Annotated in this window: 92 protein-coding genes, 2 tRNA genes, 3 pseudogenes and 4 riboswitches (1 of these 101 only partly in view); of the genes and pseudogenes, 36 read left to right on the top strand and 61 right to left on the bottom strand. The window is 54.5% G+C overall.

What is annotated here, in order from left to right:
• Window positions 1-76: 76 nt before the first annotated feature.
• Window positions 77-149 (bottom strand) — tRNA-Lys (locus VHE34_RS00750).
• Between the two features lie 119 nt (window positions 150-268).
• On the bottom strand, window positions 269-445 hold the full coding sequence (locus VHE34_RS00745) for a hypothetical protein (RefSeq protein ID WP_325583539.1): 177 nt from the start codon (window positions 443-445) through the stop codon (window positions 269-271).
• Between the two features lie 33 nt (window positions 446-478).
• Here VHE34_RS00745 and VHE34_RS00740 point away from each other — a divergent pair, with 33 nt between their 5' ends.
• Entirely contained in the window at window positions 479-727 is a 249-nt protein-coding gene (locus tag VHE34_RS00740) for a hypothetical protein (RefSeq protein WP_325583537.1), read from the top strand.
• On the top strand, window positions 685-897 hold the full coding sequence (locus tag VHE34_RS00735) for a TrmO family methyltransferase domain-containing protein (protein WP_325583536.1): 213 nt from the start codon (window positions 685-687) through the stop codon (window positions 895-897). Before VHE34_RS00740 ends, VHE34_RS00735 begins: the two co-directional genes overlap by 43 nt.
• A gap of 47 nt (window positions 898-944) precedes the next feature.
• Here VHE34_RS00735 and VHE34_RS00730 read toward each other — a convergent pair whose 3' ends face one another.
• On the bottom strand, window positions 945-3,323 hold the full coding sequence (locus VHE34_RS00730) for an ABC transporter permease (protein WP_325583534.1): 2,379 nt from the start codon (window positions 3,321-3,323) through the stop codon (window positions 945-947).
• 42 nt (window positions 3,324-3,365) lie between these two features.
• Window positions 3,366-4,214, bottom strand: coding sequence for a phosphatase PAP2 family protein (locus VHE34_RS00725; protein WP_325583532.1), 849 nt, complete (start codon window positions 4,212-4,214; stop codon window positions 3,366-3,368).
• 125 nt (window positions 4,215-4,339) lie between these two features.
• Between VHE34_RS00725 and VHE34_RS00720 the strand changes: the two genes are divergently transcribed.
• The 6 genes from VHE34_RS00720 (at window position 4,340) to VHE34_RS00695 (ending at window position 12,032) form a co-directional block, all read left to right on the top strand.
• Window positions 4,340-5,137, top strand: coding sequence for an AraC family transcriptional regulator (locus tag VHE34_RS00720; protein ID WP_325583530.1), 798 nt, complete (start codon window positions 4,340-4,342; stop codon window positions 5,135-5,137).
• A 54-nt stretch (window positions 5,138-5,191) separates the two neighbouring features.
• Window positions 5,192-5,773, top strand: coding sequence for a sigma-70 family RNA polymerase sigma factor (locus VHE34_RS00715; RefSeq protein WP_325583528.1), 582 nt, complete (start codon window positions 5,192-5,194; stop codon window positions 5,771-5,773).
• A gap of 68 nt (window positions 5,774-5,841) precedes the next feature.
• Complete coding sequence (locus VHE34_RS00710) at window positions 5,842-6,894, top strand: FecR family protein (RefSeq protein ID WP_325583526.1); 1,053 nt, start codon at window positions 5,842-5,844, stop codon at window positions 6,892-6,894.
• A gap of 9 nt (window positions 6,895-6,903) precedes the next feature.
• Complete coding sequence (locus tag VHE34_RS00705) at window positions 6,904-9,540, top strand: TonB-dependent receptor (protein WP_325583524.1); 2,637 nt, start codon at window positions 6,904-6,906, stop codon at window positions 9,538-9,540.
• A 5-nt stretch (window positions 9,541-9,545) separates the two neighbouring features.
• Window positions 9,546-10,346, top strand: coding sequence for a DUF4249 domain-containing protein (locus VHE34_RS00700; protein ID WP_325583520.1), 801 nt, complete (start codon window positions 9,546-9,548; stop codon window positions 10,344-10,346).
• Between the two features lie 270 nt (window positions 10,347-10,616).
• Entirely contained in the window at window positions 10,617-12,032 is a 1,416-nt protein-coding gene (locus VHE34_RS00695; protein WP_325583518.1) for a tyrosine-type recombinase/integrase, read from the top strand.
• Window positions 12,033-12,260: 228 nt separating this feature from the next.
• Here the strand turns inward: VHE34_RS00695 and VHE34_RS00690 are convergent, their stop codons facing one another.
• On the bottom strand, window positions 12,261-13,286 hold the full coding sequence (locus tag VHE34_RS00690) for a hypothetical protein (RefSeq protein WP_325583517.1): 1,026 nt from the start codon (window positions 13,284-13,286) through the stop codon (window positions 12,261-12,263).
• Between the two features lie 428 nt (window positions 13,287-13,714).
• On the opposite strand from VHE34_RS00690, the gene VHE34_RS00685 reads away from it, so the two are divergent.
• Window positions 13,715-14,458, top strand: a complete 744-nt coding sequence (locus VHE34_RS00685; RefSeq protein ID WP_325583515.1) for a HEPN domain-containing protein — start codon at window positions 13,715-13,717, stop codon at window positions 14,456-14,458.
• A 54-nt stretch (window positions 14,459-14,512) separates the two neighbouring features.
• Here the strand turns inward: VHE34_RS00685 and VHE34_RS00680 are convergent, their stop codons facing one another.
• The 26 genes from VHE34_RS00680 to VHE34_RS00555 all read right to left on the bottom strand — a co-directional run bounded on the left by VHE34_RS00680 (window position 14,513) and on the right by VHE34_RS00555 (window position 43,541).
• Window positions 14,513-14,941 (bottom strand): universal stress protein, encoded by a 429-nt coding sequence (locus VHE34_RS00680; RefSeq protein ID WP_325583513.1) that lies wholly within the window; start codon window positions 14,939-14,941, stop codon window positions 14,513-14,515.
• A 118-nt stretch (window positions 14,942-15,059) separates the two neighbouring features.
• Entirely contained in the window at window positions 15,060-16,265 is a 1,206-nt protein-coding gene (locus VHE34_RS00675) for a cation:proton antiporter (protein ID WP_325583511.1), read from the bottom strand.
• Window positions 16,262-16,639 carry a DUF190 domain-containing protein gene (locus VHE34_RS00670; protein ID WP_325583509.1) on the bottom strand — a complete coding sequence of 126 codons (378 nt, stop codon included), beginning with the start codon at window positions 16,637-16,639 and terminating at the stop codon, window positions 16,262-16,264. Before VHE34_RS00670 ends, VHE34_RS00675 begins: the two co-directional genes overlap by 4 nt.
• Before the next feature lie 10 nt (window positions 16,640-16,649).
• Window positions 16,650-17,024 (bottom strand): fluoride efflux transporter CrcB, encoded by a 375-nt coding sequence (crcB, locus tag VHE34_RS00665; RefSeq protein ID WP_325583507.1) that lies wholly within the window; start codon window positions 17,022-17,024, stop codon window positions 16,650-16,652.
• Between the two features lie 152 nt (window positions 17,025-17,176).
• Window positions 17,177-17,283, bottom strand: a riboswitch (Fluoride riboswitch).
• Window positions 17,284-17,359: 76 nt separating this feature from the next.
• On the bottom strand, window positions 17,360-18,451 hold the full coding sequence (locus tag VHE34_RS00660) for a hypothetical protein (protein ID WP_325583505.1): 1,092 nt from the start codon (window positions 18,449-18,451) through the stop codon (window positions 17,360-17,362).
• On the bottom strand, window positions 18,448-18,759 hold the full coding sequence (locus VHE34_RS00655) for a hypothetical protein (RefSeq protein ID WP_325583503.1): 312 nt from the start codon (window positions 18,757-18,759) through the stop codon (window positions 18,448-18,450). Before VHE34_RS00655 ends, VHE34_RS00660 begins: the two co-directional genes overlap by 4 nt.
• Window positions 18,756-21,866, bottom strand: a complete 3,111-nt coding sequence (locus tag VHE34_RS00650; RefSeq protein WP_325583501.1) for an efflux RND transporter permease subunit — start codon at window positions 21,864-21,866, stop codon at window positions 18,756-18,758. The genes VHE34_RS00655 and VHE34_RS00650 overlap by 4 nt, the downstream gene beginning before the upstream one ends.
• A gap of 19 nt (window positions 21,867-21,885) precedes the next feature.
• Entirely contained in the window at window positions 21,886-22,803 is a 918-nt protein-coding gene (locus VHE34_RS00645) for an efflux RND transporter periplasmic adaptor subunit (protein ID WP_325583499.1), read from the bottom strand.
• Window positions 22,804-22,813: 10 nt separating this feature from the next.
• Complete coding sequence (locus tag VHE34_RS00640; protein WP_325583497.1) at window positions 22,814-24,103, bottom strand: TolC family protein; 1,290 nt, start codon at window positions 24,101-24,103, stop codon at window positions 22,814-22,816.
• A 9-nt stretch (window positions 24,104-24,112) separates the two neighbouring features.
• Entirely contained in the window at window positions 24,113-25,126 is a 1,014-nt protein-coding gene (locus VHE34_RS00635; protein ID WP_325583495.1) for a YncE family protein, read from the bottom strand.
• A gap of 106 nt (window positions 25,127-25,232) precedes the next feature.
• On the bottom strand, window positions 25,233-25,898 hold the full coding sequence (locus tag VHE34_RS00630; protein WP_325583493.1) for a phosphatase PAP2 family protein: 666 nt from the start codon (window positions 25,896-25,898) through the stop codon (window positions 25,233-25,235).
• Window positions 25,899-25,955: 57 nt separating this feature from the next.
• On the bottom strand, window positions 25,956-27,458 hold the full coding sequence (locus tag VHE34_RS00625; protein ID WP_325583492.1) for a MutS-related protein: 1,503 nt from the start codon (window positions 27,456-27,458) through the stop codon (window positions 25,956-25,958).
• Window positions 27,455-29,014 (bottom strand): MutS-related protein, encoded by a 1,560-nt coding sequence (locus VHE34_RS00620; RefSeq protein ID WP_325583490.1) that lies wholly within the window; start codon window positions 29,012-29,014, stop codon window positions 27,455-27,457. Before VHE34_RS00620 ends, VHE34_RS00625 begins: the two co-directional genes overlap by 4 nt.
• A 33-nt stretch (window positions 29,015-29,047) precedes the next feature.
• Window positions 29,048-29,116, bottom strand: a riboswitch (Fluoride riboswitch).
• 117 nt (window positions 29,117-29,233) lie between these two features.
• Window positions 29,234-30,511, bottom strand: a complete 1,278-nt coding sequence (locus VHE34_RS00615) for a HAMP domain-containing sensor histidine kinase (protein WP_325583488.1) — start codon at window positions 30,509-30,511, stop codon at window positions 29,234-29,236.
• Window positions 30,498-31,184 (bottom strand): response regulator transcription factor, encoded by a 687-nt coding sequence (locus VHE34_RS00610; RefSeq protein ID WP_325583486.1) that lies wholly within the window; start codon window positions 31,182-31,184, stop codon window positions 30,498-30,500. Before VHE34_RS00610 ends, VHE34_RS00615 begins: the two co-directional genes overlap by 14 nt.
• Complete coding sequence (locus VHE34_RS00605; protein ID WP_325583484.1) at window positions 31,181-32,887, bottom strand: dynamin family protein; 1,707 nt, start codon at window positions 32,885-32,887, stop codon at window positions 31,181-31,183. The genes VHE34_RS00610 and VHE34_RS00605 overlap by 4 nt, the downstream gene beginning before the upstream one ends.
• Window positions 32,888-32,899: 12 nt before the next feature.
• Window positions 32,900-33,673 carry a metallophosphoesterase family protein gene (locus VHE34_RS00600; protein ID WP_325583482.1) on the bottom strand — a complete coding sequence of 258 codons (774 nt, stop codon included), beginning with the start codon at window positions 33,671-33,673 and terminating at the stop codon, window positions 32,900-32,902.
• A 10-nt stretch (window positions 33,674-33,683) separates the two neighbouring features.
• Window positions 33,684-34,895: an MFS transporter gene (locus VHE34_RS00595; RefSeq protein WP_325583480.1), complete on the bottom strand. Its 1,212-nt coding sequence runs from the start codon at window positions 34,893-34,895 to the stop codon at window positions 33,684-33,686.
• A gap of 27 nt (window positions 34,896-34,922) precedes the next feature.
• Complete coding sequence (locus VHE34_RS00590) at window positions 34,923-35,699, bottom strand: metallophosphoesterase family protein (RefSeq protein ID WP_325583478.1); 777 nt, start codon at window positions 35,697-35,699, stop codon at window positions 34,923-34,925.
• Window positions 35,696-36,247, bottom strand: coding sequence for an inorganic diphosphatase (locus tag VHE34_RS00585; RefSeq protein WP_325583476.1), 552 nt, complete (start codon window positions 36,245-36,247; stop codon window positions 35,696-35,698). Before VHE34_RS00585 ends, VHE34_RS00590 begins: the two co-directional genes overlap by 4 nt.
• A 1-nt stretch (window position 36,248) precedes the next feature.
• Window positions 36,249-37,550: a phosphopyruvate hydratase gene (gene eno, locus VHE34_RS00580; protein ID WP_325583474.1), complete on the bottom strand. Its 1,302-nt coding sequence runs from the start codon at window positions 37,548-37,550 to the stop codon at window positions 36,249-36,251.
• A 23-nt stretch (window positions 37,551-37,573) separates the two neighbouring features.
• On the bottom strand, window positions 37,574-38,887 hold the full coding sequence (locus VHE34_RS00575) for a chloride channel protein (protein WP_325583472.1): 1,314 nt from the start codon (window positions 38,885-38,887) through the stop codon (window positions 37,574-37,576).
• Window positions 38,888-38,918: 31 nt separating this feature from the next.
• A riboswitch (Fluoride riboswitch) is annotated at window positions 38,919-38,986 on the bottom strand.
• Window positions 38,987-39,032: 46 nt separating this feature from the next.
• Window positions 39,033-39,473: a universal stress protein gene (locus VHE34_RS00570; protein ID WP_325583470.1), complete on the bottom strand. Its 441-nt coding sequence runs from the start codon at window positions 39,471-39,473 to the stop codon at window positions 39,033-39,035.
• Between the two features lie 10 nt (window positions 39,474-39,483).
• On the bottom strand, window positions 39,484-39,852 hold the full coding sequence (locus VHE34_RS00565; protein ID WP_325583468.1) for a DUF190 domain-containing protein: 369 nt from the start codon (window positions 39,850-39,852) through the stop codon (window positions 39,484-39,486).
• Window positions 39,783-41,198, bottom strand: coding sequence for a voltage-gated chloride channel family protein (locus VHE34_RS00560; RefSeq protein ID WP_325583466.1), 1,416 nt, complete (start codon window positions 41,196-41,198; stop codon window positions 39,783-39,785). The genes VHE34_RS00565 and VHE34_RS00560 overlap by 70 nt, the downstream gene beginning before the upstream one ends.
• A 39-nt stretch (window positions 41,199-41,237) precedes the next feature.
• Window positions 41,238-41,318, bottom strand: a riboswitch (Fluoride riboswitch).
• Between the two features lie 369 nt (window positions 41,319-41,687).
• On the bottom strand, window positions 41,688-43,541 hold the full coding sequence (locus VHE34_RS00555) for a cation-translocating P-type ATPase (protein WP_325583464.1): 1,854 nt from the start codon (window positions 43,539-43,541) through the stop codon (window positions 41,688-41,690).
• Window positions 43,542-43,621: 80 nt separating this feature from the next.
• Here VHE34_RS00555 and VHE34_RS00550 point away from each other — a divergent pair, with 80 nt between their 5' ends.
• A complete protein-coding gene (locus VHE34_RS00550; RefSeq protein WP_325583462.1) occupies window positions 43,622-44,488 on the top strand; it encodes an AraC family transcriptional regulator in 867 nt (288 codons plus the stop codon).
• Window positions 44,489-45,092: 604 nt separating this feature from the next.
• Here the strand turns inward: VHE34_RS00550 and VHE34_RS00545 are convergent.
• The 11 genes and pseudogenes from VHE34_RS00545 to VHE34_RS00495 form a co-directional block, all read right to left on the bottom strand.
• A pseudogene (locus VHE34_RS00545) lies at window positions 45,093-45,326 on the bottom strand (arsenic resistance protein); the annotation flags it as partial.
• A 47-nt stretch (window positions 45,327-45,373) separates the two neighbouring features.
• Window positions 45,374-46,219 carry an arsenite methyltransferase gene (locus VHE34_RS00540; RefSeq protein WP_325583458.1) on the bottom strand — a complete coding sequence of 282 codons (846 nt, stop codon included), beginning with the start codon at window positions 46,217-46,219 and terminating at the stop codon, window positions 45,374-45,376.
• Window positions 46,220-46,231: 12 nt separating this feature from the next.
• Window positions 46,232-46,708 carry an arsenate reductase ArsC gene (locus VHE34_RS00535; RefSeq protein WP_325583456.1) on the bottom strand — a complete coding sequence of 159 codons (477 nt, stop codon included), beginning with the start codon at window positions 46,706-46,708 and terminating at the stop codon, window positions 46,232-46,234.
• Window positions 46,709-46,765: 57 nt separating this feature from the next.
• Window positions 46,766-47,098 carry a metalloregulator ArsR/SmtB family transcription factor gene (locus VHE34_RS00530; RefSeq protein WP_325583454.1) on the bottom strand — a complete coding sequence of 111 codons (333 nt, stop codon included), beginning with the start codon at window positions 47,096-47,098 and terminating at the stop codon, window positions 46,766-46,768.
• A 180-nt stretch (window positions 47,099-47,278) separates the two neighbouring features.
• Complete coding sequence (locus VHE34_RS00525; RefSeq protein WP_325583452.1) at window positions 47,279-48,151, bottom strand: hypothetical protein; 873 nt, start codon at window positions 48,149-48,151, stop codon at window positions 47,279-47,281.
• 31 nt (window positions 48,152-48,182) lie between these two features.
• A complete protein-coding gene (locus tag VHE34_RS00520; RefSeq protein ID WP_325583450.1) occupies window positions 48,183-48,659 on the bottom strand; it encodes a hypothetical protein in 477 nt (158 codons plus the stop codon).
• Between the two features lie 44 nt (window positions 48,660-48,703).
• On the bottom strand, window positions 48,704-49,852 hold the full coding sequence (locus VHE34_RS00515) for an efflux RND transporter periplasmic adaptor subunit (RefSeq protein ID WP_325583448.1): 1,149 nt from the start codon (window positions 49,850-49,852) through the stop codon (window positions 48,704-48,706).
• 4 nt (window positions 49,853-49,856) lie between these two features.
• Window positions 49,857-53,000 carry an efflux RND transporter permease subunit gene (locus VHE34_RS00510; RefSeq protein ID WP_325583446.1) on the bottom strand — a complete coding sequence of 1,048 codons (3,144 nt, stop codon included), beginning with the start codon at window positions 52,998-53,000 and terminating at the stop codon, window positions 49,857-49,859.
• A gap of 7 nt (window positions 53,001-53,007) precedes the next feature.
• Window positions 53,008-54,402 carry a TolC family protein gene (locus tag VHE34_RS00505; protein ID WP_325583444.1) on the bottom strand — a complete coding sequence of 465 codons (1,395 nt, stop codon included), beginning with the start codon at window positions 54,400-54,402 and terminating at the stop codon, window positions 53,008-53,010.
• 60 nt (window positions 54,403-54,462) lie between these two features.
• On the bottom strand, window positions 54,463-55,737 hold the full coding sequence (locus VHE34_RS00500) for a HAMP domain-containing sensor histidine kinase (RefSeq protein ID WP_325583442.1): 1,275 nt from the start codon (window positions 55,735-55,737) through the stop codon (window positions 54,463-54,465).
• Window positions 55,734-56,408 (bottom strand): response regulator transcription factor, encoded by a 675-nt coding sequence (locus VHE34_RS00495; protein ID WP_325583440.1) that lies wholly within the window; start codon window positions 56,406-56,408, stop codon window positions 55,734-55,736. The genes VHE34_RS00500 and VHE34_RS00495 overlap by 4 nt, the downstream gene beginning before the upstream one ends.
• 387 nt (window positions 56,409-56,795) lie before the next feature.
• Here VHE34_RS00495 and VHE34_RS00490 point away from each other — a divergent pair, with 387 nt between their 5' ends.
• The 6 genes from VHE34_RS00490 to VHE34_RS00465 all read left to right on the top strand — a co-directional run bounded on the left by VHE34_RS00490 (window position 56,796) and on the right by VHE34_RS00465 (window position 64,160).
• Window positions 56,796-57,263, top strand: coding sequence for a hypothetical protein (locus VHE34_RS00490; protein ID WP_325583438.1), 468 nt, complete (start codon window positions 56,796-56,798; stop codon window positions 57,261-57,263).
• A gap of 153 nt (window positions 57,264-57,416) precedes the next feature.
• Window positions 57,417-57,893, top strand: a complete 477-nt coding sequence (locus VHE34_RS00485) for a PepSY-like domain-containing protein (RefSeq protein ID WP_325583436.1) — start codon at window positions 57,417-57,419, stop codon at window positions 57,891-57,893.
• A gap of 41 nt (window positions 57,894-57,934) precedes the next feature.
• Entirely contained in the window at window positions 57,935-59,344 is a 1,410-nt protein-coding gene (locus VHE34_RS00480) for a TolC family protein (RefSeq protein WP_325583434.1), read from the top strand.
• 5 nt (window positions 59,345-59,349) lie between these two features.
• Window positions 59,350-62,571: an efflux RND transporter permease subunit gene (locus VHE34_RS00475; protein ID WP_325583432.1), complete on the top strand. Its 3,222-nt coding sequence runs from the start codon at window positions 59,350-59,352 to the stop codon at window positions 62,569-62,571.
• The gene (locus VHE34_RS00470) at window positions 62,568-63,662 is read left to right on the top strand and encodes an efflux RND transporter periplasmic adaptor subunit (protein WP_325583430.1); all 1,095 of its coding nucleotides are present in this window, start codon (window positions 62,568-62,570) and stop codon (window positions 63,660-63,662) included. The genes VHE34_RS00475 and VHE34_RS00470 overlap by 4 nt, the downstream gene beginning before the upstream one ends.
• Window positions 63,663-63,683: 21 nt before the next feature.
• Window positions 63,684-64,160: a PepSY-like domain-containing protein gene (locus VHE34_RS00465; RefSeq protein ID WP_325583428.1), complete on the top strand. Its 477-nt coding sequence runs from the start codon at window positions 63,684-63,686 to the stop codon at window positions 64,158-64,160.
• Between the two features lie 198 nt (window positions 64,161-64,358).
• Here the strand turns inward: VHE34_RS00465 and VHE34_RS31075 are convergent.
• Window positions 64,359-64,571 (bottom strand): annotated as a pseudogene (locus tag VHE34_RS31075) (DUF4372 domain-containing protein); the annotation flags it as partial.
• Between the two features lie 32 nt (window positions 64,572-64,603).
• Here VHE34_RS31075 and VHE34_RS00460 point away from each other — a divergent pair.
• The 4 genes from VHE34_RS00460 to VHE34_RS00445 all read left to right on the top strand — a co-directional run bounded on the left by VHE34_RS00460 (window position 64,604) and on the right by VHE34_RS00445 (window position 68,402).
• Window positions 64,604-65,668, top strand: a complete 1,065-nt coding sequence (locus tag VHE34_RS00460) for a potassium-transporting ATPase subunit KdpA (RefSeq protein ID WP_325583640.1) — start codon at window positions 64,604-64,606, stop codon at window positions 65,666-65,668.
• Window positions 65,669-66,088: 420 nt separating this feature from the next.
• Complete coding sequence (locus VHE34_RS00455; protein ID WP_325583426.1) at window positions 66,089-66,460, top strand: hypothetical protein; 372 nt, start codon at window positions 66,089-66,091, stop codon at window positions 66,458-66,460.
• Window positions 66,461-66,462: 2 nt separating this feature from the next.
• Window positions 66,463-67,341, top strand: a complete 879-nt coding sequence (locus tag VHE34_RS00450; protein ID WP_325583424.1) for a hypothetical protein — start codon at window positions 66,463-66,465, stop codon at window positions 67,339-67,341.
• Window positions 67,338-68,402 (top strand): OmpA family protein, encoded by a 1,065-nt coding sequence (locus VHE34_RS00445; RefSeq protein ID WP_325583422.1) that lies wholly within the window; start codon window positions 67,338-67,340, stop codon window positions 68,400-68,402. The genes VHE34_RS00450 and VHE34_RS00445 overlap by 4 nt, the downstream gene beginning before the upstream one ends.
• A 63-nt stretch (window positions 68,403-68,465) precedes the next feature.
• On the opposite strand, the gene VHE34_RS00440 is transcribed toward VHE34_RS00445, so the two are convergent.
• Both VHE34_RS00440 and VHE34_RS00435 read right to left on the bottom strand, forming a co-directional pair.
• Window positions 68,466-68,540, bottom strand: a tRNA-Val gene (locus tag VHE34_RS00440).
• A gap of 87 nt (window positions 68,541-68,627) precedes the next feature.
• Entirely contained in the window at window positions 68,628-70,601 is a 1,974-nt protein-coding gene (locus VHE34_RS00435) for a M1 family metallopeptidase (protein WP_325583419.1), read from the bottom strand.
• 44 nt (window positions 70,602-70,645) lie between these two features.
• Here VHE34_RS00435 and VHE34_RS00430 point away from each other — a divergent pair, with 44 nt between their 5' ends.
• Window positions 70,646-71,212: a DNA-3-methyladenine glycosylase I gene (locus VHE34_RS00430; RefSeq protein ID WP_325583417.1), complete on the top strand. Its 567-nt coding sequence runs from the start codon at window positions 70,646-70,648 to the stop codon at window positions 71,210-71,212.
• Entirely contained in the window at window positions 71,185-71,787 is a 603-nt protein-coding gene (locus VHE34_RS00425; protein WP_325583415.1) for a YdcF family protein, read from the top strand. Before VHE34_RS00430 ends, VHE34_RS00425 begins: the two co-directional genes overlap by 28 nt.
• Here VHE34_RS00425 and VHE34_RS00420 read toward each other — a convergent pair.
• Window positions 71,784-72,074, bottom strand: coding sequence for a muconolactone Delta-isomerase family protein (locus VHE34_RS00420; RefSeq protein ID WP_325583413.1), 291 nt, complete (start codon window positions 72,072-72,074; stop codon window positions 71,784-71,786). The genes VHE34_RS00425 and VHE34_RS00420 overlap by 4 nt on opposite strands.
• Before the next feature lie 84 nt (window positions 72,075-72,158).
• Window positions 72,159-73,481 carry a tRNA (N(6)-L-threonylcarbamoyladenosine(37)-C(2))-methylthiotransferase MtaB gene (gene mtaB / locus VHE34_RS00415; protein ID WP_325583411.1) on the bottom strand — a complete coding sequence of 441 codons (1,323 nt, stop codon included), beginning with the start codon at window positions 73,479-73,481 and terminating at the stop codon, window positions 72,159-72,161.
• Here mtaB and VHE34_RS00410 point away from each other — a divergent pair.
• From VHE34_RS00410 to murB, 4 genes are all read left to right on the top strand, one after another.
• Complete coding sequence (locus tag VHE34_RS00410; RefSeq protein ID WP_325583409.1) at window positions 73,480-74,286, top strand: lysophospholipid acyltransferase family protein; 807 nt, start codon at window positions 73,480-73,482, stop codon at window positions 74,284-74,286. The two genes, mtaB and VHE34_RS00410, sit on opposite strands and share 2 nt — an antisense overlap.
• A 70-nt stretch (window positions 74,287-74,356) precedes the next feature.
• A complete protein-coding gene (locus VHE34_RS00405; RefSeq protein ID WP_325583407.1) occupies window positions 74,357-74,986 on the top strand; it encodes a DUF2306 domain-containing protein in 630 nt (209 codons plus the stop codon).
• Between the two features lie 107 nt (window positions 74,987-75,093).
• Window positions 75,094-77,634: a replication restart helicase PriA gene (gene priA, locus VHE34_RS00400; protein WP_325583405.1), complete on the top strand. Its 2,541-nt coding sequence runs from the start codon at window positions 75,094-75,096 to the stop codon at window positions 77,632-77,634.
• A gap of 10 nt (window positions 77,635-77,644) precedes the next feature.
• A complete protein-coding gene (gene murB / locus VHE34_RS00395; protein ID WP_325583402.1) occupies window positions 77,645-78,649 on the top strand; it encodes a UDP-N-acetylmuramate dehydrogenase in 1,005 nt (334 codons plus the stop codon).
• Here the strand turns inward: murB and VHE34_RS00390 are convergent.
• The 10 genes from VHE34_RS00390 to VHE34_RS00345 all read right to left on the bottom strand — a co-directional run bounded on the left by VHE34_RS00390 (window position 78,646) and on the right by VHE34_RS00345 (window position 93,096).
• Window positions 78,646-80,178, bottom strand: coding sequence for a sigma 54-interacting transcriptional regulator (locus VHE34_RS00390; RefSeq protein ID WP_325583400.1), 1,533 nt, complete (start codon window positions 80,176-80,178; stop codon window positions 78,646-78,648). The genes murB and VHE34_RS00390 overlap by 4 nt on opposite strands.
• Window positions 80,179-80,204: 26 nt before the next feature.
• The gene (locus tag VHE34_RS00385) at window positions 80,205-81,302 is read right to left on the bottom strand and encodes a vWA domain-containing protein (protein ID WP_325583398.1); all 1,098 of its coding nucleotides are present in this window, start codon (window positions 81,300-81,302) and stop codon (window positions 80,205-80,207) included.
• Between the two features lie 66 nt (window positions 81,303-81,368).
• On the bottom strand, window positions 81,369-84,632 hold the full coding sequence (locus tag VHE34_RS00380) for a DUF2723 domain-containing protein (RefSeq protein ID WP_325583396.1): 3,264 nt from the start codon (window positions 84,630-84,632) through the stop codon (window positions 81,369-81,371).
• 48 nt (window positions 84,633-84,680) lie between these two features.
• Complete coding sequence (locus VHE34_RS00375) at window positions 84,681-87,983, bottom strand: DUF2723 domain-containing protein (protein WP_325583394.1); 3,303 nt, start codon at window positions 87,981-87,983, stop codon at window positions 84,681-84,683.
• A 58-nt stretch (window positions 87,984-88,041) separates the two neighbouring features.
• Window positions 88,042-88,857: an SAM-dependent chlorinase/fluorinase gene (locus VHE34_RS00370; protein WP_325583392.1), complete on the bottom strand. Its 816-nt coding sequence runs from the start codon at window positions 88,855-88,857 to the stop codon at window positions 88,042-88,044.
• Between the two features lie 5 nt (window positions 88,858-88,862).
• Window positions 88,863-89,672, bottom strand: coding sequence for an SDR family oxidoreductase (locus VHE34_RS00365; protein WP_325583390.1), 810 nt, complete (start codon window positions 89,670-89,672; stop codon window positions 88,863-88,865).
• Between the two features lie 34 nt (window positions 89,673-89,706).
• Window positions 89,707-90,183 (bottom strand): DinB family protein, encoded by a 477-nt coding sequence (locus tag VHE34_RS00360; protein ID WP_325583388.1) that lies wholly within the window; start codon window positions 90,181-90,183, stop codon window positions 89,707-89,709.
• Window positions 90,184-90,224: 41 nt separating this feature from the next.
• A complete protein-coding gene (locus VHE34_RS00355; protein WP_325583386.1) occupies window positions 90,225-91,040 on the bottom strand; it encodes an OmpA family protein in 816 nt (271 codons plus the stop codon).
• A 57-nt stretch (window positions 91,041-91,097) separates the two neighbouring features.
• Complete coding sequence (locus tag VHE34_RS00350) at window positions 91,098-91,985, bottom strand: hypothetical protein (protein ID WP_325583384.1); 888 nt, start codon at window positions 91,983-91,985, stop codon at window positions 91,098-91,100.
• Window positions 91,986-92,094: 109 nt separating this feature from the next.
• A complete protein-coding gene (locus tag VHE34_RS00345; protein WP_325583382.1) occupies window positions 92,095-93,096 on the bottom strand; it encodes a phytanoyl-CoA dioxygenase family protein in 1,002 nt (333 codons plus the stop codon).
• 120 nt (window positions 93,097-93,216) lie between these two features.
• On the opposite strand from VHE34_RS00345, the gene VHE34_RS00340 reads away from it, so the two are divergent.
• Window positions 93,217-94,074: an AraC family transcriptional regulator gene (locus VHE34_RS00340; RefSeq protein WP_325583380.1), complete on the top strand. Its 858-nt coding sequence runs from the start codon at window positions 93,217-93,219 to the stop codon at window positions 94,072-94,074.
• On the opposite strand, the gene VHE34_RS00335 is transcribed toward VHE34_RS00340, so the two are convergent.
• Window positions 94,059-96,731: a glycoside hydrolase family 2 protein gene (locus VHE34_RS00335; RefSeq protein ID WP_325583378.1), complete on the bottom strand. Its 2,673-nt coding sequence runs from the start codon at window positions 96,729-96,731 to the stop codon at window positions 94,059-94,061. The genes VHE34_RS00340 and VHE34_RS00335 overlap by 16 nt on opposite strands.
• Before the next feature lie 68 nt (window positions 96,732-96,799).
• Here VHE34_RS00335 and VHE34_RS00330 point away from each other — a divergent pair, with 68 nt between their 5' ends.
• On the top strand, window positions 96,800-98,314 hold the full coding sequence (locus tag VHE34_RS00330) for a hypothetical protein (protein WP_325583376.1): 1,515 nt from the start codon (window positions 96,800-96,802) through the stop codon (window positions 98,312-98,314).
• A 1-nt stretch (window position 98,315) separates the two neighbouring features.
• Here VHE34_RS00330 and VHE34_RS00325 read toward each other — a convergent pair whose 3' ends face one another.
• Window positions 98,316-99,212 (bottom strand): glycosyl hydrolase, encoded by an 897-nt coding sequence (locus VHE34_RS00325; RefSeq protein ID WP_325583373.1) that lies wholly within the window; start codon window positions 99,210-99,212, stop codon window positions 98,316-98,318.
• A gap of 71 nt (window positions 99,213-99,283) precedes the next feature.
• Here VHE34_RS00325 and VHE34_RS00320 point away from each other — a divergent pair.
• Window positions 99,284-100,318 (top strand): annotated as a pseudogene (locus tag VHE34_RS00320) (O-antigen ligase family protein); the annotation flags it as partial.
• Window positions 100,319-100,477: 159 nt separating this feature from the next.
• Here the strand turns inward: VHE34_RS00320 and VHE34_RS00315 are convergent.
• Entirely contained in the window at window positions 100,478-102,877 is a 2,400-nt protein-coding gene (locus VHE34_RS00315; protein ID WP_325583371.1) for an ABC transporter permease, read from the bottom strand.
• Window positions 102,878-102,950: 73 nt separating this feature from the next.
• Between VHE34_RS00315 and VHE34_RS00310 the strand changes: the two genes are divergently transcribed.
• Genes VHE34_RS00310 through VHE34_RS00300 form a run of 3 tightly spaced genes read left to right on the top strand, consistent with a single transcriptional unit; the run spans window position 102,951 to window position 107,066 of the window.
• Window positions 102,951-105,380 carry an ABC transporter permease gene (locus VHE34_RS00310; protein ID WP_325583369.1) on the top strand — a complete coding sequence of 810 codons (2,430 nt, stop codon included), beginning with the start codon at window positions 102,951-102,953 and terminating at the stop codon, window positions 105,378-105,380.
• 52 nt (window positions 105,381-105,432) lie between these two features.
• Window positions 105,433-106,014: a nicotinamide riboside transporter PnuC gene (pnuC, locus tag VHE34_RS00305; protein WP_325583367.1), complete on the top strand. Its 582-nt coding sequence runs from the start codon at window positions 105,433-105,435 to the stop codon at window positions 106,012-106,014.
• Window positions 106,011-107,066 carry an acyl-CoA dehydrogenase gene (locus VHE34_RS00300; RefSeq protein WP_325583365.1) on the top strand — a complete coding sequence of 352 codons (1,056 nt, stop codon included), beginning with the start codon at window positions 106,011-106,013 and terminating at the stop codon, window positions 107,064-107,066. Before pnuC ends, VHE34_RS00300 begins: the two co-directional genes overlap by 4 nt.
• On the opposite strand, the gene VHE34_RS00295 is transcribed toward VHE34_RS00300, so the two are convergent.
• Window positions 107,063-107,464 carry a VOC family protein gene (locus tag VHE34_RS00295; RefSeq protein WP_325583363.1) on the bottom strand — a complete coding sequence of 134 codons (402 nt, stop codon included), beginning with the start codon at window positions 107,462-107,464 and terminating at the stop codon, window positions 107,063-107,065. The two genes, VHE34_RS00300 and VHE34_RS00295, sit on opposite strands and share 4 nt — an antisense overlap.
• Window positions 107,465-107,594: 130 nt before the next feature.
• Here VHE34_RS00295 and VHE34_RS00290 point away from each other — a divergent pair, with 130 nt between their 5' ends.
• The 4 genes from VHE34_RS00290 to VHE34_RS00275 form a co-directional block, all read left to right on the top strand.
• Window positions 107,595-108,365 (top strand): DUF1223 domain-containing protein, encoded by a 771-nt coding sequence (locus VHE34_RS00290; protein ID WP_325583361.1) that lies wholly within the window; start codon window positions 107,595-107,597, stop codon window positions 108,363-108,365.
• A gap of 351 nt (window positions 108,366-108,716) precedes the next feature.
• Window positions 108,717-111,878, top strand: coding sequence for a SusC/RagA family TonB-linked outer membrane protein (locus VHE34_RS00285; protein ID WP_325583359.1), 3,162 nt, complete (start codon window positions 108,717-108,719; stop codon window positions 111,876-111,878).
• 28 nt (window positions 111,879-111,906) lie between these two features.
• Window positions 111,907-113,475, top strand: coding sequence for a RagB/SusD family nutrient uptake outer membrane protein (locus tag VHE34_RS00280; protein WP_325583357.1), 1,569 nt, complete (start codon window positions 111,907-111,909; stop codon window positions 113,473-113,475).
• 245 nt (window positions 113,476-113,720) lie between these two features.
• A protein-coding gene (locus VHE34_RS00275; RefSeq protein WP_325583355.1) for an ABC transporter permease crosses the window boundary here: on the top strand, window positions 113,721-115,343 show its 5' portion. It continues 750 nt past the right edge of the window; the window shows 1,623 of its 2,373 coding nt (coding positions 1-1,623); the start codon lies at window positions 113,721-113,723; the stop codon falls past the right edge of the window.

Below are 115,343 nucleotides of genomic sequence, written 5' to 3'. Positions count from 1 at the left end.
TTAAAAAAATGTATCAAATTATGTATCAAATAAAAAAGCACTCACAAAGAATCCTTCGTAAGTGCTTCATTTTCAGTGTCCCCGCACGGGCTCGAACCGTGGACCCGCTGATTAAGAGTCAGCTGCTCTACCAACTGAGCTACAGAGACATTTGATCTTGTTTGAGATCGGGCTGCAAAGTTATGGAAAAAGAGAAAATCAAGAGCAAATTCGGGGAAATTTTTTTGGGGGGAGGGCGTTTGCGGCTGTCGGATGTTTAGACACGCGGCTATCTTTTGCAGACCCCACAGGAGCCGCCTTGTTTTGCGCAGTGTTTGCAGTAGTTGCAGTTCTTGCAGGCACGGCAGTTCTTTGCGCCGGTGCAGGTGGCTTCGACGTGGCTGAAACTGTAGACGGTCAGCGAGAGAAGAAAGGCGGAAGCGGTCAGAAGGAGAAGTCTTTTCATAACTTTAAGTTTAATACAATCAAGATAATTAATATGTCTGAACCTGTCAACTATCAGCTGGACCCGATCGGGGTTATTCAATCCTCGTTGCGAACCCGTGAGGATGCGCCTCGGCAGGGGTTTGAGGGTGCGCCGGATGCGTGGTTGGAATTGAAAGAGGGGTTTGTGCCGGCGTTGCGCGGCGTGAGGGTGGGGGACGAGTTGATCGTGATCACCTGGTTCCATCCTCGAAGCGGGACGTGCTGGAAGTGCATCCGCGGGGCGACCGGCGCAATCCGCTGACAGGTGTTTTTGCCACGCGGTCGCCGGACCGGCCGAATCCGCTGGGGCTGCATCGGGTGAGGGTGGTGGAGATTGCTGCTGCGCGGCTGAAGATCGGGCCGATCGAGGCGTTGGATGGGACGCCGGTGGTGGACATCAAGCCGGTGCTGGAGGAATCTGCGGATGGATAGGGGGGCGCCGGAGTTGGAGTGCTTGGTGGGCGAAGGTGCGCCGGCCGTCACTCACTGCGCAGCGTAGTGACCGGGTTGCGGAGGGCGGCTTGCACGGCCTGGAAGCTGACCGTGAGCAGCGTGATAAGCAGGGCGCCGGCGCCGGCGAGGGCAAATATCCACCACGGAAGGGTGGTGCGGTAGTCATAGCCCTGGAGCCACCGGTGCATGAAATAGAACGCGAGGGGCGCGGCGATGGCGATGGCGATCGCGACCAGGCGCACGAAATCGGCTGACAGCAGTCGCCACAGGCTGAGGACCGAGGCGCCGAGGACCTTGCGGATGCCGACCTCTTTTATGCGCTGCTCGGCGATAAAGGAGGCCATACCGAAGATGCCGAGGCAGGAGATGAAGATCGCGAGGAGGGCAAAGAAGCCGGCGAGTTTTCCTATCCGCTCTTCCAGCGCAAATTTTCGAGCATATTCTTCATCGACGAATTTGTATTCGAAGGGCTGACCGGGATTATAGTGGGTATAGACCTGTTCGATGCTCTTCAAGGCATCGTGCATGGCGGATTGTGGCTGAAGCTTGATATTCAGGATGCTTTGCCGCCAGGGCGCCAGGTAGAAGATGGTCGGCTTCGCCGGTGTGAAAGGCGAATTCATCACCATATCTTTTACGACCCCGATGATCGTAAAATCGTAACCATACCAGTGGATGATCTGGCCGAGCGGCTCTTTGAAGCCAAGGAGCTTAACAGCCGATTCGTTAACTACAAACCCGAGATGGTCGGCTCCCTCCGGTCCCGTGCGGTAGTCCCTTCCCTTTACGAATTGCCAGCCGATGGTCTTGCCGTAGTCGAGGGAAATGCCGATCGTGCCAAAGTCTTGCGTACCGGATTTGTCCCGGCCCGACCAATCGAAATTACCCTGGGATTGCCAGGCCTGGGTCGGAACAGTGGAGGACCAGGCCACAGCCGCTACGGCGCCGGTCTTCAGGAGATCGTTGCGGAAGGCATCGAAGTGATTATAGATATCGGCGGTGGAAGATTCGACAGTGATGAGCCTTTCCCGCGCATAGCCCACGGGCCGGGATTTTGCGAATTGGATCTGGCGGAAGACGACGATCGTGCCGATGATCAGGGCGATCGAAGCCGTGAACTGCAGCACGACGAGGACCTTGCGCGGGACGGCGGCAAAGCGCCCTGCTTTGTAGACGCCTTTTAATACGGCGACCGGCCGGAAAGATGAAAGGTAGAGTGCGGGATAGCTGCCTGCGATGAGCCCGGCAACCATTGTGAAGCCGAATCCCAGGGCCCAGAACAAGGGTCTTGTTATGGGCAGGGTCAGCTTCTTATCTGCGATGTCATTGAAGAGAGGGAGAAGCAGGAGGACGAGCGCCAAAGAAAGAATGAAGCTCATGGCGGCCATCAGCAGTGATTCGCTGAAGAACTGGACGATCAGCTGCTTTCGTTGTGAGCCGATCGCCTTACGGATCCCGACCTCTTTTGCTCTTTTTTCGCTTTTTGCCGTGGCGAGGTTCATGAAATTTATACAGGCCAGGAGGAGCACGATGCCGCCGATGATACCGATGAGCCAGCAGTATTGTATCCGGCCGCCGATGTTCACGCCATTCTTAAACTCCGAATACAAATGCCATTTGCTCATGGGTTGGAGGAAGATAACGGGCTTGAATCGCTGATCGCCGTTGCCGGCTTTGTCATATTTTGCATTCTTTATACTCGCCGAGGCCTTGTTCATATCGACATTATCGGCGAGCTGCACATAGATCTGCCAGCCGTTGTTGCCCCAGTTGTGAATGTTTTTGGCTAGGTGGTTCCCCTGGAGTTCCCAAGGAACGATGAATTGGAGATCATTCAGGGTGGTGTTCAGGGGAAGGTCTTCGTAGACGCCGGTGACCTTGAGGCTGGCGGTGTCGTCAAAGCGGATGACTTTATTGAGGGGATCGACCGGGCCAAAGAGGGCGGTGGCCAGGGAATGGGAGAGGAGGATAGCGTAGGGGTCTTTCAGGCCGTTCCCGGAGCCGCCCAGCATCTTCAGGGAGAAGAGGGAAGGCGCTTCTCTTTCCATGTAGTTTCCGGTGCGCGTAAATTTATTGTTGCCGAATGCCAGGATATGTCTTCCGGTGAATGCCGACATCACCACTCTTTTGAAATTGTTGCCATAGGTTGTCCTGAGCTCTTCGCCCAGGGGAATGGGGATATTGGTTCCCGAGTAAACCTCATCGTTCAGGATCTGGTTCTGCATGACCTGGGCAATGCGCTCATAGTGGCGATGATATTTGTCAAAAGAGAGCTCATCGTTGAGCCAGAGGACGATGAGTAGGGTCACGGCAAGGCCGGCCGAGAGACCGGCGATGTTCAGGAAGGAGTGCAGGCGATGCTTTGCCAGGTTGCGCAGTGCGATTTTGAGGAAATTCCTTATCATAAGACCGGTTATTTACCGGAATACTGCGGAATCCGGAAAAGGTTACAAGGCCCGGCCGGAATGGGATACCCATTCCTTTTTCACCGCTGCGAATTCGCGCAGGAATTGGTCATTTTGGAAGAGTTTGGTCACGAACTGCCGGGCAAAGATCCGGGAAACCTCACAGTCGCTGGGATAGTGGACGCCGATGATCTGGCGGGCATGCGCCATGGCATCGGCTTTAGCGATAAAGACATCGGTGAAGTCCGGCGCCAGCTCCTGGTAGATATAGGCATGGATATATGCATATACGACATGACCGCTGGGGTAGGAGGCCGCCCTGGAGGGTTCGAGGTCCCGGATACGCGAGTCAAGCATATAGGGGCGGGGGCGACACCATTTGAACTTTATCAGCCACAGAAAGAAATCCGCGTCGTGAATGATATGGGAAAAAAGCGAGTCCAAAAGCGGCAGGTGTTGGGGAGCGGCCCAGCAACCAATCGAACGTCCAGCATCGCTCGGCGTCTCAAACACATTTGACATATAGAGACTAGACCGGATATCTTCCGGCGTGCGCGTTTTTTGGAGCTCGAGCAGGTAGTTTAATTCCGCATGGGTCTGTTCCGAGCTGTTGGCCGGTGGCGCCGGCAACTGGAAATCATCCAGGTTTTGGTTGAGCAGGTACGCCGGTTTGTCGCTGAGAACTTCTTTTTCAAATTTTTTGTCGAGTGGCCACTGCACGCTGTCAAGGTCTCTGCTGGAAAACCCCGGCTTTGGACTCAGGGCAGCGAGTGTTTTATAATGACCGCGGGCAGGTGTGAGTGCCCGGGAAAAAGCGGATGGACCGGTCATCTGGCCGTTGGAAAAGAGGCTGCAACCGGTGAGGGCGAGGACGAAGGAAAGGTGTTTCATATGCCTGGTAATTTTGTTGCTAAAATTATCCCGGCCCTTCAAACAAAACCTGTAAGATATGACTGACTTTACGCGCGGTAGCCGAAAGTTGTAAATATTGACTAACTTTTCCCAAAACCGATTGGATGCGACACACCAAGAGCCCGTATACATCCTCTTTTTTCACCTGGGAGGGCGTGTCGGCCGTGTTCTATTCTTCCTGTCTTACTCCTTTCCACCGGCATACCGCGCTGCAGCTGATCCTGGATACGCAGCAATGTTTCCGGTTCCGGACCAGAGACAGCGGCTGGAGCACGTATCGGAGTCTTCTTATCCGGGAGAAGGTGGTTCATCAACTGGATACCAATAATAGTGTGCAGCTGATGATCTACGTTAAAGCAGAAACGGGGACAGCAGAGGCCCTTCAGGATATCCTCGGTACGGGGAATATCTACGCACCCGAAGTAAATATTTTCCATTTCGCCCATCCCGATCAACTGCAGCGGGCTCTGTTGCAGGGGGACGCGGCATTGGTGGAGAGCCTGATACGCCGGGTATTGACCTATCTGATCCGGAACACCGGAGTTGTGAAGCCCGATGAACGGGTGCTGCGGGTCGAGCAACGGATTTCCGCCATGCCGCCCACCGAGGTAAACATGCGGTCGCTGGCGGCAGAGGTCTGTCTTTCCGAGAGCCGGTTGCGGTCTTTGTTCCGAAATACCACCGGCATCCCGTTGTATCGTTATATCCTTTGGAACAAGATAAGATTTGCCACCAACCGCATCATGGCGGGAGATACGGTCAGCGATGCGGCGATGGAAGCCGGGTTCACCGACAGCAGTCATTTCCATAAAATGATGGTGCAGGTGTTTGGGGTGAGCCCATCGCAATTCCTGAAGGAAAACCTGGCTAATGACTTTATTGTGTGTGAGAAGGTGAAGTGAGAATGGCAGGAAGCCATGTGGCCGGATTTACTATTTTTGCGGGACACTAGTCAAATGGCGACCTATTCCAACTCGAGCGACACCGATCTACTTCTTCTGATCAAGGATGGCCAGGAAGCTGCCTTTACGGAGATTTACAACCGGTACTGGGAACGGCTGGTCGCCACCGGCTATTATTATACCCGGTCGAAAGAGGCCGCCGAAGAGGTCGTCAACGATGTCCTTATGGGACTTTGGATGCGGCGCGCCAGTGTAGTTATCGATTCCCTTCCCGCCTATCTCGGTACCGCCGTTAAATTTGCGGTGTTCAAGGTCATGGCACGGAACAAAAGACGGAACGAGGCGCTCAACGGGCGGTTGCCGGCCGATGTTGAAACGGCGGCACACAATGACACCGAACTGCATTTGGATGCCCTGTTCATGGATGAATGGCTCCGGGGCGTCGTAGAGCAACTGCCGGAAAAGGCCCGATTGGTATTTGTCTACAGCCGGGAAGAAGCGCTTTCGATCAGGGAGATCGCCGGGAAAATGGATCTGTCGCCCAAATCCGTTGAGTATCATATGACAAAAGCGCTGAAGGCCATCCGCGACTCCCTCCGGAAAATGAGCATTTTCCTGCATTCTTTTCTTTCCTGAAAAAAAATTTCGACCTGGTTTAGGGGTACGGCGTCTGTAAGGGTACTATTTGGTCAAACGATCGATCTATGAACCCTGAGCGACTGGATGAGCTCATCGATAAATATGCTTTCGGAACCATCAGCCCTGAGGAACTGCAGGAGTTGCTGGATTGGTACCGCTCTGCGGAGATAGGCGCGGTGGAGTGGCCGGCGGAAGCGCTTGAAGAGGAGGATCATTTGCAGCGGCGGATGCTGCTGCGATTGCAGGCGCAGATCCGGGAGGCGCCGGAGATATCCCTGGCGGCGGCGACGCCCGCTGTGCCTGTCGCGCCTGTGGTACCTACGAAACCCATGGCGCTGCCCCGGGGACGCGTCTTCCGGCTGCGCGCCTGGCAGGTGGCTGCCTGCCTGCTCATTTTATTTTCCACTATTTGGATAGTCCACCAAAATCAGGGTCTTACCGGGAGGCCTGCCTGGGTCGAGGTGAGGAATCCAACCGGTAAGATCCGGGCTACCCGGCTTCCCGACAGCAGCGAAGTGTGGCTGAATGCGGCCAGCACGATCCGGTATTCCCCGGACCTGGGCAAAGGGCATGATGCTTCCCGGGAAGTTTTTCTGGAAGGGGAGGGGTATTTTGATGTGGCCGAAGACCCCGCGCATTCTTTTGTTGTACATGCGGGGGCTTTGACGACAACGGTGTTGGGTACCCGCTTCGACATTAAATCCTTTCCAGGGGAGAAGCAGGCTTCCGTTTCCGTGATCAGCGGCAAGGTGAGGGTGGGGGATAGTGCCCGTGTTCTGGATGTGCTTACCGCCGCCCGGCAGTTGCGGGTCGATACCCGGACGGGGAATGCGACCACGGTGACGATCGATACCAGCCAGGTGCTGGGGTGGCGGCAGGGGAGACTTCAATATAGCGCGCAGACGATGGAGGAGATTGCTGCCAGTTTGGGCAGATGGTATAATATTCGATTTGTCTTTGCCAATCCGGCGATCGGCCGTTGCAGATATTATCTAAATTTCGAGAATACGATCTCCCTGCAGCAACTACTGGCAACACTGAAGGAGACAACCGATTTGAATTTCCAGGATGATGTTGCCCGACATACCGTCACTATTTCCGGGAACGGCTGCAATTAACAAAACACTATGCGCGTATCTTTTTTTATTACCGGGCTACTTAGCCTGGCGGCAATGCTAACGTCCACGAGAGGCTATACCCAGCGATTGGAGGATGTAAAGATATCCCTTCGATTGAATCACGCTTCCATGACAGAAGCCCTCCGGGCGATCGAATCGAAGACTCCTTTTAAATTCCTTGCGCGGGCGGAAGATGTTGAACCCCTGCGGGACATCACGCTTACCGTGAAGGATCAGCCGGTCGCGGATGTCCTGCCGACTCTTTTCAAGGGGCGGCATCTGCAGTACAAGCAGGTGGGGGTAAATATCATCCTGAAGAAAGCGACATCCAACATTGAAGGCGGTGACAACGACGCGATGCCGGTGAAATTCAAGGCGGCGGTGAAATTTGCCGTCAGCGGTACTGTCCGGTCCGCCGGGACGGGAGAGACCGTTCTGGGCGCGACGATTCGTATCGGGGAACCCTCCGCCGGCACCGTGACCAATGAATATGGATTCTATTCCCTGACGCTTCCTTCCGGCCGGTCGTACCGGATGACGGTCAGCGCTGTGAGATTCAAGACCCGTGAGCTGGAATTCACGCTGACGAGCGATCTGGTGCAGAATATCAAAATGGAGGAAGAGGTGAAGGACCTTCAGCAGGTGACCGTTACCGCCTCTTCGAGCGGCCGGAGCCTGCAAAGTCCCCAGATGGGGCTTGAAAAACTCAACATCCGGGAGGCCAACAAGATCCCGGTGATTTTTGGGGAAAAGGATATTCTCAAGACCATCCAGCTGTTACCGGGCATCAAGTCTGCGGGCGATGGCAATAGCGGCTTTTATGTCCGGGGAGGGGCCGCGGATCAGAACCTGATCCTATTGGACGAGGCCGTCGTCTATAACCCTTCCCACCTGTTGGGCTTCTTCTCCACCTTTAATTCCGACGCCATCAAAAATATCGATGTCTACAAAGGCGGGATGCCGGCTCAGTATGGCGGAAGGCTGTCATCCGTTGTGGATGTGAAGATGAATGACGGGAACAATAAGACCTATGGCGTCAATGGCGGCATCGGACTCATCTCCTCGCGGCTGACGGCTGAGGGGCCTATCCAGCCGGACAAATCATCGTTCCTGGTCTCCGGGCGGCGGACGTATGCCGATGTTTTTTTAAAGCTTTCCTCCGACTCCAATGTCAACAAGAGCCGGCTCTATTTCTATGACCTGAATGCAAAAGCCAATTATAGCTTCGGGGACAAGGACCGGCTGTATCTTTCGGGTTATTTTGGCAGAGACGTGCTTGCCCAGGGCAATACGGTCGGCATCAACTGGGGCAACACCACGGCTACCCTCCGGTGGAACCACCTGTTCAATACGCGCCTTTTTTCCAATACCTCCCTTATCTACAGCAATTATGACTATAAGATCCATATCAACCAGGATGGAAATAATTTCGATATTTTTTCCCAGATACGGGACTGGAACCTGAAAGAGGCATTGCAGTGGTATGTCAGTTCGAAAAATACCGTGAGCGTCGGCCTCGACGCTATATTTCACACGATCCGGCCGGGCGAGATCACTGCTAACGGTGCTGATGCCGGGGTCAACTCCATCGCGCTTCAGCGCCGGTATTCGCTGGAAAGTTCTGTCTATGCTACCGACACGTGGAAGGCAAGTGACCGGTTCAGCCTTACTTACGGCCTGCGGGTTTCGGCGTTCTCCGTTCTTGGAAAGGGCGATTACTATGAATTCAATGCGAATGGGCAGGTCATCGATACGCTGCATTACCGTTCCGGCCAGGTGGTCAAGACCTATGTCAATCCGGAGCCGCGGATCGCGGTCAGCTACCAGCTGAATCCTACCACGTCTCTTAAGGCGTCTTATGTCCGCAATACTCAGAACCTCCACCTTATTTCCAACAGCACCACCAATTCGCCGACGGATAAATGGGTTGCGAATACCAATGTGATCAAGCCCGAGATATCCGACCAGTGGGCCCTTGGCTATTATAAGAATTTGGCGGAGAACAAATATGAGCTGACGGTGGAAACTTACTATAAAACCATGCAAAATCAGATAGACTATCGGAATGGCGCCAATATCTTCACCAACAAACCCATTGAATCCGAACTGCTCTTTGGCCGGGGCCGGGCGTATGGGATCGAATGGCTGTTGAGGAAGAAGATCGGCCGGCTCACGGGGTGGGTCAGCTATACCCTGTCCAAGACCGAGCGGCAGATCAACGGGATCAACAACGACCGCTGGTACAACGCGCGACAGGACCGGACCCATGATATTGCTATAGTGGGAATCTATGAGATCAACAAAAAGTGGTCCTTTTCGGCAGACTGGGTATTTTATACCGGCGATGCCGTCACGTTTCCCAATGGGAAATACCGGGTCGGCGGAGATGTCTACTTCTACTATACCAATCGGAATGCCTACCGGATGCCCAATTATCACCGGCTGGACTTCAGCTTCACGAAGCAGCTGAAGAAGACGCGGAGGTTTTCCAGCGAGTTGGTGTTTGGGGTGTACAATGCCTATGGCCGGAAGAATGCGTATCAGATAGATTTCAGGCAGGGGAAGGCGGATCCTAATATTACGGAGGCGGTGCAGACTTCGTTGTTCAGTTTTGTGCCTTCTATTTCTTATAATTTTAAATTTTAGGTTGTATGCGTTATAGTGCTTTACTAATACTATCTCTCTGTCTTTTCTGCGGCTGCCAGAAGGTGATCTCGGTTCACCTGGACCCAGGCGCGACTCAATATGTTATCGAAGGGGTGGTTACGGATCAGCCGGGTGGATCGAGCGTCAGTATCAGCCAGACCAAGGATTTCAGTGGGAACAATACTTTTGCGGGGGTCAGCGGGGCTGCGGTGACGATTTCCTGTGGAGGGGCTAGCTATGCGCTTTCCGAGTCGAGCCCGGGGGTGTATGCGAATGGTATGTTGACGGGGGTGCCGGGTAACACTTATAGCCTGAATGTCGTGTTGGATGGACATACTTATACGGCGTCTTCAACGATGCCTAATCCGGTGGTTGGGATAGATAGTATCTATGTTCGCACTGGGGTGCTAACTGATAAAAAATATGTAACTGTTGTTTATACCGATCCTGCGGGTATTCCCAACTATTATCGCTGGGTGCAGTATGTCAACGGGCGGAAGGAGAAGACGAACTTTTTTGGCAATGATGAATTTACGGATGGGCTGACGATCAGGGCGCAGTTGGATTTCAATAACGATACGAATGATCCGAACAGGGACATCAAGACGGGTGATTCGGTGCGGATCGACATGATCAATATCGATTCGGCGGTTTACCAGTATTGGTTTGCGTTGCAGCAGAATGCGGATGGATCGGGGCAGAGTGCGTCGCCGGCAAATCCGACGGGGAATATTGCGGGAGGGTGTTTGGGGTATTTTAGTGCGCAGGGGGTGAGGACGAAGGGGCTGATGGTGGGGAAGGAATAGGTTCTGGGTTAGATCAAAAGAAAAAAGCCTTCACGATTGAAGGCTTTTTTTGTGGGAGTTGACGGGTTCGAACCGCCGACCCTCTGCTTGTAAGGATGGTTTGGGCTTTTTTTTGTTTTTCTTTATTTTGCGTCGTTTTGTTTGAAACCAACGACTGTTGCGGGTTTCGGCGGAATGACATAACTTCACTTTTGCAGATGAAATGCTGTTTAGCAGTCGCGTGTTAGGCAAATTGTTAGGCACAAAAAGCACCTAAAAATTTAGTGAGGTATGTCAGTTACTACAGCGATCATCCTGGACAAACGGAAGAACAGGATGAACAAGAAAACGAAGTGTTATCCGGCCTGTATCCGGGTGACGTTTGAAAGAGTCCCGAGAGCCTTTGATACGGGTATTGAAATGACCCCGGACGATTTCGCTAAGTTGGGGTCGCCGAGGCTGGGAGAAAAGCTAAGGGAGATCAAAGAAAAACTGGAAAAGGAGGAGCTGCGAGCCAAGACGATCATCAAAAATCTTAACAAATTTTCTTTTGCGGCCTTTTCGGACCAATTTACAGCATTCCAACCTGGGCGGCGACGGCGGAAGCCTCAGACAGCGCCGGGGCTGGGGGAAAATGGCGCAGCGGATGGCAAAAAGGTGGCCCTGCCCATAAAGAGGACGGCGCAGCGGAACTTTGTCAATCAGTTTGGAAAACGGAAGTACCCACGCGAAAAGTCGACTATCGATTTTCCGGAGCTTGGGGAGGTGGCAGTATTCTACGGCCAGTATATCGCGAAATTGGAAGCCAAGGAGCAGGCAGGTACTGTCGGGATCTATATGTGCAGCCTGATGAACCTGCTGGCCTATAAACCACAGCTTCGGTTTGCAGATGTGACCGATATCTGGCTCTGTAAATATGAAAAGGATATGCGAGCCGCGGGCCGATCTGTAAGCACCATCGGCATCTACCTTCGCTGTTTGCGAAGGATCTTTAATATGGTGATCGCCAAAAGGATCATCGACCGCGACCTGTATCCTTTCGGGCGAGACCTTTATGTGATCCCTGCCGGACGAAAACGGAAGAAAACCTTGAATATGTCCCAGATAAGGGCCCTTTTCGAGTACCAAACGGATGACAAGATGCGGAAGATGTGCAGGGACCTCTGGTTTTTTTTATATGTCGCGAATGGGATGAATGTAAAGGACCTTTGCCTGCTGAAGTTCGGTCAGATCAGCGGGCAGTTTTGCCGGTTTATCCGTGCTAAAACGGCTAATACAACAAAGGACTGCCCGCAGGAGATCACTTTCTTTTGTGATGATTTAATTATAAAGGTTATTGAAGAGTGGGGAAATCCGGATCGGTCTCCAGACAATTATATTTTTCCTTTTCTGGAGCCTGGCATGGACGGCTATGCGATCCGCCACAAGGTGCAGCTGGTGACTCATCTCATCAACGAGCACATGAGGGGAATCGCGAAGGAGTTGGGACTTGATTTTGTTCCAAAATCCAATGACGCCAGGCACGCGTTCGCGACGCAATTGAAGAGGGCCGGAAAAAGTACCGAGTTCATCCGGGAACTGATCGGGCACGAGCGGGCAACGACAACTCAGGATTATCTGGACGATTTTGAAGACGATACTAAGAAGGGGATCGCGGAACAGTTGTTGCCTTTTCGGAAATCCATGCATCAAAATGCAGCGGAGTGAAGATTGGGAGTTTCAACGTTACCCAGCACAGATGCCTAATCAGCATTTCGAGGAAGGTAGTTTTGTCCAAAACAGCCTCTAGTTAAAGTTGTCATGTTTTAGTTCCTTACGAAAGTTATATTCGTATTTAGAAATATTACTTGATGATTTGATAAATATTTTTGGACTTGCCTGCAGTTTTTGGATGGAAACCTATCTGAGATTATAATCGAAATGCAAATCAAAACCCTACGCAAGAGAAAATGGGATGTGATCTAATTCAATTGTCGGATACTCAGTTAGTATATCATTGAAATACCTCGCCAGCCAAGAATATTTTTTTTGAACGGATATTTGTATCGAAGGATCTGATAATACTGCAGATATTCGCTCGCGAATATCTGCAAGTCTGCCTTTTTCAAATTCATTATTCACTATAGCATCAGGCATATGAAGTATAGGGCCCTGTAGAAAATCAAAAAATCTCCTGCCATCTGAATCTAATCGCCAATCTTTAGTACGACCTAAAGCCCGTCCTGATATATCTTGAACAGGAGGACCCCCTTGCCAGACTTTGGCTAAATCATCGCTCAATAAAATTCTTGGCACAACCGCGTGATTGCGTTCTAAATTATAGGCATCAACGAGTCCTGGACCGTATATCATAGATCCCCTGTGGATCAGGAGCCCGCATGTTATGCCTCCTCTAACAAAAAATCCAAATCGAAGTAGATTGTCTGTAATATCACGCAAATGATACAATAGCATATTAGGGCCATAGCGATCGCCGCGAGTGGATAGGACCAATGTGTCAGAAAAGTGAGTCAATTGCGGATCGCCGAAGGGGTTGTCAATTCGACTATTTTGGTTAGCCTGCTCTATGAAGCTACCATGGCTGATGACAGAATCGATAAAAACTCCCATTTTTTTGGTTTGTTCACTGTCGAATGCGGATTTTTCGAGCAAATCAGACCACCCTAAGATGTCTAAAAAAGCAATATATCTGTATTCGTACCGTAATGATTCCCGAAACCTTTGACGCCTCTCTTCCCGTATTTGGACATCTTTCTCTCGATCGGGGCGACGTCTTTCCCACTCTTCAGAGGCGGAAATATGCTGTCTCTCTTCTTCTTCAGAAAATTCAACAAAATAGGAGCCCTCGGGGGTAGTCACACGCGTATAATGCCGGTTTGGGTCTCTCTTATCTTCTGGAATACGTATCAGATTGCCATCTACCTGCTTATATACGGGAAGAGAATCTTCTCCATTCTTCATAGTTGGTTGTTTATATGGTACTCTAAAATAGCACAAATTAATAATCGTTTTGTTCCTTTAGGTCTTCTATCTACTATTGGGAGCATATAGTGTTCCAATTTTTGCAGTCAGTCGTGCTTGTAATTGGTGAATTTGCCGCTGAGAGTAAGTTGAGTGTTCTTTCCGGAATGCTACTATTCGTGACGCCAAGTCGAACCAGGATGATATGGAAGGGAATTATTGCTCCGCGGGTGTTTATAATTAGACGTTACGATAGATCAGCACTGTCTGCTCAGGTTCGTGTGAGTGTTCGTCTTTGCTGTCTATGTTCTGGAGTCTGGATAGGTTGGGTATAGTAGGATATGGAAGAAATGGAGATCGTGCCGACATTTTTGTATTTTAGGCTTTTGAATATATTTGAAACAGCTTCAGACTAAACAACAATTACAATGATTTCAGCTAGTTCGGCAAGACTTTTATCCTTTTCAAGCGGATTACGACTTCAACTAATGATTTCAACACAATTTAAGACAGAGGAATGTTTGGCATGGGGAAGATCGCTAGAACCTATTTTGAAGAAAGACGTTTCTTTACCTGACATAACTCCAATATTGGAAAGATTATTGACTGAGCCAGAATTTGCATTGGACGATCTTAGGCACAATACAATTGCCTCCGGAATTGTTGGCTATACTTCGTCTATAGAGTATTACTTACAGGACATTATCGAATTATGTCTAAAGCGAAACTCGGGCTTAAGAAAAAAAGGATTAAGCGGAATACAACTTCCGGCACTGGAATTGGAGCATTATTCAGATACCAAATCCATTAAAAGTAAACTTATTAAATCTCTGTCAAGCGAAAATTCAAAAGGTGCTCTATTTAGCAATAAATTCAAAAAAATAAGCTCGTTCCTGTCATTAAGGGACGCTTTGGTCGATGCAGACGTTATTAAAAGTTTAGATAGTCTCTGGTCTATGCGTAATAAATTTGCACATGAAAATCAGGCAACCCTAAAATCATATAGTATTTATTCGACAGCAGGCGAAATAAGCCTATCCAGGCAAGTATCTGCGGAAGAGTATACTAAGTTTATTTTTGAATTGGTGAAGATAATCGATAGAAGTAACGACAGCTTATTCATTGTTGATCAAATGGCTCTTCAGAAATGGAGCGCTGACAAATTCGAATAATTTTCCGCAAAATAAATTTCGCGACTTGGGCACGATCGGCAACCATAGGAATCTTCAATTGACCACCATAACGGGTTTTACAGAATGCTTAATAACATATCGAACCATGTCTCCATTTAGCATTCGGTTAAGGGCCGTCTGACAGCGAGCGCTCATGACGATCAGATCAGCATCCCATTCCTTTGCGGTTTGGAGTATCTCCTGCTTGGGGAACCCTTCCGGGGTGAAACGATATATCTCCTGAGGATCCGCATGCATTTGAACAAGTTGGGTAAGGGTTTCCTGGGCTTGTTTCAAGAGAACAGTTTGGCTTTCCTCCGGGGTGATGCCCAGGTCTGCATTGATTACCTCTTTGGTGCGGTCGATAACAAAAACGAGACCAATAATGGCATGAAGATTATGGGCTAGTTCGAAGCCCGCCCTAGCCGTTGCGAGGGCGCCGGCACTACCGTCCACCGCAATGAGGATTTTCTGGTAGGACATAACGTATCGTTTTTTGCAATCGTGAAAGTTATCGGTACGGCTCCGGGGATATCCCCCAACAAAGGTAGACTGTTTAAAGGGTTCGAAGTTAGCAGGGATGAACAATTGTTTGTTCCGATTACTTGATTCGAGCTTCCGTGGCCGCATTTTTGAGCGATTCGCTAAGCCGGGCGGCATCCCTTCTTTTACGCAGCCTGCCCCAGGCGTCCATCGTGGTGGGGCTGGGCTTGAAGTATTTCTGCGCAAGCAGCGTAGGTAAGACCGCGCTTAAGATGACGACGGTTACCAGGATTGTATATTGCTTTTGATTGAGTATATGATTGTTAAGGCCGTAAAGAGAGGCGATGGTGCCAAAGGTTAGGCCGGTGCCCATCAGCAGCGTGGTATAGTGGCTCTCCTTACTGCGCATGCTGAAAACGCGGGCGAAAGGGAATACACCGATGTATTTAGAGCCGAGTTTCAACAGGAAAAGGAAGGAGATGACGCCCAGAGCGGACCAGACCGCAGGCAGGGAGACGTAAAGCCCTGCCTTCAGGAAGTAGAAGGGCGTGAACACGGCAAAAGCAATGCTGCGCATGCGGTGAACCAGCGTCTTATCGCGCATGAAGACGCCGGCCACAACCAGGCCGACCAGATAGGCCGGCAGGACCGCTTCGCTCTTAGCGGTCGTAGACAGTCCTCCCAGGAAGAACAGGACGAGCAGCAGGAATTTGACCTCGGGTTCGCTGATCTGGTGGGCTCCCATCCGGGATATGATGAAGTTGGTCCAGCGGGGCATATACCAAAGCATTAAACACAGGACGCCAACGAAGAGCAGCATCCACCAGTTAAAGCTGGCGAAGAGGACACCGAGGGCTAGTACAGTGCCGAAATCCGTGATAAAGCACGCGGCCAGGATCATTTTGCCCAAGGCCGTTGTGCTGTGGCCCGTCTCGATCATGACAGCGTAGACGACGGCAACGGAAGTAGTCGAGAGAGCAATTCCCGCGATCTGCGCCTGGTGGAGTGACCAGCCGAGAATGAACTGGGCGAATGCCCAGACTAGGGCAAACGGAAGCAGGAACGAAAGGATGCCGATAACCAGGCTCGGGCGGAGGTTGGCTTTGAGGGATACGGGGTCTATTTCAGCGCCCGCCAGGAAGGTGATCACTCCACTGCCGAGCATGGCCAGGAAGTTGATCCAGTCGGTGGTTTGGTGGACGCCGACCAGGATCTCGATCAGCGCCACAGAGACTTTCAGCCGGATGGAAACGATGCTGGCGATAAGGGCAAGTCCCATCCAGATGGCGGCGACAAACCAGATATTGCTCAGTATATTTGTCACGGGTTATTACTTTTAGGGCGGGATTTTTTTGGACCTGGCTTGTAATAGAGCACGCCGGCTTTCTCGATGGTGATGAGGCCACCGCAGCCTGCTTTTTCCAGTAGCCCCCCGGCGACATCTACAAAGGCATTTATCTTTTCCTCCTTATCGACGATTTCGACGATAATAGGGAGGTCCTGGGATATTTCGATGAGCCGGGCGGCATGTACCCGGGAAGAAGCGCCGTAGGACATGATGCCCCGGATGACCGTGCACCCCGCAAGTTCCCGCTTTTTCGCTGCCATGAGGATGGCTTCATACAGGCATTGGTGGCCGATCTTGTCGAGCTCGCCGATGAATATTCGCAGTAGTTTGGAGTCCCCATTTAGTTCCATATGACAATTTTTATAATACTCTGACAAGGAAAATACCCAGGAATACGGCGGCGACGCCCAGGACGACACTGGCAATGGTGTAAAGCCCTACGTATAGAAAATCGGAGCCACGGATCAGGTTGGCGTTTTCATAGGCAAAGGTCGAGAAGGTGGTGAAGCCGCCGCAAAAGCCTGTCGTGAGGAAGAGCCGCCAATCGGGCGGAAGCAAGTTGCCTTTTTCGGATAGGCCGTAAAAAAGACCAATAAGGAAACATCCTGTTACATTGACCAGGAAGGTGCCCAAGGGAAAGACGAAGGGATAGAGTTTATACACATAGGTCTGCGCGCCGTAGCGCGATAAACTGCCAAGGGCGCCTCCGAGCGCGATGAGCAATGCCGCTTTCATTGATTCTTTTTTTTCGGGAATGTATAACGAGAAATGGACGCTTGGGCTACTACTGCGAACAAATCCGGACAAGCTGAATGGTGGGTGTGGCAATAATGTTCGAGGGGAATCCGTGTTGATTGCATACCTGCCAATTTAAATCAGTTGATCTAATTACTGCAGGCGTCATCAGCCCCTCGGACATTGTCCGTGCCCGGAAGGCGGCTACTGCTATCCGGACGGGCGGTTGATAAGGTGGAACACCATCACCTATACACTAAAGTTACTAAGGATTAGCAGGAAAGCCAAAAAAAGCTCTGGATTACCAGCGCTTTATAAATGAACGCGGCTGACAATTAGGGTTTGATAGGGTCAGCAATAGGATGGTTAGCCGTGAAGTGTAGGCCCAGCAACCGGGCAATGGTTTGAGCGTATTGCTGCTGGTATACCTGCCCGGGGGTTTTAACCTCGCCTTTGGAGGGAATGCCCGGCCCCATAGCGATGAAATAGGTCTCGTTGGAATGGGCGATGCGAGCGCCGTGACTGGTCCATTCTGCGCCGGTGCCGCGACCGTGATCCGGGAAAATGAGCAGGTCGGTCTGACCCTTGTAGAAGGGGTCGGATTGAAGGGCAGCCCAGATATCTTTGAACATGAAATCAGCATAGTGGGCGGCGTCCAGGTAATCTCCATATTCGCCGGCATGGGCAAAATCGTCGTTGTCGCCAAGATCGATATACAAAATGCGGGGGTGGTTGGCCAGGAGATAGGACTTGGCCAGCGGGTATGTTCCCGCATCCAGGCGTTCGCCCTTGCCAAAGACATCGGGCAGCAGGTGCTGGAAGGTGTTGGCTTCTTTTTGCAGCGCTGTCAGGTGGTCGCCCTGCACATCCTCGCCGTAGATGTTGACGAATATTCCACTCCGGTTGCGGTTGATGATGCGGGCGACGGCATCCCAGGAAGCAAAGACCGCTATTTTGCCATGGAAAGCAGGCTGACCGTTGATGTATTCGAGGACGTTGGTATTCGGGTTGTCAGGATAGTCGTTGGAGTTTACGGCGCTGTCGAAGTATCCGGTAAAGATCTCGCTACGGCCGGGATAGGAGAACCAGTATTTGTTGACGACATTGACATTATTGCCAAAGTTGCGGTTCCCAAAGAGCTCGCCTTCGCGGACGATAGTCCCCCAGGTAAACGGCATGAGTTTCCGGCGACGTTCTTCTGCGGTAGGCGCCCAATATTTCCCGACCGTCCATGCGGAGTCGCTGTGGTTGTATTTTCCGTCGAAGATCAGTGCCGAATCGGCGCCCTGGAAGAGCTCTTGCCATCGGTATCCGTCCATGACGAAGATGACGAGATTTTTTGCAGGCGGGGTTTGCTGGGCGGAGGCGCCAAGCCCGGCGGTGAGCATTACCACGACGGCCAGGCAAAGTAGCAGGGTATGTTTCATGCGATAAATATAACCGGAGGATGCTGATTGGATCTGATCGGCGGGTTAAGAAATATTAAACTTTTGTTTAGTAAAGCTGGTGAAACAGCGGCTGCCGGGCGGGAAGGTGTCGGTTCGAGCAGCAAACAGAGTACAATGGTAAGGGCCAGAAAGAACAAAAAGGCCACGGCGGCGCTTTTGAGCGATTCGATGACCACACGCCGGCCTTTGAAATGATGCTGGTACTCATTGTAGGTAATGAGATAGGCCATGACGCCGGCGACCGCACCGGCAATCAAGCCGAGGAGCAGTATCGTTCTAAGGTTCATGCAGCGGCAGTTTTGGTTCGACGGTATAACAGTCGCAGGAGGCTTGGGAATACAAAGAGCAGCAGGGGTATTCCGGCGACGAAGCCGCCGATGACGGCAACAGCCAGCGGCTGCTGCATCTGGGCGCCCAGGCCAATACCCAAGGCCAGGGGCATGAGGGCGAGAATGGCGCCGATCGCCGTCATGAGTTTGGGCCGGATGCGCAAGGCGATAGCATATTGAATGGATTCATCCACGCTGCCGCCTGCCTTAAGATTGGCGAAAAACTGGTTGATAGTGAATATGGCGTTCTCCGCGATAATGCCTACGATCATAATGATGCCGGTATAACTGCTGACATTGAGTGGAATGCCTACCACGTACAGGGCGAGGATACAACCCGCGATCCCCAGGATGGACAGGAACAGGATGAGGAAAGAGATCGTCCATGACCGGAACAGGAACAGGAGCACGGCAAAAACAAGGATACAGGCCGTGGCGAGGATCAACGAGAGCTCGTCAAAGGACTGCTGCTGCTCGGAGTAGGCTCCGCCGAAGGCAATCGTATAGCCCGGTGGCAAAGGGAGACCGGCCTGGAATTTTTGTTGGATCTCCCTGATGGCACCACCCAGGTCGCGATTGTCGAGCCGGGCGGTCAGCACAATGTCGGATTTCAGGTTCTCGCGTTTCAGATCGGTTTCGCCGCTAATGATCCTTACATCGCAAAAAAAGGATATCGGTTTCGTAGTGCCGTCGGGAAGGAAGAGCAACTGATGCCGGATCTTTTCGAGGTTGTTGTCGGAGAAATTGGTAAATCGCAGCAGTATGCGGCGCATTTGCTCGCCGTCCTGGATGCTGCCTACCTGTACGCCGCCCGCCATGATGATCTGGGCAGGGTCGAGGGTGGGTGTATTGGCGTTGATGCCAAGGGGGACACCGCCGGTATAGGCCGCAAGTTGCGTCTGAAAATCGGTAAGGGTGATATTGAACTGGGCCAGCTTTTGAACATCGGGAATAAAGACCATGGAAGGGCCGGCAAGAACAAGGCCGTTATCGATGTCGGCGACTCCCTTGACGTCGTTCAGAATGGTTTCGGCCTGCCGGGCAAGGGCCTCGAGCGTTTTCTGGTCGTCCCCGAATATCTTTATTTCGATAGGGCTGGGCGTACTCATGAGGTCTCCCAGCAAGTCGGAGATCCGTTGACCGAACGAGATATGCAGGGCCGGCAGGGTGGCCTCGATCTGCCGGCGCAAGTCGCCGATGACATCGACGGTTTTGTGTTTCCGGGATTTCCTTAATTGGATAGAATAATCCCCGAAGTTCTGCGGTATGGCCGTAAAACCCATGTGCGTGCCCGTGCGGCGGGAGTAGGTTTCGACCTCCGGGTGATGCAGCAGGATCTGTTCCACCTGCCGGAGCATATGGTCCGTCTCATCGAGCGAAGTGCCGCTGGGAGAACGGTAGTCGAGCACGATGCTGCCTTCATCCAGGTCGGGCAGAAAGCCGGTCTCGAGCTTGTCGGCAACATAGAACGCTGCGCCGGCAAGCGCCGCGACGAAGACCAGTGCGAAGACGGGCTTGTTGAAGAACCAGGTGAGCCAACGCAGTTTGTTGGTTCCCCTCGACGCTGGCTTATGATGTTTCCCGGAGGGTTTAAAGCCGATCAGGAGGTGCAGGACGGGTAGCACAAACCAGGTGCTGAGGAAGGAGCAAACCAGGACGATCTGCATGGTATTGGACAGTTCCTCAAAGAAGCTGCCGGCCAGGCCGCTCATCATGCGGAAGGGAATGAAAATGACGATGGTCGAGAGGGACGAGCCGACCATGGCGGGAAAGAGGTCATGGATAGCCTCTTTGACGACGGTGAACCGGTCTTTTCCCGGGTATTCTTCATGAACCCGGTAGATCTGTTCGATGATGACGATGGCATCGTCGATGATCAGGCCGATGGCCGCCGCGATGCCGCCGAGCGACATGATATTGATGGTGATTCCCGCCAGGTAAAGGAAGGTGATGGAAAAGGCGATCGTGACGGGGATGGTGAGCAGCACGACAAGGCTGGCTCGCCAGGAACGCAGGAAGGCGATCATCACGAAGATTGCGAGCAGGAGACCTTCATAGATGGTTTTCGAGACGCTGTTGATGCTGTCGCCGACGAACGCAGATTGGTCGTAGTATGGCTTTAGTTCGATACCGGGCGGCAGGACCTTTTTGATCTGTTCGGCCTTCACACGGACATCGCGCGCAAAATCGATCAGGTTGACGCCCTGTTGCTTGACCAGGTCGACCTGTACCGCGTTGTTGCCGTTGGCGTTGAGAATGACGAATTCCTGCTGCTCTTGCAGGTCGATGGCGGCGATGTCCCTCAGGTGGATGATGCGGGTGCCGTCGTTCCTGATGACAATATTTTTTAAACCTTCCACATCGTTGACCCGTGCTTCTGTAAGAGTCAGATAGAGGCGGCGGAAGTCGGCGAGTTCGCCGTTGGATTCAACGAAATTGGTGTTGTTGAAGACGGTGATGAGGGTGTTAGGGGTAATGCCGAGCGACGACATTTTGACGGGATCGGGGATGACGACATATTCTTTGGATTTCCCGCCGCGAACGATGACGTTGGAGATACCGGAGACCTGGGAGAAAAGGGGCCGCACGAGGAGGTTGGCGTTGTCCTTTAGGGCGATCAGGCCCCGGGTCTTGCTTTCGAGGGTAAAGCCGAAGACCGGGAAGAGCGACTGGTTCATCGCCTCCATCGAAATAATGACGCCCGGCGGCAGGAGGCTCTTGATCTCGTTGATGCGGCTTTCGATCTGGGTCTTGGCCGTATAGATGTCCTGGTCCCAGTTGAAATACACGTCGATGTTACAGCTGCCGCGGCTGGTGCTGCTCCTGACCGTGGTGACGCCCTTTACCCGCTTGACTGCGCTTTCGAGTGGTTTGGTAACCGTGATCATCATGCGGTCGATAGGCTGCTGGCCATTGTTGGCGATGAGGGTGATCTTCGGGAAGGTCACTTCCGGGAACAGGGCCGTTTGCATGCGGGTATAGGAGAAGATGCCGGCGGCGACGAGCACGATGGCAATGAAGAGTATCGGCCGGGAGAAGAGCTGGAAATAATTCTTTGACGGCATAGCAGAGCAATAGAATGTGTTAAGGAATGAGCTTCACTTGCGCGGTATCAGCCAGACCATAATTCCCTTCGGACAGGATACGATCGTCGGGGTTTAGCCGGGGTGATAGGATCTCTACTTCGGTGTTGTTCCGGATGCCGGGTTGAACGTTGACCTTTACCGCCGTGCTGTCGTTGACCAGTCGCATGATCCAGAAGCTCTTCATGAGTTCGTCGCTGAGGACGCAGCTTTTGGGGACGACCTGGGCAGCTCTCTTGAATTGTGTAGTCAGCAACACCGAAGCCACCAGGCCTTCGGGAAGAAAGAGATTGCTGGCCGGCTGCACCAGGTAGGTCTGTGTTTGCGTTTGGGGGTTTAGGGCGCTGAGGGGTTTCACGATTCGACCTTCTACTGCTGATTGATCAGGAAGGACAATCCGGCACGCATTTCCGGGACGCACCAGCGAATGGTATTCGAATGGCACGTTTAGCTGGAAGGCCAGGTCGCCGTTCTGCGTAATCGTGCACAGCGGATTGCCTTCCATGACATATTCCCCGCTTTGCTGGCGATCGATGGTGGTGATCAGGCCACTGGCAGGGGCCTTGATAACAAGATTACCAAAGTTTTTGAGGATGGTATCCCCGGGTAGTGGAGTGCTGCCCAGCGCATTTCTTTCCTTCGTCTCTATCTCATAGAGCGTCTGGCCCTGCCGGACAGCGTCGCCATACTTGACCTGTACCTTCGTAATATAGCCGGCGACCGGGGTGTTCACCTGGCTCCGCCGAAGGTAGACGGAAGTGGCAGTGAGGGGCACACGGGCAGCCATGTCCTTAAACTGAGGCAAAACCTCCCTGACATGGGCGATGGAGCGGATCACCGGCTCGGGATTATCGCCGGTATTGTGACAGGCGGCGATAAATAGACAGGCGGCCAGGATTACGAGGGTTCTGTTTTTCATCCTTTTTGTTTTACCAATTCCAATAATTGTACGTGTTGATCAAAAGCTGTTGATCTCTTTCCATGGTCGTATAATCATTTTTAAGCGAAACCAGGCTTTTGATGGTGGTGATATAATTGATGACCGATAGCTGCCCTTTGGCCAATTCTTCCTTATAATAGGTCAATAGCTTGTCGTATTCGGCAAGTTGCGCCGTGCTGAGGGCCATCCGTTCCCGGAGCGATTGGAGGGCAGATAGCAACCTGGCCTTCCTGACAGCGTTCCGGGTGAGGAATTGCTGCTGGTACTCGCCGGCTGTACGCAGGAGGATATCTGTCTTTTGCTGGTTGAGCCGTCTCTGGTGTCCATCGTAAAGGTTCATGGTAAAGCTGACGCCAGCGCCGATGCCGAAGCGCCTGGGCAGAGTAGGCAGGTTCACCGCATTGAGTCCCGCGTTGGCGAAGGCGCTGACCTGTGGCTTATACTGTAATTCGAATACCTGCTGCCGGGCCAGCAGGGAGAGGCTGTCGAGGTGATATTTTTCGGTGAAAGCGGAGCTGGCCGGGGCTTCATTTAACCTAAGGTCAGGTTCGGGCAGCGTATGGTAGGACGTGTCGGCCACGCCGCAGAGAATGTTCAAATCAAGGAGATCATTGCGATAGTCGGACTGGAATTGGTTGAGAGCAATATTTTGCGTTTGTATCTCAATGTCGAGCAGGATCAGATCGGAGAGCTTATAGATCCCGGTGTTGATCAGGCGAGAGATGAGGTCTTTTTGTTGACGCAGCACGTCGATGATCTTTGCCTGGTAAGTGATCTGTTTATAGGCCTGGAGGCAAAGGATATACTGGTCGGTCACCCATTTGCCGATGTCGTGAACGGCGAGGCGGATGTTGTTGTCATTCACCTGGGTGCTGATCTCCGCTTCCCTGGCGGCCGTCTTGTATTTGGCATCGCTGAACAGCGGCTGGCTGATACCGATGAGGCCCTGGTAAAGTCCGCCGTTGGTGAGCGAATACTCGTAGCCTATGTATTTGCCGGGCGCATTGGCCGGATTTAGCTCGGGTTGGGTCTTATTGTTGTCCTGCGAAAGTACAGGAGCGAACTGGTAGTTGCCGTCCAGTCCTATCCGGGGTTGGGTAAAGACGGCTTTTATCCGTTGGATCTCCACCCTGGTTGCTGCGCTTTGGTTTTGGTTGTCTTTGATAAGCGGGCTGTTGGCCTGGGCGATACGGATATAGTCGGGCAGGGTATTCTGTGCATGTGCGGTCTGTAGCACGGTAGCGAACAGTAGAAGCGTGAGCAAAGGCGCTAAATGCATATATGGGTTTTAGTCAGCGGGTTGATAAATGCGGATCGCCGCTTGCCGGCCATTGGCCTGGGGGACGGCCAGGAAGAGCTCGTCCAGTTCCGGGGAATAAAGCGACGTGCCGGCGCCTTTGGCCGTAGGGATCTTTTCCAACAGTTGATAATGATCCGGGTCGTTTTGGCTTATTACGTCGAGAAATCCTTCGCCGCAGGAAATATACAACCGGCGCCTGTGTTCATCGTAATAGATGCCGTCTGCTTCCTTGTCGATGTCGAGGCTGGCAATGGAAGTTCCGGTAGCAGTCGAAAAAACAACTAGCTTACCCGGTTCGCAACCGACAAAGAGACGCTGGTGCGTTCGGTCCAGGCCCATGGGGACGTTTTCAACTGCTTCCATTACCGGCCAGGTGGCGATGATTTTTCGGGTGACGCGATTGGCCACCTCGATCCTATTCTTACGCGGTATGTTGACATAAATGCGGTTGCCGTCCAGCTCGAATTGCTTGGGATAGTCGGAGAGTGGTATCTGGCCGACGATGGTATCCTCGCGGGTGTCGATGATGCCAAGGGCGCCGAAGCTATCGCCCACACCTACCCATAGCAGCCCTGTGGTCTCGTCGAAGCGGAGATTATTGCATTTTTCCTTGAAGGAGAAGCGGTGGAGGATGCTGAAACTGCTGTCGTCGAATTCCGTGACCTTTCCATCGCCGCCGGTGGCGACATACAGTGCCTTTTTTTCAGGCCGGTAAACGACCCATTTGGGCTCTTCGAGGCCAGGGATACTATGGACCGGGCGTTGTTTGTCCAGGTCGAGGACCTCCAGCGTATGGTTGTCTTCTGCCGACACGAAGAGCCGTCTCTTCCCCCTATCGAGGGCCATCAGGTCGAAGCCTCCTTTTACCACCGGAAGAGCCATGCTTGTCTTTTGGATAAGCCTGGAAGTGCTGTTCGAAGCATTATTCTTGCCCGGCCCGTGACAGGCTCCCAGGACAGCAAGGGAAAACAGGATACTGCACGATTTCGAAAATTTATTCATATGAGGTTAGGTAAATATATGGACTGTGCATAACTGCTTTTTAGTATAGCCCGTAAATATCCGGGCAGGTTCTGAAAAATTGCTGAAATACCAGGCCGCAGGCGCCTTAGGCGGCATTATTTTTCTTCAAAAGGTACTGGATTTTCCGGCTGATGCCGGCGCGGCGCAACAGTAAGTGCCCCGCCCAGGCCGAAAGGATGCCCAGCACCATAGCGCCCATTACATCGCTGCCGTAATGCACGCCGAGACAGATCCTGGAATAGCCTACGGCCAGGGCCCAGGCCAGGACCGGAAATACAAGCACCCAGGAATACCCGCCCAACATGAAAAAGGCCAGGACCGTAAAAGCATCCGCTGTATGGCCGGAAGGGAAAGATCCTCCGCCGGCATCCGAGAGTTTGTGGATAAAGGGATAGACCTCATAGGGACGCATTCGATGTACCAGCGGCTTGAGTACCTGGACTACGACCGTGGCGACAAGTAGGGAACATAACAGGAGCAAGCCTTCGGCGAACAGGAGCCTGCGGTCGCCTATTTTACCGGAAAGAAATGCAGGCGGCTTTTTTGCTATGGCGGCAAGGATCAGGTAAGGGGCGACGAAGCCAAAGCTGATATAGGCGGTGGTATTGCTGATCAGTTGGAACAATCCGTCCCAGGCGGTAGCGCGATGCAAATGGATATAGCGTATCAGCGCCATATCGGAATAGCTGCCCGAAAGCATACAACAACCGATAAACGCGAGGAAGGCAAGTGCCAGGAGGGTCCATTTCATGCGGCAAACGTCGCTCAGGGTTCTGTAGAAAGTCTGAAAGCGGGAATTCGGCGCCGGTTAGCCTTGCCCAAAAATTTTGTTGTATATATCTAAACCGTAACTTGTCGGCAATGGCGCAGCCTCAGCCAATTTAAATGTTCTTCCTGCATCGGGTTCTCTCTCCGCCCTAAGAAAAATAGCCTTACCGTCTTTGTTGTTACTATAATACTCGTGAGCAAATTCGTATAAATGGGTAACGAAGAATAGTTTCAAATTCTTTTCCAGTAAAGCGGTTGCGATCTGTCGCGCTATTTCCGAGCCCTCTCGTTCATTAGTGGCGGCGAAGGATTCATTGAACAAAAACAGTGAATGCGAAGTTACGTGATCCGCGATAGCGCTCATCCTGCTCAATTCCTCATCCAGCTTGCCGCTTGTCATGCTGACGTCTTCTTCTCTCTTGAAATGGGTGAACAGGTTGGTGCAAAGATTGGCGGAAAAATGCTGGCCGGGTACGAACAGGCCGCTTTGCATCATCAGCTGGGCTACGCCGATGCTTCGGAGAAAGGTTGATTTACCGCCCTGGTTAGCCCCGGTGATAAGGACCAGGCTTTTCTTTTCCGCTTCCAGTTCGTTACCTACGATTTTTCGATTCATTTTCAAAGCCAGGCTGGGATCATACAGGCCGCTGAAGGAATGTCGGTGTTCTTCCGCCGGCACGGGTTGGGGAATGCATACCGGCGCTTCCATTCCGGTAAGCCGGTCATATAAATTGAGACAGCCGACATAGAAAGCCAACTCGGTCCGGAGCATCTTAAAAAAACCTAAGATATGTTCATTGGATTGGGCCAGCGAATTTGCCACCCGGTTGATGCCCTCGTTGGTAATAGCGGATAACGCCCTGGCGCCGCCTTCGTCCCGGGGATGGATATTGAATGTGTAAACCCGGTCTTTTTTCGGAAAAAGCCGCTGCAGCCAGTTTCGCCGCTTTCCCTGGTATCGGTGCAACCTGGGCAGGCTCCCTTTGTTCCCTTTTCCTAATGTATAGCTGATCAAAATTCCATCCTCGAATCTGAGGGAAACCAGGTGATGTTGAATTTCCTCAAAATAGGCGTCTTTTAGCTCATTTTGGAGCATCATGAAAAGCCTGTTGAAACCTTCAGAATGGAATTTGCCGGCATTGGCATCGGCAACCTTCCGGAGTTGCTTCAGCATGTCTACGAAATATTCCATGAGCCGGAGGCCATCCGATAGAATGGCGGAGGGGTATTTTGAAAAGACGCCGAACCAGCCGGTTCTTTTTACGTCCAGCGCTCCCTCGGTGATATCATAAAGCAGCCTGACAACGGCAGGATACTGCAAACAGTCCTTCAAAATATCCTGCCGGTAATGGATGGTGTCCAGACTGTTCGTTACCGCGTCCAATATGGTTTTCGTCACCACTTCCAATACCAGTTCGTCGTTGCCTGCCATGACGTTGAGCAGAACAGGTAATTCCAGATCCTGCACCAGGTCTCTTTCATTCCAGGGCAAGGGCTTTTTCGGATCGAAGTCCTGCTCTTTGTATAGTAATAACGCTTTCATGTATTGATCCGATGTTGCAAGTCAGTATACGTGACCTTGTATTTCTCCGCTATTGACAACGCATAGGCCAGGCCGTCCGCAGGCTTTCTTTCGATCTTGAATGTGCGCAGGCTGGGGTTCCCGGGAACTACGGTACTGACCATGCTCACCGTCTTCCCGCTAAAGGTCAGTAATTCCTCGATAAAGCTTACCCAAACGCATATCGCGTCCAGCTGGACGATCTGCTCCATGATCTTTTTGCTTAGCAGGATAGCGTCCTGCAAGGTGGTAGAGGACAGAATTTCATTCAGGATGATGATGCTGTTCGGGGTGGCTTCCAGTAGTATGCTGTGCAAGCGGAACAAGTCATCCTCCAGTTTACTTCTTAGATTCCCGATATGCTCCATTTTTTCAAAATGAGTAAAAAGCCTGTCGAACAAATACAGTTTGGCTTCCTGGCCGGGAATGGGACAGCCGAGTGCGGCAAGGTAATGCAGCTGGCCGAAGGTCCGGGCAAAGGTGGTCTTGCCACCCTGATTGGGACCGCTGACAACAAAGACGCGCTCCCCGTCTTTCAGATAGAAATCATTTCTCACCACGGAAAGACCGTTTTTCACCATTTGGGAAGCCAGCGCCAGGTCGAAGCTTTCATAATCGTAAATATCCCTGGTGTCGCCGGAAATTTTGGGGTAACAGAAGGGCAGACCAGCCTGTTTCATTTTGGAAATGTACTCCAGCCAGGATACATAGAATTGGATCTCCCGGTCGAATTGCCGGATCGTTTCATCTTGGTAGCCCGCATTCCTTGCGCAATAGTCGTCGAGAGCGGTGAATATCTGTGGATACAGGGTGGCGACGCCTTCGAGAATGGAGGCCTCCACATGGTTCATTTGCAGGGTAGGCGTAAATTGAGCGCGGTAGTCTTTCACCGGGTTGCGGCTGAACTTTTCGAATGTCCTATCCACTTCGGCACTGTAGTCTGTTTCTTCCCGGTAGGGGAGGACCTGTACTTTAAGGCCGTTGGTAAGTACGCAATATTCTATGGAGGCCAGGTCCGTGAGTAGCCGGGTTGTATCGGTGACAAGCGCCAGAAAGGCCGGGGATTGCAGGTAGGCGGACAGGTATTTCCGAAAGGCCAGCAGGCCGGAGGAAGCCAGGGTTATGGGCTTCAGCGCCTGAAACAAAGCCTGGATGCCGGCGCAATAGATATTGACTGCCTCCAAAAAGAACCGCTCATCCTGATGCTTGTAGTTACCAGCTTTCGGATCGGGCAGTTGCCAGCGCATGGCCCGCATAGCTTCCGAGAATTGCACGACACAATTGAGCAGGTTGGCATTTTCCAGGTCCCTCATGACTTCTTGCCGGTAGACTATCTCCGCTTCGTCGTGGAGAGGCGTATGAAAGAAGGACTCCAGGTGGTACTCCTCTTTGCCGTAAGTGACCGAAGCTACCACCTGCACCAGGTTCAGATCGGTAAAGAATGCGGGCGCCTCCTGGCTCAGCGCAGTTCTATTTATGAATAAGATGCTATTAAAGGAGATTCCGGTGGATGGTATTGTTTCTCTTGGGTTGATCATATCCTGAACATAGTTTTAGCGTTTTTGGGTAAACTATGAGCAGGAGTCATTAGTCCGCGGCGGGCGAGACGTTTAAAGGCGAACTCCATCGCCGTGATATCTCGAAGTTACGAAATTTTCCCCTGCAACAGGCATTTTTCGCCGATTTGCCGGATATTCTCATAGGAGTTGCGGAGGTATTGCGGTAACTCACCAGGCCGCCCGCTGCTAGGACTCTCGTCATACGATTGCTTTTGAGGATTGAAAATGGATACTGAAGGAATGCAAGGGATCGGAATATTCATAGCGAAGGGGAAGGGCGTATTTGTCCGCGATCTCTTTGACGATGGCCAGACCAAGGCCCAGACCTTTTTGCGGAGAAGCGTGTTTTTTGAAGCGGGTAAAAAGATCTTCACTGGGGAACGGCAGCGGATGACCGCTGTTGACGATGGTCAACCTGGCATCTGCGAGATGGATGGAGACGGTGCCATTCGGATGGTTGTGCTGGATTGCGTTGGTCAGCAGGTTGGTGATCATCATTTGAACGAGGGTCTCGCTGCCTTGCATGCGGACATCCTGCGCCGGTTCGAGTTGGAGGCGGATGCCTTTGCTTTCGATCATGTCCTGGAGAAAGGATACTGAATTGTGCAGCAGCATGGCCACGGACAGATCACTGGACTCAGGGAACTGGTTGTTGCCGATCCTGCTTAATAATAATAGCCCTTTATTGAGTTGATGCAACCGTTGGACGGCCTCATAGAGCACTTCGAAGTCTTCGGATTCCCTTGTGGTGAGCGAACGGCCTTCGATCATATTGTCCAATTTCGACCGGAAAATGGCCAGGGGTGTCTGCATTTCATGGGAGGCGTTTTCAATGAAGGCTTTCTGGCTCAGGTATACGCGATGGTTGCGGCTTACGAGCTCGGTGATCGCCTTGTTAAGATCGTCAAACTCCCGGATGGCAGATGGCTCGAAATTCGGAAGATGCCCCCCGTCGAGCTCGTATTGCCGAAGCTTCGCAATGGTACTGTAGAACGGCCGCCAGGTCTTCCTGGAACGGAAACGGATGATAAGGACCCAGCCGGCGAGCAAAAGGAGCAGTAACACGGCCTGGGCCTCGGCAATACCGATGATAAGGTCCCGGCTTTCGAGCAGGGAAGCTCTTACGATGAGCCGGTAAGGCCGGTTTTCGATCGTGATGCTGCTGACCAGCTCCCGGTAGGGCTCGATCTCATGGGGCAGCGGGTATTGGGTGAAATAGATGCTGTCGCCGGCGGCAGTTCGGGATAAGGGGGCAATCCGGACATCGTCGTCCATGGCTAGCCAAAGATCGATATCCCGCTGGGTATGCAGATGGGAGGCACGTACGCGTAGTTCGTCCCTTTTCAGGAAAAGGGCATCATCGACATCCTGGATGTACAGCTGCTCGATGATAAAGTAGAACAGGGGTACACAAATGAGGAATATGAGCAAGGCATATTGCGCCAGCTGACGGATACTTTTATTAAGGAGCTTCATGGCAGTCGAATTTATAGCCGAGGCCATGAATGTTTTTGATATAGTCCCGGCACCCGGCTTCGGCCAGCTTCTTTTTCAGGTTTTTCATATGGGAGTAGACGAGGTCGTTATTTCCTGCGTATCCGCTGTCGTCGCCTGAAAGATGGTCCGCAATGGCTGCTTTAGAAACGATCCGGCGTTGGTTGGAGACGAGCAGGAGCAGCAAAGCCGTTTCTTTGCGACTCAACAGGATGGGGCGGTGATGCACATACACCTGCCGGTCGTCGATATCCAATTTCAGTTCGTTAAGGATGAGGTGTTTGCTGCCGTCGAAGTGCCTGCGACGCATGACCGAATTAATGCGGGCGTTCAGTTCCGGGAGGTGAAAGGGCTTGGTAAGGTAGTCATCGGCTCCGAGATCCAGGCCCCGGATCTTGTCTTCCATGGAATCCCGGGCCGTTAAGACGATAACGCCTTCCTTTCTGTCCTGTTCGCGTATTTCCCGGAGCAGGTCAAGGCCATTACCGCCGGGGAGGGATATGTCCAGGATGATACAATCGAAAGTGCCGAAAAGTAATTTTTCCCTGGCGTCGTCGAGGTGGGCGGCCACCACGCACTGGCTATTCCTGCGGTGGAAATATTCGGCGATGTTCTGCTGTAAGGCCGGTTCGTCTTCTATGATGAGTAGTTTCATGATGATGGGATCAGTTGTTCAATTATTTCGATTCGATGCCGGAGGTCTTGAATTTCAAGAGTTACCTCCTGTTGCTTTCGCGATTTGGCGCTTATCGCGTCGGCAATGAGTTTATCCAGATTCTCTACCAGGTCGTGCAGGCGCCGGTCGAGCTCATAGCTGAATTGCCGGAATGATTCCTGGACACGATATTGAAGGTCATAAATGACGGCAGCAGAGTTTTGGACCACCAGGGTGTCAAAATGTGCGGTTAGTCGCTTGAACAGGCGTTTCTTCCTGCTGGCGGCGGGTAATAGCCTTTCGAACAGTGAGGGCTGGGATGAAACAAAAGGTCCCGGGTCTGCGGACAGATAAAACGGAGCATACACTTCCAGATCGAACCGGCCGGCGATGATGTCGAAATCGATTCCCATTATCGAAGACAGATGTTCAATGAGCTCGTTCAGGAAACTTTGGGATCGCCGGCTGTATTGGGTTAGTATTTCCATAAATTTCTCTTTCAGCCCAGCTTCGAGCTGGTGGCGGCATCGTTCGAAGCGATCTAATAACTGCCGGTTCCAGTGAGCCATATGATCGTGGAGGACGGCGGTGTCCGATGGCCGGGCTAACGCCGTAGCGGTGCTCTGGCGAAATTCGTTGCGGAGGGCATCGGCTTCCATTTGAAGGATGCGCTGTATGTGCTCCTGCATAAGACGTGTTTCGCCGCGTATGCTGTTCTCGAACTCTTGCTTTTGGGAATCCAGCAGCATGATCACCTCCCGGAGCCGGGATTGTTTCAATTCCAGCGCTTCCATCGGCATCAGGAGGGCGTCATGCTTTAGACGCAGTTGGGCCAAAAGCCGGGAGCACAGCCAGCGGTAGCGTTGGGCAAAGATATTTCCCAACAGGCTTTTCCCTTCGCCTGTGATCAGGCGATCGAGAATATCCAGGATGTTTTGGATGCCGCTCTCCGGGCTGCGGACGGTGAGCCAGTCTTTCGCCGACACCGGCAGGATCGGATCTTGCGGATCGAGCAGCTTTCTTTCGAGCAGGACTTTTTTGTCGTGTGCCACCAGGCGGTCCAGATCGCCGGAGGACAGGAGATCCATCTTATTCAGGACAAAAATAATGCGGGGGACCACGGCTTTAAGCTCCTGCAAAAATTCCAGGTCCGCCTGTGATACCGGCAGGTCTGCACTGAGGACGAATACCGCCGCATCTATTTTCGGAATGAACTGGCGGGTACTCTCGGTATTGTGGATATAGGCGGAACCCAGGCCCGGCGTATCGATGAGGGTGACCTGTTGGAGCAAGGGCGAGGGATCGAACAGTCTCACCGTTTCTATTCTTTTGGTATTGGCCGGGTTCTCTTCTTCGCTGATATATTGTGCCGCGGCTTCCGTCGGCGCCTCTTGTATCTCTCCACCCAGATAGCAGATGCGGGCATAGGATCGCGCGGGATCGTATTCGAAGCTGGTAATGACGCTGGTAAGGGGAGTCACGGCTACAGGGGCGAGCTCTTTGCCTATGAGTGCGTTGACCAGGGAGGATTTGCCCCGTTTGAAGAGACCGACGACCACGAGGTTAAGTTTTTGTTCCGTGACTTTTACCCGAAGTTCGTCAAGCTCCCGATAGAAATCCCGGTCGGCCAATGATCCGGCTGTTTGTTGCAGCCGGTCCAATTGGAGGCAGAGATCGGATAATATCGGAACTTGTGTCTGCATGCGGATGGTAGATTATTGACCTTTTCTCAATCCTTCGTCATAGGCGTTACCCAGGCCTAGCCGGTGGATTTGCGCCAGAACAGCTTCCACGTCATAGGGAACATATCGGAAGGTCACCCGGATGCTGCCTGGGTCCTCCAATTGCAAATTCTTCCCGAATTCGAGAAGGACATAGCAGGCGGAGGGATCTCCATGTTTCGGTTTTCCCACCGACCCGACATTGATCGCATGCCGGTAAAATTTTCGGTTCTGCTGTTCACAATAGACCGGCCGGTGAAAAGGCTGGTGCGTATGGCCCATGAGCAGAATGTCGGCATCTGCTGCCTCCAATTGCTCTCGCAGGTGATCGTCCGGCACATCGGGACGAATATAATCATCGTTTCCGACAGGACTGCCATGCAAGAGACACACATAAAAGGAATGAAACGGAAAACGGTATTCCATGCGAACAGAAAAAGGCAGGTTCCGCAGGAAGGAACGATTTCCGGCAGTGATCCGTGTTTCTACCTGCCTGATGGACTGCTCACCAAATATTTTTTGTTCCCTGCTGGTATATGAATACGGAAACTGGGTCAATTGGTACCCAATCCCTTCATCGTGGTTGCCTTGCACGGTAGTAATGCCACGGGTTCGTATCAGCTCGATCACCTCGTTGTCCCAGCCGGCAAAATTCACGAGATCACCGAGACAATAGATGTCGTCGGGTTCTTGCAGGACGATGTCCGCCAGCACGGCTTGCAGGGCGGGAAGGTTGGCGTGTATATCGCTGATAAATGCAATTTTCATGGGATCAAGTTTACTTTCGGGTTGTTTTATTTTTCCGGATATATATTCCAAGGACAATGATGGAGAGCAGCTGCATGTTCATGGAAAATACGACCAGGTTGATGAGCGAATGATCATACAAATAGCCCATGTAGGCGCTGCCGGCAAACCAGGCGACGCCGTAGAAGGTGTCGAACAGGCCGAAAGCAGTGGCTCTTTTTTCCGGCGCTACCATGCCGGCGACGATGGCTTTCAGGATGGAGCCCTGGGCGCCCATGCCGAGGCCCCACAGGATCATGCCTGCGATCGCCCATTGAGCGTTAGCTAAAAAAACGAGGGGGGCGAAGAACATGCTCAGTACTGTAGCGCCGAGCAACGTGAATGCGCCTATCCGGTCGTACAGCCGGCCGATCAATAGGGCGGAAAAAGCTTCGCTAAGCATGGCGGCGGCATAGAGTACAGGTATCCAGACGTCCTTGAGCAGAGCTTGCTGCTTGAAATGGTAAGCGATCAGCGGATAATCCGCATAGCCGGTGGCGAGGCACATGGCGGCTATAGTGTATAAGATAAAGCCGGTGCTGGTGAAGGTTTCTGCCTGCTCCAGGTGAACCGTTTTGATCTCGAGATCCTGCGGGCGGGGGTACAATTTTTTGGCCGCCAGAAGCACCGACAGAGCGCAAAGCGCCGGGATCAATAGCAACAGATAGGCATTCCGGTAGTTGTCGTGCCGGTAAAACAACACGGCACTGACCAACAAGGGACCAACGGTGGCGCCGAGCTGGTCCATAAATTCATGCAACCCGAAACCCCAACCTCTCCCGGTTTCTTTGGAAGCATGGGAAAGCATGGCGTCGCGGGTGGGATTGCGGATGGCTTTGCCCGCCCGTTCGGCAATCATGAGCAACACAGCTACCTGCCAGTATCCTGCCCAGGCCAGCAATGGCACGGACAGCAGGTTGAAGATATAACCAGTCAAGAGGATGGTCCAGTATTTGTGCGACCTGTCACTGAGGTAGCCGGAGAATAGGCGCAACCCATAACCTACCAATTCGCCAAATCCGGCGACGATGCCGACGACAGTTCCACTGGCGCCCAGGGTTTGCAGGAAGGGGCCGTTGACGCTGCGGGCGCCTTCGTAGGTCATATCGGCAAAGAGGCTGGTACAGCCTAAAAAGATGATAAACCGGATGGCCTTTTTTCTGGCCGGATTCTCGACGCTGACTTCGGTCGATTTTATTTCCATGCTAAGCGTCGTTTGTTTTGTTTTATCTTATCCCGTGATAAGGCAGCTTCCGTACCAGGTAGATAATTTGCTTTTTTTGATGGCTTTTACTGCTTTTTCGAGATCATAGGATACGCGGAAAAAATCGACTTGCAGGGCGGTAGGGTCGCTGCGGAGGTTCTTATTAACATCCAACGTCAGCATAAGATAGGAAGCGCGCCAATCGCCATCCTGTGGTTTGCCGACCGAACCCGGACATAGGACATGACGAAAGGCCTCCGGCTGCTTATCTTCATCAGCAAACCGATAATGATAGGGTACATGGGCCTGACCACATACCAGCACATCACTCCCGGCTGCGTCTAGATACTGGCGGTATTGACCGGCGGGAAGATGTCGAAACAGGGTGTCGTCGATGCTTCGGGGGCCGCCATGGACCAGCAGCAGCGTAAAAGGGCTTTCGCTCCGGTGGCGGATGCTCAAGCGCAGCGAAAAGGGCAGGCCGGCCAGGAAAGAACGGTTTTCGGGTTTGATGTTGGCAAGCGTATAGGCAATGGCTTCGAGCCCCCACTGCCGGGCTTCCGGAAAAGTATAGGAAAAGCGGAAACGGCTTTTGCCGGTTCCGATACCTTCATCGTGATTTCCCCGCACGGTGGCAATACCTCGCTGCCGGATGATCTCGACGACTTCATTGTTCCAGACGTTCTGATTGACCAGGTCGCCGAGACAATAGATAGCATCGGGCCGCTGGGAATCCAGGCCGGCCAGGGTAGCTTCGAGGGCCGGCAGATTGGCATGGATGTCACTGATGAAGGCGAGTTTCATGGCTTGGTCTTGAACTTTTCCCGGTAGGCGGCCATGCTTTCCCGGATGCACGATTGGGCCTTTTCACGGCCATACATATTCCCGACAGTGACCTTCTTTTTTTCCAGCGTCTTATAGCTTTCGAAGAAGTGTTGGAGCTCTGTCATGTGGTGTTTAGGAATATCGGGCAGGTCGTGGATATGGCCGAAGGCCGGGTCATGCGCGGCGACAGAGATGATCTTGTCGTCTGCACCGTTCTCGTCCTCCATATGCATGATGCCGACGACCCGGGCCTCGACGACGCAAAGCGGCTCGATGTCCTGGGAGCACATGACCAGGATGTCCAGCGGGTCTCCATCGGCAAACCAGGTTTGCGGCACCAGACCGTAATTCATGGGATAGAACATGGCGCTGTAGAGCACCCTGTCAAGCCGCAAGAGGCCGGTGGGCTTATCCAGCTCGTATTTAGTACGGGCTCCCTTGGATATCTCGATAACGGTGCGGACGACGGCAGGCGCTTGGTCACCGATCGGAATATGCCAGGGATGCAACGTAGTAAGCATAGTCATCTTATTTATTTTTAAATGCTTTGATGCCTATGAAGACGGCTTGGGATCCCAATTCTTCTTCGATTCGGAGAAGGCGGTTGAACTTCGCAATGCGTTCACTACGGCAGCCGCTACCTGTCTTGATATGGCCGGCGTTGGTGCCCACGACAAGATCGGCGATGGTGGTGTCCTCGGTCTCTCCACTGCGGTGGGAGATGAAACAGTTGTAGTTGTTCTTGTAGGCAAGGCGAATCGTTTCCAGGGTTTCACTGACGGTGCCAATCTGGTTGAGCTTAATAAGGATGGAATTGGCAACGCGCTCTTCAATACCTTTTTTGAGAATAGCCGGGTTGGTGCAGAAGATATCATCGCCCACGAGTTCGATATTGCCGCCCAACTGTGCGGTAAGCGATTTCCAGCCGGTCCAGTCGTTTTCGGCCATGCCGTCTTCAAGCAGAACGATGGGGTACTGGCGAACCCAGTCGCTCCACAGGGCCAGCAGCCGGTCGGAACTGATCTTTTCTTTGGTGGATTTGAAGAATACGTATTGACCGTCTTCCCACATTTCGCTGGTGGCGGGGTCAAGGCAAAGCGAAATATCTTTTCCCGGGTGATAGCCGGCCTTGGTGATAGCCTCGAGAATCACTTCCACAGCTTCTTCGTTGCTGCGGAGATTGGGGGCAAAGCCGCCTTCATCGCCTACGCCGGTGAAATAACCCTTGGTTTTCAGAATGCTTCTAAGGGCGTGGAAGGTTTCCTCGCCCATGCGGATAGCCTCCTTGAAACTGGGGGCGTTGTGCGGTGCGATCATGAACTCCTGGAAATCGACATTGTTGTCTGCGTGGCGGCCGCCGTTGATGACATTCATGCAGGGGACGGGTAAGGACAGCGGGCCGCCCGGAAAGAAGGTGCGGTACAGTGATGTGCGTTCTGCAAGGGCAAAGGCACGGGCGAAGGCCATGGATACGGCCAGGATGGCATTGGCGCCTAATTTCGATTTATTGGAAGTTCCATCGAGGCGGATGAGCTCTTCGTCAAGGTGCTGCTGGGAAAGGATGTTTAGGTTACGTAGCGATGCCGCGATGGTCGTGTTGACATTGGCGACGGCCTTGCTTACGCCCTTTCCCTGGTAGCGTCGGGGATCTCCGTCACGAAGCTCGACGGCCTCTTTCTCGCCGGTGCTGGCGCCGGAAGGCACGATGGCGATGCCGGTGACAGGTTCGCGGTTGGATGATTTAGAGTCCCGGAGTGTCACTTCTGCTTCAACGGTGGGATTTCCTCTGGAGTCCAATACTTCCCGGGCGTGTACTTTTTCGATGATCATGGTAGTATGATTGTTTATAAAGGTTATTGGTTCGGCTCAGTTTCAGGATGGGTCTGTCTGAGCAGGAGCTTCGGTATTCCCCGGATGATAAGCCGGTGAGGTGTTTTCGTAGGCGGACTGAAGAAATAGGCGATAAGACAGCCCAGGGCGAAATAGACGATATACCGGCTGCCGAAGAGCTCTACGCCGAGGAAAATGCCGGCGAGCGGGGTGTTGGCGGCAGCCGCGAATATCGCTACGAAGGCAATCGGTACGATGACGGAGACGCTGATGCCGGCAAGGGGAGCCAGGACATGGGCGAGGCAGGAGGCTATGAAAAGAAGGGGGACGATCTCGCCGCCCCGAAATCCGGCAGCCAGTGTCAACAGGGTCAGCAAGAGCTTCCACAGCCAGCCGAAAGAATCGATAGGGCCGGACTGGAAGGCCGTTAGGATAGAGGGCGCATTCGCGGAGGAGGGCAGGATACCGAGGCCGAGATATTCGTTGACAGGGGAAAAATATCCCAACGCGGCCAGGACAAGGGCCATAAGCACCGGGGACAACCAGCCCGGTCGAACATGCCGGGATGTCAGGTAGCGGATCTGGCGGGTAGCCTCGGTGAATGCGCAATACAGGAGACCGAGAAGGACGGCAAGGCCAGCGGTGGCCAGTGCCAGGCGCAGGTCCGGCTGGAAGGGCCCATTGACATTCATGCCAAGGGTATGGGTAAAGAGGTATTTGAATTGTGAGGGCATAGTGCCGAAAAATGAAGAAATACCTATGCCGGTAAATCCGCCGACTATGCAGGGAACGAGGGCGCTATAGGGTAGCTTTTCGGCGCGGAGCAGTTCCAAGGCAAAGAAAGCCGCAGCAACGGGAGTGCCGAAAAGAACTCCGAATGCAGATGCAATGCTGCCGGAAACGACGACCCCCTTGGAAACTGCTTCCGACGAATACCAGCCGGCGAACTGTTGGCCGATACCTGAGGCGGCCTGGAAGCTGCCACCTTCGCGGCCGGCGCTGCCACCCAGGAATTGCGTGAGCAGGGTGGAGCAATAGATGAAAGGAATGGAATAACGTGACAAGCCACTTCGGATATCGTGGAGTCCGGGCAGTGCCATCGGGCCCGCCTTTTGGGGATAGGGTCGCTGAAAAAAGTAGATAACCAGGGCACCCGCCGGCAGCAACAGGATTAGCCAGGGATGGGAGAAACGAAACCTTTGTTCGACGTCGACTAATTTGAGCAGAATGGCCGTGAGAATAGCGGTGACAGCAGCTGGGCCAAGGATGAGGATGCTCCAGCGAAGAGTACGCTGAAGCGCTGGCCAATCTGGACGACGTGGTAAGTTGAAAGGCATACCTACTTAATAAATCAATGATCGTATTAATTTACATGTAGGCGTCATCGTCCTTCCGAAAGGCGGTTGATGAGGGGGAACGCCATCCCCTTGCGAGCTGAAAATTACGCCAATAGACGGTAAAAATAAAATTTGTTTGCCTCGGTCATTCCATTTTAGGTGGCATAACGAGTACGGGCACTCCCGCATGGTGAATAACGTGATCCGCAACCGAGCCCGCTAGCATGCGACCGAGACCGCGGCGGCCATGGGTACCCATTACAATGAGGTCAGCCTGCCATTCAGCGGCGATCTTGACGATCTCCTTTTCGGGAACTCCTTCCGGCATAAAGCGGATAACTTCCCCGATACCATCGAACATCCTGATGAATTGCGCCAGGGTGCGTTCTGCCTCTTGTTGCAATACGGCTTTACTTTCACGCGGGGTCATCCCCAGGTCGGGATTGACGATCTCCTTGCCGACATCGATCACGAAGACAAGTGCAATGGTGGCCTTCAGGCGGTGTGCAAGCTCAAAGCCCGAACGGGCAGCTTTCAGCGATTCGGCGCTGTCATCGACGGCAATCAGAATTTTTTCGAATGACATGATGGAAAATTTAATCGACGTCCCAAAATTCTACCTCCCTATAAATGACGACTTTTCCGCGGAGCAGGTCCTTGTGCTTATAAAAGAATTCCTGCAGCTTTTCCTTTTTGTCGACGATCTGGACGCACATCGCCACGCCCGAGTTGTCTCCATCAGCGCTGAACGACTGGATATCTTCGTCGCCGGCATAGCTGGCGTGTGTACTATAAGCGGAGGCCTTCATGATACCGTCTTTTTTCGCCTCCTGGATGATGTGCAGGTAGGCGGACTTGGGGAACATGCGGCGGAACAGGGTACGCTGACCGTGCCTTACTTTATGCGCCGGCTCGATATAGATTTCGAGCTTTCCGAGAGAATGTGTTTTGATCTTTTCAACCATTGTTTTCTGTTTTTTATGCGGGTGTTTCTGACTTCGTTTAACGTATTATTATGATGGTGGCCGAGTTCATCTACCTTCGATACGGCTACGCGCTGAGCATGGTAAATGCCGGAATGCCCGCTGAAATAGTAGGCGGTGAAGCAGGCAATGGCATAATACAGCGCATGGCTTCCACCAAAGAGCTCTATGCCCATGATCGTACAAGCTATAGGGGTGTTGGTCGCGCCGGCGAAGACGGCGATAAAGCCGAGGCCTGCCAACAGGTCGACCGGGGCGCCTGTCAGGGTAGCGATCGTATTGCCCAGGGCAGCGCCGATGAAGAAAAGGGGCGTCACTTCCCCGCCTTTGAAGCCGGTTCCAAGAGTGATTGCCGTAAATAGCAGCTTCCAGAGCCAGCTAAGGCTGGTGGCGCCGCCTGGCTGGAAGCAGGACGGGATAGTGACGGAATGGGAATTCATCCCGAGGACACCAAGGCTCAGGTAATCCTGTGTACCTAGAAGATAGGTGAAACCGATGATGATTGCGCCGCCCACTGCCGGGATCAGCCATTTTCGCTTTATCCAGCGATTGCTGTAATTTTTGATGGTATGGGAAGTCTCCGCGAAGGCATAACCGGCGAGGCCGAAAAGGACACCCGCCCCGATGACCTTTGCCAGCAGGACCGGGTCGAAATGGAAGATGTTGAGAAAAACGGCGCCTGTCTCCTGGAAATCGATGTGGTAATGGGTATGATGGATACCCCAGGCGGCGCAGGTTTGATCAGCCAGGAAACTGGCGATAAAGCACGGCAGCAGGGCATTGTGCCGAATCCGTCCAAGGGCGAGCACTTCGAGGGCAAAGATGGCGCCGGTGATAGGCGTGCCGAAGACTGCACCGAAGCCGGCGGCGATGCCGGTGGTTAGGAGCATACGAACATCTTCCTTCGAAAGGTTGAACCGGCGGGCGAAGAACTGGGCGATGCTGCCGCCGATCTGGACGGCCGTTCCCTCCCGGCCGGCGCTGCCGCCGAAGAGGTGGGTGATGACGGTGGTCAGCAATACCATTGGGGCCATGCGGGCGGGCACGCCGCCGCCGGGCTCGTGGATCTCATCCATGATGAGGTTGTTGCCGCCTTCGGAATTCTTACCCATAAAGCGGTAGAGGACGTAGATGAGGATACCGGCGAGGGGCAGCAGGAATAGTAGCCAGGGATGGGCAAACCGGAAATGGATGGCTTTGTCGAGCAGCCAGAGAAAAAGGGCGACGAGGGAGCCGGCGACCAGGGACACGGGAAGGGTCAGCATGGTCCAGCGGAAGAGATGGGAGACGATGAAAAGGCCTTCGAAATGGTTCTTCAGTTGCTTCATTACCTACAAACGTTATTTATATTAATAGTTGTATATTAATCGCTTGTAGGCGCCATTAGCGTCCGGATCGACGTAGCCTCCGGGGCGGTTAAGTAGGTGGACACCATCACCTTGAATGGCCGCAAAGATAGGGCGTGGACAGAGATAAGCCAAAAAATGGTTGGATGTTTAAGGGATGTTGCGTCTCTATATAAAATAAGCTGTATCCCGCCATAAATTCGGTCGTGCGGATTAGACTGGTCTTATACCTTTCCAATGTGCCAGCAGCAAATTCTTTGGGAACGAGCTCGGCCATTCGGTGGTTGTGCTTTAAGAATATCTCGACGAGCATTCTGGGATCGTCTTCAGTAGATTGGACTCTATCAGGCTGAGCTCGTTATTGAGGTCGCCATGGATACGTGACAGACGCGATTTGCGCCGTTGGTTCTACCGACGGCGACAGAACCGCTTTTCCGGAAGATCTATGGGCCGCTGGCGCGGTACTCTGCATTATTTTCGAAAAAGCCTGGCTGAATTAAGAATAAAGGTCAGTTCGGAAATAACATGAATAAGGGCCGCTCCCAGGGGAGTAATGTACCCGGCAAACGCCAGGGAAATACCGCATATATCAACTATTACTGTCCCCCAAAAGTTAAATAGGATTACATTCATACATTGCCTGCTTATTTGCAGGGCCTCTGCTATTTTCAATAGGTTGTTGTTCATGAGTGTCATATCGGCGCTTTCCAGGGCAACGGCAGTTCCGCTGGCCATTGCGATACCCACCGTCGCCTCTGCCAGGGCTGCAGCATCGTTAATGCCATCACCTACCATTGCAATTTTCTTTCCGGACTGCATCAGTGCCCGCACCTTTTCCATTTTTTCCGCGGGCAGCATTTCTGCATAAACCTCGTCTACGCCCAAAGAACGGGCAACGGCCGTGGCTACCGTTTTCTGATCGCCGGTCAATAGCAGGACCCTGCAATCCAGTTTTTTCATAGCTTCAATGGCCTGCCGGGCCTCCGGTCTTATTACATCGGCAACGCTGATAGCGCCGGCAATAGTATTGTTCTGAAGAACGAAAACCGTTGTATATCCTTTTTCCCTTTCCCTACCCAGGTAAGCCGATACAGCGGTATCAAAATCACCCGCTTTTTGCGCTGCAAGATTGGAGTTGCCTACCAGGATCTCATCGTTATTGATGATGCCAATCATACCCTGTCCTGGAAGATACTGGACATTAGTGTAAGAAAAGAGTGGAAGCTTATCTGTTTTTGCTTTGCTATTGATCGCCGCTGCAATGGGGTGTTCGGAGTGTTGTTCCACAGAGGCGGCCAGTTGTAAGACCTCTTCCTTGCTGATACCGTTAAAACATTCAACGTTCATTACGGCGGGTTCGCCGAGCGTCAAAGTGCCGGTTTTGTCCAGAATGACCGTATCTACTGTAGCCAGTTGTTCCAGGTAAACGCCTCCTTTAACAATGATGCCTTCCTTGGCGACCCGACCGATACCTGCCAGAACAGCAAGAGGAGTGCCGGCGGCTACTCCACATGCGCCGGCGGCTACCAGCGCAGCAATGGCAGATACGGCATTATGGGTGAACAGCCAGGTGATAGCAGCACCGGCCAGCGCCAGGTAAACCAACCTTGCAGCCAGTTTATCGGCAGTTTTCTGGATGGGCGCCCTGGATTGCTCGGCTTCCTCAATGATGGCAATTATTCTTCCAAAAGTCGTATCCTGGCCGACTCGTTTTACCTGCACTTCGAGAATGCCGGATTGATTCAATGTCCCCGCGAACACTTCCAATCCTTGCGTTTTTTCGACAGGGATGGATTCTCCGGTGAGCGAAGATTGATCGACAAAGGAATTCCCTTTTACGATTATACCGTCCACTGGAATGGAAGCACCCGGCTTTACAATTACAATATCGTCCGGTTGTATATCGGTAATGTCCGATTCGCTCTCTATTTGCCCGCGGCGTACGGTAGCTTTTCGCGGAAGTAGTGCTATTAATTTTTCAATTACGTTTCTGCCCTGCGAAACAAGGAGATGCTCTAAAAATTCAGCTATCAGTACAAAGAAAGTAATAACCAGGCCCGTAAAATATTGCTGAATAGCGAGGGTGGCTATGACGGCGATGGACATCGAAAGTTCCATGGTCATGCGGCGCTCGCGGATGTTCTCAAAAGCTTCTTTAAACATCGGGTATCCTCCGACAAGGGTGGCGAGGATGGCGATGAAGTCGAATGACGCCACGTACTTCCATGCACCAAGCCAACTGAGCAGCAAAGCGATGGTTACCGCTCCGATGCGGATAAGATCTTCTTTATGATGAGGGTGTTCATGTTCCTGTTCAGGCATCATTTTTAATTTATGTCGCAAAACTATACCATGTTCCCGCAAAAAATGGGTAAAAAAACTGCGTTTTTAGGTATATTTGCGGGATGATGAGCTATTCCCGGGATCTGGATTTTGATATGACGGTGAAAAAGATCAAAGCCAATAATTCTCCGCCGCACCGCCACCGCCATTTTGAGATCATTTGTGTGCTAAATGGTCATGGAAAACATGTCATCAATGGCAACCAGTTTGACTACACACCCGGAGATATGTTCCTGCTCACGCCGCAGGACCTGCATACGTTTAAGGTAGCTATACCGAGCGAATTTTGCATTGTAGATTTTACCGGTAGCTTTTTTGCCTTTATCGGCAGCCAGGATAAAGATCAATTCCAGTCTGCGTCTCTTTTTGAGGAAATGGAATATATTTTTCATAATCATCACCGCATTAAGGGAAATATCATTGCCGATGAAGAGGACAGCGCCTGGGCACAACTGTTGATCAAACGATTGTTATTGGAAAAAGAGCAGGGGGATTACGGAACAGAAAGCATCAGCAGAAATATCGTTTTTTTACTGCTTCAACTCATTGCCCGTCATATCCGCCGACAGTCGATTTTCCCTTTAAAAACCGCGCGCGCGGAAAGATTGGTGCAGGGTATTATCAATTTTGTTCATCAAAATATCTATGACAAAGATGCCTTGAAAATAGAGAACATCGCCCGCAATTTCCACAAATCAAAAGACCACATCAGCCTCTACTTCAAGCAACAAACGGGAACAACGCTGAAAGAGTATATATCGGCTTATAAATTACAATTGGTTAAGACCCGGTTGCTATACAGCGATCTTAGCATCGCCAGCGTTGCGGCCGAATTGGATTTTACAGACGAAAGTCATTTGAATAAGCTTTTTAAAAGGAAATTTTCGGTTACAGCAAGCGCCTACCGGAAAAAAACTAAAGGGGCGTGAACAATTCCCCCAAAAACCGAATTTGCAACAGAGATACGTTGTAGTTTTCTGCCGAGCGTGACTTTTGTCACTCGGGCGCTGGTGCGAATTGCGCCGGGCCGTTAGTTTGGGGAATAGGCAGGGATGGATTCAACACCCGGACAGAGGGCATGGCTTCGGCAGCGAATTTGATGTCGCCATTGCTTCGAGCGGCTTCTTCGAGAATGCGGGTGTATAGTTTGTTCCGGGTACTCGTTCTAGTGGCAGAATTATTGGGTGGGGACGGTGGATGGTTGCGGAATAGCTGGGGGAAGGAAAATACCTAAGAATTTAGGCGTGGTGCCGACAGCAATTTATTTGCAAGAGTTTATACCCCCAAGATGATAATAAATGTTCCATATCGGTATTTTGGCATCTATTATAAAATAGCCTGTACGAGTTTAATTCCCCGTGGACGTTGACATACCTGTCTCCGGGCAGGTTGAGGCTTTTTAGGGCCATCCGTGCAAACAAATCAAGCAGTGGGTCCGAGTAGTCTTTTAACGCGGACATTGGGGGCGTCCTTTCTGCGCCTCCGGATTTTGTAACTTTCTGGTAGGCTTAGTGCAGTGTTTTAATCGTTACCCAGCTGTTCATACCTGACTTTTGCCAGGGGCGGGTACATCATCAGGATCAGGCCGATGGCGATGGGAACGTTGGTGGTACCGGATTGGAAGGAATTGACAAAATCCGCCGTGCCGGGCACGAGAGAACTCAGGGCGACACCGATCAGCATGGCGGCGAAGATCCACACGGTGAGGTACCGATCGAGGAAGGACAGTTGTTTGCGTTGTGTAGGGTTACAGTTGTTGGCGCTCATATCGTTGGTTGAATAATGGGGGGGGCGGATACCCCTCCCTGATATAGTTATTGACAGCAATCGGGTCCGCAGCAGGTCTTTGCTTCTTTGGGTTTTTCCGCAAAGACGGTGATGCTGTAAATGCCGGTGCCGGAGGTCTTGAAGGTGGTGATTTCTTCGGGGCTGAGGTATTGAGCCAGTATGTCGTCGGGGACGGTGATGGGCTTTTCCTTCTGGAGGGTGATAGCCTTGAACCCGGTGGTCCCGATTAGGGCCAGGTATTCGTTCTTCTGGATGGCTCCGGCAACACAGCCGGCGTACATTTCAGCGGCCTCGCGGATTTTAGCGGGCAGCTCGCCGACCAGGACTATATCGGATATGCTGAAATGGCCGCCGGGCTTAAGGACGCGGTAAATCTCCTGGAAGACGCCGTATTTGTTGGGGACGAGGTTCAGGACGCAGTTGGAGACGATGACGTCGGCGACGTTTGCGGTAACGGGCATTTTTTCAATATCGCCCTGGCGGAATTCGACATTGTTATAGCCCAGCTTATCGACGTTGGAGCGGGCCTTCTCGATCATGGCGGGGGTGAAGTCGATGCCGATCACGCGGCCGGTTTCGCCGGTCTCTTTGCGGGCAATGAAGGCGTCGTTACCGGCGCCGGAGCCCAGGTCGATCACCACGTCGCCTTTTTTGATCCTGGCGAACTGGGTGGGCAATCCGCAGCCCAGGCCCAGGTCGGCGTCGGGGTTGTAGCCTTCAAGGGTGCTGTAGTCGTCGGTCATGATGTTGGCCGTCTCGATGGAGCAGCAGCCGGAGCCGCAGCAGGAGGCTGCGTTGTCTTCTTTGTCCTGGAGGGCGATGGCGCTGTACTTTTCGCGCACCATTTCTTTTATCTGTTCGGTCGTTTCCATGATGTATATCGTTTAATGTGAGGGATTGGTTTCGGTAGCGGGTATCCAATAGCTTATCTGGCTGGCGTCCTGGACAAAGGTTTTGATCTGCTGTTCGATCTCATCGCGGACCTGGCGGGTCTGCTGTAGGATTTCTTCGGGGCTGCCGGTGAAGCTCGACGGGTCTTTGAATGACCAGGGTATGCGTTTGACCATACCGGGAAAGATGGGGCAGCGTTCGGCGGCTTCTTTGTCGCAGACGGTGATAACGGCGTTGTATAGGCGTCCCTGCTGGAATAGATCAAAGACACCCTGGGTGGGCTTGCCGGCGAGGTCAATGCCGATTTCCTGCATGACTTTGACGACGTTGGGGTTGAGGGTGCCGGGTTCCAGGCCCGCACTTTCGGCCTCGAAGGCCTCGCCGCCATACCTTTTCAGGAAGGCTTCGGCCATCTGGCTGCGGGCGGAATTATGAATGCAGACAAAGAGGATTTTGTGTTTGTTGGTCACAGTCGGTATATTAATATTGCGATATTGCGATGCTTTGGGTCAAAAAAAAGGCTGTGGTTATCCGCAGCAGTTGTCAGGACCTTTGTAGGCGGCGAACAGGGCGCCGATCTCTTTTTGATACGTGGCCCAGGTCTTCGGCTCAATGCAATAGCATACACTGGTCCCTTCTATAGTGCCCTGAATCAGGCCGGCGGTCTTTAATTCTTTCAGGTGTTGGGATATGGTCGGCTGTGCCAGGCCCAGGACCTCGACCAGGTCGCCATTGATACAGGCGTTGGCTTTGAGCAGGTGCTGGATGATGGCGATGCGGGCGGGATGGGCCAAGGCCTTCATCATGCTGGCCAGCTTGTTTTGCTTATCGGTGAATATTTCAGACTTCGTGAGGCCCATGTACTTATTGTTTCATTGCAATATTACGATATTTAAACTTAGCCGGCAAATTTTTTTTTGAATGGCGTTCACTGTGCGGCCCATTTGTTTGATTGATATAAGAATTTCATACTCGATAGGCTGAACCGCCGCACATATGTAGTTCGTAATCATTGAGCTTTTATGCTTTCTTATTTTCAATTAGGTACAGTCGGAACCGATGATGTCGCGGATTTGGCGCTTGATGACGGTTTGTTGTTGTCGTAGCTGGCGGGGGCCGCGGGGGGTGTGGAGGTGGGTGAGTATGGCCTGGACGGCTTCGGAGGCGGATGCTTTTTCGCCGAGGATAAGACAGAGGAGGCGGGCGAGTTTGGCGGGGGGTAGGGGGGATTGTCCGATATGGGTCTGGAGGTATTGAATGATGCCTAATTGGGAGGCGGCGATGAGTTGTTGTTCGAGGCGTCGTTGGTCGTCGGCCGGCGGGGCGATTTGTTGCGATGCGGGCAGGGGGCTTTCGAAGTACCGGGCCAGGAGAAGCCCCTGGCTATAGAGGTATAGTTCGATAAGCTTGCGGGTGCCCTTGGGGGTGAGAAGGCCGTATTGTTGATAATCGGTGTAGCCGGCGTAGAATACGGTCATGAATTTGATGAGGGGGTTGTTGCGTTCGCTGCTGGTAATTTGGTGGCGGAGTTTGTTCAGCAGAGGTTGGATTGTTTCGATAGGGACGGATGGCTGCGGGGCGTCTGCCTGGGCGATGAACTTGGTGATCAGGTAGTGGTTGAATATCCACTGTTTGGAGCTAAGGGGGCGGACATCGAAGCGATATGTCCTCCCGGCGGAAGACAGTTCGCGGACATAGAGGTTTTTCCGATGGGCTTCAGCCTGGTAAAGGTTTAACAGTCGGTCGGACTGGACGGGATCGAAGAAGAAAGATAGGTGGGGATCAAAAGAAGGGTATTCGAAGGGGAGAAGGGTGTACTTCTGGTCAAAGAAGGCGAGGCGGTCTCTGTAGGTGAGGTTCTTGAACTGTTCCCAGTCGTTTTTGATGGTGTCGGTATGGGGGTGCGTGTTCATGAGGCGTATGGGAGATTTTCATGTGTTTGGTTTAATGGATTTGTTCGGATTGAAGAAGCTGGCCTTCCGGTGTGAACGTTAGGCGATAGATGTCTTTGGATCCCGCGCCTTCCATATAATTATCGACATAGCTCACGTCGATGTAGAAGCGCTTGTGGTCGTCGCTGTCCGTTTCCTGCATATGCTCGACATACCACGAAGCATATGTGCTGTTGCGCAGCGCGGTCCTGACAGCGGGGGGAAGATTCTTTGTCCATTTTATATGGCTTTGTGTCTTTAGCCAATTGCCGCCTCTGTCATAGTACGCTTCGGAAGGGTTGCCACGCATGTGGAATTGTGCGATGTATTGTCCTTCTTTGTCTTGTTTCCATTTTTTGGGTGTGATCGCCGGGTAACGGCTGGCGAAGTCGCGGGTTACTGCTTGCGGCACAGGCCCGTTGTCGGGGGATTGGGCGCTGGTGGCGATAGTGAGCATCAGCGCGGGCAGGATAAATAGTGCTTTTTTCATAACCTTATTTTTATTCGTGAACAATACATAGGGTATTGGATTTGTCAATGACTGAGTTTCCAATAGGCGGTAGTTCCGGGTTTGCGTTCGTCGGTGCCCTTGGATAGCAGGGTGTCGCCGGGGTGGAGATCGGCGAAGACCTCGATGCCGTTGTCGGTGGTCATGCCCTGGCGGACGTCGACCCATTGGGCTTTTCCTTCATGGACACGGATGACGAATTTTCGTTCGAGGGTCGTTGCTATGGCGGCGGGTGGAACGACGAAGGACGGGGTGTTGCGTTTCAGGCTGAGGCGGGCGTAGACGAAGGCGCCTGCTTTCAGGAGATGTGGGCGGTTGTCGACGTCGTATTCCCAGAGTTCGGTGCGGGTAACGGGATCGATGGATTCGGTCTTGCGGGTGAGGGTGCCGGTGAAGCGTTGTTCGGGGTAGGCATCGACGGAGAAAGAAAGGTCGCGGTGGCCGGTGGCGGCGGCCACATAAGCATCGGGTACGGATACGCGCAGGCGAAGTATGTTATTGTCTTGCACGGTGAGCAGCATGCTATTGGCATTGACGAGGGCGCCGGGATCGGCCTTTCGGGCGATGATGACGCCGTCGAAGGGCGCGGCTAAGTAGAGATAACCGGACACTTCTTTGTAGGCCTTGGATTGCTGGCTCACGGCTTCATAGGCGGCGCTGTCGGCTTCCATCTGGTCGTGGGCGGTGACGAGGTCGACCGGGGCGACGATACCGGGGGAGGCGCTTTGGGAAGCCTGGTAGAGGCGTTGATATTTGTCGGCGCTGGCGGTGTATTTGGCTTTGGCGGAGGCCAGAGCGGCCTGGGATTGGGCGACCTGGGTGTTGACCTCGGGGGCTTCGATGACGGCAAGGGTTTGGCCTTTGTGGACGCGGTCGCCGATGTCGACTTTCATGTCGCGAACATAGCCCTGCACCTTGGCGAAGAGATCGGTCTGGAGGTAGGGTTGCAGCTCGCCGGGCAGATCGACCGTTTTTTTGACGGTGTCGGTCTTGAGGAGGAATACCTGGGCGGTGTCTTGCGCACGGCCGGTGGCGGCGGTATTGTTTGAGCCGGAAGGCTGACCGCAGGCGCTGAACAAGAGTACGGCCGCGGTGGTCATCAGGCCGGATAGGAACCGAGTCGGTTTGTTGGGGTGGTGCATGTTGTGTTCGGTATGATGGGTGTATTGGTGCATGTGGTTATTTGGTTGCGGGTGTGGAACCGTTGTCGTCGGGGTACAGGGATACGGCCATATAGGCTTTGCGGCCGGCGAGCCATTGATAGATATGGGGTAGGAAGAACAGGACGCCGAGGGCGGAGAAAATGAGGCCGCCGATAACCGATATGCCGAGGGGGGCGGTTTGGTCACCGCCTTCGGTGAGGCCGAGGGCCATAGGGATCATGCCCGCGATCATGGCGATGCTGATCATGAGGATGGGTCTTAGCCGGTGTCCGGCCGCTTCCATGTGAACGCCAGTGGCGCCGCTACGGCGGAGCTGTTCGGCATTGGTGATAAAAAGGACCGAGTTGGCGATGGCGACGCCGACGGCCATGATGGTGCCCATATACGATTGGATGTTCAGCGTATTGCCTGTGATGAACAGCAGGAAAAGGGCGCCGGCGATGACCGCCGGGATGACCGATAAGGTTGCCAGCGCGACGCGGAAGGACTGGAAGAAGATGGCCATGGCGAGGAAGATGACGACGATGGCGACGATCAAACCGAATTGCAGGCTTTGGAGGGTTTGCTGGAGGAGATCGCTTTGACCGCGTAGCAGGATGCGGGCGCCGTTGGGCGATTTTCCCATGCCGGCGATGATATTGCGGATTTTGGCGTAGGTAGCACCCTTGTCTTTTTGTTGGATGTTGGCGGTAACAGTGACATAGCGTTGTTGGTTGAGGCGGTCGTATTCGCCAGGGACGGCGGTGCGTTTCCAGGTGGCGACTTCGCCGAGTGCGTGGGTCTCGCCGTTAGGGCCAGAGGAGATGGGGACGGCTTCCAACTGTGCGGTCCCGTTCATGCGGTAGTTGGGATATTGTACCTGGACCTGGTAGGCCGTACCTGTGGTTTTGTCCAGCCAGTAGCTGGGGGCGGTGAAGCGCGAGGAGGAGGTGGCGGCGACGGTGGAGCGGGCGATCTCGTCGCCGGTGATGCCCAATTGCCCCGCCCGGACGCGGTCAACGTCGAGCTTGATCGCTGGATAGTCGAGGGGTGTGGCGATTTGCAGGTCGCGGAGCCCGGGAATGTTTTTGAGTTGTTGCAGGAGCGCCGTGGCGGTCTTCTTACCCTGGTCGAGGTTGCGGTTGGCGACGGCGATCTCGACGGGATTGGTGCTGCCAAGGTTGAGGACTTGTTCGACGATGTCTCCGGGCTCGAAGGAGAGCTTGACTTTGGGCATGTCGTTGGCGATGGCGGCACGCAGGCGTTCGCGGAACTCAGCGATGGGTATGACGCCGGGCTTCAGTTTGATCTTGGTGACGGATTCGTTGGGACCGCTTGTCCAGAGATGGATGTAGTTTACGGGGTAGCTGGAGGGCTGGGTGCCGATGAAGGCGGAGGTGATCTCGACGTTGCCCCTTCCGGCGATGCTGTCGGTGAGGGATAGGAGCCGGCGGGTGGCGTCCTCGGTCCGTTCCAGGCGGGTGCCAACGGGCAGGCGTAGCCGTACCTGTGCCTGTCCGCTGTCGGTGTCGGGAAAAAGCTGCGTGCCGGTGAACCGGAAAAGCACCGCGACGACCAGGATGGCCGCGGCTAGGAAGAGCACCGTGAAGGCGGCGTAGCTGGCGTGAAAACGCCGGCCGGCTTTGAGGTAGCGGTCGCGTAGCTTGTCGAAGCCGGTGGTGCGCCTGGCTCTTTCTGAAATATGGTGTTTGAGCAGCCAGTTGGAGACCACGGGTACGAAGGTTTGGGACAACAGGAAGGAGGCGATCATGGCGAAGCCGACCGCCAGGGAAAGGGGCAGGAACATGGCTTGCGGAACACCGGTCATAAAGAGCGCGGGTACGAAGACGGAGAGGATGCTGAGCAGTATCAGCAGCTTGGGTGCTGCGATCTCCAGGCAAGCGTCGGCAATGGCGCGGCCTTTGTCTTTTCCCATTTCCTGATGCCGGTGGATGTTCTCGATGGTCACGGTGGCTTCATCGACCAGGATACCTACGCTGAGGGCGAGGCCGCCGAGAGTCATGATGTTGATGGATTGTCCGCAGAGGTACAGGGCCGTTGCCGCGGACAGCAAGGCCAGGGGGATGGTCATGATGACGATCAGGCCGCTTCGCGGATCGCGGAGGAAGAGCAAAACGACGAGGCCGGTGAGGAGGGCGCCCAGTCCGCCCTCGAACAGGAGGCTTTTGAGGGAGTTGATGACGTAGCCGGATTGGTCGAACTCATAGCTCACCTTTATGTCGGAAGGAATGGCTGCCTGCATATCGGGCAGGGCGGCCTTTACGCGTTGGACGACGTCCCAGGTGGAAGCGTCGGCGCGTTTGGTGACCGGTATATATACGGAGCGCTTGCCGTTGATCAGGGCGTAGCTGGTGGTGATGTCGGCGCCGAGGCTGACGTTGGCTACGTCGCGGAGATAGACCGAAGGGCCGCTGCCCAGCTGGAGGGGAACTTTCTGGAGGTCCTGGGCATCCTCGATGACGCTGTTCTGTGGGGTGAGGTAAGTGGAGTCGCCGATGCTGACATTGCCCGCGGGGGTGATCGAGTTGAACTTGACGATAGACTGCACGACCTCGTCGGGTGACAGGTGGTAGGCTTGTATTTTTTGCGGGTCTACGGTGACGACGACGGTTTTTTGGTTGCCGCCGAAGGGCGGAGGCGCGCTCACACCAGGCAGCGTGGAGAACATGGGTCGGACCCGGAAGAGGGCGAGGTCGGATATCTCGCTGAGGGAACGGCTGTCGGAGCTGAAGACGAGCTGGCCAACAGGGACGCTGCCGGCGTCGAAGCGGGTGATAAAAGGTGGTACGGTGCCGGGGGGCATGAAGGCGCGGGCGCGATTGACGTACCCTACGACTTCGGCCATGGCCTGGCTCATATCCGTGCCTTCATTGAATTCGATCTTGATCAACGCGGCACCCTGGACGCTTTTGGAGTCTACGTATTTGACGCCGGTGATGTATAGGAAATGGTATTCATAGTAGGAGGTTACGAAGCCTTCCATCTGGTCAGGGGAAAGACCGCCGTAGGGTTGGGCGACATAGACGGTCGGGAGGCCGAGTTTGGGGAAGATGTCGATCTTGGTGTTGCGGACCGCCAGCCAGGAAAAAAAGAGGATGGCGATAACCGTGACGAGTATGGTAACCGGATGTCGCAGCGCGGATATGATGAGTTTGTTCATGATAGGGCTATTTCAGTTGGTCGGTGAAAAGGTTGAGGTTGCCTTTGGCGACGCCGATTTCCAATAAGGCGCGCCACACTTGCAGGTTGGCGTCGGCCTCGGCCATTTCCGCGTTGAGGAGCTGATATTGCCCCTGGGTGAGGCGGGTGAAGTCCACGAGACCGCTTTTGTAGCTGAGTTCAAGCCCCTGGTAGGAAAGCAGTGCGGACTTGGATTGCACGGGCGCTTCCCGGGCTATTAGCAGGTTTTGCTGGTAGTTGGACGCTGCGGTCTCCACCTGGCGGCGCAGATTGAGGTCGACCTGGGCAAGCTGGTCCTGGTCGGCCTGCAATAAGTTGCGGTATTGTCTCTTTTGGATATTTACACGGGAAAATTGTAAGATGGGAAAACTGAGTTGCAGGCCGGCGCCATAATTGGTACGGGACAGCATCCAGCCGTTTGCGTTATCGACCACGCCGGTGGGATCGATGCCTGAGCCGCGGGAATAGGCATTGGCCCACACGTCGAGTTTGGGGCGCCAGCCGCGTTGTATTTCTTTGAGGTTGGCGGCGCTGAGGGCGACCTGTGCCTGGTAGTATTGGTAGCCGGGGTTTTGGGTGTAGCCGCCGCTGGTATCCGGCGTTGCCGGAAGACGCAGGACAAGGCTGGTGTCGGAGAACACCAGGTCCTCAGGGCGGTTGGATAAGCCCGTGAGGCGACAGAGCTCGAGCACTTCGGCGGTATAGAGCCGCTGGGTATTCAGCCGCTCCATGGTGGCCAGAGCCAAAAGGGATTGGAATTGTACGGTATCGAGACCGGGGCGAAGGCCTTGCTTGGCGAGTTCGAGCGATTGCCGGAGACCGATGCCGGTCCGGTCGATATTGGCTTGTTCCGTGGCGAGGAGTTTCTGCAGGTAGACGACGGTCAGATAGGCGAGGATACCGGCGTAGCGCTGCTGGAATAAGGCGTTGTCATAGACACTGCCGGAGAGCTTGAACTGGGCGGCGGCTTTTTCGATGGCAGCGGCGCGCTGGCCAAAGGTAAGGGGCGTCCATTGCAGATAGGCGGCCAGGGCGGTGCCGGGGATGATGTTGTTACTGCTATGGGCGGCGACAGGTCCGGAAATCGGCATCAGCAGGCCTGGGTAGCTCATGCCGGTGATGTTGTTGTCGGTGGCATAGCCGGCCTGGTAGCCGCCGGTGAGGTTTGGGACAAGGGTGTTGCGGGCCAGGTCGATATTGGCGGCGGTGGCCGCCGATTGGTCTTTGTAGGCACGGAGTTGCGGCTGACCGCTCTCGACGAGGCTGAGGACGTCGTGGATCGAAACGGTCTGTTTCTGGCCAAGTGCGCTCAGTCCGGATAGGAGGCCGATTGCCGCCGCGACGGCTGCTAAAATGGACGTGCGAAAATAGGGCATAGTCATGCTGGCTTTCAGTATGAGCCGAAGCTAGAACCCGATTTGGAAAAAATTTAGAAAGGGGCCTCAGGAGCCGGAGGGAAAGGTGACGGTTAGCCGGTGGACGCCGGAGTAGTAGCTATAGCGGATGCCGAATTGGTACAGTTGGCATATTTGATGGACGAGCGCCAGGCCGAGTCCGTTGGTGCGGGAGTCTTCCCGGCCCTTTTTGAAGCGGTCGAAGAGGCGGGCGGGATCGCCTTCGATGGCGGGGCCGCTGTTCTCGACCAGAAGACCCGTGCGGTTGAGGCAGACGCGGACGTATCCGTCGGCGACGTTGTGGATGTAGGCGTTTCGGAGGAGATTGTTGACAAGGATCTCGACGAGGGCGGGGCTGGCGAGCAACTGGATCCCTGGTTCAACCTCGGTGGTGGTTTTGGGGACCTCGTCTTGAAAATAGTCGCCAAAAAAGGCGGTCTGTTTTTGAACAAGCCGGGACAGGTAGACGGTTTCTCCTTCGGGGAACTGCCTGTTTTCGATCCGGCTAAGGAGCAGGAGGTTCCGGCTCATTTGGCTGAGGCGTTCGTTGGCGTCGTTGATCTCACCGAGGAGGTGGGCGGTGTCTTCATTGAGGGCGGCCCCTTCCATCATCAGTTCCACCTTGCTTCGGATAATGGCGAGCGGCGTCTGTAATTCGTGGGCGGCGTTTTCGGTGAATTGTTTTTGGTTGCGGTAGGCCTGGTATACGTTGTCGATGAGGGAGCTCAGGGTTTGATTGAGGCGGTTGAACTCGTCGACGCCGGTATCCGGTGAGAGGTTGGGGGTTTCGTTTTGACGGACGTCATAGCTGCGGATGGTATCCATGGTCGTATAAAAGGGCGCCCACAGCCTACGGGATATATTCCGGTTGACGACGACGATGGCGCCGAGCAGGAGCAGGAAAATAAGGGCGTCGGCAAGGGCGATCTTTATGATGAGATGCGTGACTTCGGTGGACGAGATATAGGTGGTGACAAGATAGGACTTGCCCTTGTCTGTTAGCCGGCTGGTCAGCAGGTTGAAGGTCTCGGAAGCGTAGCCCGGGAACCGGATCGCGGTGTCCCTTGGCCGGTCGCTCGTCCTTATCGAGGCGGGGGGACCTGGGACGATGTCGTATTCGCCGCGGATGTGAAGGGGCAGGCCGCCGGGGGAAGTGGTGAAGGCGCGCCAGATATTGTTCTGTTTGAGGTGGAGTTGTTGTTCCTGCATATGCAGGATATGGCTGCGCATGAGGAAATAAAGGAATACCGATCCGGCGAGCATGACGAGCGGGAGCCATCTGAGTAGGATGCGGGTGTTTCTTTGTTGGAGCGATAGACTCATACGACAAGTTTGTATCCGAGTTTGTAGACGGTCTGGATGATCTCGCCGGCGCCTTTTTCTTTTAGTTTTCGTTTGAGGTTCTTGATATGGGAATATACGAACTCGGGGCCTGGGGCCTGGTCGCTGGGGCCGTCGTACAGATGTTCGGCGATGGCCTGTTGGCTGACGACCCTGTTCTTATTGGTGACCAGGAAAAGGAGGAGGTCGTATTCGAGTTTGCTGAGAAGAATGGGTTGTCCTTCCGCGGATACCGTACGGGCGGTCAGGTCGATGTGGAGGCCGTCGAGATCTACGGTGGCGCCGCCTTCATTGTATTTGCGGCGGAGAAGCGATTTTACGCGGGCGCTGAGTTCGGGGAGGTGGAAGGGCTTGGTCAGGTAGTCGTCGGCGCCGTAGTCGAGACCGGTGATCTTATCGTCCAGGGAGTCTCGGGCGGAGATGATGATGACCCCATCCCGTTTTTTATCCTCGCGGAGGAATTTCAAGAGTTTGAGACCGCTGCCCCCCGGCAGGTTGATGTCGAGAATGATGCAGTCGTACCGGAAGTCTTCTATTTTTTGAAGGGCGTCGTTAAAAGTCGTCGCTTCCTCGCAAAGGAATTGCTCCTTGCGGAAGTAGCGGGTGATGCTCGCCATCAGGCTGGGTTCGTCTTCGATGACCAGTAGTTTCATGGTCTGCTTTTGGGCGAAGGTAGCATTGAATTTGGAAAGATTTTAGAAGGGGGCTACCCGGTTATCGAAGGTGCCAAAACTGTTATGGGCTAGTGGGCAAGAGGTCAAAGAAATGGAAGAAAGCTTGCAGTCGGGAGCATACCGCTATTACAGAAAACCGGAATGCGGGGTTGATTGGGCGGAGGTAGTCCGGGAGATTCGGAACTTGCTGACTGTCGAGTTGAACTTTTTCTGAAGCGGGCGAATGTGTCATTGTCAAAATTCATAACTTTAAGGAAATTCGATAAAGTTTCAGTCTTAGTTCGTTAACCCCCTCTTCTTCAGGAGGGGGTTTGATTTTTTGCGGACAAACAATTCGTTTATTTTCCTATCTTTAGGGCCCATCGTATGTTCACCGGAAAAAAAGGAATCATATTCATCACCCGCAGGATACTGTTGCTGGCAGGGTACCTTTTTCTTTTTTCCCTGCAATTCAATTCCCGCTATTTTGCGATTGCCAATAATTTCGTTTACGGGCAGTTAGACGGGCAACCAGCTGGCGTCGATTCGCAATTGAATAGATTGTGCAACATCAGCTCGACTGGCATTCATCAGGACATTGGGAACCCAAAACGACCAGGCCACGGGGTGCTCGTACACTTTAAGAGCCGAAACCCCTCGCATCTGGGTGTTGATAAGCGTTTTCACTTCAAGCAAGCTATTCTGGTGCCGGGGATTCGCGGGCCGGACCGGACCTTTTTTGCTCCCATAACGACCTTCATTTCCAACTATTTCCCGTATCACTCTTCTTCCGAGCTTCCGGTCAACGCCTTCCGGGGACCTCCCGGCGTTCATGACATGCTCCGATGCTGCTAAAAGAGTGTCTTCTCTGTCTTCAAAAGGTAAGCTGTGATCAGGTGCGATTAGACACAGGTTCGCTGCAGTGTCGTTGCCTCCCGCGACGGCTTTGATGCCGCCCTATGCCAGTTTCCCGGGTATACCATTTATTTCTTTTAAAAAAGCGAAAAAGTGAAGAATTTGCTTTTATATATCGTCGTGTTTTTTTTGACCAACGCTGCCAAAGGCCAACAACAAACGAGCAGCGATGTTCCTCAGCAGCTTTCCCAGGCTTATTCCAACCGCTTCCCATCCGCAAAGTTAATCAAGTGGGAGCGGGGTATTGACCAGTACGTTGCCTGTTTCAGTGAGAACGGATCGCCCACCCGCGCCTATTTTACGTCCGGAGGGGAATGGATCAGGACGGAAACTTATACTAGAAACAAGAAAAACCTGCCGGCTGGGATCAAGCAGGGATTAAGAAATAGCGCCTACAATGGTTGGTCCATAGACAGCGCTACGGAGATCCAGAGCAAAGATCAATCGATGGTAAGGCTGAAGGTAAGCGAATGGTACAACTACCCTGAAGGTCAACGTCAGGTCTGCCGGCTCTATTTTACTATGGACGGAAACCTGATAAACAAGGAAATCCTGCCTTTAACCCGATGAGCCTGCGAAAAGACTTTGTTTCACCTTCAATGTAGCCCTTAGTGAATGTTTTATTGATCAGGGCGGCAAAGCCGCTCGCGAATGTTTTGTTATTCCTGGCGCCGCTCTGCCCGCTATCGGCCCAACCCCAGCCCATTTATACACTGCCCGAGCTGATGGATTCGGCCATGCGCCATTTGCCGTTGCTGCTGGAAAAGGAAGCCCTTGTTCAGAGCGCGGAGGCGGGGATCGGCGAGGCGCGCGATGCTTTCCTTCCCCAGGTGAATGTGGCCGAAGGGGTGTCCCTTGGCTCGGCAAACGATCTGGCTGGTCCGTTCCTGCCTGTTCCGGGAGCAATCCATCCCATCTCCGGCAGTATCGCCGGGGCGAGCAATTACCAGGCGGTGACTGGCAATATGGCTTCCCTGTACGCCCAATACGATCTGGTCACCTTCGGGCTCAAGGATGCGAGGGTGGCCAGCGCACGCGCCTATGTAAGCCTTACCCGCGCCGAATTGGAAAAAGCCCGATACCTGATAAAATGGGAGATCGGAAAACTGTACTTCAATATCCTTAGCCGCGGTTATCAACTCGCGGTGGATGGAGAGGACGTCCGGCGCTACGAGCAGATGTATGCCATCAGCAAGGCCCTGACCGGTGCAGGAGTCAATCCGGGTGTCGATTCATCGCTGGCAAGAGCAGGTTTGTCTCGCACCCGCATCACCTACAATGAGCTGGCCGGCGAGCTCCGCCGGCTGCAACAGCAACTGGGTTATCTCACCGGTATTGCTTCCCCCGGGATCCGGATGGATACCAGCCGGGTGGGACTTACCAGTGCGGCCGGACTAACCGGACCATACCCTGCTGATACGCTTGCCGCGGGAAATCCGCTGGAGGATTATTTCGCCCGGCAGCAGCAGCAATACCGTGCGCAAGAGGCGCTGGCCCGCAAGAGTTACCTGCCGAAGCTGATTTTGGGTGCAGGCGGCTGGGCCCGTGGATCAGCCATACAATATAGTAATGTCTATTCATCTGCCGGTGAGGGGCTGGGCTATCAGCGGTTGAATTACGTCGCGGGAGTTGGCATTACATACGAACTGTTCAACGGGGTACACCGGCGAGACCGCCTCAACGTACTGGGCAAACAGGTTACAGCAGCGGGCTATGCTTTGCAGCAACAGCAGCTCTCGCTCCATAATCAGCAGATGCAGGCCGATGAATCCATGCGGACGGCCCGCGCTAACCTGGCGGAACTGCCCGCTCAGTTACAGGCTGCGAATGACGCTTACCGGCAAAAGTTGGCGCAGTACAGGGCGGGGATCATCAACCTGGTGGACCTCGTTACGGCCAGCTTCGAGTTGCTGCAGGCACAAACGGGCTATATCCAAACACTCAACCAGTGGTTCATCGCGAGCCTGGACAAGGCGGCCGCGACAGGAACCCTGGATCAATTCCTTCAAACGACAAAATAACCGCCATGGTACGAACAGCTTTAAAGAGACCGGTCACGATCATGGTACTTTTTGCGGGATTCCTGCTTTTTTCTGTAATGGCAGTCCGCACGATCCCGATCGATATCTTTCCCAACCTCAACCTCCCTGTCATTTATGTGATCCAACAATACGGGGGCATGACGGCTAAACAGATGGAGGGCTTCTTCTCGACAAAGATGCAGGACAATTTCCTGTACATCGATGGGGTGAGCAGCATCGAGAGCAAGAACATCCAGGGTCTTACCCTGATCAAGCTCAGTTTTTATGAAGGTACTGATATGGCGGAGGCTGCCGCCGAGGTCGCCATACAGGTGAACCGATGCCAGGCTTTCTTCCCACCCGGCTCGCTTCCGCCGGAGGTGGTGCGTTTCGACGCCTCTTCCCTTCCCGTCGGGGAATTGGTTTTCAGCAGCAAGAGCCGTTCCCTCAACGAGGTGTTTGACATGGCGGCGGTGCTGGTGCGCCCGCTTTTCGGCAAGGTGCCCGGGTTGTCGGCGCCACCGCCGTTCGGGTCCAATGCGCGGTCGGTGATCATTAAGGTCGACCCGCTGAAATTACGGGAATATAACCTCTCCCCCGAAGCCGTGGTGGCGGCTTTGGGGCGGAACAACAGCATGACGCCTTCGGGGAACGTGCGGATCGACAGCACGATGTACATCGCTTCGACGAATTCGCAGGAGGAGAAAATAAAAGATTTCGGCGACATTCCGATTTCCACCAATGGGATGAATGTCATCACGGCCAAAGACATCGCCAGGGTAGAGGACGCGGCGGATATCGTTGTCGATTATGCACTGGTGAATGGCAAGCGATCGGTTTATTTTCCGATCGTTAAAACAGCCAGCGCTTCTACCTGGGACGTAGTGCAGGGACTTCGTAAGGAGATCCCCGAAATGCAAAGCCTGCTTCCGGAAGACGTCCGGCTCAGTTATGAGTTCGACCAGAGCGTGTTCGTAATGAACGCCGCCAAAAGCCTGATGACGGAGGGCGTTCTTGGCGCCCTGCTTACCGGTCTGATGGTGCTTCTTTTCCTGCGCGATTGGCGCAGCAGCCTTGTAGTGATCATCACGATCCCGGTGGCCGTTTTGGGGACTGTGCTTTGCCTGAAACTGGCCGGGCAGACCATCAACATCATGACGCTTAGTGGTCTGGCATTGGCTATCGGCATCCTCGTGGACCAGGCAACGGTAACGATCGAAAATATTCATCAACACCTGGAGATGAACAAGCCTAAACGCCGGGCTATCCTGGAAGCCTGTGCGGAGATCGGTTTCCCGCTGCTGCTGATCCTATTTTGCATCCTGGCGGTATTTGCCCCGTCTTTCGTGATGAAGGGTGTGCCGAAAGCGATGTTCCTGCCCCTGGCCCTGGCGATCGCCTTTGCCATGATCATTAGCTTTATCGCCGCGCAGACGCTTGTGCCGATACTGGCCAATTACCTGCTTAAGGCGGAAATGTTTCAATACCGGCACACGGGCATTCATGCTCATGCGGGATTGGCGCTGGATCAAAAGGAAGTGCTGGAAGTGGTATCCCATACCCATCATGATCAGCAGCACGCCGAAGAAAACGGAGTTTTCCAGCGTATGAAGATGGGGCTGCTCCGGCGCCTGAACCGGTGGATGCCGCGGCGCAAGGGCATCGTCCTGGTTTATCTCATTGGCTCATTTGGTCTGGCCGCTCTTTGCCTGGGCTTGATTGGAAAGGATATGTTGCCCCATTCCAATTCCGGCCAACTACAACTACGGGTGCGTGAACCTGACGGCACCCGGCTGGAGGTAACCGAAAGGACCGTTAAAGGAATTCTCGCCATCATCGATTCGACGGTGAAGGGACAGGTAGCGATTACGTCCGCCTTTGTCGGCACGGTCTCGCCCAATTATGGGCATAGTAATCTATATGTTTTCAACAGTGGCTCCCATGAGGCGGTGTTGCAGGTGGAGTTGAGCGAAGGGTATAAGGTGGATATGGACGAACTGAAGGACAGGATCAGGAGCGCCGTCGGCGGAAGATACCCGGCGGTGCGGCTTTCTTTCGAACCTATTGAACTAACGGAGAAATTGATGGCTCAGGGGGCCGCCACGCCTGTGGAAGTCCGGGTCGCTTCGAAGAATATCAGCGATATCGAAGCCTATTCCGCCAGGCTCGTCGAAAGGCTGAAGGCCATTCCTTTCCTACGCGACGTGCAAATTGCCCAGCCGCTCAAATTTCCTACGTTGTCGATCCGGATGGACAGGCAAAGACTGGCGCAAATGGGTTTGGGCATCGAAGATGTTTCCCGGAGCATCAGCGACGCTACGGCTTCTTCCCGGTTTACGCTCAAGAATTTCTGGCTCGACGACGCCAAGCAGTACACTTATAACACGGAGGTGCAGATTCCCGAGTATCAGATGAATTCCCTTCAGCAGCTGCGAGAGATACCCGTGTTGCCAGGCCGGATGCGGCCTGTGTTGTCGGATGTCGCCGATATCAGGATTGATTCCCTTCCGGGGGAATACGATCGGTCGGGTCCTCGCCGATTTATCACGATCAACGCGAACATCTTCAAAAAGGACCTGGGTTCGGCTACGCTGGCAGTGCAAAACGCGATTGACGGAATGGGTGCGCCACCCCGCGGGCTGGTCGCGGAGATCAGGGGACTTTCGTCGCTGCTTACGGAGACGCTTAACTCCTTGCAAGGAGGACTATTGGCCGCGATCATTGTTATTCTGCTGCTCCTGGCCGCGAATTACCAGTCCTTTGGATTGTCCATTGCGGTGCTCGCTACCATTCCCGCCGTGCTGACGGGAGCCCTCCTGCTGTTGCTGGCTACGGGTGCGACGCTCAACCTGCAATCCTATATGGGCATCATCATGTCGGTGGGTGTGTCGGTGGCCAATGCCATTCTTATTGTCACCAATGCGGAAGCGCTGCGGCAGGAATACCGGGACCCGTTCAAAGCGGCTGCTACCGCGGCCAGCATCCGATTGCGGCCGATCCTGATGACATCGTTCGCAATGATCGCGGGCATGATGCCAATGGCGACGGGCCTTGGCGAAGCCGGGGACCAGAGCGCGCCGCTGGGAAGGGCGGTGATCGGCGGACTGGCGGCCTCCACACTGGCAGCGCTATACATCGTACCGCTGGTGTATGGCTGGATACAACAGAAACGATCTTACTCATCGGTGTCTCTCCTGCCGGAAGAACCATCAAACTCGACAATATGAAGAACAATCATTTTCATTTGCTGATCCTCGGGCTCTGTTCGGTCATAGCCGGTTGCAACGGAGGGGCAGGTGCAGCCGCTACCAGGGGAACCGGACTTTCCCCGCAGGCGGCTCCAATTGAAACCCTGGTACTCCAAAAAGGCGCCCTGCCGCAGCAGGTCAAGCTGCCCGCGCAGCTGGCCTCGTTCGAAGAGGTCTCTATCTTTCCTAAAGTCAACGGGTATGTAAAAGACGTATACGTCGATGTCGGCTCTGCCGTAAAAAAGGGCCAACTGCTGATGACGCTGGAGGCGCCCGAATTGCTGCAGGCGGCCACCCAGGCCAGGGAACGTTTTGCCCGCGCAAAACTGGACTATACCATCAGCGCGGAGAACTACCGGCGCATGGCGCTGGCGGCTGAAACCCCCGGGGCTGTGTCCCCCATGAACCTGGCCTCCCTGAAAGCCAAGGCCGATGCCGACAGCACCCTTTGCAACGCCGAGAAAGCCAACTGGCAAATGCAGGAGGCCATTTTAGGCTATTTACGGGTGACAGCGCCCTTCGATGGGGTCATCGCCGAACGCAACGTCCACCCGGGAGCGCTCGTCAGCGCGGAAACTCATACTGCCCGGCCTATGCTGGATTTGCGCCAGGTGGATCACCTCCGTCTGCAGGTAGACATCCCGGAGAGTATCGCGGCAGGGTTACAAAGCCGGGATACCATCGTCTTTTACCTGAGCGCCTATCCCGGACGGAAGTTTATCGGGCATATTAGCCGGAAATCGCAGCTGGTCAATGCGCAATTCCGGGCGGAAAGGATGGAACTCGATGTTTATAATACAGATGGCAAGCTGGCCCCGGGCATGTATGCCGACGTGCTTTTCGATTCTAAAGGCGACCCCGACGCGTACGCAGTACCTCGTACGGCTGTCGTCACCTCAACTGAAAGAAAGTACGTGATCGCGGTGCGCGGCGGCAGAAGCGAAAGAATCGACGTGGCGACGGGCAACGAATCGGCCGACAGGGTAGAGATCACCGGCAAGCTCCAGCCAGGTGAAAGGATCGTCTCCAAAGCCAGTGACGACCTGCAGGATGGAGTAACGATAAAATAATTACCACAAAAAACAGTAAATATGAAAAAGTCTATTCTTGGGTTCGTCTCCGTGTTTGTTGTTATGACTATGACGGCCGGGGCGCAGGGTGCCAATGAGACCCCACAGGCCGTTATCGCTGCTTTCAATACCCGCTTCCCCCATGCCACTGTAAGGAAATGGGAAGAGCGGAAAGAAGGGTTTATCGCCGACTTCCGGCTTGGCAGGAAAAAGCTGTTCGCTTATTTTGCATCGGACGGCACCTGGAAAGGCACGGAAACTCCGATCAGGTGGACGAAGGATCTCCCAGCCGCGGTGCGGGATGGCTGGAGGAACAGTGACTACAGTGCATGGCGTGTCCTGGACCTCAAGAAGATCGAGACACCCGAACAGCCATTGTATACTCTTCATGTTAATAACGGCGATCTCCTGGATGCCGACAGGCATGATGCTTTTCTGGAAGAGTACATGTTGTTCTTTTCCGAAAAAGGCGAGCTGGTGCGGAAAGACAAAATGTGAGAGGACGTTGGGATGCGACGTGGAGTCGAACGCATAAACAGCATTGGAGAATGAGAACGGAGTGCTATCTTCTTCCAGGCATACCTTCCTCGCTTCAGCAATGATATAATAGTCGAACTCCTGAAAAATGCGACAATCCCGATTTACGTTTGATTTTGCCAGGTTGGCTTTTGAAACACCCTTTCCGAAACCAAGATGATAAGCCTTCCCAGAGTGAGAATTGATAGTAAGAACCAGATCGCTCAAGCTATCCCTGTCGCTTAACTGACCGTACATAATACAGAGCAATTGATTCCAACAGGAAAAATGCCGAACACGATAATCTCCCTTATAACGGCTTACTATCGTGTCAAAGGCTCGCTGAGAGAGGAAGGTGCATACCTGCGAAAAGACATATTTCCCGCCATTCATATAAACTTGCTGATTTTTAGAACGGCGATACCATTCATGTAGCCCGGGGACCGGTAGCAGCCATGATCTCCATAAAGGAACTGGGTTCCAATGGCGGCGGATTCTTCGGGGCCAACGACGCGCATCCCTTTGAAAATTCCGATTTCTTCACCTTCGTGGTGCATACCCTTCTTGTACTGCTCTTGCCGATGGGCTTTGTTTTTTGCATCGGTTACTATCTGAACGCCCGTCGGTTTGCCAAAATGATCTTTGCCGTGATGACGGCGGGATTCCTGTTGGTTACTGTGCCCATGATCATACAGGAAACAAAGAGCAATGCGGCCCTTTCGTCCATGGGGATCGATAATGCATCGGGTAATATGGAAGGCAAAGAGGTGAGATTTGGCGCTTTTTATTCCGCATTTTATAGTGGCGTAAATATGGCAATTCCCGCTGGAACGACCACCGGGGTACACGATAGCTATATGCCATTGAGCGGCATTCCCATGCTCGTCGGGATGCAGGTGGATGCGTTTTTCGGCGGACTCGGTACGGGGTGGATAAATATGATGATCTACCTCATCGTGGCCGTTTTTATTGCTACCCTGATGATCGGCAGGACGCCGGAAATCTTTGGAAAAAAAATTGAGACAAGAGAAATGCAGCTGGCGGTTGGGATAAGTATTGCTCAGGTGATGGTTCCGGTAGCGCTGGCGGCCCTTGCTTCCTATGTTTACCTGCATTACCCGGGCGGTAACGCCCGTCTGAACTGGATTTCCAACAAAGGAGCCCATGGCTTTACAACAATTTTCTACGAATACGTTTCCTCCGCAGCCGGTAATGGGTCCAATTTTGCCGGCCTGGGGAATAACACGGTATTCTGGAATATGTCAACGGCGGTTGCCATGCTGTGCGGCCGGTTTGTACCGATAACGGGCGCCGTGGTGATCGCAGGTTTACTGCAGCAAAAACGGTTCGTCCCACCATCGTCCGGAAGCTTGTCGCTCACTTCCTCCACCTTTGGCGTGTTCTTGTTCTTTGTGATCATCGTGCTCAACGCCTTGTCATTCCTTCCTATATTTATGCTCGGTCCGCTTTCAGAACATTTTTGTAGGTGACCCATTACAAAAAATTGAACGAGTCAGTCAGTATTGGATCCTGAAGGCCTTTTCGACTTGTTGGCCTGCATGGCAGTCGGCTATTTTGACAAAACCCTTTCAAAAGGGGTATACTTCCAATCTTGATTTTACAGTCGAATTTGCTTACAACCAATATGTTATTGTCGAATGGAGGCAATGGTCCTTTCTTTGTTGATTGTTTTGCCAAAGGAGATGAGTATGAAAGAGTCTGGAAATAGTAGAGCACGCCTGTTTTCGAAAATTGGCCAATTGAATTCCTTTCAATGGCTGGCGGTTTTTTGCATTCTGTATGCGCTATTTTTCTACGGAGCGATCGTTCTAGCTATTTGCCGGTGGCTCCATAAGCATTAGAGTGGGGGATCAACTGGCAGGTTCTCTGCAAAGATAGCCGGAGTTTGGGTGGATTATATCGAGTCGGCAAAAAGCGAATGGATCATTGTCTATACGGATGGCTCTTTCGAGCGCTTTTTACTTGTGGATAAGTACACGTTGGAATCTTCCTTTAACGTCAATGCCTATATCGCGAATCTCAACAGGTATCAACTATATCAGGAGAATATCGAGCATGGTAATGGCGAGTGGAAGAGGGGCGATCGAGATTATTTCGAAGTAAAGAATGAATTGACGATCACTAAACTTCTTGATTTTAAGTTTACTTTCCACAGCCGGTTTATCATGGAGCAGAATGTAAAGAACAGGCGGATCGTTCCCAATGGCCGGTGTTATGGACAGGGAAAGGTGCAGGGTTTAACCCGCAAATTCATATTATAAATATGGAAAAGAAATTTACGTGGCTGGCGATCTCATTTTTTTATGAGAAAGAGGGGTGGCATTCGCTGGTTCAGGATGCCCTGAGGCCTTTTATGCGATCGGAGGAATATATCTCCCATGCTATCTTGTATACGCTGGCCTTCAATAGGGACAGAGGGGATAATATCCGGCTGAAGATCTGGGCCGAACTTTCGGGGGCTGATAAACTTCTTGTGAAATGTCAAGCGCATTTTGAGAAGTTCTTTCTTCTTCATCCGCTTGTGCGGCCGGAAGGAAACTGGCAGCCTGGCGATCACTTTTTTTTACCTTTTCCGGAAAATTCCATACAGTACGGCTTGTATAAAACTCCGAAGGTGTGGATGAATACCGTTGAAGAAAGTTGGAAACTCGATATGTGTTTGTCCGATTGTCTTTTGGAGGCCGTTGACGAGTCTGTGACGACAGAAAGTTTGTTGGCCGTTGCGGTTCTTTTGTTGTTTTCCGTGGTCTGTGGCATGACCTTGATATCCGGGTCTGAGAAACCTCTAGGCGAGCCAGAATATTTGCAGTATCTTAAGGTAAAAGGACGGCGGGTCTATTCCGAAGAGCCTGATTCTAAAGTTGTTTTCGGGCAGATGTATCATACAAATGAATCTTTTTTTGTTATGACGAGGAAGCAGATATTTAACGAGGTGGATGATCCCAGTGACCTTCCTGATTGGATCGGGCGCTGGAAGACAGAATGTATCGGGGAGATCCGTAAACGCCTGGATCGTGGAATTCCATTTTACCGAATCTATTTCGAGCTATCGAACCTGGTTTGCGAGCAATTGGGATATGATGAAAAATTTCAGGGACTTGTCGATTTTGTGGTCCATAAAACAATGAATTCCGTTCAATGAAACATGTGTTGATCTTTTTTGTTTTCTTTCTTCCTGTCATTTCGCATGGACAAAACCTTGTCGTGAACGGTTCTTTCGAGGATACGAGCAATTGCGGTACGAACAGGTGCGGCCCGGCTGGCTGGTTCTCTCTGAAGAGAACAATTGCCACAGGATATAACCATATGATAGACGCCATACCGGCGTACGGCGGCAGTCTGAAATTATGCTTTGTTCTTGGAAATCGTTATGATAAGAAGCGGAGCTATTGGGAGACCATTCTGCTACACGAGCTGCAGAAAGACGTGCGCTATAAATTGACCGTGTACCTCCACGGATGGGATGAATGGCCAAATCTGAACGACTTTGGTGTCTGGTTTACCGACAGCCTAATTTTTGTGGATGTAGATACCCTTTTGCAGCCAAAGCAATATATTGATATCTTAAAGGCCCGCGTAAAGCAGGTAAAAGGCGGTTGGTTCAGGGTTGAACAGGAGTTTGTCGCGGATCGGAATGTGCGATGTATGATCGTGGGTAATTTCTCACCAAAGGATTATCAAAAGTTCGCCTGGGAGCGACCTACGAACAGTTTCTATATTGCCGACTTTATTGACGATATCAGGGTCGAGCCGGTAGTGAAAGGTGCCTGTACGGATTGTGCGCGCATCAGGGATTCAATTTATTTGGTTGCAAAGCAGCCGCCAACGGAGCCAAAAAGTCTGGAAGCCGAGGGGAGGCCAGTGGTTTCGAGGCCCAAGACCGTGGATACTATCGAACTTCCGAGCTTTCTGTTTGCGTTTGATAGCTGGAAGATGAAAGACAGCGGTGAACTCAGTCGTTACAGAAATTTAATGTCGGATGCAACCATCCGGAAGGTAATCGTCGCCGGCTATACCGATAGTGTCGGCAGCAAGGAATACAATAACGATCTGGCGCAAAAAAGAGCGGCAGAAGTCGCCGACCAGCTTAGAAAACAATGTGCTATCGACCCTGGCATTATTGAGACAAAGAGCATGGGGGTATCCATTAAATACGCGGCGATGGAAAAGAATCGCCGGGTGGAAATATATATTTATCGGTGACCATCCGTGTTAGTTCCAATGTTAGGTCAAACAAAAAAAGCACCTCGAAGGTGCTTGATTTTGTGGGAGTTGACGGGTTCGAACCGCCGACCCTCTGCTTGTAAGGCAGATGCTCTGAACCAGCTGAGCTAAACTCCCTTTTTCCTTTAACCCCTTGGTTTTCTGCGGAAAGGAGTGCAAAGATAAGGTCAAAATTGGAATCCGGGAAATATTTTCCGGATTTTTTTATTGGGCATTCCAGCTGTTGTTGCTGCGGTTGGCGTCGGGCAGCACGTGATCGGGGTCGAGGGTGACGGTGGCGAGGGGTTGGGTGGCGGCGAAGCGTAAGGTGCGCGTGCCGGACTGCAGCCAGGTTTCGACGGGGAGGGCGATGCGTTGTTTGGCGCCGTCTTTCCAGGTCAGCTCGAGGGCGATGGGGAAGGCCATGCGGTCGAGGTTGGCGATGGTAATTTCGGCCTGGCTGTCGTTGACCTTGACGGACTGGACGGCGACGTCGAAGCTCCAGTTGTGGAGGAACCACCCTCGCCAGAACCAGCTGAGGTCTTCGCCGGCTTCGTTGTCCATCATCTTGAAGAAGTCATAGGGGCCGGGATGACGGAAGGCCCAGCTTTGGATATAACGGCGGAAGGCATAGTCGAAGCGGTCGCGCCCGAGGATCTGCTCGCGCAACAGGACGAGGCCCAGCGCGGGCTTGAAATAGACCATGGGATGGCGATATTTTTCGGGGATGCCGTCGGCGCGGGTCATCATCACGGGAGCCTGCGGGTCCTTGATCGTGGGCAGAATCTCATCGACGGGGTTGCCGCCGCCGGGCGCGTATTCGTCGTCGCGTTTTGGCGCGTATTCCCCTTTGTTGAACTCGTCGGAGGCGTAGATGTCGATGAAGGTGTTGAAGCCTTCGTCCATCCAGGCATAGGTGCGCTCGTCGGAGCCGACGATCATGGGGAACCAGTTGTGGCCGATCTCGTGGGCGGTGACCCAGAACAATTCCTTTCCTTTATCATTGATACCGTCGAAGACGATACCGGGATATTCCATGCCTCCGGCCATGCCCGCCTCGTTGATGGCTACCGGGTAAGGGTAAACGAACCATTGTTTCGAGAAATACTCCATCGACCCCTTGAGGTATTCGGTGGCGCGCCCCCAGGCGTCGGGACCGGCGCTCTCTACGGGGTACACCGACATGGCCAGGGATTTCTTTCCGCCGGGGAGATTGACACGGGCGGCGTCCCAGATGTAGGCGCGGGAGGCGCCGAAGGCCACGTCGCGGGTGTTGTTCATCCTGAAATGCCAGGTGAGGGTACCGTTGCGGCTCGCTCGGGCGGTAGGGCCGCCGATCTCTGCAGCATCGCGGATGATCACAGTCTGGTCGCTGGTACGGGCCTTCGCCAGGCGCGCCTGCTGGGCGGCGGTCAGCACTTCCTGCGGGTTGAGGAGCTCGCCCGAACCGGCGACGATCATATCCGCCGGAACAGTGACGCGATAATCGAAGTCCCCATATTCATCGTAGAACTCGCCGCTGCCGAGGAAGGGCAGGGTGTTCCAGCCACCGCGATCATCATAGACGCACATCCGCGGATACCATTGGGCCACTTCAAAGATCTTCCCATTGCGGGTGGGGAAACAGTCGGTGCGGTTGCCGAACTCGCCGGGGACCGTGTATTTATACCGGATGAGGATGCTGATGCGGCCGCCCTTCGCCGGCAGGGCCTGTTTCAGCCGGATCTGGAGCCGCGTATCGTTGACCGTATAGTCGGCGTCGATGGTGGTTGCGCCCTGTTGGACCTTGACGGACTGGAGCTGGTAGCCCTCGGTATGGCCGCCGGCAGTACCCGTCGTATAGTAATTGGAGCGGGCGTCGCCGCGGTAGGTCTGTTGATCGAGATAGAGCCAGAGGGTGTGGAGGGTGTCGGGGCTGTTGTTGGTATAGTGGATGGCGGCGCCGCCTTCGAGCTGGTTCTTTGCGGTGTCCAACGTGGCCGACAGGGTGTAGTCGGCGCGGTTCTGCCAGTACGTGGGTGAGGGAGCCCCGTTGGCGCTTCGCGTGGCCAGGTGGAGATCGCCATAGAAGCCGGGTGCGAAGAGGGCTTGCGGATCATAGGCGCCGGAATTGATCTGTTCGGGAAGGCCGGCGGTGGTCTGAGCGGATGCGGCCATGGTTATCGGCAGGATCAGCGTGAGAAGGGACAGTTTGCGCATGAAATCGATTTTCGAGGACAAATCTATGTATATTTACTCCATATATGGAAAATCTGAGCGGCTATTGCAAGGTTGTCTCGGCTATGGACAAGGGGAACGTTCATGTGCATTATCACGACAACGAATATGGCTTTCCGATCGAGGACGACAATCACCTTTTCGCGCGCCTCATCCTCGAGATCAACCAGGCGGGTCTGTCCTGGACGACCATCCTCAACAAGAAAGACAATTTTTTTCAGGCTTTTGACCAGTTCGATATCGACAAGGTGGCCCGCTATGGGGACAAGCAGCGCCAGCGGCTGCTGGCCGATGCGGGGATCATCCGCAACCGGCTCAAGGTCGAAGCGACGATCGACAATGCCAAAAAGATAAAGGAGATACAGAAGGAGTACGGTTCGTTCAAGAACTGGCTCGACCAGCATCATCCGCTGAGCAAGGAAGAGTGGGTAAAGCTGTTCAAGAAAACGTTCCGGTTCACGGGCGGCGAGATCGTAGGCGAATTCCTGATGAGCACGGGTTACCTGCCCGGGGCGCATGTCGAAGGGTGTCCCGTCTATAAAAAAGTGTTGAAGCAGAAGCCTGCATGGGCGAGGAAGGAGAAGAAGAAATGAAGCGATGGTTGCGACGGGCCGAGTGGCTTCTTCTTGCCTGGGTACTGGGTCATGTTACCTATACCTGCATCGATGGTTTGCGGCCCTACCGCGGCAACGCCGATATCGCCGTAGTGCTGGGTAACCGCGTAGAGCCGGATACCACGCTCTCTCCCGTACTTAAAGCCCGTGTCGACAAGGCGCTCGAGCTGTACCGAAATGGCCGGGTGCCCCGAATCATGGTGAGCGGCGGCAACGGGCACACTACGAAACCGGGCCGGGTGCCGGAAGGCATGGCGATGAAACGCTACCTGGTGGCGCACGGCGTTCCGGCGGACCGGGTTATTGAAGATAACGATGGAGAGAATACCTATCTTACCGCGAAGGATCTCTTGCCGGTGGCCGACAGCCTGCACCTTCATTCGGCGATCGCGGTGTCGAGCTTTTATCATCTCACCCGCACGAAATACATCATCCGCAAGCTGGGTTTCCACAATGTTCACAGCGTTGCCTCCAACGGCTTTTTTGCCGGCGACGATCTGTTCGGGCTGCTCCGGGACTGCGTCGCCTTTTACAAATATATGCTTGTGTATTAGTTGAGCTGGACAACCGGGAGCCGGTAATGAAGGCCGTCGACCATGAACAGCTCGTCGATCTCGTAGGTCCAATACTTGAAGAGGGGAGAGCGGGAAAGGTATTTTTCGACGGCTTTCCTGTCTTCTGCCGAGAAGGTGATCCAGACGCGCTGGGTCTCCATCGTCACGACGTAGTGATCGATGACGCCCTGTTCGATCAGCCGGTTGACGTAGGTGCGATGCGGCGGTACCAACGCTGCAAATTCATCGTTCATTTCAAATTGTATGGTCACCTGGAATTTTCGCATAGATGCTCCTTCAGTAAAATGCTCGTTAACTAAAGATAACAAAACTTCGGCTTCTTTGTTCGGCGGCGGGCTTTGGGGGAGCGTCTACAGCGTCCAGTCGAGGATTTGGTTGGCCCATTCTTCCCGGTAGGGAGTGGTCACCTTGATATAGTTGTCGGTATAGCCTTCCATCATCGCCGACTTTACGTGTCCTTCCAGCAGCACTTTGCGTGTCTGGCCTTCATGGCGCCGCACAAAATCCTGCATTTTACGGTAGGAGAGGTTGCGGAGGATCTTGTTCCGCTCGTTGCGAACGGCGATGGGAACGACGGGGGTGATCTCGAGGGCTTTTGTCTTGTCGCGTTCGGAGTAGGTAAAGACGTGGAGATAGGTGACGTCGAGTTCTACCAGGAAATCGAGGGTTTTCTGGAACTCGATAGCCGTTTCTCCGGGGAATCCGACGATGACATCAGCGCCGATGGCGCAATGCGGCATAACGCTCTTTATCCTTTCCACTCTTTCGGCATAGATCTCTCGCTTATATCGGCGGCGCATCAGGCCCAGGATGTGATTGCTGCCGCTTTGCAGGGGGATGTGAAAATGCGGCATGAAGCGCCGGCTGGCAGCCACCCAGTCGATCATTTCGGGGGTGAGGAGGTTGGGTTCGATGGAGGAGATGCGGTAGCGGTCTATGCCGTCGATCGTGTCGAGGGCCTGCATGAGGTCAAAGAAGCTTTCGCCGGTTCCTTTGCCGAAATCGCCCAGGTTGACCCCGGTAAGGACGATCTCCCGGACATCCCCTCTCGCCGCCAGGTCACTGACGGTCTGCACCGTCTTTGCGACGCTGTCGCTGCGGCTGGCGCCCCGGGCCATGGGTATCGTACAGAAAGAGCAGTTGTAGTCGCAACCGTCCTGGACCTTGAGGAAGGTACGGGTGCGGTCGCCCAGGGAATAGGATGGATGGAAACCAGTGACTTCCCCGATGTCGCAGCTACAGATCTTCGCCCGGCTGTTCTCATTGGCGCTACCGGGAACGAGCTCGCGGAGATGCCGGGCCAGGTTGAACTTTTCGGCGGCGCCCAGGACGAGATCGACACCGGGGATGGAGGCGATCTCGGCGGGTTTCAACTGGGCATAGCAGCCCATGATCACCACGGCGCTGTCCGGGGCCTGGCGGCGGATCTTGCGGACGAGATAACGGCATTCCTTGTCGGCATTATCGGTGACGCTGCAGGTGTTGATCACATAGACGTCGGCCGGCTCGTCAAACTCCTTGCGGACGAATCCTTCGGTCTCGAGGAGGCGGGAAATGCCGGAGGTCTCCGAGAAGTTGAGCTTGCACCCGAGGGTGTGAAAGGCGACGGTTTTATGTGACAAAGCTGCGTCCATGCTGGATGAGCCGGCAAAGATACTATATTTGAATTTCATGATGAAACCCCTTGCAAGAATAGCGCTATTCCCTTTCCGGCTAGTCTACTGCCTTTATGCGCTGTTACTTTTTATTTTGGGGATGCTTTGCGTGTTACCTTTTGTAGCTTTTTTCTCGTTTTGCAGAGCGCGATGGGGTGGAAACCAGATCTACCGCGTCTGCCGCTGGTGGGACAGGGCCTGGCTGGCGCTTGTCGGCATCCGTCATCAAAATATCTATGAGTCCAGGCCTGATCCGGGGCGGCAGTATATCTTTATTGCCAATCATATCAGCTATCTCGATATCCCGATGATCCTGCGGGCGATCAGGCGGGATACCATTCGAATCCTGGGGAAGGTCGAGATGGCGAAGATCCCGCTATTTGGATATATCTATAGCCGGGCAGTGGTGATGGTCGACCGCCGGAATGCGCATGAGCGCAGCCGGAGCGTCCGGGAGTTGAAGGGGGTGCTGGCGATGGGGATTTCCATTTTCATTTTTCCCGAGGGAACTTTTAATGAGACGGGACAGCCGTTGAAGGAATTCTATGACGGGGCGTTCCGGATCGCGATCGAGACGCAGACGGCGCTGCAGCCGATCCTGTTTTTGGGGACCTATGACCTGATGCATTATCGCAGCATCTTTTCGTTGCGGCCGGGGCGGTTCCGTTCGGTCTTTCTGCCGGCGGTGGAGGTGGAGGGGTTGGGAATCGACGACCTGCCCGCCTTGAAGGAGCAGGTGTATCGCCTGATGGAGGGTGCGTTGCTGAGGTACGGCGCGCCTTGGGTTGATGTGGAAGGTGAACCCGCGGCGCGCCGTGGTTGATGATGGGCCTTCGGCCGGCGGACCTGTGGACCGCCTTGCCCATGCGCCAAAAACTTCGTAGGTTTAATCCATGCGCACACGACTGCTGGGATGGATCCCATTTGTCTTTCTGGCCATCGCGGTAGGACTCTACCCGCTGATCTACTATATCGTCGACATGCACGATAAGGGCTTCCTGACCAATAAGCCGGCGGCCTTGCAGGCCGACCCCGTGTGGCATCTTGCTTTCTATGCGCATATAACCTTCGGCGGGATCGCGCTGCTGACGGGATGGTCGCAGTTCAGTCCGCGGTTGCGGGCCCGCTATCTGAACACGCACCGCTGGCTGGGGCGTGTCTATCTTGTCGCGGTAGGATTTGCGAGCCTTGCGGGTCTTTATCTCTCGTACTTTGCCACGGGCGGGATCACTTGCTCGACTGGCTTTGGGACCCTGGCGTTGCTCTGGCTGGGTTCGGCTATCCAGGCGTACAGCAGCATCCGCAGGCTGGATATCGACCGGCACCGGGATTGGATGATCGTCAACTATTCCCTCACTTTCGCGGCCGTGACCTTACGCATCTGGCTGCCTATTCTTCAATATCACGTTTTTCATGAGTTTATCACCCCCTATCGCATTGTCTCGTGGTGGAGCTGGGTGCCCAACCTGGCAGTTGCCCTGCTGATCATCCGGAAAAGGCGGCGGCTGGGAATAAAGGCGTAAATTTGTCCCCCCGGAACCGCCAGAAGGCGGTTCGACCGAAGGTCAGACAACAGCCGTTTGCGCAAATAGGGCTAATTTGACCCAAAGCACTATTTGCGCAAACATGTATGTACGCCGAAGTCATCATCCCCCTGGCATTGCCCAGGAATTATACCTGGAGTGTACCCGAACAATGGCGAGAAGCGGTCCGGGAGGGATGTCGTGTGGAGGTAGAGCTGCGGAATAAGAAATATGCGGGGATCGTCAAACGATTGCACACCGATAAGCCCGCGTCCTTCGAACCGAAGGCCATCGGCAACGTCCTCGATACCGAACCGGTCATCCATCCGGCGCAGGGCAAACTTTGGGAGTGGATATCCAACTATTATCTCTGCAGCGAAGGAGAAGTGATGGCGGCGGCGCTGCCGGCGCATTTCAAGCTGTCGAGCGAGACCATCCTGGTGTTCAACGAAGAGGCCGGCGAGGATTTTGGCCACCTGGACAACGACGAATTCGTCGTGGCCGAAGCGCTGCTTATCAAGAAAGAACTAAAGCTGACCGATGTTCAGCAACTGTTGGATTCCTCTCATGTCTATCCCGTCATCAAGCGGCTGATCGAAAAGAAAGTGTGTTTTGTCTGGGAATCGCTAAAGGAAAGCTATAGCCCCAAAAAAGAAAATTACGTGGTGCTGAACCCGGAATATGACAACGAGGACAAGCTGGGCGAGCTGCTCAATAACTGGGGCCGGGCGCCCAAGCAAATGGAACTGCTGCTTGCCTACCTGCACCTGGTCAAGACCGGGGGAGACGTCACGCGGGCGGGACTGCTGAAGAAGGCAGGGGCTTCGGATTCGCAGCTAAAGGGGCTTGTCGATAAGGGGATCCTGCGGATCGAGCAGCGGGTGGTGGACCGCATTCATTACCTGCCCAAGGACATCCGCATCGATTTCCAACTAACGGCCGCCCAGCAACGCGCCTTTGAAGAAGTGAACGCCGTCTTCGAACAGAAGTCTGTCTGTCTTCTCCACGGGGTTACCTCGAGCGGGAAGACGCAGGTGTATATCCGGCAGATGGAACAGGTGATCCGCCGGGGCCAGCAGGTGTTGTACCTCCTGCCGGAAATTGCGCTAACGGCGCAGATCATCCGCCGCCTTAAGCAGCATTTTGGCGGGTTTATCGGTATCTATCACTCGAAATTCAATCAAAACGAACGGCTCGAGATCTGGAATAAGATCCGTACGGGGGAGTTGAAGATCATCCTTGGGGCCCGTTCGGCCTTGTTCCTGCCTTTCAGTGATCTTGGGCTCGTCGTGGCCGATGAGGAGCACGATCCTTCCTATAAGCAGCAGGATCCGGCGCCGCGCTATCACGCGCGGGATGCGGCGATCTATTATGCCTCGCTTTTTGGGGCGAAGGTGTTGCTGGGCAGCGCCACGCCTTCGGTGGAGACCTATTACAATGCCACGACGGGCAAATATGGGCTGGTGGAGTTGATGGAGCGGTACGGGACGGGGCAGCTGCCGGAGATCCGGATCGTGGATACGAAGGCCTTACGGTGGGTTAAGAAGGTGGAGAAAAAGCAAGAGGAACCTTTTGCGGGAGCATCCTGGTTGACTGACGTGGAGGAACCGCCCGCACCGCCCGAGCCGGCAACCGGCGCGAGGGACAACGGCAAACCGATCCTGAGCCCGGCGCTGTACAACGCCATCGAGCGGACGCTGGCGGCAGGAAAACAGGTGATCCTGTTTCAGAACAGGCGGGGCTATTCGCCTTACCAGGTCTGCGAGGTGTGCGGCTGGATCCCGCAGTGCCGGTATTGCGATGTGTCGTTGAATTTCCACAAGCTGACCAATAAATTGCATTGCCACTACTGCGGTACGGTCTATCCGCCGGTGAATACTTGCGCCGCCTGTGGCAATCATCGATTTGTACAACGGAATTTCGGCACCGAGCGGATCGAGGAATACCTGGACGAGGTGTTCCCGAAGGCCAAAGTGGCGAGGATGGATATCGACAGCGTGCGGGGTAAGACCGCGCATGACACCCTTATCCAGCAGTTCGAGCAGGGGAAGGTTGATATCCTTGTCGGGACGCAGATGGTGGTCAAGGGCCTGGATTTTGAGAATGTCAGTGTGGTGGGCATCCTGGATGCCGACAGCCTGCTGCATTTTGCCGATTTCCGGGTCAATGAACGGGCGTTCCAGCTGATGGAGCAGGTGAGCGGCCGGGCCGGGCGAAAGGATGCGGACGGGCTCGTGTTGATCCAGGTCGCTGATACGGCCAACCCTGTGCTTGGGTATGTGCAGGCGCATGACTATGGCCTTTTTTTCCGGCATGAGATCGCGGCCCGCCAGCAGTTCGGGTATCCCCCGTTCACCCGGGTGATCCGTGTGACCTTCCGGCACCGCGACAAGGAAGTGGTGCAATCTGCGGCGCAGTTCTTTGCGAACAATCTGAAAAAGGACTTTGGGCCCTGGCTGGTTGGACCGGCCGAACCGGTGATCGCGCGCATCCGCAATCAATATTTGATGGAGCTTCTGCTGAAGCTGCCCAAGGACGGGCATACCATTGCATTCGCCAAGCAGGTGATCCAGCAACAGATGGCAATGGTGCAGAATGCGCGGCATTGGCGGAGCGTGGTGATCATCCCGGATGTAGACATGATCTAAAATTTGTTTTATGATAGCTATTGTCGAAAATGCGTCCCTGAAGGCGTACAACACGTTTGGTCTTGACGTGAAAGCCCGGTGGCTGGGCCGCTTTGCGTCGGTTGACGAGCTGGCTGAAGCCGCAGAATGGGTGGGCGAGCGGCCGCTGCTGGTACTGGGGGGAGGGAGCAATGTGTTATTCAGGGGAGATTTTAACGGTGTGGTTTTGCTCAACGAGATCAGGGGGATCGAGCTGATCGACGAGGACGAGGACTATGTGTATGTCCGGGCCGGGGCGGGGGAGAGCTGGGACGGGTTGGTGCAGTATTGCATCGGTCGGGACTGGGCCGGCCTGGAGAACCTGTCGCTGATCCCCGGGAATGCCGGGGCGGCGCCCATGCAGAATATCGGGGCTTATGGGGTGGAGATCCGGGATGTGTTCTGGGATCTGGAAGCCTGGAACCTTGCCGAGCGTCGAGTGCAGACCTTTACGCCGGACGACTGCGAGTTCGGCTATCGGGAGAGTGTCTTCAAGCGGCGGTTGAGGGGGCAGTATGTCATTTTGAATCTTGTTTTGCGGCTGCGGAAACAGCCGATCTTTCATACTTCGTATGGGGCTTTGCGGGAGGAACTGGGCGACCGAGAGCTGGGCATCCGGGCTATTTCGGAGGCGGTGATCCGGATACGGCGGAGCAAGCTGCCGGACCCGGCGGAGATCGGCAATGCGGGAAGCTTTTTTAAGAATCCGACGGTTCCGGTTGCGCGGTTCGAGGAGTTGAAGGGCAAATTTCCGGAGATGGTCGCTTATCCTGCCGAGGGTGGGAATATGAAGCTGGCGGCGGGATGGCTGATCGAGCAGTGCGGCTGGAAGGGTTTTCGGCGCGGGGATGCGGGCGTGCATGCCCGGCAGGCGCTGGTGCTGGTGAATTACGGGAACGCCACGGGCGAAGAGATCTATGCCTTAAGCGAAGAGGTCCTGCAGAGTGTGCAGGACCGCTTTGGAGTCAGTTTGGAAAGGGAAGTGAATATTATCTAATTGAAATCGTCGCTTTCCAGGTCGTCTTCCTCGTTACCGAAGCTGCCGCCCGAAGAGCCGAGGTTGACCATGGAGCCGATGAGGTCTTTGAACTCGATCTTTCCTTCCACCACTTTTTTACTGATCAACGAATACGCCGCGAGGCCATGGAGTACGAATTCCATGAGCAGGGCCGATTCGCGTTCGTTGGCGTGCTTGAAGTATTTCTTCACGAGCGCGTGTAACCCATCCACTTTATACAGCTGCTGTATCTTCTCCGAGTCGGGGGTGTTGAAGAACAGGTTGAGATGGTTGCCCTTGTCGAACCAATGGGTGACGGGCCGGAAGGGGTTGTCGTCGCGGGTATCCGCCTTCCGCTTCTTCAGCTGATCGGGGTTTGGAAAATAGTTGATGAACTGGGTGCGGAAGGCTTTTTCCAGCAGGTTGAAGGCCACCTGGTAGGGCCCTTCCTGTTCGCCTTCGTAGACCAGCTCGATCTTCCCGGTGATGGAGGGGATAATGCCGACCAGATCGCTCATCCAGACGGGCGTTTCTTTCTCGTTGTTGAGGATGGCGCGGCGTTCGGCGGCACTGACGGCGTTCTCGAAGGCGGCGATGGTCAGACGGGCGGAGACGCCGCTTTTCTTGTCGACGTATTCGCTGCTGCGGGCCTCGAAGGAGACCTGTTCGATGAGGCGCTTGACCAGGTCGCTGATGATCACGCGGCCTTTCTGCTCCTCATGGATGTCGGCTTCCTGTTCGGTAATTGCCAGGGCCGTCTCGATATTCCGGGGATAGTGGGTGAGGATCTGGCTTTCGATACGATCCTTGAGGGGCGTCACAATGGAGCCCCGGTTGGTATAGTCCTCGGGGTTGGCGGTGAAGACGAAGAGCATATCGAGCGGCATCCGGAGCTTGAAGCCGCGGATCTGGATATCGCCTTCTTCTAAAATATTAAACAAGGAAACCTGTATACGGGCTTGTAAATCAGGTATTTCATTGATAACAAAAATACCCCTGTTGCTTTTTGGGATGATCCCGAAGTGGATGACTTCTTCATCGGCGAAGTTCAAGCGGAGGTTTGCGGCCTTGATCGGGTCGATGTCCCCGATGAGATCGGCGACGCTGACGTCGGGTGTGGCCAGTTTTTCACCATAGCGTTCGCTGCGGTGCAGCCAGGAGATGGGGGTGTCGTCGCCTTTGGAGGCAACGAGGTTGCGGGCGAACTTGGAGATGGGGCGAAAGGGGTCGTCGTTTATTTCGCTTCCTGTGACGAAGGGGACCCATTCGTCGAGCAGGTCGATCATCTGCCGGGCCATTCGCGTCTTAGCCTGTCCGCGGAGACCGAGGAACAGGATATTGTGGCGGGACAGGAGGGCCCGTTCCGTGTCGGGGATAACCGAATCCTCATAGCCAACGATACCCGGAAAAGTGGTTTCTTTATTTTTTAGTTTGCGGATGAGATTTTCCCGTATCTCTTCTTTTACGGATCGATTCTTATAGCCGGCTTTCTTCAGTTGTCCTAATGTCGTGATCTTTGTGATGTCCATTTCCTGTTTTTAGTAGTTTTCTCTCTCTAGTAGACCGTTTTTCGTTTCCCGGATTCGAAGTCACGGAAGATGAAGCTGCCGAGACGATCGAGGGAGGCAAAGAAGGCCTTGCCATTATTAGTTTCAGTGAACTCGTTGACGAATCGCTGCAGATAGGGATCGCTGGCGATCATGAAGGTAGTAATGGGTATTTTCAGCTTTTTGCATTGTGCGGCCAGGTTGAGGCAGCGGGAAGTGATCTTCCGGTCGAGGCCGAAGCTGTTTTTGTAATATCGTTTCCCGACCTTCAGACAGGTAGGCTTCCCGTCGGTGATCATGAAGATCTGTTTGTTGGCGTTTCTTCGGCGCCGGAGGATGTCCATGGCCAGCTCCAGTCCGGCCACTGTATTGGTATGGTAGGGGCCTACCTGCAAATACGGGAGGTCTTTTATCTCCACCGGCCAGGCATCGTTGCCGAAGACGACGATATCGAGGGTGTCCTTGGGATACTTTGTCGTGATCAGCTCGCTGAGGGCCATGGCCACTTTTTTGGCGGGCGTGATGCGGTCCTCCCCATACAGGATCATCGAGTGAGAGATGTCGATCATCAGCACGGTGGAGGTCTGGGCCTTGAAGTCCGTCTCGCGGATCTTCAGGTCGTCTTCCTGCATATTGAAGGCGTCGATGCCGTGGTTGATCTGCGCGTTGCGGATGGATTCGGTGAAGTCGATCTGTTCCAGCTGGTCGCCGAATCGGAAGGGACGGGTCTCGGGGTTCGCCTCATCGCCGCCACCCGGTTTAAAGGTGTTGTGATTCCCCTGTTTTGTCTTTTTTAACTTCCCGAAGATCTCTTCCAGCGAGCGGCGGCGGATACCCTGCTCCGTCTTTGGAGTGATGGTGATCTCACCGGTTTCTTTGTTATCGTCGATGTATCCTTTGTCTTTCAGGTCTTCGATAAAATCCCCCATGCCATATTCGTCGTCGGACAGCTGGTATTCTTTATCCAGCTGGTTCATCCATTGCAACGCTTCGCCCACGTCCCCGTTCGTGTAGCTGAGCAGCTGCATGAAAATATCCAGCAGCTGATCGAACCTGGGCTTGCTTTCGTCGTTGGGATCGTAGTTTTTGAAATGGTACCCTATCATTTGATACAATTTACACTATTTGAGTCTAAACTAAAAACCCGCCAGAGGCGGGTTTTGTTCAACGTCTTATTTAGCAGGCTGCTGAACCTGTGAGGGCTTTGCGTGCCCAAACTGTTTATCCCAGTCATCCAGCTGCAGTAGCATCTGGAAGGTGCTTAAGATATCCTGTGCGATGGACCCTCCCTGGCGATCGGAGAGGTTCCCGCCTTTGCCCTGCAGGGCCATTTGGGCGTTGACGGCCAGCTGTTCGTTGGACATCGGCTCACCGAGCGAGGCGTAGTACCGCATCTGCTGGTTGAGATCTTTTTTCAGGGAGGCCGCGACCTTTTGGGCGAGCGTGAGATCACCCGACTGGTAGCTGGCCAGCAGGAAGCTCATCGAGATACGATCGTGCTGGTTGCCGCGGTTGGAGGTCATCCCGTAGGGGAAGTTCGGCTCGTAGACATTCTTGTCGAAATGTTCGAGGATGTTCTTTGCCGAATCCTTTTTTCCTTCCGCGACGAGGGTCAGCGCCAGTTGGGCATGGGCCGCGCGGAGGGTGTTGAGATGGCGGCGGTTCTCCTCGTCGTAATAGACGCCGGGTGTGATGGCGTTGCCATAGGAGAACTTGGTCATGATGTTGTTGTAGGCGACGGGTGTGTTATAGAACCCGAAGTTGGCATTCTTGCTTTCGACCGGGACGAGGCGGCCGGCGAGGCCATCCTGCCGGATATACTTTGTCAGGCCAAGGTCTTCCAGCTCGTAGGTGGAGTTGAAGCAGATGGGGCGTTGCCATTTGTTGGCGGCGATGATCGCCAGGACGGCCAGCTCGTTCTTGAACAGGTAGTTCTTGTTCTTGGAGATATCGAGCCGGAGCTGGGTGACGACGCTGTCGCCCGCCTGTACGGTGCCGTTGCTGCGGACGAGGTTGGAGTCCACGGGGACGGACAACTTGCGGGTAGGCAGGAAGTTGTATACATCGCCTTCATCGGAGGAGGTCTGGTAGCGGGAATCGTCGCTGCCGACCACGTCCTTGAGAATTTCGTAGAGATCGTAGTATTTGTTCTGATCGAAGCCGTTCAGCGCGTTGATGACGACGGCGTCACGGGTATTGCCCTGGATCTGCTCGGGGGTAAAGATCACGTCCGTCGGGGCACTCTGGTTTACTTTATAGCGTAACTGATTGATATACCAGTCAGTGCCCAGCAGGCTGTAGTTCATTACCCGGACGTCGGGGCGGATGCCTTCCACTTCCTGGGCATACCAGAGGGGGTAGGTGTCGTTGTCGCCGAAGGAGAAGAGGATTGCGTTGGGCGGGCAGGACTCGAGGTAGTCCCGGCCGATGTCGCGGGCCAGGGTCTTCTTGCTGCGGTCGTGGTCATCCCATTCCTGGCTGCCCATCAGTACCGGCACGCCAAAGAAACAGAGACCGGCGGCGGCATAGCTGGCCATTTTCGGGGAGGTTTTAAAGGCGGATTGCGCCAGGATATCCTTTATCCAGAGGACGCCAAGCCCGATCCAGATCGCAAAGGCATAACAGGCGCCGGCATAGGCGTAGTCCCGTTCGCGCGGCTGGTAGCCGGCCTGGTTCAGGTAGACCACGATGGCGAAGCCGGTGAAGAAGAACAGCAGGCCCGTCACCCAGAAATCGCCCTTGTTACGGGTAGCCTGGTAGACCAACCCGAGGAGGCCCAGGATGAAGGGCAGGAGGAACATGCGGTTGTAGGACTTGTTATTTTTGCGGATGGAATCCGGCATTTTGCTTTGATCGCCATACATCCAGTTGTCGAGGAAGGGAATGCCTGTGATGAAATTCCCGTCGCGGATATTCCCGAAACCCTGTAGGTCATTTTGCTTTCCCGAGAAGTTCCACATAAAATAGCGGAGGAACATGACCCCATTCTGGTATTTGAAGAAATACCGGAAATTGTCCAGCATGGTGGGATTGTCGCCTTCGGCGACGTTGCCAAAGGTGCGGTAGCAGTCGATCTGGCCGCGGTCGTTACCGCCGTCCCACATCCGGGGGAAGATATGGGAGGAGGGGGTACTGCCCCAGTCGGTTGCGTAGACCTTTCCGGCCACTTCGTACTTCTCTTTACCTTTTACATAGAGGGGACCGGCGGGAACTCGGGGGGCGCGGTCCTGGAAGTCCGGGCCATAGAGAATGGGCCAGTCGCCGTACTGATCGCGGCTGAGATAGCCCACGAGGCTGACGGGGTTATCGACATTGTACATATCCACCCCGGGATCGGCATTACTGCGGATCATGGTGGTGAAGTAGGTGGAGTAGCCCAGGAGCATGAAGGCGAAACACCAGAGGGCGATCTTGAATTTTGCCAGGGCTTCGCCCGTGATGAAATAGCCCGCTACCCAGGCCGCTGCCAGGCCGAGGATCAGCATCAGGATGCGGCTGCCGCCCGACCCATTGGAAAGGAGGGGGAGCATGATGATGAGTACGAAGGCGGCGATCCACAGGCGGATGCGATTGGCCGTGACCGTCTGCGTCTTAAAGGAGAGCCCCCAGGCCAGCAAAGCGGCCAGTAAAAAGAAGTAGACCCCGAAGCCGGAGAAGAAGGGCAGGTGGAGTGAATTGACAAAGAAGATATCGAGGGCTCCGGCGCCTTTGATGGTATACTGGATCACGACGATCTGTACGACGCCGGTGATGATGCAGCCGATGAGGAAGGCGAAGATGGTTCCCCAGGTGGTGGGTTTGAAGCGCTTGAAATAATAGACCATCACGATGGCGGGGATGGTCAGGAGGTTGAGCAGGTGGACGCCGATGGAAAGGCCCATCATGAAGAAGATGAAGACGATCCATTTATCGGAGCCTTCCTTGTCCGCGTTGTGCTCCCATTTCAGGATGGCCCAGAAGACGAGGGCGGTGAAGAAGGCGGAGGAGGCGTATACTTCGCCTTCGACGGCGCTGTACCAGAAGGAGTCGCAGAAGGTATAGGCCAGGGCGCCGACGACGCCGGCGGCCATGATGTTGAAAGTTTGTTTGGAATCAGGTTCTACAGTGGTGATACCCCCCTGTACGAGCTTGCGTGCGAAGTGGGTAATGGTCCAGAACAGGAAGAGAATGGACAGGCCGCTGGCGATGGCGCTCATGAAGTTGACGCCGCGGGCGGCTGTAAGGGGATTGTCGCCGAAGAGGATGATAAAGAAGCGGCCCATGAGCACGAACAGCGGGGCGCCGGGAGGGTGGGGGATCTGGAGCTTATAGCAGCTGGAAACGAACTCGCCGCAGTCCCAAAAGCTACCTGTGGGCTCCATGGTCATGACGAAGACGGTGCAGGCGATGAGTCCCACGATCCAGCCGACGATGTTGTTGACTCTGTTAAAACGCATTGTATTCGAATTTTTCGCGGTACTTGGGTGTTTAAAATTTTCCCGAAATTAAGGCTTTGGATTTATTTCCGAGGGGGATGGCGGGCCCGCTTTGTACTGTTTTTCGAGATCGGCCATCTGCAGGATCATCCGATAGGTGGAGAGGATATCGTTGGCAAAATATCTTGCCTGGATATCCGAGAGATTGCCACCCTTGCCCTGCATAAGCATCTGGGCGTTGACGGCGAGTTGCTCGTCGGTCATCGGTGATTCGCTGAAGGATGCGTAGTAGCGCATCTGCTGGGTCAGATCTTTTTTCAACGAGGCGGCGACCTTATGGGCCAGCGTGGTGTCGCCGGCCATATAGCAGGCCTGCAGGAAGTCAAAGGAGAAATAGTCGTGCAGGTTGCCCTGGTTGGAGGTCATGCCGTAGGGCATATTCGACTCGAGGACGTTGCGATCGTATTGTTCGAGGACGCGGCGGGCGGAGTCCTTCTTTCCGGCCATGGCGAGGCCCATGGCTACCTGGGCGTGCGTGAATTTGATGCTGTTGAGATGGCGGCGGTTCTCCTCGTCATAGTAGACACCGGGCGTGCCGGCGTTGCCGTAAGCGAACTTCTCCATGATCGCTTTATACGAATCGTCGATGTCGACCTGGCTGCCTTCGAGCGGAACGAGCTGGTAGACCATGCCGCGGAGGCGGACATATTTGTCCAGCCCGAGGCTTTGGAGGTCTTGGGGGGAGGTGAAGCAGATGGGACGTTTCCATTTGCTGCCCGCGATGACCGAAAGCATGGCCAGGTCACTTTTGAGCAGGTAGTTGCGGTTCTTGGGAATGTCAAGCTGCAGCTCGGAGAGGGCGCTGTCGCCGGGATGGATCGTGCCGATATTGCGGGCCGCCTGTGCGTCGACGGGGAGCGAGAATTTATGCACGGGCACGAGGTTGAAGGTCTGGCCGTTGTCAGCGGCGGTGGTAAAGCGCGGATCGTCGCTGGCCACGACGTCCTTGAGCATGGTATAGAGATCGTAATATTTGCTTTGGTCGAAGCCGGGAACGCGGTCGGTGAAGTAGGCTACGTTGCGCTTGTCGCCCGCGATCTGCCCGGGCGTGAAAATAATGTCCCACGGTGCGTTCTCGTTGACCTTATAGCGCAGCTGGTTCATATACCAGTCGGAGCCGAGGAGGGTGTTGACCATCACCCGGACGTCAGGCCGGATGCCTTCCACTTCCTGGGCGTACCAGAGGGGATAGGTATCGTTATCGCCGAAGGAGAAGAGGATGGCGTTGGGCGGACAGGATTCGAGATAATCTTTTGCGAGGTCGCGGGGCAGGGTCTTTTTGCTGCGGTCGTGATCATCCCACTCCTGGCTGCCCATGAGAACGGGTACGGCCAAAAAGCAAAGACCGGCAGCGAAATAGTTGGCCAGGGCGGGCTTTTTGAGCCAGCGGCGACGCGTAAGATTTTCCGCCACGGCGAGGACCCCGAGGCCGATCCATATCGCGAAGGCATATTCGGAACCGGCGAAGGCATAGTCTCTTTCGCGGGGCTGGAGGCCGGCCTGGTTGAGGTAGATGACGATGGCGAAGCCGGTAAAGAAGAAGAGAAGGGCGGCGATCGCGAAGTCGTGCCGGGAGCGATAGGCCTGGAAGATCAGACCGATGAGTCCCAGGATCAGCGGAAGCATATACATCCTGTTGTAGGACTTGTTCTTCGTGTGGATCGTATCCGGCAGCTTGCTTTGGTCGCCGAGGAAGAAATTGTCGATGAAGGGGATCCCGGTGATGGCGTTGCCATCGCGGGGGTTGCCGAAGCCTTCGAGGTCATTCTGTTTCCCGGAGAAGTTCCACATAAAGTAACGGCCATACATCCACCAATTCTGATAGGTGAGGAAGTAGCGGATATTGTTCGCCATGGTGGGGTTATCGCCTTCGGCTACGCCACCGTAAGCCTTGTAGGTATCGACCTCGTGGCGATCGTTCTGGGAGCTCCACATACGGGGGAAGACGTGGGCCGAGGGGGTGTTGCCCCAGTCCTGGATCACCGTCTTGCCGGCCACTTCATATTTATCCTTTCCTTTGACGTAGTTGTCCGAGCCATCAATGGTGGGCGCCTGGTCCTGGAAATCGGGTCCATAGACGATGGGCCAGTCGCCGTATTGTTCGCGGCTGAGGTAACCGACGAGGCTCCAGGGGTTATCGACATTATACATATCCACCGGAGGGTTCGCATTGCTGCGGATCATGGTGGTGAAGTAGGTGGAATAGCCGAGGAGGACGAAGGCAAAGCACCAGAGCCCCAGTTTGAATGAGGGAAGGGCTTCTTTCTTTATAAAATAACCTGCGACCCAACCGATGGCCAGGCCCACCAGGATCTTAACGATATAGCCGGCGCCGCCGTGTGCCGAGCCGATGAGCACGGGGGCGGAGACGATGAAGATGAAGGCCATCAGCCATATCCTCATACGGTTGGCGGTGACGGTGGCTTGCCTGAACAGCAGGCCCCAGGTGAGTAGGGCGGCCAGCGCCAGGAAATAGAAGCCGAAGCCGCTGAAGAAGGGCAGGCTGAGGGAGTTGACGAAGAAGATGTCGAAGTAGCCGGCGCCTTTGATGGTATACTGGATGACGATGACCTGGACGATGCCGGTGATGGCGCAGCCGACGACGAAGGCGAGGATGGAGCCCCAGAGGGTCGGCCGGTAGCGTTTGAAGTAGTAGACCATCACGATGGCGGGAATGGTCAGGAGGTTGAGCAGGTGGACGCCGATGGACAGGCCCATCATGTAGAAGATGAAGACGATCCATTTATCGGAGCCTGCTTTGTCCGCGTTGTGCTCCCATTTCAGGATGGCCCAGAAGACGAGGGCGGTGAAGAAGGCGGAAGAGGCGTATACTTCGCCTTCTACTGCGCTGTACCAGAAGGAGTCGCAGAAGGTGTAGGCGATGGCTCCGACGACGCCGGCGGCCATTATCAGGAATGTCTGTTGTTTATCGGGTTCCGCGGCCGGGGTTGCTTTGGTTACGATCTTCCTGGCGAAGTGGGTGATGGTCCAGAAGAGGAAGAGGATGGACATGCCGCTGGCCAGGGCGCTCATGAAGTTGACGCCGCGGGCGGCGGTATGGGGATTATCGCCGAAAAGGATGATGAAGAAGCGACCCATCAGGGCGAAGAGCGGGGCGCCCGGGGGGTGGGGGATCTCGAGTTTGAAACAGCTGGAAATGAATTCGCCGCAATCCCAGAAGCTACCGGTCGCCTCCATGGTCATGATATATACGGTTGTTGCGAAGAGGCCTACGATCCATCCGGTGATATTGTTGATCTTGTTGAAGCGCATGGTGGCGGTTTCTACGTTTTGGGCACGAATTAAGGCCAATTAGAGGAATTTTCCGAATATGAGGGAGCTTTTTTTGCTAAAACTGTGTTATTCAGTGCTATTCAAAGAACACCTTGACTGTCTGGTAAAAAAGCCGACTCTGCTGGTGTTGGGATTGCTCGGTAAAGTCCTGCAGGCCGAAGAGGCCGGCGGCATTGCCTTTCTGGATGGCGATCTCTAGGTAGCCGGCGGAGTTGAAGAGGGCCAGCTTTTCGCCTTCCCCGACATCGGCATAGGTCTCGCTTATCTTATCGATCGTCTCGTCGCGTTTGAAAACGATGCGAAAGCCGCGACCGCGGCGTTGCTGTTCGAACTCTTCGCGGGTGATATTGACGATGACGTTCTCGAAATGATCGATGAAAATGATCTGGCCTTCGATCCAGTTGTCGCCGAAGACCGGGCGGAGGTGGTTCTTTTCGGTGAACGGGGTGTCCGGGTTACCGATGGAGAGCAGGCCGGCGCCCTGTATGAGCTGTTGGATGGCCTGGCCCATGGTGCGAACGCAGTAGAGGGTATTTTTGACGGCCGTTCGGTCGAGAGGCAGGCCGATGACCATCTCGGGCCGGCCTTCCAGGATCATGGTGAGCAGACCATTGTCGGCGCAGAGCAGGTATTGTTCCTTATGGAAGGCGAACAGGAGTTGTTCGGGCTTTTTCTCGAACAGATTGACCAAAATGAGGTGATAAGTAAAGGGCGGGAAATGTCGGATCGCGTTGCGGCAGACATAGGCGGCCTGTGGGTAATTGAAAGGGGACAGCTCATGAGAGATGTCCACCAGCTGAAAGCCCGGGTCCTGCTGCAACAGCTGGCCTTTGATAGCCCCAATGAGATAGTCTTTTTGGCCGATATCTGATGTCAGGGTGATTAAGGCCATGCCGGTTATTTAACAAACTCCCCCTTCTTATTATAATAATGTTTATAGGTGAGCCTGTCAGCGAGGGAGGGCGCCATTTTGTTGATCAGCACGGTGACCTTGCCCAGGAGCGTGAGCACCAGGGTGCGTTTCCGGCGGCGGATGGCTTTGAGGATGTGATGAGCGCATTCATCGGCGGTCATCAGGCTACCTTCGTTGAGCACGGTTTCTCCGCGGGCGACGCCATGGGAATCGAGGGCGGCCAGGCGTATATTGGAGGCCGTGAATCCCGGGCAGACCCACATCACATGAACGCCGCTGTGGAGCATTTCGGTGCGGAGGGATTCCAGCCAGCCCTGCAGTGCGAATTTCGATGCCGAGTAAGCGCTTCGGCCGGGCAGACCTCGGTAGCCGGCGGTGGAGGACACACCTACGATGGTGCCTTTGTTTTCGAGGATGGACGGGAGGGCGTACTTGGTGCAGTAGACTGCGCCAAGGAAGTTTATCTCCATGACCTTGCGGGTGACCTTGGTGTCGCAGTCGGTGAAGAGGGCCCGCATGGAGATCCCGGCGTTGTTGATGAGGATATCGATACGGCCGAACGTCTCGATGGTCGAATCGATGAACCGGCGGCATTCTTCTTCGATGCTGATATCGCAGGCGACGGCATGGAGCATCACCTGGGCGTATTCGACTTGTAGTTTGTAGATCTTATCGTGGCTGCGGCCGCAGGTGGCGACCTTTGCGCCGAGGGGGATCAGGGCTTCGATCAAGGCTTTACCGATGCCATCGCTGCCACCGGTGATGACGACTACTTTATCCTGGAAAAAAGACATGTATACTCAGTTGGTTATCGGTGCAAATTTATGCCTATTTTTTGTACCAAACCAGCTGACCCAAATGATATTGTACGTGGCCGGCGCGATTGAGCACGACGGAGAGCCGGTTGCGGTGTGGTTCCTTTGCGAAGTCGGCGTCGGAGACGGCGGTATGTTTCTGCAGCCATTCTTCGGGTGACCAGCTGCGAAATTTTTCGGTGAGGCCGGTATTGACGGCGGCCCAGGCGCGGCGCAGCTCGTGTACGGCGGGATAGGCTGCCTCGGGGTTATCCGGGTTGGTGATGAACAGATCGTCGAGATGGGGATAGAGGCGGTCGCCGAGGCCCAGCAGGGGGAACATCCGGTCGTGTACGGCGGCCAGGTGGCCGAGAAGGTAAATGACGCGGTTTTTGCCCGGGACAATAGGTTGGAGCAGCTCTTCATCGCCGCAGTTGTCGAAGAAGCCGGTGGCTCTTTTGATGGATTGTTCCCAGGTGTGGAGACTCGTAGTGACGAATAGGTTGCTCATTCTGCAAATATAAGGAGCCCCGCGATGCGGGGCTCCTTTTTCTACTCCGGCGTTGGTCCCGATTCGAGCAGTTTATACAGCTCGTCGAGCTTGGGTGAGAGGATGATCTCGGTTCGGCGGTTGAGGGCGCGGCCTTCGGGTGTGCTATTCGTTTGGACGGGGTCGTATTGGCTATGTCCCGAGGCTATCACGCGGATGGGGTCTACCTGGTAGTCGGTCGTGAGGATGCGGACGATGGCCGTACTGCGGGCTACGCTCAGCGCCCAGTTGTCCTGGTAACGGCCGCGGATTGGAACGGAATCGGTGTGGCCTTCGATATCGACGGTGATATCGGGGTTGGTGTTGAGCACTTCGGCCAGCTTGCCGAGGGCTTCTTTTCCTTTGGGATTAACAGTGGCGCTGCCGGAGGGGAAGAGGAGATTTTCGGAGAGACTGACATAGACCTTGCCGTTCTTTATGGAGACGGTGAGGTCTTTCGAGTTGAAGCCGACGAGGGCATCGCTCATCTTTTTACGGATGTCCTGGATCGCGCGTTTCTGCTGATCCATCAGTGCCTGGAGCTGGGCCAGGCGACGGCGTTGTTCGGCGATCTGTTCTTTGCTTTGATTGAGCTGGTTCTGGGTGAGACCGGACTGGTTGGTGAGATCGTCGATCTTTTTATTCAGGTCCCCAATTTGTTGTCTTAGTTGCCCAATGGTATTCTCGTGCTGGACGACCTGCTGGGCGAGCCGGGCGCTGTCGGCGCGGGCGGCGGCCAGGGCGGATTCGGAGGCTTTCCAACGGCGAGTCGGGACGCAACTAACTATAAATAAAGCGGTTACGGCGGCGAGCGCCGCCAGGTGAATGGCTTTTTTCATACATGTAGATTGTTGTTGAACAATAGGTACTTGTGTTCATTACAATCATTGGGCCATTTAGAAGGGCTTTGCGCCGGCTGAGTGGCCGCGGGCCAGCTGGACGACCTGCCAGTTGTAGGAGGGTTTGAAGAGCTGTCTTCTGCCGCCGCCACCTCCGATGAGGGAGCCGGTGCCGATGGAGATGCCGATCCCGCCGCCGCTGCCAAAGGAGCCGAAGCCAAGTCCGCCACCCACGCCGATATCGGGTCCGCCGCCACCCCCGCGGGGGACGCTGGCATCGGGAGGAAGTCCTTCGAGATAAATGCCTATGGCGACGCTGTTGGCGGCATAAGAAGCCGAAGGATTATGATTGGGATATAGGGTCTGCAGGGGGATGGCCGCTTCATAGACCAGGTCGCCCTCGTTGTTATAATCCATGCGCATCTTCACCCCTTGCGGGTTGTTGTCATCGGCATAGTCATAGCTGCCGGTGCTGTCCTTTGAAAAGCCGTAGAGGGCGTATGCTTTTTTATCCTCGAGGGTGATGGGTTTGTTGTTCTTGTACCTCTCGGGTTGGGCCTCTTCCATCAGTTGCTGGTTGTGGTTGATGCGCGAGTCGAGGGGGTAGCCGACACCGACGGCGCCGGCCTCGCTTTTATCTGCTTTTGTATTGACCCAGACGGTCATTCCTCCCTGGATGATCTTTTGTTGTTCCTGCGGGCTTTTTGTTTCCATCAGGATATAAAGGAATTGGTCGTCGTTGGTGACGGAATAAGTGAGGTGCTCCTTTGCGATCGCGTTCGGGAGGGGTTTTATCCAATCATTGTCTTTGCCGTCGATGGTCAGCGGCATGCGCTGCCAGTTGTCATTCGCGGGATCGGCTGCCGTGGTGGCTTTATGGGAAGAGCCACAGGATGTTGTCGCTATCGCGATGGCTATGGTGAATATGAGGCTGGGTATCTTCATATTTGAAATACAAAGATACCCGGCTAATTGTTAACTTTTTCGGAAAGCCAAGGCTTTCCCGTTTGTGAAGCGTTAATGATGGGCCTTCGGCCAGAACGCCCGTGGCGTTCTACCATCTGTCGAGTCCGAGGAGTTTGCGGCCAAGGGGGCTGAGTTCGGCGGTGCCGTAGCGGGTTTGTTCCCAATTACGGGGGTCGCCAGGGAAGGCATAGCCTTCGGGGGCGATCCGGTCGCGCCAGGAGCGGATGCGCCATTGACGGAGGGGTTCGTTGTCCTCTTCGGCGGGCATCATAGAGATGTACTGGGCGATGCGGACCTTGTCCTTGCTGAGATTGGGCCGGATGCCGTGGGGTTGGGAGCTGTTGAAGATGAGCAGGTCGCCTGCTTCCAGTTTCACCTTGACGAGATCGAATCCGGTTGTATCGGGTTTGAAGTGATCGCGATCGACGGGCTGTGTCAGCTTCCAGGTATCATAGGTGCGGAAGAGTTCGGGGATGCATTGGAATCCGCCCATGTTCTCGTCCGTCTGATCGGCGAGGGCCAGGACCCCCTGAACGTTCTGCGGTTTTGTTTCGGGGTCGTAGTCCCAGTGGATAAAACCTTTGTATTCGAAGCCCGGGCGGAGGGGGAAGTTGAGATTGGCGCGGTCGATGGTGACCCAGAGCTTTTCGGTGCCCCAGATGTCGGCGAAGGCGGCGTGGACGCGGGGCATCTGGCGGTTGTTCCAGAGTTTCTGGTTGTTGTAAACCTCGACCATCCCGGTGTTCGTCAGCTCTTTCATCTGCATTTCGGCGCGGGGCGCGGTATACCAGGTGTCGGCGTTGTCAGGATCCTTTTCTTCGAACTCCCAGAGGAAACGGGCCGTTTCGGCCACCTGCTCACGGGGAACGGCGCCTTTGACGATGACATAGCCGTTGTGTTGCCAGAATTGCCAGTCGGCTTCTGAGAGAACTTTGAGGGGTGGGCCGTCCAGTGTCCGGCGGAGATTGAGCTTGCTGCTGGTGGCGGTGGAGGGGTTGCCGGGGATATCCTTATGGGCGTTATCGGGGATCATTGTTGCGGCCATTGTGCCCTGGGGCGTGTTGGTTGCGGCGGTGGGTGTTGTTTGCATATGACATGTTGTTTGACGATGTAAAGATCGATCGCGGGGGCCCTGCGGAACAACCGCCGGGTTGACCTGTTTTTGCTCTGTATTGACTAGTTTTGCCGATTTTTCCGTAATTTTTGGTATATGAAGGTCCAACTCGAAAAAGTGGTGCCCGGGGAGGGGCAGAGTTTCCGGCTGTTCTCACCGAGTCTGCGGGATCATTTCTACTGGCATTATCATCCCGAATATGAGCTTGTATATGTGGAAGCGACGGCCGGGATCCGCCATGTCGGCTTGCATGTGTCGAGCTATATCGAGAGCGATCTTGTGCTTATCGGTCCGAATATCCCCCATTTGAATTTCGATTACGGATTGAAGACCGAATATCACCAGGTGGTGGTGCAGTTGGCGCCCGACTTTCTTGGCGATGCGTTGCAACATGCGCCGGAACTGGGCGGGGTGGAGAAGCTGTTTGCAAGGGCGGCTTACGGGTTATCGTTTGGCGGAGCCGTAAAGGAGCGGGTGGGTTCGGAATTGAAAGCCATGTTTGATCTTGGCCCATTTGAGCAACTGGTGGCTTTGCTGCGGATCTTTTACCAGCTGGCGGCGGAGAGGGTGGACGTGCTGCAGCTGAATGAGGAGCAAACGGGCGTAAAGAGCATGCTGACGGACAAGGTCCGGATGTCGTCGGTGTATGAGTATATTCATCGCCGTTATGACCAGGGACCGGACGTCAATGAGGTTGCGGCGCAGGTGCATTTGAGCACGGCGGCGTTCTGCCGGTATTTCAAACGGCAGACGAGGATGACCTTTACAGATTTTGTGAATCAATACCGGATCGGGCAGGCGAAGACGCTGCTGTTGCAGGGGCGGTCGGTGACCGAGGCGGCGTTCGAGGTCGGGTTAGAGAGTGTTTCCTATTTCAATAAATTGTTCCGGCTTCATGAGGGAATGAATCCTTCGGAGTTCAAGAAGCGTTATCGCGATCATTTTACCGGGTAAGTTTTTTCTTCCAGGTTCCAGCCGCGGACCGCGACCTGGGGTGTCACGCCGGGTTTTGGCGTGTAGTCCAGGGTGATGGTCTTTGCTTCACCGGGGAGTATGGAGACGTAGTTGTCGCTGTAGAAGACCGGCAGGAGGCGCTGTTTTGTTTTGGGGTCTATGAGAGATACCCGGTTGAAGAACGCCACGGCGCCACTGGCGGGATTTTTGAATATGACGGAGATGCGGGTCTTTTCCGTTTGAGTGGCGGTGACAGCGACAGCGCTGGCGGGCAGGTGCTGAAGGCCGCTGTAGACGCCGGTGCTGTCGGGGAGCCAATATAAGTTATCGCTGACGATCTTTTGGTTCAGGTCCAGCAGGCGGAGGGAGAGGAAGACCCCTTCTTTTGCCCGCAGGCGATCGAGCTGGTGACCGATGGGAATATAATTCTTGGCGACGGTCGGGCCAACCTCGAAGAACTGCTGGCTCTTCGACAGGGTCTTGCCATTCATATCCAGCACCTGTATTTGCATCATCAGATCGCGGACCGTACGGAAGGTATTGTTGGCGATCATGGTCATGCCGGTGACAGGGTCGTACATGATGTGCAGGGGTTCGCTGCCGCTGTGGAGGCCGTAGAGACAGGCGTTGGGATCGAGGTAATAGTCATACATCTGACCCCGGAGGGCGGTCCAGGGATTCTGGGTCTTCCAGATGATGGCGCCGGTGTACCAGTCCCACATGTGGGCGCTGAATCCTTCCATGAGGGCGCGGTACTGGTCGTAGTTGACTAATTGGGCTTTTTCCGTGAAGTCGCGGAGATCTTTTATAGGGCCATAGGCGTAGACGGAAGAGTCGTAGCCGATGTATTTGTGATAGTTGAAGACTTCGTCTTCAACTTGATGAGGGGCAGGTGCGACCAGGTGTTCTTTGGGAATGAAGCGCTCGAGGGATTCGATATCCCCCACACCGACGGAGCCGATCTCGGAGTTGAAGGGGAAGGTGCGCTTGCCCCAGAAAGTTCTTATATCCTGGATACCGTAGGGACCGTCGCCGTTGCCGCCGAGGTTGTTGAAGGACATGCTGTCCGAATTGGAGTAGTCGAAGAAGGTGCGGGTGCCGTCGAGCCGGGGAATGATCGAGTCCTTGAGCGCGGCGAAAATGTCGGTCGGCGGGGTGATCTCGTTGCCGCCGCACCAGAAGGCGAGGGAGGGATGGTTGCGGAGCATTTTGACCTGGTCGGCTGCGGAGCGGATGAACAGGTCATGGTCGTCGGGGTATTTTTTGCGGGTCCATTGATCCTCCTTCTTCATGGGGTCTTCCCAGCGACCGTTGCAGTCGCCGGAGTTCCAGAAGTCCTGGAAGACCAGCAGGCCATAGCGGTCGCAGGCGGCGTAGAATTCGGGACGTTCGGTAAGGGCGCCGCCCCAGACGCGGATGAGGTTGAGGTTCATGTCGCGGTGGAAGCGGACCTCGGCGTCGTAGCGTTCGGGGCTGAGGCGGAGGAGTTCGTCGGAGACGATGTAGTTGCCGCCTTTTATAAAGATCTTCTGGCCATTGACGGTCAGCTGCGCGCTGTGCGTCGTGGTGTTCCAGGTGGTAGAGAGCTCGCGGACGCCGAAGTCGAGGGGGATGGCGTCGGCATCGCGGTAGAGGCGTTTGCCGTTTTCGGCACTGGCCTCGGTCATTTCTTCGATGACAGACAGGCTTGTTTTGTACAGTGGCTGATCGCCGTAACCATTGGGCCACCAAATCCGCGGATGGCGGAGGATATGGAATGGAAGATGAACTTCTTTTATGGAATGTGGGGCGAGTTTGAAGCTGCCTATTGTGGAATCACCGTCGAGAACATAGTGCAACCAGCCGGAGACCGTATCGGCGCTCGTATTCTCCAGTTCCGCGCTGACGCGGAGGACCGCGGGGGCTTGTTGGGCGGCCGGCACATCCGGGAATCGGATACCGGAGACCTCGGTGATGATATGCGGGTTGCGGATACGCACGGCGCCGCTGTGATGGATCGTCACCTTGTCCCAGATACCGGTATTGCGGTCGCGGATGGGTTGGATCCAGTCCCAACCGGCGACATACTGGTGTGTGACGTTGCGGGCGATCTCGCCGTCGCCGCCCTGGCCGCCGTTGGGATTGCCGACGGGATCGGGAGGATAGACGAGGACGGCGAGCCGGTTGTCACCGTTGGCGGCGAGATATTTTGTGATGTTGTACGACTGGCGGAGGTACATGCCATAGTGGGTACGTTCGTTGACCTTGTGGCCATTCAGAAATATCTCGCAGGAGTAGTTGACGCCGCGAAGGTCGAGCCAGACCTGGTCCTTGCCCTGGTCTTTTGAAGCGGCTTCCTTGAAGTTCTTTACGAACCAGTAGGTATAGTGCTCGCGGCCGGCGGTATAGATGTCGGGGATCTTTTGGTTGTTGAGGCCATAAAAGGGATCGGGTTCGAGTTTATTATTGATGAGGCTCGTGAGAACCGTGCCCGGAACGGTGGCGTCGAGCCAGCCGGTGGTGGAGTACCCGGGTTGCGAGATCTTGTCGCCGCCTGCTTTGACCTTCCCGATGGCCTGGCATTTCCAGCCGGTGTTGAGTTCGTAGTCGTTCTGAGCGTAGAGCAGGCCGGAAACGGCCAACAAGAGAACGGTCAGCAAGGGGTATTTTCTCATCATGCGGTAAAGCTACAGGTTGATTTGTTTAGCACAAAGGCTTATTTTCGGTGCGCATTCCCAATTGATCTATGTATTTCGAAACCTTGAAAGGCATTCTGCGCGATGATCGCCGGCTACAGATATTGTTATTGGCTTCCCTTCTCGTTCAGATCATCCTTTGTTGGACGGCCGTGGGCATCTATCATCCCGATCAGTATTTTCAGATCATCGAATTCTCCTCGTGGCAGCTGCACCGGCCATCGGCTGCGGGACAGGTTTGGGAATTTGCGGCGCATCTGCGACCGACGTTGCAGGTGTATCTCTTCTCGGGTTATTCCTGGCTTTGCTCGGAGCTGGGGATGCACGATCCCTACTCCCAGCTGGGCCTGTTGCGGATGATCTTTGGTCTGTTGCTTTTTGTGCTGTTCAACGCAATGGCATTGTATTATTTCCAACGCGACCGGCGGGTGCTGTTCGGAGTGTTGCTGATCCTGAATTTTTCGTGGCTCCTTCCTTATACAAGAACGCTGTTCAGCAGCGAAATGCTTTCCTCCTTTTTATTCTTTGGAGGGGTCTTTGGTTATGATCTTTCCAATCGTAAGGACGGCAGAGGGTGGTGGGTGGCGCTGGCGACCGGGTTTGTTTTCAGCCTGGCCTTCTATGCCCGTTTCCAAACGGCTTTTGCCATTGCCGGATTCGGGGTGTGGATGCTGACGGTCCGCGAAGAACGGCGGCGGATGCTTCCCCTGGCGCTCGGATTCATCGCCGGAATGGGTTTGAATACCGTGCTTGACGCAGCCTTCTACCACGAGTGGGTTTTTACGCCCTATACCTATTACGAGGTGAATATCGTCGAAGGGAAGGCGGCGTCGATGGGGACCTCCTCGTTCCTGTTGTACGTCGGAGTGCTGGCCGCGGTGATCGTCACGCCGCCGCTGAGTCTCGTTTTGTTGTACGGGGGATTCAAGGAGGCGATTGTGCGCCAGCTTCGTCAACCGTTAACGCTGGCAGTGCTATTTTTTATCCTGGGGCATTGTCTTGTCGCGCATAAAGAGGAACGATTCCTTTTCCCGGTGCTGAACGTCCTTCCGTTGATCGTCGGCTGGGGTTTGCCCGGGCTGATCGATTGGTGGTGGCGGCAGCGGAAGGGCATGCGGCGGCTGTTTAACGGTCTTGCGTTGTTCAGCATTGGACTGAATGGGTTCCTGTTGGTGGTGCTGTTATATACGCCCTATTCACAGGCGCTTTATTTTACTGTTTTGCTGAAAGGTAAGTTTGCGGACCGGCCCGTGACGATCTGGACGGTCAACCGAACGCCGTTTGAGACGGAACACCGGTTGCCGTTCGTCTTTTACCGGGAGGCGGCGACGAATTTGCGGTTCCGTCGGCTGGGGCCGGAGGATTCCCTGCGGCTGATGCCCCGTGAGGCGGAGTATGTTGCGGGTACGTATGATCAGCTGAAGGGGCAGCTAAGGTGGCTGGATAGCCTGGGTTACCGGCGGGTGTTGTATTCTTCGAGGCTGTTATGGGGGATCGACGCCATTCTGGATTCGAAGGGGATCAATACGATCAATGATATCTGGGTATTGTACCGGAAGCGCTGAACTAGGGTTTGATCGCCGTATTGGGTTGGTAGTTGGAGTACCATTGGCCGAGGGTGGTGAGCTTGCCATCGGCGCCGATGAGGGCCGAGGACCAGAGCGTAGGATCGGTGGGAGAACCGGAGAACCAGGAATAGCGCTGGACGTAGGGAAGTGCGTCCAGCCTGGGCAGGAGGCGCTGCATGAAACCGAGCACATCGGCGGGGGAATATTGATTCGCGGAGGCAGATGTGGCGTTCCAGTCGGCGGTGGCGAATTCGGTGATCCAGATAGGGAGGTGGTATTTGTCATAGACGGTTTGCAGCGTTTGGACAAAAGCGTTGTCGTCCGTTCCGACATACATGTGTACGCAGATGAAGTCCACGCGCCTTTTTTCGGCGATGGCCGAGTCCATGAAATCATAAAACCATTGAAGGGTGGGCCAGGAAGTGGCGGGACTGCCGAGGGGCAGGCCGAGACCTTCCAATTTTGGCCAGTAGGCGAGGGCCTGCGACACGGTCATATTCGACTGATCCTGGCGATCGGGTTCGTTGAAGGCGATGATATTTTTGACGGTCCCCTGCGCTTTGGACTGCCGAGTGGCCGAGATGTTCGCATCGGTCATATTGCCGGGTCCCCAGAACATGGACACGAATTCGCAATTCTTCGGGGAGGGAAGCGGGACGAGCGTTCCCCAGGTGTAATACCAGAATGCCTTCAGATTGACCACATTTGTCTCGAAGTTTCCATACTGGGCATAAACGTTGAAATCGACCCCTTTTTTTGAGCTTGTGGCGGGCGACGAGGGGTTGGTCCCGGTAGTATCGGTACCGCCTCCCTCTTGGGATGGAGTGGAGTCCTTTTTACAGCTGCCTAGCAACAGTATGAGAACCAATGCAGAGGGTAGCAGGTACCGGGTCATTGCTTCATTATTGCAAGATTGGTGCCAACGAAGGCAACTTTTAACAGTTTTATCCGCGTTTCCATCGTGCTATGGATGCGCATATTCCTTTCCTTCAAAAGAAGGCCTTTTTCCTATTGACGATGGCTGTTATCGGCACAACGCTGTGCTCCTGGTTCAATCTCAATAGCTGTCTGATCATCGCGCTGGTGATCTTTCGGCTGGCCGATGGAGGTAGACCGCTCGAGGCCGTTCGCAGGGCTTTTTCCAACCGGTTCTTCCTGGCTTATTTCTCCCTTTTTGCGATAGAGGTGGCGGGGTTATTCTACACGCATGACCTTCGCACCGCTTTCAAGCACGTGGAGAGCAAGGCGACGCTTGTCGCCATCCCGTTCGTCTTTTGCAGCGGCGCCGTCATCGACCGGCAGGGGTTCCGGCAGCTGATGAAGGCGTATTGCCGGTTGCTCGTCGCGATCAGCATCCTTTGCCTGATGGTGGCTGGTTTCCGGCTTTGGGACACGGGACGGGCGGGGGTCTTCTTCTATCACGAGCTAACGGCAGTGATCGATCTCAACGCGGTATTTTTCTCGGGTTACGTGCTGATCGCGTTGATCTTTCTGCTGAGTCCGGAGGGGAATGGCGCTTTTCGCGGGGCAATGATCGCCCTTTTCACGGTGATGATGATCCTGCTGAATTCGAAATTGTTGCTGGCGGTGTTGACGGTGGTCTTTATCGTGTCGAAATCGGGATGGCGTGGGCTTCGGCTGAAGGCGCGACGGTCCATTGGCGTTGTCGAGCTGGTGATCGCCGGGGGCACTGCGCTGGCCGTCACGCACAACCCGGTCCAGCAGCGATACCGGGATATCCTGCATGATGACTGGCGGTATCTTGGTCAGCATCCGAACGACAGGCATGCTCACTTCAACGGGGTGTCGCTGCGGCTGCTCATGTGGGAATTCGCGGAGGAGATCGTCAACGAAAAGAACGCCTGGGTCATCGGCGTGAGCGCGGGCGACAGCCAGGACCTGTTGAACCGGAAATATCTTACTGCGGAGATGCGGTACCGGGGTTATAATTTCCACAATCAATTCGTCGAGACCTTTGTCCGTAGCGGGGTGATCGGGCTTTGCATCTTCCTTGCCGCCATCGGGCTGATGGTGGATCTCGCCCGACGAACGGGGACCAGGGCCGGCTGGCTGGTTCTCATTATGCTGCTGCTGCTTGCGCTGACCCAGTCGACGCTGGAGATGCAGCATTCGCTGTTCCTCTTTTGTTTTTTCCCGTTACTATTCTGTTTTGAGACTCTTCGCGGGGTTCATGCCCGCGGCGCGGAGCGCGTGATAGCTGACCGTCGCGAAGGCGAGGGCGACGACGCCGATGCCGGCCAGCGGGAAGACCCAGGCATGCACGGGGATGCGATAGGCGAAGCCTTGCAGCCATTTGTCGGTCGCTAGCCAGGCCAGTGGGCTGGCGATCACGATGGCGAGCAGGACCATTCCGAGGAAGGAGCGGCTGATCAACAGGCAGATGTTGAGCAGGTCTGCGCCGAGGACCTTGCGGATACCGATCTCTTTTGTCCGCTGGACCGTGCTGATGGCGGCCAGGCCGAAAAGGCCGAGGCAGGCCAGGAGGATGGCGAGGGTGGAAAAGAGCGTAAAGATGGTGGCGGTGCGTTGTTCCGCCAGGTATAGATTGTTGAAATCCTCGTCGAGGAAATGGTATTCGAAGGGGCGTACGGCGATATATTGTTTCCAGGTGGCTTGCAGCCGGTCGATCACTGCGGGAAGAGGAGTTCCGCCGAGGCGAAGCAGGAGGCAATGGATCTCGCCTGTATCGGCATAAATGAGGATCGGGCCGATGGGTTGATGCATGGAGGCGAAATGGAAGTCCTTTACCACCCCTCTTACCACGCCGTTCTGGTTATAACGGGTGATCGTTTTACCAAGGGCTTGTTCGGGGCTCCAGCCGATCTTTTTTGCAGCGGTCTCGTTGATGATGAAGGATAGCGTCCGGCTGCTGTCGGCGTTGATGGGCCTGTTGGCCGGCAGATCGGCCATGGTAAGATCGGCGCCCGCAATCAGCTGCATGTCCATTGTCCGTACGAAATTCAAATCAGCGGGAATGCAGTTGACAGGAAAGCGGATCGGGCCGTTGCCGTTATCGGTGGACAGCATGTCCGTCCAGCCGACCGAGGTGGGGACGCTGCTGGAGCCGGTGATCTGCCGTACTCCCGGCAGGCCCCCCATGGCCGTTCTCAAAGCGTTGTACTGGGCCATGTCGCGCCAGCTATAGGGGATCACGAGGACATGATCCCGATTGTAGCCCAGGTCTTTGTTCCGGATGAAACTCATTTGCTGGAGGATGACGACAGTGCTGATGATCAGGAAAAGGGAGATCACGAATTGCACGACGATGAGGGTCTGGCGCAGGCCGGTATTGCGGCCGGCGAGCCGGAAGCCGGACCGTAGGATGGTGATGAGTTTTGTACCGGAGAGAAGCAGGGCGGGGTAGGCGCCGGCCAAAAAGCCGATGGCCCCTGCCGCTGCGAAGATGGGGACAAGGGTCCCGGGCTGCAGGATGTCGCGGGCAAGCAGCTGCTTACCCGTCAACTGGTCGAAGGAGGGTAGCAACGCGATGCTGACCGCCAGTGCGAGGACCAGGGAGACGAAGGTGAGCAGCAGGGATTCACCGGCAAACTGTGAGAACAGCTGGCCGCGGGCGGCGCCCAGCACTTTGCGGATGCCGATCTCCCCGGTGCGGTTGGCCGACTGGGCGATGGTGAGGTTGGTATAATTGAAGCAGGCTACGACGAGGATCAGCAGGCCGATGGCCAGCAGGATATAGATGGTCGTTACGCTCCCGTTGGGTTCGAGTCCTTCATAGGCGGAATACAGGTGAACCCGGTGCAGCGGTTCCAGGTGATAGGAGAGGTATTCGTTGCCTTTCAATTCCGCCTGCTGTTTGACGGCCGGGGTCTGTGTATAGGCGTTGATCCGTTGTTCGAGAGCCGGCGCGTTCTTCGGGTCGTTCAGCAAGAGATAGGTGAACCAGTTGGCGTTGAACCAATTTTCCTCGGCGGCCTGGGGAAGCTCCGCGAAGTTGGCGACGAAATCAAACTGGATCTGGGAATTGCCAGGGGGGTCCTGCAGGACCCCGCCGATCGTATAGTCTTTGGTATAATCGATCCGCAGGGTTTTCCCCACGACATCCGTGGACCCGAAGTATTTGAGTGCAGACCGACGGGAGATGAACAGATGCTGGGGGCTTGCCAGGGTCTTCGGGTCGCCGGACAGCAGGGGAAAGGAGAATACGGACAGCAAGGGGGTATCGGCATAGATGAATTCCGACTCTTTGAAATTCTTGTCACCGGCTCCGACTGAGCGGGTATATTTTGCAAAGCGGACGAATTCGCGGACCTCCGGGAAGCTGCGTTTGAATTGGGGGCCAGGTTTGGTGCCGGTGTAGGCGACCGTCGACGAACGGCCCGGAGCCCCGAATTCCATGACGAGGCGGACGATGCGGTTGCCGTTTGCCTGGAAATTGTCGTAGCCCAGCTCATCGGCGATGAAGAGACCGATGAGGATGCACGAGGAGAGGCCGACGGTGAGACCGAGGATGTTGATGAAGGTGAAGCCCTTTTGCCGGATAAGCCGGCGGGCGGTTAGTTTGATAAAATTTCGGAGCATTCCTCAAATTAAGGAATATTTCCGATGCAACATTTATACGGGTGCGTACGACCCTTATGGCAAACCGGTCAATATGTTCAGAAATTACTTTGTCATCGCCTGGCGAACCCTGCTCAAGAGTAAATGGTATTCCCTGATCAATACCCTCGGGCTGTCCATCGGGATGGCCGTAGCCTTACTCATAGGCTTATGGATCTGGGATGAGGTGTCCTTTGACCATTATTACCCCAACCATGCGCGGGTGGTGCAGTTGATGACGACCCAAACCTTCAACGGGAATACCGGGACGGGTGACGCGGTGAGCCTGGCTGCCGCGTATGAACTGGAGAACAAATGGGGGGCCGACCTGCCCAAAGTAGCCCTTGCCAGCTGGAACTTCGAGCATATCCTCGCCGTCGGCGACAAGAAGATCACTGCGAGCGGCATGTATGTGCAGCCGGCTTTTACCGAGATCCTGCCGATGCGCATGATGAGCGGCCGGGGGAAAGACCTTGCCGACCCGAGCTCGCTGATACTGAGCCAGACCATGGCAAGGAGCCTGTTCGGTACGGAGGATGTTATGGGAAAAGTGATCCGGATCGACAACAGGGTGGATATGAAGGTGGCGGGCGTTTTCCAGGACCCGCCCCGCAATTCCAATTTTTATACCTCCAAATTCTATATGGGCTGGAGCCAATACCAGATCCAGGCCGAGTGGTTGAAAAGGAACGAATCCAACTGGGGCAACCATTCCTGGCAATGTTTTGCCCTGCTGGCGCCCAATACCACGGCTGCAATCGTAACGGCCAAGATAAAGGACCTGCCCAAACCTCATAATAAGGATGGGGACGAGCACCTGGTGCTGCAGCCGATGGACAATTTTCATTTGTACAGCGACTTTAAGAACGGCCAGGTGTCCGGCGGGCGGATCCGGTTTGTCTGGCTATTCGGCATCATTGGGGTCTTTGTGTTGTTGCTTGCCTGTATCAATTTCATGAACCTGTCTACGGCAAGGAGCGAAAAACGGGCAAAGGAAGTGGGGATACGGAAGACGGTGGGTTCTTTGCGGCAACAGCTGATCGGGCAGTTCCTGTGCGAGTCACTGGTAGTCGCTCTCCTAGCGCTTGTGCTGGCCATCGTTTGGGTCCTGATCTCGCTGCCTTTCTTCAATATCCTGTCCGACAAGGATATGCATCTGCCCTGGGCGCAGCCGCTGTTCTGGTTGCTGGTAGTTGGGTTCACTGTATTTACCGGGCTGGTGGCTGGGAGCTATCCCGCTTTTTACCTTTCGGGTTTTGAGCCGATCCGCGTGCTGAAAGGGACGTTCCGGGTGGGGAGGTATGCTTCCCTGCCGCGGAAGGTGCTTGTCGTGATCCAATTCACCGTTTCGGTGGCGCTCATCATCGGAACTATCCTCGTCTTCGAACAGATCAACTATGCCCGAAGCCGGCCGGTGGGCTATAGCCCGGAGGGATTGATCACGATCGACATGAACACGCCGGAGATAGCCGGCCACTATGATGCGTTGCGGGGAGACCTGCTGAGGACAGGGGCCGTCGTGGACATGTGTGAGTCATCGAGCCCGGCGACGGCGATCTATTCCAATCAAATAGGATTCAACTGGAAGGGGAAGGACCCGAATACCACTCCCTTGTTCGGAATCGTGGCCTGTACGCATGACTACGGCCGCACCCTGCGCTGGAACATCCTGGAAGGGCGGGACTATTCGCGGCAGTTCGTCACGGATAGCGGGGCGAAGGTGAGTGCCAATGTCGCCGGACGGCCCGATTCGGTGATCCAGTATGGTGGGGCGCTGATACTCAACGAAGCGGCCGTCAAGCTCACGGGACTGAAGCATGTGGTGGGCGAGATCTTCCAGTGGAACGACCAGCCCCATACCGTGGTCGGAGTGGTGAAGGATATGGTGATGGAGTCGCCTTATCAGCCCATCAAGCCGACCATCTTCTTCCTCGATTACAGCTGGACAAACAATATCACGGTCCGGCTGAACCCGCGAATGACGACGAGTGCGGCATTGGCGGCGATAGAACCCGTCTTCAAGCGATACAATCCCGGGAGTGGGTTTGAGTACAAGTTCGTCGATGAGGACTATGCCAAGAAATTCGATGATGAGAAGCGGATCGGGAGTTTGGCGACCGTTTTTGCGGTGCTGGCGATCTTTATCAGCTGCCTGGGACTTTTTGGACTCGCTTCCTTTGTGGCCGAACAACGGACCAAGGAGATCGGGGTGCGGAAGGTGCTGGGTGCTTCGCTGTTCCATGTTTGGAGGATGTTGTCGAAGGATTTTGTGGTGCTGGTGGTGATCTCCTGTGGGATCGCGATCCCCATTGCTTATTATTTCCTGCATCAATGGTTGCAGCAGTATGAGTACCGGGCGCCGATGTCGTGGTGGATCTTTGCGGCGGCGAGTGTGGGGGCGTTGGTGATCACCTTGTTTACGGTGAGCTGGCAGGCGGTGCGGGCGGGGTTGATGAATCCGGTCGGCGCGCTGCGTTCTGAGTAGCCCGCACCGCCTCTGGCGGAGCGAATGGCGACTTTCTGTATCTTCGCCCGCTATGGAACTACAACGGGTGTTGGAAATCCTTCAATGGGTGGCCGTTATCTTCGGCGTAGCGGAGGTGTTGCTGGCGTGGAAGAACAATATCCTGTTGTACCCGGCGGGGATACTCAGCACGGTGCTGACGATCTATATCTTCGCGAAATCGAAGCTGTATGCCGAGTCGGTGCTCAACGGGTATTATTTTGTAATGAGCGTATATGGGTGGTGGCACTGGCATAAGCGGCGGAATGAGCCGCCCTTGCCGATCGGCCGGACGAGCCGGTCCGAATGGGGCATCTCGGCGGTGATCGTGATCGGTGGATTCCTCCTTCAATACCTGATCCTAAAGCGATTTACCGATTCTCCTGTCCCGGCCTGGGATGCGTGGGTCAGTGCCACGGCCTGGGCCGGCACATGGTTGCTGGCGCGACGAAAGATCGAGAACTGGGTGTTGCTGAATATTTCGAATTTATTTGCGATCCCTTTATTGTTCTATAAGCAGCTGCCGCTGTACGCGGGGCTGACCATCATTTTGTTCGTGGTGGCATGTATCGGCTATTTTGAGTGGGCCAAACGATTTAAAGCACAGACGATATGATTTTGTTGCCATCACCTGGGAGCTTTTTGCCCGATGGCGCGCTTGAGCTGATCGGCTCGCATGCGGGTTCGGCCGAGGTGCAGGGGCATCTGATCGAGGAAGTGATCGATCTTGTTTACTACGAGGGCTGGTTTAAGATGATGGCGCCCAAGCGCCTGGGAGGAAAGGCGATGCCGCTGCCACAGGTGGTAAGATTGGAAGAGGGGTTGGCCTATGCAGACGGCTCGTTGGGCTGGGTAGTGACCCTTTGTAGCGGGGCAGGGTGGTTTGGTGGTTTTTTGCCCGCAGGGGTGTATGATGACCTGCTCAGCCATTGGCAGTTATGCATTGCCGGGAGCGGGTCGGCGACGGGGGAAGCGCATTTGGTTGATGGGAACTATTGGGTGAGCGGGAGCTGGGCCTATGCGTCGGGAGTCCCGTTTGCTACGGCCTATACCGCCAATTGTGTGCTTTGGCAGGATGGCTCTCCTGTTATTGACGAGGATGGCAGCCCCATGGTCCGGCCGATGCTTTTTTTCCCGGGAGAGGTGAAGGTGCGGGACGACTGGGATGCGATGGGGCTTGTGGCGACAGAGAGCTATGGATTTTCGGTGAAGGAATTGATCCTTCCGGCGGATCGGATGTTCGCGATCGAGCCGTCGGCGGCTGTGGATGCAGACCCGCTTTATCAATATCCTTTTTTGCCGTTGGCAGAGGTGACGCTGGCGGCAAATATTTCCGGGATGGCGCAGCATTTCGTGGATTGTTGTTCGACCTATTTTGACCGGCGGCCCATGCCCGAAGCGGTTGCGATGCTGGCCCGGGCACGTGCGGAGCTGGGTGCGCTACGCGCGGAATTCTACCGGGTGGTGGATCGGAGCTGGGAGGAGCGATCACCTGACTTGTATTCGGCGGTGGGCAGGGTCAGTCATGAAATGGTCGCGAAAGTCCGCGAATGGGTGAATACGCTGTATCCTTACGCGGGGTTGGGCGCCGCGGGGTACCATACAGAGATCAACCGGGTGTGGCGGGACCTGAACACAGCAGGGCAACACCCCCTCCTTGTATTTTAACCGTTCCGGACGGGCGGATTTTCCACGACCGAGAGGATATTTCCCGAAGGATCGGTAAACCAGGCGATGGTGGGGCCTTTTCCCGGACCGCCGCGCATGATCCCTTTTTCGTCTGTCTTTAGTTCACCTTCATTATAGTGTTCGAATTTTACCCCGGCGGTGACGAGTGCATCGACGGCGGCGTCCACGCTGATTACTTTCAGATTGAGTACTGTAAAAGTGGCAGGCTGGTGGTTCGGTTTTGGGTAAAGGAAGACGCTGTAATCCTTTGTGACCTGGACGTTGAGCCCTTCGGGGGTTTGGGTCACCGGGAAGCCCAATGTTCCCTCGTAGAATTTCTTCGCCTTTTCAAGGTCGTTGACCGAATAGCTGCTGAATACGTTTGTGAAGACGAGCATAAAATGAGGTTTTATCTTGTTCTGTGCTGCGAAAGCCGTGCCCGGACACGAAAAAGGTACAAAAATGTGATAATTCTTAACAGCGGGCTGCTGCGGCAATCCCGAATTTTGCTGTTAAAATAGCGGGATTATGAATACAAAAATGTCGATTGCGGCGGGATTAGCCGGAGTGGCTGTGCTTGTTGGGGTTGTTCTGGGATTCAAGGAGCGCGACGTGGAACCTGCGAAGGGCTTTGCGGTGGTGGAGCTGTTCACGTCCGAAGGATGCAGCAGTTGTCCGCCGGCGGATGCGCTGGTAGCCGCAGTGCAGAAGCAGGATAAGGATCTGCCGGTGTATGTGCTGGCCTTCCATGTGGATTATTGGGACCGGTTGGGATGGAAGGATGCATTCAGCGATGCCAGGTATTCCGAACGGCAGAAGGAATATGCCGAATGGCTCCATCTTTCTTCGATCTATACGCCGCAGGTGGTCGTCAACGGGCAGAAGGAGTTTGTCGGTTCAGATGCCGGGGCGCTGCGCCGGGCGATCAGTAACGGATTAGAGGCAGCACCGGCAGCACAATTAACGCTTAGCGATGTGCGTCTCAGCGGGGGAAAGCTCGGCTGGCAGGCACATGCGAATGGGGCAGGGGCCGGAGGTAATTTGCGGCTGGTGGTAGCCGTAGTGGAACACGATGCCAGCACCCGTGTGTTATCGGGCGAGAATGGAGGTAAGACGCTGTCTCATGTGCAGATCGTCCGCGGATTTGACCGGGTGGCGTTGAACGGAAAGGGCGATGCGGCGGGGCGGCTGGACTTTCCGGAGGGCGTGAGCGCATCCGGCGGGGAGCTGATCGCGTTTCTGCAGGATGCTCAAAATGGCAAGATCGTGGCGGCGACCCGGTCGGCTGTTGCGCCCTAAGTGACTTTATTACTGACCGTTAGTGCAAGCTCCCAGCAGGATGGTACCAGCTGGGAGCTTTTTTGCTAAAATTTCTTTTTTCGAAAAGAAGAAACCGATATATTTGTTAATCGGTGGTTATCGTACGCTAACTGATCACTGCAACAACCAAAACTACTACACACAATGAAAAATGCCAACCGCACCGGCCATCGGCCTGTTGCGTCCAACCACTCCCCTCCCATTTAATCACTCCATATCAATCACCGCTGAGTTGAGTCAGCGATAAATCTCATTTACCATGCGTGTCCCCCGGGGGACCAGGGGGCTCATTGCCTTTTTTTATTGCCTTTTACCAAAACAACTTCAATTATGAGAAAACTACTCGAGATCAAATGGTTTGTTCTCCTGGGTTTGCTGACACTGACCTGCCAGGTCATGGCGCAGACCCGAACCATCACCGGTAAGGTGACGGATGCCGCAGAGAATCCTATCGCCAACGTATCGGTTGTGGCGAAGGGAACGCGTAGCGGCACCACTACGGGACCGGACGGCAGCTTTACGCTGAAAGTCCCGGCAACTGCGAAAGTACTCGTCATTTCCGGCGTCGGGTATGCGCCGATGGAATTCGACATCGTGAATAAGGAAACGATAAAGGCTACGCTGACGGCCTCCGATAAGAGTCTGCAGGACGTGGTGGTAGTCGGTTATGGAACGCAGCAGCGGATAGCGTTTACAGGTTCGGCGGCAAAGGTCGACGCCTCCAAGTTCTCTTCGCAGCTGGCGGTTTCCTTTGACAAGCAGTTGGCGGGTCGTGCACCTGGGGTGCAGGTGACGAACGCCGGTGGTCTTGTCAATACGCCGGCTACGATCCGTATCCGGGGTACTGCATCCATTTCCGGGAATAATGACCCATTGATCGTCGTGGATGGGATACCCATTACGACGGGTAACCTGGCGGGGACGACGAACTCCAACTTGCTCGGGGATATCAACCCGGCCGATATCGAGAGCATGGATATCCTGAAGGACGGATCGGCAACGGCGATCTATGGTTCCCGCGCGGCTGCGGGGGTCGTCGTGATCACGACTAAGAAAGGGACCCGGGGCAAAGCGAGGATCAGCTATGATGGAACGATGGGTTGGAGCAACCCGTTGAAGAAGTTCAGCCTGCTGAACAAGTGGCAATTCGAGACGATCGCCAATGAAAAACTGGCTAATGCCGGTCTTGCGCCGCAGGCAGGGACCAACGCTGCAGCCGATACTTCCAATACTGACTGGCAGAACCAGGTGATGCTCAAGAATGCGGGCGCGACCAGCCAGACTCTTTCGGTGTCCGGGGGTGCAGAGAAGCTGGCCTACTATTTCTCCGTCAACTATTCCTTCAACCGCGGGATCATCCTGAGCAATTACAACCGGGCCTACCGCGTCCGGTCGAATATCGATTATGAGGTCAACAAGTTCGTAAAGATCGGGAACAGCCTGGCGATCTCCCGGCAGGAAAATGGAGATCAGAACAACGGCTCCAACGGGCTTGGTGGTGCGATTGCCTCTTCCCTGCGGCTGCTGCCCAATGTTTCGCCGTACAGCGCGGCCGGTTATGGCGGGTATAATATCGGGTATCCCACCAACAACCTGATGACTGCCGGCCCCAATGGAAAGACGATCGATGACAACTTCTTCAATGTGGCCTGGACCATCCGGAATGACCGGCTCTATGGCGACGATTACCGGATCATCGACAATGCCTATATCGAGGTATCGCCGGTGAAAGGGCTGAAGCTGCATTCGCAGGCGGGTGTCGATCTGTACACGGACTACGCCTTCCAGGGTCTGAATGCCTTTCATGGGGACGGGTTCAGCACCAATGGGTCTACGTTCAACGAGTCGCTGAATATCCTGAACCTGATCTGGTCCAGCTACGGCACCTATAACCTGAAGGCCGGGAACCATAATTTCACCGTTACCGGCGGTTATGACGTGCAGAAGACCACGAATAAATTCTTTACCGCCAATGGATCCCAATTGTCTGACGCCTTCTATAGCCAGAAGAACGTCATCAGCGGCGCCGCCTCGATCCAGACAATCGGAGGAAATTACACGAACACCGGATTCCTTTCCTCCTTCGGCCGGTTCAACTACGATTTCGGGAGCAAGTATTTCGCGCAGGCGTCCGTCCGGCGGGATGGGCAGAGCGCGCTTGCGCCTGGCCGCCGTTATGGTACCTTCCCCGGCTTTTCCGTTGGCTGGCGTCCTTCGCAGGAGGCGTTCTGGCGCGGCTTCCTGTCCACCTGGATCCCTGAGGCAAAGATCAAGGGTAGCTACGCTAAGGTGGGTAACACCCTTACCGGTTTTCCATACCTGACCAATTTCGGCAATACGCCTTATGGCAACGTGAGTGGCCTCGGTGCTACCGGCGTGGGCAACCCGCTGTTGCAATGGGAGACCAGTAAGAAATGGGATGCGGGCATCGAGCTGGGTATCTATAGGAACCGGTTCAACTTCACCGCCGACTATTTCCTGAATGACATCAATAACCTGGTATTGGCGGTGCCTACTCCGCTCTCCGCGGGTATCCCTACACCAGCCGGCACTTCGACCACGAGCGGAGGCACGATCTCGCAGAATATCGGCACCCTCAACAACCGGGGGATCGAGCTGTCCTTTGGCGGCAACATTATCCAGCACAAGGATTTTGTCTGGAATTTTTCCGTCAACTATTCTCATGTAGCCAACAAGATCACGAATCTTTACCCGATCGGCGGGGTGCCAACGAAGACCCTTACGGACGGCAACTACAATCTGATCCGCGTGAATGATCCGATCCATATCATCTGGGGTTACCGGTCCGCGGGTGTCAATACCCAGAACGGGAACCCAATGTTCTACAAAGCTGATGGCAGCCTCGTGCAGGTAAATCTGACGCCTGGAGCGAATGCGGGTGTCATCTATGCGGCCAGCAGCAAGACCGATGGTGCGCTGGGCGCGAAGTCGTCGCTTGCTTCGACGGATATGACCAAGCTTGGCAATGGCGTTCCCACCTGGTTTGGCGGCATCTTCAACTCCTTTACCTATAAGGGCATCGGGCTGGAGTTCATGTTGCGTTACTCGGGCGGCAACAAGATCATGAATGTCACCCGGCAGGATGTGCTGTTCAATATGAAGTTCCAGAACAACGGCGCAGAGATACTCAATCGCTGGACGCATGCCGGCCAGGTCACCGATGTGCCGAAGGTCATGTATGGCCAGGACGCCAATATCAGCCAGTCGAATATCGGCAACTCCCGGTTCGTCGAGGATGGGAAGTATCTGAAGCTGCAAAACGTCATCCTGTCCTACACGCTGGATCCCAAGCTGCTCAGCTGGAGCAACGGGAATATCCGTTCGGTCAAGGCCTTTGTCCAGGGGCAGAACCTGCATACCTGGTCGAAGTATAAGGGGGCCGATCCCGAGAATATCAGCGCCCTCGGCGTGGACAACGCCGTATCGCCGCAGATCAAGAGCGTGTCGGTTGGCTTATCGGTAGGCTTCTAACATTCGTAACATCATCAATCAATGAATCATGAAGAAAACAATCATCATAGGATCACTGGCCATCACGGCGCTTTCCGGCTGTAAGAAAGTGCTGGATACGGCGCCCAACAATTCTATCACTTCCAGCACCGCATTCTCCACCGCGGCGCGCGTCGATCTATCCCTCAACGGGGTATATGATTTCGCGCAGAGCGGGCGGTATACCGACGGGTCGCTGCGCGGTTATCCGTTCGGCGCCGCCAATATCGAACAGGGGGATATGCGGGGGGAGGATATGGTGAATATTGCGACCTTTTACCAGATCGTCTACCAGAACACGCAAAACTCCTCCTCCCCCAATGTCATTGGGCTTTGGAAGGGTCTGTACCAGCTGATCGATGGCGCCAATGTCTGTATCGCGGGTTTGCAGGGCGCTTTGAAGAACAAGGTCATCACCGATGCGACTGCCACGCAATATACAGCCGAATGCCGGTTTCTCCGGGCGATGGCGCATCATGAGGCGCTGATCCATTTTGCCCGGCCCTATTCCGACGGCGGCGGTCAGAGTGCCGGTGTACCCTGGCGGGACTCGGCGATCGCTTCCAGTACGGCAGTAGCGGCGATCTATACCAAGCCCCGGATGCGGGTGGACAGTGTCTATGGAAAGATCCTGGCCGACCTGGATTTTGCCGAGGCCAACCTGCCGGCGACGAATACGGTGTACCGCGCCACTAAGGCGGCGGCCATCGCCCTCAAGATGCGGGTGAAGATGCATATGGGCGACTGGGCAGGCGTGATCGCCGAGGGTAACAAGATCATTTCCGCGAGCGCTCCTTTCACCAGCCCCATTGGCGGCTGGACGCTGGACGCCAACCCCGATGATCCGTTCAAGCTGGGCAACTACAGCACCAAGGAAAGCATCTTTTCCATCAAGAACGACGCATTGGACAATCCCGGTGTGAATGCTGCAATTTCTACCATGTTCGCGCCTTCCGATCACAAGGGGCGCGGGCTGATCGTCATATCGCCGGTGATCTATAACGACCCGAGATGGCTTTGCGACGACAAGCGCAGATCGGCGCTGGTCAGCAAGGGAACCGATGCCAACGGCAACCAGAGCCTGTTCATCTACAAATACCGCGACAGCGTCGGGCTTGGCGATTATGCCCCGCAGATCCGCTATGCCGAAGTGTTGCTGACCATGTCCGAGGCCGTGGCAAGAAGCGCCGGCGGCGTATCTCAGCAGGCGATCGATCTGCTCAATGCCGTCCGGAACCGGTCCCTGGGGCTGTTGACGGAAGCTTATACGGCGGCCAGCTTTGCCACCCAGACCGACCTGGTAAAGGCCATCCTGTTTGAAAGAAGGGTGGAATTCCTGGGTGAGGGCAAGCGCTGGGCAGACATCCACCGGTTGAGCCCAGACCCGGTGTACGGACCAGGGGGAATACCCGCGAAAGCCCTGAACCAGTCAGTAAAACCGATCACTACCTTCAGCTGTGGCACGGGGTATACGCCGGGACAGGGTGCGGTCCCTTATTCCGACTTCCGGTTCATCTGGCCGATCCCGCTGACGGAGATCCAGCAGAACCCGATCATCGCTCAGAATCCGCAATATTAGGAGCCTGACCGATCAAAATACAGAGGGTGTCCCGGTCGACGGGACACCCTTTTTTTGTTTTCTCATGTGTAGGAGCCTGTGGGGCGTTAATAAATTTACAGGATTGCCCTGTAAAAAACCGGCATTCGTTAAAAAAATGCGGGTTTACTGCCCGATTTATTGCTTCTCGTCAATGATCTGCGGCGGCAGGGTTACCTGGCGACCCACGGATTTTACCTATATTTAGTTATATTAAATCATATGCTATGATCCGTAATTACTTCAAGACCGCCTGGAGGAATATCCTTCGGAATAAGCTGTATTCAGGTATCAATGTGCTGGGACTGACCATTGGCCTGGCGGTGGGAATGCTGATCCTGCTGTGGGTGCAGGACGAATCCAGTTATGACGGTTTTCATCACAGGGCGGCAAATATCTACCGGGTGAATTCCGCGGCAGGAAAAGGGTCTTTGCGGGTTTTGTATGAAACGACCCCGGCGGCCGTGGCGGCCGCCGCGTTGAAAGAGATCCCCGGGGTGGTCAATGCGGTACGGACCTTTCCCGACTGGCGATACAGTATATTTAGCTATGGCGACAAGCTGTTCGAACAGCCGGTGGCCATCTATGCGGATTCCAATCTTTTACAGATGCTGGATTTCCGGCTGGTTGCGGGGGATGCGCGACAGTTGTGGCCCAACCTTCAATCCGTCGTGATCACGGAATCGACGGCCAGGAAATATTTTGGCGGGGCGGACCCCATGGGGAAGATGATCATGGGTGACCATAAAGACCCATTTGTCGTCAGCGGCGTGCTGGCGGATTTCCCGGACAATTCTTCGATCAAGGCGGATCTCCTGTTCCCGATCGCCACGTTCCGGGGGGATTACAATGGGACCGGCTATTGGCCCACGCTGGAATCCGACTGGGGGAATTTCGGCTATCTCACCTTGCTGGAGCTGCAGCCGGGAGTATCTCCAAAGGAGGTCGGCGGGAAGCTGCTTGCCGTACAGATGCGACAGGCGCCGCAAATAAAGGCCTCGGCCGCCGAAATGGGCTTCGAGCTGCAACCCCTGAACCAGATCCATCTCCGCAAAGCGGATGGAAGCGCCCCTTTGCTGCAAACGGTGCGCATCTTCGAATGGATCGCCGTATTCATCCTGCTGATCGCGAGCATCAATTACGTCAACCTTTCGACGGCCCGGGCCATGTTGCGGGCGCGGGAGGTGGGGGTGCGGAAGATCATGGGCGCGGCGAAGCGGCAGCTGTTTACGCAGTTTGTGATCGAGACGGCGATGTTTTATCTCGTGTCGCTGCTGCTGGCCTTCGGATTGATCTTTTTGGTGACCCCTGCCTACAACTCGTTTGCGTACAAACATTTTCGGTTGGATATCACCGATACATCCCTTTGGAAGGTCGTGGCCACGACCGGGGTTGGCGTGTTGCTGGCGTCGGCGGTGTACCCGGCCCTGCTGCTCAGCGCCTTCGAGCCGCTGAGGGCTTTGAAGGGTAAGATCATGCAGGGGGTGGGCAATGTCGCATTCCGGAAATTGCTGGTGACGACGCAATTTGTCTTTTCCGTGGGGTTGATCATCGGGACCCTGGTGATTGACCGGCAGCTGAGCTTTGTCCGGGAGCGCGACCCGGGCTATAACCGGAGCCAGGTGTTCACCTTCTACGGCCTAAAGATGCGCGATCATTCCCGGGCTGTATCGGATCAGTTGCGGAAAGAACCGGCGATAAAGGAAGTGTCGGTGGCCAATGACGAGTTGGTCGACGTGCACAATTCCACCGGCGATAACGACTGGGACGGCAAACCCGCCAACAGCATGTTCATCATCAACCTGCTGAATATCGACGAGCATTTTCTGCCGATGATGAAGATGTCGCTC

Origin of the sequence: Puia sp. (genome assembly GCF_035546395.1) — a bacterium.
Classification (GTDB): domain Bacteria; phylum Bacteroidota; class Bacteroidia; order Chitinophagales; family Chitinophagaceae; genus Puia.
This window is presented reverse-complemented; position numbering and strand designations above follow the sequence as displayed.

Bases quoted from the DNA above. Each gene is read 5' to 3' on its own strand.
- VHE34_RS00745 (WP_325583539.1), bottom strand. From the start codon at position 445: ATGAAAAGACTTCTCCTTCTGACCGCTTCCGCCTTTCTTCTCTCGCTG.
- VHE34_RS00740 (WP_325583537.1), top strand. From the start codon at position 479: ATGTCTGAACCTGTCAACTATCAGCTGGACCCGATCGGGGTTATTCAA.
- VHE34_RS00730 (WP_325583534.1), bottom strand. From the start codon at position 3,323: ATGATAAGGAATTTCCTCAAAATCGCACTGCGCAACCTGGCAAAGCAT.
- VHE34_RS00725 (WP_325583532.1), bottom strand. From the start codon at position 4,214: ATGAAACACCTTTCCTTCGTCCTCGCCCTCACCGGTTGCAGCCTCTTT.
- VHE34_RS00720 (WP_325583530.1), top strand. From the start codon at position 4,340: ATGCGACACACCAAGAGCCCGTATACATCCTCTTTTTTCACCTGGGAG.
- VHE34_RS00715 (WP_325583528.1), top strand. From the start codon at position 5,192: ATGGCGACCTATTCCAACTCGAGCGACACCGATCTACTTCTTCTGATC.
- VHE34_RS00710 (WP_325583526.1), top strand. From the start codon at position 5,842: ATGAACCCTGAGCGACTGGATGAGCTCATCGATAAATATGCTTTCGGA.
- VHE34_RS00705 (WP_325583524.1), top strand. From the start codon at position 6,904: ATGCGCGTATCTTTTTTTATTACCGGGCTACTTAGCCTGGCGGCAATG.
- VHE34_RS00700 (WP_325583520.1), top strand. From the start codon at position 9,546: ATGCGTTATAGTGCTTTACTAATACTATCTCTCTGTCTTTTCTGCGGC.
- VHE34_RS00695 (WP_325583518.1), top strand. From the start codon at position 10,617: ATGTCAGTTACTACAGCGATCATCCTGGACAAACGGAAGAACAGGATG.
- VHE34_RS00690 (WP_325583517.1), bottom strand. From the start codon at position 13,286: ATGAAGAATGGAGAAGATTCTCTTCCCGTATATAAGCAGGTAGATGGC.
- VHE34_RS00685 (WP_325583515.1), top strand. From the start codon at position 13,715: ATGATTTCAGCTAGTTCGGCAAGACTTTTATCCTTTTCAAGCGGATTA.
- VHE34_RS00680 (WP_325583513.1), bottom strand. From the start codon at position 14,941: ATGTCCTACCAGAAAATCCTCATTGCGGTGGACGGTAGTGCCGGCGCC.
- VHE34_RS00670 (WP_325583509.1), bottom strand. From the start codon at position 16,639: ATGGAACTAAATGGGGACTCCAAACTACTGCGAATATTCATCGGCGAG.
- crcB (WP_325583507.1), bottom strand. From the start codon at position 17,024: ATGAAAGCGGCATTGCTCATCGCGCTCGGAGGCGCCCTTGGCAGTTTA.
- VHE34_RS00660 (WP_325583505.1), bottom strand. From the start codon at position 18,451: ATGAAACATACCCTGCTACTTTGCCTGGCCGTCGTGGTAATGCTCACC.
- VHE34_RS00655 (WP_325583503.1), bottom strand. From the start codon at position 18,759: ATGAACCTTAGAACGATACTGCTCCTCGGCTTGATTGCCGGTGCGGTC.
- VHE34_RS00650 (WP_325583501.1), bottom strand. From the start codon at position 21,866: ATGCCGTCAAAGAATTATTTCCAGCTCTTCTCCCGGCCGATACTCTTC.
- VHE34_RS00645 (WP_325583499.1), bottom strand. From the start codon at position 22,803: ATGAAAAACAGAACCCTCGTAATCCTGGCCGCCTGTCTATTTATCGCC.
- VHE34_RS00640 (WP_325583497.1), bottom strand. From the start codon at position 24,103: ATGCATTTAGCGCCTTTGCTCACGCTTCTACTGTTCGCTACCGTGCTA.
- VHE34_RS00635 (WP_325583495.1), bottom strand. From the start codon at position 25,126: ATGAATAAATTTTCGAAATCGTGCAGTATCCTGTTTTCCCTTGCTGTC.
- VHE34_RS00630 (WP_325583493.1), bottom strand. From the start codon at position 25,898: ATGAAATGGACCCTCCTGGCACTTGCCTTCCTCGCGTTTATCGGTTGT.
- VHE34_RS00625 (WP_325583492.1), bottom strand. From the start codon at position 27,458: ATGAAAGCGTTATTACTATACAAAGAGCAGGACTTCGATCCGAAAAAG.
- VHE34_RS00620 (WP_325583490.1), bottom strand. From the start codon at position 29,014: ATGATCAACCCAAGAGAAACAATACCATCCACCGGAATCTCCTTTAAT.
- VHE34_RS00615 (WP_325583488.1), bottom strand. From the start codon at position 30,511: ATGAAGCTCCTTAATAAAAGTATCCGTCAGCTGGCGCAATATGCCTTG.
- VHE34_RS00610 (WP_325583486.1), bottom strand. From the start codon at position 31,184: ATGAAACTACTCATCATAGAAGACGAACCGGCCTTACAGCAGAACATC.
- VHE34_RS00605 (WP_325583484.1), bottom strand. From the start codon at position 32,887: ATGCAGACACAAGTTCCGATATTATCCGATCTCTGCCTCCAATTGGAC.
- VHE34_RS00600 (WP_325583482.1), bottom strand. From the start codon at position 33,673: ATGAAAATTGCATTTATCAGCGATATACACGCCAACCTTCCCGCCCTG.
- VHE34_RS00595 (WP_325583480.1), bottom strand. From the start codon at position 34,895: ATGGAAATAAAATCGACCGAAGTCAGCGTCGAGAATCCGGCCAGAAAA.
- VHE34_RS00590 (WP_325583478.1), bottom strand. From the start codon at position 35,699: ATGAAACTCGCCTTCATCAGTGACATCCATGCCAATCTGCCGGCCCTC.
- VHE34_RS00585 (WP_325583476.1), bottom strand. From the start codon at position 36,247: ATGACTATGCTTACTACGTTGCATCCCTGGCATATTCCGATCGGTGAC.
- eno (WP_325583474.1), bottom strand. From the start codon at position 37,550: ATGATCATCGAAAAAGTACACGCCCGGGAAGTATTGGACTCCAGAGGA.
- VHE34_RS00575 (WP_325583472.1), bottom strand. From the start codon at position 38,887: ATGCCTTTCAACTTACCACGTCGTCCAGATTGGCCAGCGCTTCAGCGT.
- VHE34_RS00570 (WP_325583470.1), bottom strand. From the start codon at position 39,473: ATGTCATTCGAAAAAATTCTGATTGCCGTCGATGACAGCGCCGAATCG.
- VHE34_RS00565 (WP_325583468.1), bottom strand. From the start codon at position 39,852: ATGGTTGAAAAGATCAAAACACATTCTCTCGGAAAGCTCGAAATCTAT.
- VHE34_RS00560 (WP_325583466.1), bottom strand. From the start codon at position 41,198: ATGAAGCAACTGAAGAACCATTTCGAAGGCCTTTTCATCGTCTCCCAT.
- VHE34_RS00555 (WP_325583464.1), bottom strand. From the start codon at position 43,541: ATGATGCCTGAACAGGAACATGAACACCCTCATCATAAAGAAGATCTT.
- VHE34_RS00550 (WP_325583462.1), top strand. From the start codon at position 43,622: ATGATGAGCTATTCCCGGGATCTGGATTTTGATATGACGGTGAAAAAG.
- VHE34_RS00540 (WP_325583458.1), bottom strand. From the start codon at position 46,219: ATGGAAACGACCGAACAGATAAAAGAAATGGTGCGCGAAAAGTACAGC.
- VHE34_RS00530 (WP_325583454.1), bottom strand. From the start codon at position 47,098: ATGGGCCTCACGAAGTCTGAAATATTCACCGATAAGCAAAACAAGCTG.
- VHE34_RS00525 (WP_325583452.1), bottom strand. From the start codon at position 48,151: ATGAACACGCACCCCCATACCGACACCATCAAAAACGACTGGGAACAG.
- VHE34_RS00520 (WP_325583450.1), bottom strand. From the start codon at position 48,659: ATGAAAAAAGCACTATTTATCCTGCCCGCGCTGATGCTCACTATCGCC.
- VHE34_RS00515 (WP_325583448.1), bottom strand. From the start codon at position 49,852: ATGCACCAATACACCCATCATACCGAACACAACATGCACCACCCCAAC.
- VHE34_RS00510 (WP_325583446.1), bottom strand. From the start codon at position 53,000: ATGAACAAACTCATCATATCCGCGCTGCGACATCCGGTTACCATACTC.
- VHE34_RS00505 (WP_325583444.1), bottom strand. From the start codon at position 54,402: ATGACTATGCCCTATTTTCGCACGTCCATTTTAGCAGCCGTCGCGGCG.
- VHE34_RS00500 (WP_325583442.1), bottom strand. From the start codon at position 55,737: ATGAGTCTATCGCTCCAACAAAGAAACACCCGCATCCTACTCAGATGG.
- VHE34_RS00495 (WP_325583440.1), bottom strand. From the start codon at position 56,408: ATGAAACTACTGGTCATCGAAGACGAACCCAGCCTGATGGCGAGCATC.
- VHE34_RS00490 (WP_325583438.1), top strand. From the start codon at position 56,796: ATGTTCACCGGAAAAAAAGGAATCATATTCATCACCCGCAGGATACTG.
- VHE34_RS00475 (WP_325583432.1), top strand. From the start codon at position 59,350: ATGGTACGAACAGCTTTAAAGAGACCGGTCACGATCATGGTACTTTTT.
- VHE34_RS00470 (WP_325583430.1), top strand. From the start codon at position 62,568: ATGAAGAACAATCATTTTCATTTGCTGATCCTCGGGCTCTGTTCGGTC.
- VHE34_RS00465 (WP_325583428.1), top strand. From the start codon at position 63,684: ATGAAAAAGTCTATTCTTGGGTTCGTCTCCGTGTTTGTTGTTATGACT.
- VHE34_RS00450 (WP_325583424.1), top strand. From the start codon at position 66,463: ATGGAAAAGAAATTTACGTGGCTGGCGATCTCATTTTTTTATGAGAAA.
- VHE34_RS00445 (WP_325583422.1), top strand. From the start codon at position 67,338: ATGAAACATGTGTTGATCTTTTTTGTTTTCTTTCTTCCTGTCATTTCG.
- VHE34_RS00435 (WP_325583419.1), bottom strand. From the start codon at position 70,601: ATGCGCAAACTGTCCCTTCTCACGCTGATCCTGCCGATAACCATGGCC.
- VHE34_RS00430 (WP_325583417.1), top strand. From the start codon at position 70,646: ATGGAAAATCTGAGCGGCTATTGCAAGGTTGTCTCGGCTATGGACAAG.
- VHE34_RS00425 (WP_325583415.1), top strand. From the start codon at position 71,185: ATGGGCGAGGAAGGAGAAGAAGAAATGAAGCGATGGTTGCGACGGGCC.
- VHE34_RS00420 (WP_325583413.1), bottom strand. From the start codon at position 72,074: ATGCGAAAATTCCAGGTGACCATACAATTTGAAATGAACGATGAATTT.
- VHE34_RS00410 (WP_325583409.1), top strand. From the start codon at position 73,480: ATGATGAAACCCCTTGCAAGAATAGCGCTATTCCCTTTCCGGCTAGTC.
- mtaB (WP_325583411.1), bottom strand. From the start codon at position 73,481: ATGAAATTCAAATATAGTATCTTTGCCGGCTCATCCAGCATGGACGCA.
- VHE34_RS00405 (WP_325583407.1), top strand. From the start codon at position 74,357: ATGCGCACACGACTGCTGGGATGGATCCCATTTGTCTTTCTGGCCATC.
- priA (WP_325583405.1), top strand. From the start codon at position 75,094: ATGTACGCCGAAGTCATCATCCCCCTGGCATTGCCCAGGAATTATACC.
- murB (WP_325583402.1), top strand. From the start codon at position 77,645: ATGATAGCTATTGTCGAAAATGCGTCCCTGAAGGCGTACAACACGTTT.
- VHE34_RS00390 (WP_325583400.1), bottom strand. From the start codon at position 80,178: ATGGACATCACAAAGATCACGACATTAGGACAACTGAAGAAAGCCGGC.
- VHE34_RS00385 (WP_325583398.1), bottom strand. From the start codon at position 81,302: ATGATAGGGTACCATTTCAAAAACTACGATCCCAACGACGAAAGCAAG.
- VHE34_RS00380 (WP_325583396.1), bottom strand. From the start codon at position 84,632: ATGCGTTTTAACAGAGTCAACAACATCGTCGGCTGGATCGTGGGACTC.
- VHE34_RS00370 (WP_325583392.1), bottom strand. From the start codon at position 88,857: ATGGCCTTAATCACCCTGACATCAGATATCGGCCAAAAAGACTATCTC.
- VHE34_RS00365 (WP_325583390.1), bottom strand. From the start codon at position 89,672: ATGTCTTTTTTCCAGGATAAAGTAGTCGTCATCACCGGTGGCAGCGAT.
- VHE34_RS00360 (WP_325583388.1), bottom strand. From the start codon at position 90,183: ATGAGCAACCTATTCGTCACTACGAGTCTCCACACCTGGGAACAATCC.
- VHE34_RS00355 (WP_325583386.1), bottom strand. From the start codon at position 91,040: ATGAAAAAAGCCATTCACCTGGCGGCGCTCGCCGCCGTAACCGCTTTA.
- VHE34_RS00350 (WP_325583384.1), bottom strand. From the start codon at position 91,985: ATGAAGATACCCAGCCTCATATTCACCATAGCCATCGCGATAGCGACA.
- VHE34_RS00345 (WP_325583382.1), bottom strand. From the start codon at position 93,096: ATGCAAACAACACCCACCGCCGCAACCAACACGCCCCAGGGCACAATG.
- VHE34_RS00340 (WP_325583380.1), top strand. From the start codon at position 93,217: ATGAAGGTCCAACTCGAAAAAGTGGTGCCCGGGGAGGGGCAGAGTTTC.
- VHE34_RS00335 (WP_325583378.1), bottom strand. From the start codon at position 96,731: ATGATGAGAAAATACCCCTTGCTGACCGTTCTCTTGTTGGCCGTTTCC.
- VHE34_RS00330 (WP_325583376.1), top strand. From the start codon at position 96,800: ATGTATTTCGAAACCTTGAAAGGCATTCTGCGCGATGATCGCCGGCTA.
- VHE34_RS00325 (WP_325583373.1), bottom strand. From the start codon at position 99,212: ATGACCCGGTACCTGCTACCCTCTGCATTGGTTCTCATACTGTTGCTA.
- VHE34_RS00315 (WP_325583371.1), bottom strand. From the start codon at position 102,877: ATGCTCCGAAATTTTATCAAACTAACCGCCCGCCGGCTTATCCGGCAA.
- VHE34_RS00310 (WP_325583369.1), top strand. From the start codon at position 102,951: ATGTTCAGAAATTACTTTGTCATCGCCTGGCGAACCCTGCTCAAGAGT.
- pnuC (WP_325583367.1), top strand. From the start codon at position 105,433: ATGGAACTACAACGGGTGTTGGAAATCCTTCAATGGGTGGCCGTTATC.
- VHE34_RS00300 (WP_325583365.1), top strand. From the start codon at position 106,011: ATGATTTTGTTGCCATCACCTGGGAGCTTTTTGCCCGATGGCGCGCTT.
- VHE34_RS00295 (WP_325583363.1), bottom strand. From the start codon at position 107,464: ATGCTCGTCTTCACAAACGTATTCAGCAGCTATTCGGTCAACGACCTT.
- VHE34_RS00290 (WP_325583361.1), top strand. From the start codon at position 107,595: ATGAATACAAAAATGTCGATTGCGGCGGGATTAGCCGGAGTGGCTGTG.
- VHE34_RS00285 (WP_325583359.1), top strand. From the start codon at position 108,717: ATGAGAAAACTACTCGAGATCAAATGGTTTGTTCTCCTGGGTTTGCTG.
- VHE34_RS00280 (WP_325583357.1), top strand. From the start codon at position 111,907: ATGAAGAAAACAATCATCATAGGATCACTGGCCATCACGGCGCTTTCC.